The 115,343-nt window shown below is 39.5% G+C and carries 103 protein-coding genes and 1 tRNA gene (2 of these 104 cut by a window edge); 54 read left to right on the plus strand and 50 right to left on the minus strand.

Annotation, left to right across the window (positions count from 1 at the left end; genetic code table 11):
* From J0A69_RS05880 to xerD, 4 genes are all read right to left on the minus strand, one after another.
* Positions 1 to 53 carry the 5' portion of an FtsK/SpoIIIE family DNA translocase gene (locus J0A69_RS05880; RefSeq protein ID WP_206585589.1) on the minus strand. Its footprint begins 2,452 nt before the window's first position, so the window shows 53 of its 2,505 coding nt (coding positions 1–53); it begins with the start codon at positions 51 to 53; its stop codon lies off the left edge, out of view.
* A gap of 53 nt (positions 54 to 106) precedes the next feature.
* Positions 107 to 1,147 carry a quinone-dependent dihydroorotate dehydrogenase gene (locus J0A69_RS05885; RefSeq protein WP_206585590.1) on the minus strand — a complete coding sequence of 347 codons (1,041 nt, stop codon included), beginning with the start codon at positions 1,145 to 1,147 and terminating at the stop codon, positions 107 to 109.
* 106 nt (positions 1,148 to 1,253) lie between these two features.
* Complete coding sequence (locus tag J0A69_RS05890; RefSeq protein WP_206585591.1) at positions 1,254 to 1,895, minus strand: hypothetical protein; 642 nt, start codon at positions 1,893 to 1,895, stop codon at positions 1,254 to 1,256.
* 73 nt (positions 1,896 to 1,968) lie between these two features.
* Positions 1,969 to 2,874: a site-specific tyrosine recombinase XerD gene (gene xerD / locus J0A69_RS05895; RefSeq protein WP_206585592.1), complete on the minus strand. Its 906-nt coding sequence runs from the start codon at positions 2,872 to 2,874 to the stop codon at positions 1,969 to 1,971.
* Positions 2,875 to 3,095: 221 nt separating this feature from the next.
* Between xerD and aroQ the strand changes: the two genes are divergently transcribed.
* The 4 genes from aroQ (at position 3,096) to J0A69_RS05915 (ending at position 5,880) form a co-directional block, all read left to right on the plus strand.
* On the plus strand, positions 3,096 to 3,509 hold the full coding sequence (gene aroQ, locus J0A69_RS05900) for a type II 3-dehydroquinate dehydratase (RefSeq protein ID WP_206585593.1): 414 nt from the start codon (positions 3,096 to 3,098) through the stop codon (positions 3,507 to 3,509).
* A gap of 11 nt (positions 3,510 to 3,520) precedes the next feature.
* Positions 3,521 to 4,576 carry an aminotransferase class V-fold PLP-dependent enzyme gene (locus tag J0A69_RS05905; RefSeq protein WP_206585594.1) on the plus strand — a complete coding sequence of 352 codons (1,056 nt, stop codon included), beginning with the start codon at positions 3,521 to 3,523 and terminating at the stop codon, positions 4,574 to 4,576.
* Between the two features lie 209 nt (positions 4,577 to 4,785).
* Positions 4,786 to 5,376: a MarC family protein gene (locus tag J0A69_RS05910; protein ID WP_206585595.1), complete on the plus strand. Its 591-nt coding sequence runs from the start codon at positions 4,786 to 4,788 to the stop codon at positions 5,374 to 5,376.
* 36 nt (positions 5,377 to 5,412) lie between these two features.
* Entirely contained in the window at positions 5,413 to 5,880 is a 468-nt protein-coding gene (locus J0A69_RS05915; protein WP_206585596.1) for a ribonuclease H family protein, read from the plus strand.
* A 53-nt stretch (positions 5,881 to 5,933) separates the two neighbouring features.
* Here J0A69_RS05915 and J0A69_RS05920 read toward each other — a convergent pair whose 3' ends face one another.
* Entirely contained in the window at positions 5,934 to 7,055 is a 1,122-nt protein-coding gene (locus J0A69_RS05920; protein WP_206585597.1) for a sugar phosphate isomerase/epimerase family protein, read from the minus strand.
* 409 nt (positions 7,056 to 7,464) lie between these two features.
* Here J0A69_RS05920 and J0A69_RS05925 point away from each other — a divergent pair, with 409 nt between their 5' ends.
* Positions 7,465 to 7,785, plus strand: a complete 321-nt coding sequence (locus J0A69_RS05925) for a GIY-YIG nuclease family protein (RefSeq protein ID WP_236032656.1) — start codon at positions 7,465 to 7,467, stop codon at positions 7,783 to 7,785.
* Positions 7,786 to 7,913: 128 nt separating this feature from the next.
* Here J0A69_RS05925 and J0A69_RS05930 read toward each other — a convergent pair whose 3' ends face one another.
* From J0A69_RS05930 to yihA, 3 genes are read right to left on the minus strand one after another with little or no spacing between them, the layout of a single operon-like run.
* Complete coding sequence (locus J0A69_RS05930) at positions 7,914 to 8,213, minus strand: hypothetical protein (protein WP_206585598.1); 300 nt, start codon at positions 8,211 to 8,213, stop codon at positions 7,914 to 7,916.
* A 36-nt stretch (positions 8,214 to 8,249) separates the two neighbouring features.
* A complete protein-coding gene (locus tag J0A69_RS05935) occupies positions 8,250 to 8,672 on the minus strand; it encodes a DUF5606 family protein (RefSeq protein ID WP_206585599.1) in 423 nt (140 codons plus the stop codon).
* A gap of 39 nt (positions 8,673 to 8,711) precedes the next feature.
* Complete coding sequence (gene yihA / locus J0A69_RS05940) at positions 8,712 to 9,323, minus strand: ribosome biogenesis GTP-binding protein YihA/YsxC (RefSeq protein WP_206585600.1); 612 nt, start codon at positions 9,321 to 9,323, stop codon at positions 8,712 to 8,714.
* Between the two features lie 122 nt (positions 9,324 to 9,445).
* Between yihA and ubiE the strand changes: the two genes are divergently transcribed.
* The 8 genes from ubiE (at position 9,446) to J0A69_RS05980 (ending at position 16,010) form a co-directional block, all read left to right on the plus strand.
* Positions 9,446 to 10,168, plus strand: a complete 723-nt coding sequence (ubiE, locus tag J0A69_RS05945; protein WP_206585601.1) for a bifunctional demethylmenaquinone methyltransferase/2-methoxy-6-polyprenyl-1,4-benzoquinol methylase UbiE — start codon at positions 9,446 to 9,448, stop codon at positions 10,166 to 10,168.
* Positions 10,117 to 10,914 carry a type IX secretion/gliding motility protein PorT/SprT gene (porT, locus tag J0A69_RS05950; protein ID WP_236032659.1) on the plus strand — a complete coding sequence of 266 codons (798 nt, stop codon included), beginning with the start codon at positions 10,117 to 10,119 and terminating at the stop codon, positions 10,912 to 10,914. The genes ubiE and porT overlap by 52 nt, the downstream gene beginning before the upstream one ends.
* A 63-nt stretch (positions 10,915 to 10,977) precedes the next feature.
* A complete protein-coding gene (locus tag J0A69_RS05955; RefSeq protein ID WP_206585602.1) occupies positions 10,978 to 11,733 on the plus strand; it encodes an SDR family NAD(P)-dependent oxidoreductase in 756 nt (251 codons plus the stop codon).
* On the plus strand, positions 11,730 to 12,497 hold the full coding sequence (locus J0A69_RS05960; RefSeq protein WP_236032661.1) for a M15 family metallopeptidase: 768 nt from the start codon (positions 11,730 to 11,732) through the stop codon (positions 12,495 to 12,497). The genes J0A69_RS05955 and J0A69_RS05960 overlap by 4 nt, the downstream gene beginning before the upstream one ends.
* 66 nt (positions 12,498 to 12,563) lie before the next feature.
* Positions 12,564 to 13,298 carry a ThuA domain-containing protein gene (locus tag J0A69_RS05965; protein WP_206585603.1) on the plus strand — a complete coding sequence of 245 codons (735 nt, stop codon included), beginning with the start codon at positions 12,564 to 12,566 and terminating at the stop codon, positions 13,296 to 13,298.
* A 79-nt stretch (positions 13,299 to 13,377) separates the two neighbouring features.
* Complete coding sequence (locus tag J0A69_RS05970; protein ID WP_206585604.1) at positions 13,378 to 13,959, plus strand: NifU family protein; 582 nt, start codon at positions 13,378 to 13,380, stop codon at positions 13,957 to 13,959.
* Between the two features lie 16 nt (positions 13,960 to 13,975).
* Entirely contained in the window at positions 13,976 to 15,049 is a 1,074-nt protein-coding gene (locus J0A69_RS05975; RefSeq protein WP_206585605.1) for a DUF3810 domain-containing protein, read from the plus strand.
* A 61-nt stretch (positions 15,050 to 15,110) separates the two neighbouring features.
* On the plus strand, positions 15,111 to 16,010 hold the full coding sequence (locus J0A69_RS05980; protein WP_206585606.1) for a M23 family metallopeptidase: 900 nt from the start codon (positions 15,111 to 15,113) through the stop codon (positions 16,008 to 16,010).
* Here J0A69_RS05980 and J0A69_RS05985 read toward each other — a convergent pair.
* Together J0A69_RS05985 and dusB are read right to left on the minus strand one after the other, a co-directional pair.
* Positions 16,007 to 16,909 carry a DMT family transporter gene (locus tag J0A69_RS05985; protein WP_236032664.1) on the minus strand — a complete coding sequence of 301 codons (903 nt, stop codon included), beginning with the start codon at positions 16,907 to 16,909 and terminating at the stop codon, positions 16,007 to 16,009. The genes J0A69_RS05980 and J0A69_RS05985 overlap by 4 nt on opposite strands.
* A 108-nt stretch (positions 16,910 to 17,017) precedes the next feature.
* The gene (dusB, locus tag J0A69_RS05990) at positions 17,018 to 18,007 is read right to left on the minus strand and encodes a tRNA dihydrouridine synthase DusB (RefSeq protein WP_206585607.1); all 990 of its coding nucleotides are present in this window, start codon (positions 18,005 to 18,007) and stop codon (positions 17,018 to 17,020) included.
* 38 nt (positions 18,008 to 18,045) lie between these two features.
* Here dusB and J0A69_RS05995 point away from each other — a divergent pair, with 38 nt between their 5' ends.
* The 6 genes from J0A69_RS05995 to J0A69_RS06020 all read left to right on the plus strand — a co-directional run bounded on the left by J0A69_RS05995 (position 18,046) and on the right by J0A69_RS06020 (position 22,656).
* Positions 18,046 to 18,990 carry a CPBP family intramembrane glutamic endopeptidase gene (locus J0A69_RS05995; protein WP_206585608.1) on the plus strand — a complete coding sequence of 315 codons (945 nt, stop codon included), beginning with the start codon at positions 18,046 to 18,048 and terminating at the stop codon, positions 18,988 to 18,990.
* Positions 18,974 to 19,180, plus strand: a complete 207-nt coding sequence (locus J0A69_RS06000; protein WP_206585609.1) for a putative signal transducing protein — start codon at positions 18,974 to 18,976, stop codon at positions 19,178 to 19,180. Before J0A69_RS05995 ends, J0A69_RS06000 begins: the two co-directional genes overlap by 17 nt.
* A complete protein-coding gene (locus J0A69_RS06005) occupies positions 19,164 to 20,003 on the plus strand; it encodes a phosphatidate cytidylyltransferase (protein ID WP_206585610.1) in 840 nt (279 codons plus the stop codon). The genes J0A69_RS06000 and J0A69_RS06005 overlap by 17 nt, the downstream gene beginning before the upstream one ends.
* A 70-nt stretch (positions 20,004 to 20,073) precedes the next feature.
* Entirely contained in the window at positions 20,074 to 21,351 is a 1,278-nt protein-coding gene (locus J0A69_RS06010) for a Glu/Leu/Phe/Val family dehydrogenase (RefSeq protein WP_206585611.1), read from the plus strand.
* A gap of 73 nt (positions 21,352 to 21,424) precedes the next feature.
* Positions 21,425 to 22,084: a phosphatidylserine decarboxylase family protein gene (locus J0A69_RS06015; RefSeq protein WP_206585612.1), complete on the plus strand. Its 660-nt coding sequence runs from the start codon at positions 21,425 to 21,427 to the stop codon at positions 22,082 to 22,084.
* A gap of 71 nt (positions 22,085 to 22,155) precedes the next feature.
* Positions 22,156 to 22,656 (plus strand): hypothetical protein, encoded by a 501-nt coding sequence (locus J0A69_RS06020; protein WP_206585613.1) that lies wholly within the window; start codon positions 22,156 to 22,158, stop codon positions 22,654 to 22,656.
* Here J0A69_RS06020 and J0A69_RS06025 read toward each other — a convergent pair.
* The 5 genes from J0A69_RS06025 to J0A69_RS06045 all read right to left on the minus strand — a co-directional run bounded on the left by J0A69_RS06025 (position 22,653) and on the right by J0A69_RS06045 (position 26,091).
* Complete coding sequence (locus tag J0A69_RS06025; RefSeq protein ID WP_236032666.1) at positions 22,653 to 23,045, minus strand: Clp protease ClpB; 393 nt, start codon at positions 23,043 to 23,045, stop codon at positions 22,653 to 22,655. The genes J0A69_RS06020 and J0A69_RS06025 overlap by 4 nt on opposite strands.
* 77 nt (positions 23,046 to 23,122) lie before the next feature.
* Entirely contained in the window at positions 23,123 to 23,635 is a 513-nt protein-coding gene (locus tag J0A69_RS06030) for a hypothetical protein (protein WP_206585615.1), read from the minus strand.
* Positions 23,636 to 23,690: 55 nt separating this feature from the next.
* Positions 23,691 to 24,374, minus strand: coding sequence for a tRNA (5-methylaminomethyl-2-thiouridine)(34)-methyltransferase MnmD (gene mnmD / locus J0A69_RS06035; RefSeq protein WP_206585616.1), 684 nt, complete (start codon positions 24,372 to 24,374; stop codon positions 23,691 to 23,693).
* Positions 24,371 to 24,853, minus strand: a complete 483-nt coding sequence (gene ispF, locus J0A69_RS06040; RefSeq protein ID WP_206585617.1) for a 2-C-methyl-D-erythritol 2,4-cyclodiphosphate synthase — start codon at positions 24,851 to 24,853, stop codon at positions 24,371 to 24,373. Before ispF ends, mnmD begins: the two co-directional genes overlap by 4 nt.
* Positions 24,850 to 26,091: a M16 family metallopeptidase gene (locus J0A69_RS06045; protein ID WP_206585618.1), complete on the minus strand. Its 1,242-nt coding sequence runs from the start codon at positions 26,089 to 26,091 to the stop codon at positions 24,850 to 24,852. The genes ispF and J0A69_RS06045 overlap by 4 nt, the downstream gene beginning before the upstream one ends.
* 203 nt (positions 26,092 to 26,294) lie before the next feature.
* On the opposite strand from J0A69_RS06045, the gene bshC reads away from it, so the two are divergent.
* The 13 genes from bshC to J0A69_RS06110 all read left to right on the plus strand — a co-directional run bounded on the left by bshC (position 26,295) and on the right by J0A69_RS06110 (position 46,343).
* On the plus strand, positions 26,295 to 27,854 hold the full coding sequence (gene bshC, locus J0A69_RS06050; protein ID WP_206585619.1) for a bacillithiol biosynthesis cysteine-adding enzyme BshC: 1,560 nt from the start codon (positions 26,295 to 26,297) through the stop codon (positions 27,852 to 27,854).
* Positions 27,851 to 28,423, plus strand: coding sequence for a 5-formyltetrahydrofolate cyclo-ligase (locus tag J0A69_RS06055; protein WP_206585620.1), 573 nt, complete (start codon positions 27,851 to 27,853; stop codon positions 28,421 to 28,423). Before bshC ends, J0A69_RS06055 begins: the two co-directional genes overlap by 4 nt.
* A gap of 27 nt (positions 28,424 to 28,450) precedes the next feature.
* Positions 28,451 to 28,948, plus strand: a complete 498-nt coding sequence (locus J0A69_RS06060) for a hypothetical protein (protein WP_206585621.1) — start codon at positions 28,451 to 28,453, stop codon at positions 28,946 to 28,948.
* A gap of 576 nt (positions 28,949 to 29,524) precedes the next feature.
* Positions 29,525 to 32,722, plus strand: coding sequence for a SusC/RagA family TonB-linked outer membrane protein (locus J0A69_RS06065; RefSeq protein WP_206585622.1), 3,198 nt, complete (start codon positions 29,525 to 29,527; stop codon positions 32,720 to 32,722).
* A gap of 18 nt (positions 32,723 to 32,740) precedes the next feature.
* Positions 32,741 to 34,387: a SusD/RagB family nutrient-binding outer membrane lipoprotein gene (locus tag J0A69_RS06070; RefSeq protein ID WP_206585623.1), complete on the plus strand. Its 1,647-nt coding sequence runs from the start codon at positions 32,741 to 32,743 to the stop codon at positions 34,385 to 34,387.
* 19 nt (positions 34,388 to 34,406) lie between these two features.
* Positions 34,407 to 35,351: a hypothetical protein gene (locus J0A69_RS06075; RefSeq protein WP_206585624.1), complete on the plus strand. Its 945-nt coding sequence runs from the start codon at positions 34,407 to 34,409 to the stop codon at positions 35,349 to 35,351.
* Between the two features lie 260 nt (positions 35,352 to 35,611).
* Positions 35,612 to 38,404: a 2-oxoglutarate dehydrogenase E1 component gene (locus J0A69_RS06080; RefSeq protein WP_206585625.1), complete on the plus strand. Its 2,793-nt coding sequence runs from the start codon at positions 35,612 to 35,614 to the stop codon at positions 38,402 to 38,404.
* A gap of 67 nt (positions 38,405 to 38,471) precedes the next feature.
* Positions 38,472 to 40,007: a 2-oxoglutarate dehydrogenase complex dihydrolipoyllysine-residue succinyltransferase gene (odhB, locus tag J0A69_RS06085; protein ID WP_206585626.1), complete on the plus strand. Its 1,536-nt coding sequence runs from the start codon at positions 38,472 to 38,474 to the stop codon at positions 40,005 to 40,007.
* A 35-nt stretch (positions 40,008 to 40,042) separates the two neighbouring features.
* Positions 40,043 to 40,396, plus strand: a complete 354-nt coding sequence (locus J0A69_RS06090) for a four helix bundle protein (protein WP_206585627.1) — start codon at positions 40,043 to 40,045, stop codon at positions 40,394 to 40,396.
* A 78-nt stretch (positions 40,397 to 40,474) separates the two neighbouring features.
* Positions 40,475 to 41,875: a dihydrolipoyl dehydrogenase gene (gene lpdA, locus J0A69_RS06095; protein ID WP_206585628.1), complete on the plus strand. Its 1,401-nt coding sequence runs from the start codon at positions 40,475 to 40,477 to the stop codon at positions 41,873 to 41,875.
* 128 nt (positions 41,876 to 42,003) lie between these two features.
* Positions 42,004 to 44,607 (plus strand): carboxypeptidase-like regulatory domain-containing protein, encoded by a 2,604-nt coding sequence (locus J0A69_RS06100; protein WP_206585629.1) that lies wholly within the window; start codon positions 42,004 to 42,006, stop codon positions 44,605 to 44,607.
* A 41-nt stretch (positions 44,608 to 44,648) separates the two neighbouring features.
* Positions 44,649 to 45,422: a Rossmann-like and DUF2520 domain-containing protein gene (locus J0A69_RS06105; RefSeq protein ID WP_206585630.1), complete on the plus strand. Its 774-nt coding sequence runs from the start codon at positions 44,649 to 44,651 to the stop codon at positions 45,420 to 45,422.
* Between the two features lie 141 nt (positions 45,423 to 45,563).
* Positions 45,564 to 46,343, plus strand: a complete 780-nt coding sequence (locus J0A69_RS06110) for a hypothetical protein (protein WP_206585631.1) — start codon at positions 45,564 to 45,566, stop codon at positions 46,341 to 46,343.
* A 243-nt stretch (positions 46,344 to 46,586) separates the two neighbouring features.
* On the opposite strand, the gene J0A69_RS06115 is transcribed toward J0A69_RS06110, so the two are convergent.
* The 5 genes from J0A69_RS06115 to J0A69_RS06135 form a co-directional block, all read right to left on the minus strand.
* On the minus strand, positions 46,587 to 47,441 hold the full coding sequence (locus tag J0A69_RS06115) for a pirin family protein (protein ID WP_206585632.1): 855 nt from the start codon (positions 47,439 to 47,441) through the stop codon (positions 46,587 to 46,589).
* Positions 47,442 to 47,507: 66 nt separating this feature from the next.
* Positions 47,508 to 48,800, minus strand: a complete 1,293-nt coding sequence (locus J0A69_RS06120; protein ID WP_206585633.1) for a Zn-dependent hydrolase — start codon at positions 48,798 to 48,800, stop codon at positions 47,508 to 47,510.
* Between the two features lie 125 nt (positions 48,801 to 48,925).
* A complete protein-coding gene (locus J0A69_RS06125) occupies positions 48,926 to 49,927 on the minus strand; it encodes an acyl-ACP desaturase (protein WP_206585634.1) in 1,002 nt (333 codons plus the stop codon).
* Positions 49,928 to 50,143: 216 nt separating this feature from the next.
* Positions 50,144 to 51,025 (minus strand): SMP-30/gluconolactonase/LRE family protein, encoded by an 882-nt coding sequence (locus tag J0A69_RS06130; protein ID WP_206585635.1) that lies wholly within the window; start codon positions 51,023 to 51,025, stop codon positions 50,144 to 50,146.
* Between the two features lie 7 nt (positions 51,026 to 51,032).
* Positions 51,033 to 52,763, minus strand: a complete 1,731-nt coding sequence (locus J0A69_RS06135) for an alpha/beta hydrolase-fold protein (protein ID WP_206585636.1) — start codon at positions 52,761 to 52,763, stop codon at positions 51,033 to 51,035.
* Between the two features lie 172 nt (positions 52,764 to 52,935).
* Between J0A69_RS06135 and J0A69_RS06140 the strand changes: the two genes are divergently transcribed.
* The 3 genes from J0A69_RS06140 (at position 52,936) to J0A69_RS06150 (ending at position 59,111) form a co-directional block, all read left to right on the plus strand.
* Positions 52,936 to 54,186, plus strand: coding sequence for a dipeptidase (locus J0A69_RS06140; protein WP_236032668.1), 1,251 nt, complete (start codon positions 52,936 to 52,938; stop codon positions 54,184 to 54,186).
* Between the two features lie 162 nt (positions 54,187 to 54,348).
* The gene (locus J0A69_RS06145; protein WP_206585637.1) at positions 54,349 to 57,696 is read left to right on the plus strand and encodes a DUF1553 domain-containing protein; all 3,348 of its coding nucleotides are present in this window, start codon (positions 54,349 to 54,351) and stop codon (positions 57,694 to 57,696) included.
* A 2-nt stretch (positions 57,697 to 57,698) separates the two neighbouring features.
* Positions 57,699 to 59,111: a DUF1501 domain-containing protein gene (locus J0A69_RS06150; protein WP_206585638.1), complete on the plus strand. Its 1,413-nt coding sequence runs from the start codon at positions 57,699 to 57,701 to the stop codon at positions 59,109 to 59,111.
* An 8-nt stretch (positions 59,112 to 59,119) separates the two neighbouring features.
* Here J0A69_RS06150 and J0A69_RS06155 read toward each other — a convergent pair whose 3' ends face one another.
* The gene (locus J0A69_RS06155; protein WP_206585639.1) at positions 59,120 to 60,676 is read right to left on the minus strand and encodes an FG-GAP repeat domain-containing protein; all 1,557 of its coding nucleotides are present in this window, start codon (positions 60,674 to 60,676) and stop codon (positions 59,120 to 59,122) included.
* A 96-nt stretch (positions 60,677 to 60,772) separates the two neighbouring features.
* Between J0A69_RS06155 and J0A69_RS06160 the strand changes: the two genes are divergently transcribed.
* From J0A69_RS06160 to J0A69_RS06170, 3 genes are all read left to right on the plus strand, one after another.
* Complete coding sequence (locus J0A69_RS06160; RefSeq protein ID WP_206585640.1) at positions 60,773 to 62,242, plus strand: c-type cytochrome domain-containing protein; 1,470 nt, start codon at positions 60,773 to 60,775, stop codon at positions 62,240 to 62,242.
* A 225-nt stretch (positions 62,243 to 62,467) separates the two neighbouring features.
* Positions 62,468 to 65,086 (plus strand): ATP-dependent chaperone ClpB, encoded by a 2,619-nt coding sequence (gene clpB, locus J0A69_RS06165; RefSeq protein ID WP_206585641.1) that lies wholly within the window; start codon positions 62,468 to 62,470, stop codon positions 65,084 to 65,086.
* Between the two features lie 157 nt (positions 65,087 to 65,243).
* On the plus strand, positions 65,244 to 65,405 hold the full coding sequence (locus J0A69_RS06170) for a CPXCG motif-containing cysteine-rich protein (protein ID WP_206585642.1): 162 nt from the start codon (positions 65,244 to 65,246) through the stop codon (positions 65,403 to 65,405).
* A 22-nt stretch (positions 65,406 to 65,427) separates the two neighbouring features.
* On the opposite strand, the gene J0A69_RS06175 is transcribed toward J0A69_RS06170, so the two are convergent.
* From J0A69_RS06175 to J0A69_RS06210, 8 genes are all read right to left on the minus strand, one after another.
* On the minus strand, positions 65,428 to 65,832 hold the full coding sequence (locus tag J0A69_RS06175; RefSeq protein ID WP_206585643.1) for a carboxypeptidase-like regulatory domain-containing protein: 405 nt from the start codon (positions 65,830 to 65,832) through the stop codon (positions 65,428 to 65,430).
* A 63-nt stretch (positions 65,833 to 65,895) separates the two neighbouring features.
* Entirely contained in the window at positions 65,896 to 68,124 is a 2,229-nt protein-coding gene (locus J0A69_RS06180) for a S9 family peptidase (RefSeq protein WP_206585644.1), read from the minus strand.
* A gap of 128 nt (positions 68,125 to 68,252) precedes the next feature.
* On the minus strand, positions 68,253 to 68,627 hold the full coding sequence (locus J0A69_RS06185; RefSeq protein WP_206585645.1) for a carboxypeptidase-like regulatory domain-containing protein: 375 nt from the start codon (positions 68,625 to 68,627) through the stop codon (positions 68,253 to 68,255).
* Between the two features lie 88 nt (positions 68,628 to 68,715).
* Positions 68,716 to 70,893 carry a DUF5916 domain-containing protein gene (locus J0A69_RS06190; protein WP_206585646.1) on the minus strand — a complete coding sequence of 726 codons (2,178 nt, stop codon included), beginning with the start codon at positions 70,891 to 70,893 and terminating at the stop codon, positions 68,716 to 68,718.
* Between the two features lie 63 nt (positions 70,894 to 70,956).
* Positions 70,957 to 73,356 carry an outer membrane beta-barrel family protein gene (locus J0A69_RS06195; RefSeq protein WP_206585647.1) on the minus strand — a complete coding sequence of 800 codons (2,400 nt, stop codon included), beginning with the start codon at positions 73,354 to 73,356 and terminating at the stop codon, positions 70,957 to 70,959.
* A gap of 159 nt (positions 73,357 to 73,515) precedes the next feature.
* The gene (locus tag J0A69_RS06200; protein WP_206585648.1) at positions 73,516 to 74,184 is read right to left on the minus strand and encodes a DUF3575 domain-containing protein; all 669 of its coding nucleotides are present in this window, start codon (positions 74,182 to 74,184) and stop codon (positions 73,516 to 73,518) included.
* Positions 74,185 to 74,219: 35 nt separating this feature from the next.
* Positions 74,220 to 76,367 (minus strand): cation:proton antiporter, encoded by a 2,148-nt coding sequence (locus J0A69_RS06205; RefSeq protein WP_206585649.1) that lies wholly within the window; start codon positions 76,365 to 76,367, stop codon positions 74,220 to 74,222.
* Positions 76,364 to 77,344: a calcium/sodium antiporter gene (locus tag J0A69_RS06210; protein ID WP_206585650.1), complete on the minus strand. Its 981-nt coding sequence runs from the start codon at positions 77,342 to 77,344 to the stop codon at positions 76,364 to 76,366. Before J0A69_RS06210 ends, J0A69_RS06205 begins: the two co-directional genes overlap by 4 nt.
* Before the next feature lie 197 nt (positions 77,345 to 77,541).
* Here J0A69_RS06210 and J0A69_RS06215 point away from each other — a divergent pair, with 197 nt between their 5' ends.
* The gene (locus J0A69_RS06215; protein WP_206585651.1) at positions 77,542 to 78,123 is read left to right on the plus strand and encodes a DsrE family protein; all 582 of its coding nucleotides are present in this window, start codon (positions 77,542 to 77,544) and stop codon (positions 78,121 to 78,123) included.
* Between the two features lie 104 nt (positions 78,124 to 78,227).
* Here the strand turns inward: J0A69_RS06215 and J0A69_RS06220 are convergent, their stop codons facing one another.
* The 4 genes from J0A69_RS06220 to J0A69_RS06235 all read right to left on the minus strand — a co-directional run bounded on the left by J0A69_RS06220 (position 78,228) and on the right by J0A69_RS06235 (position 84,141).
* Positions 78,228 to 79,013 carry a hypothetical protein gene (locus tag J0A69_RS06220; RefSeq protein ID WP_206585652.1) on the minus strand — a complete coding sequence of 262 codons (786 nt, stop codon included), beginning with the start codon at positions 79,011 to 79,013 and terminating at the stop codon, positions 78,228 to 78,230.
* Entirely contained in the window at positions 79,010 to 80,407 is a 1,398-nt protein-coding gene (locus J0A69_RS06225) for a mercuric reductase (RefSeq protein ID WP_206585653.1), read from the minus strand. Before J0A69_RS06225 ends, J0A69_RS06220 begins: the two co-directional genes overlap by 4 nt.
* A gap of 124 nt (positions 80,408 to 80,531) precedes the next feature.
* Positions 80,532 to 81,089: a hypothetical protein gene (locus J0A69_RS06230; RefSeq protein ID WP_206585654.1), complete on the minus strand. Its 558-nt coding sequence runs from the start codon at positions 81,087 to 81,089 to the stop codon at positions 80,532 to 80,534.
* A gap of 127 nt (positions 81,090 to 81,216) precedes the next feature.
* A complete protein-coding gene (locus J0A69_RS06235) occupies positions 81,217 to 84,141 on the minus strand; it encodes a S9 family peptidase (RefSeq protein ID WP_206585655.1) in 2,925 nt (974 codons plus the stop codon).
* Positions 84,142 to 84,397: 256 nt separating this feature from the next.
* Between J0A69_RS06235 and J0A69_RS06240 the strand changes: the two genes are divergently transcribed.
* Entirely contained in the window at positions 84,398 to 85,393 is a 996-nt protein-coding gene (locus J0A69_RS06240) for a TolB-like translocation protein (RefSeq protein ID WP_206585656.1), read from the plus strand.
* A 59-nt stretch (positions 85,394 to 85,452) separates the two neighbouring features.
* Here J0A69_RS06240 and J0A69_RS06245 read toward each other — a convergent pair whose 3' ends face one another.
* Both J0A69_RS06245 and J0A69_RS06250 read right to left on the minus strand, forming a co-directional pair.
* The gene (locus J0A69_RS06245; RefSeq protein ID WP_206585657.1) at positions 85,453 to 87,162 is read right to left on the minus strand and encodes an amidohydrolase; all 1,710 of its coding nucleotides are present in this window, start codon (positions 87,160 to 87,162) and stop codon (positions 85,453 to 85,455) included.
* 63 nt (positions 87,163 to 87,225) lie between these two features.
* Positions 87,226 to 89,313: a T9SS type A sorting domain-containing protein gene (locus tag J0A69_RS06250; RefSeq protein WP_206585658.1), complete on the minus strand. Its 2,088-nt coding sequence runs from the start codon at positions 89,311 to 89,313 to the stop codon at positions 87,226 to 87,228.
* Positions 89,314 to 89,403: 90 nt separating this feature from the next.
* Here J0A69_RS06250 and J0A69_RS06255 point away from each other — a divergent pair, with 90 nt between their 5' ends.
* Together J0A69_RS06255 and J0A69_RS06260 are read left to right on the plus strand one after the other, a co-directional pair.
* A complete protein-coding gene (locus tag J0A69_RS06255; RefSeq protein WP_206585659.1) occupies positions 89,404 to 90,699 on the plus strand; it encodes a UDP-N-acetylmuramoyl-tripeptide--D-alanyl-D-alanine ligase in 1,296 nt (431 codons plus the stop codon).
* Between the two features lie 52 nt (positions 90,700 to 90,751).
* Positions 90,752 to 91,429, plus strand: a complete 678-nt coding sequence (locus J0A69_RS06260) for a DUF2461 domain-containing protein (protein WP_206585660.1) — start codon at positions 90,752 to 90,754, stop codon at positions 91,427 to 91,429.
* On the opposite strand, the gene J0A69_RS06265 is transcribed toward J0A69_RS06260, so the two are convergent.
* The 7 genes from J0A69_RS06265 to J0A69_RS06295 all read right to left on the minus strand — a co-directional run bounded on the left by J0A69_RS06265 (position 91,424) and on the right by J0A69_RS06295 (position 94,923).
* Positions 91,424 to 92,233: a Cof-type HAD-IIB family hydrolase gene (locus J0A69_RS06265; RefSeq protein WP_206585661.1), complete on the minus strand. Its 810-nt coding sequence runs from the start codon at positions 92,231 to 92,233 to the stop codon at positions 91,424 to 91,426. The two genes, J0A69_RS06260 and J0A69_RS06265, sit on opposite strands and share 6 nt — an antisense overlap.
* 88 nt (positions 92,234 to 92,321) lie before the next feature.
* Positions 92,322 to 92,594, minus strand: a complete 273-nt coding sequence (locus J0A69_RS06270) for a hypothetical protein (RefSeq protein WP_206585662.1) — start codon at positions 92,592 to 92,594, stop codon at positions 92,322 to 92,324.
* A gap of 17 nt (positions 92,595 to 92,611) precedes the next feature.
* Entirely contained in the window at positions 92,612 to 92,947 is a 336-nt protein-coding gene (locus J0A69_RS06275) for a hypothetical protein (RefSeq protein WP_206585663.1), read from the minus strand.
* A 124-nt stretch (positions 92,948 to 93,071) separates the two neighbouring features.
* Positions 93,072 to 93,530, minus strand: a complete 459-nt coding sequence (locus J0A69_RS06280; RefSeq protein WP_206585664.1) for a hypothetical protein — start codon at positions 93,528 to 93,530, stop codon at positions 93,072 to 93,074.
* A gap of 346 nt (positions 93,531 to 93,876) precedes the next feature.
* A tRNA-Ala gene (locus tag J0A69_RS06285) sits at positions 93,877 to 93,950 on the minus strand.
* A gap of 48 nt (positions 93,951 to 93,998) precedes the next feature.
* Positions 93,999 to 94,619, minus strand: coding sequence for a recombination mediator RecR (gene recR, locus J0A69_RS06290; protein ID WP_206585665.1), 621 nt, complete (start codon positions 94,617 to 94,619; stop codon positions 93,999 to 94,001).
* A gap of 10 nt (positions 94,620 to 94,629) precedes the next feature.
* Complete coding sequence (locus J0A69_RS06295; protein ID WP_236032671.1) at positions 94,630 to 94,923, minus strand: ATP-dependent Clp protease adaptor ClpS; 294 nt, start codon at positions 94,921 to 94,923, stop codon at positions 94,630 to 94,632.
* 52 nt (positions 94,924 to 94,975) lie between these two features.
* On the opposite strand from J0A69_RS06295, the gene J0A69_RS06300 reads away from it, so the two are divergent.
* Complete coding sequence (locus J0A69_RS06300; RefSeq protein ID WP_206585666.1) at positions 94,976 to 96,418, plus strand: sodium:solute symporter; 1,443 nt, start codon at positions 94,976 to 94,978, stop codon at positions 96,416 to 96,418.
* Here J0A69_RS06300 and J0A69_RS06305 read toward each other — a convergent pair whose 3' ends face one another.
* A complete protein-coding gene (locus J0A69_RS06305) occupies positions 96,419 to 96,757 on the minus strand; it encodes an MGMT family protein (RefSeq protein WP_206585667.1) in 339 nt (112 codons plus the stop codon).
* On the minus strand, positions 96,738 to 97,631 hold the full coding sequence (locus J0A69_RS06310; RefSeq protein ID WP_206585668.1) for a mechanosensitive ion channel family protein: 894 nt from the start codon (positions 97,629 to 97,631) through the stop codon (positions 96,738 to 96,740). The genes J0A69_RS06305 and J0A69_RS06310 overlap by 20 nt, the downstream gene beginning before the upstream one ends.
* A gap of 58 nt (positions 97,632 to 97,689) precedes the next feature.
* Here J0A69_RS06310 and J0A69_RS06315 point away from each other — a divergent pair, with 58 nt between their 5' ends.
* From J0A69_RS06315 to J0A69_RS06325, 3 genes are read left to right on the plus strand one after another with little or no spacing between them, the layout of a single operon-like run.
* Positions 97,690 to 98,367, plus strand: a complete 678-nt coding sequence (locus J0A69_RS06315; RefSeq protein WP_206585669.1) for an SDR family NAD(P)-dependent oxidoreductase — start codon at positions 97,690 to 97,692, stop codon at positions 98,365 to 98,367.
* Positions 98,368 to 98,375: 8 nt separating this feature from the next.
* Positions 98,376 to 98,837: a nuclear transport factor 2 family protein gene (locus J0A69_RS06320; protein ID WP_206585670.1), complete on the plus strand. Its 462-nt coding sequence runs from the start codon at positions 98,376 to 98,378 to the stop codon at positions 98,835 to 98,837.
* Positions 98,838 to 99,293, plus strand: coding sequence for a hypothetical protein (locus tag J0A69_RS06325; RefSeq protein ID WP_206585671.1), 456 nt, complete (start codon positions 98,838 to 98,840; stop codon positions 99,291 to 99,293).
* 3 nt (positions 99,294 to 99,296) lie between these two features.
* Here J0A69_RS06325 and J0A69_RS06330 read toward each other — a convergent pair whose 3' ends face one another.
* Complete coding sequence (locus tag J0A69_RS06330; RefSeq protein ID WP_206585672.1) at positions 99,297 to 99,713, minus strand: META domain-containing protein; 417 nt, start codon at positions 99,711 to 99,713, stop codon at positions 99,297 to 99,299.
* Between the two features lie 412 nt (positions 99,714 to 100,125).
* Here J0A69_RS06330 and thrA point away from each other — a divergent pair, with 412 nt between their 5' ends.
* The 3 genes from thrA to thrC are packed head-to-tail and all read left to right on the plus strand — an operon-like array spanning position 100,126 to position 104,816.
* Positions 100,126 to 102,576 carry a bifunctional aspartate kinase/homoserine dehydrogenase I gene (gene thrA, locus J0A69_RS06335; protein ID WP_206585673.1) on the plus strand — a complete coding sequence of 817 codons (2,451 nt, stop codon included), beginning with the start codon at positions 100,126 to 100,128 and terminating at the stop codon, positions 102,574 to 102,576.
* Positions 102,576 to 103,514 (plus strand): homoserine kinase, encoded by a 939-nt coding sequence (locus tag J0A69_RS06340; RefSeq protein ID WP_206585674.1) that lies wholly within the window; start codon positions 102,576 to 102,578, stop codon positions 103,512 to 103,514. The genes thrA and J0A69_RS06340 overlap by 1 nt, the downstream gene beginning before the upstream one ends.
* A 3-nt stretch (positions 103,515 to 103,517) precedes the next feature.
* A complete protein-coding gene (gene thrC, locus J0A69_RS06345; protein WP_206585675.1) occupies positions 103,518 to 104,816 on the plus strand; it encodes a threonine synthase in 1,299 nt (432 codons plus the stop codon).
* A gap of 2 nt (positions 104,817 to 104,818) precedes the next feature.
* Here thrC and J0A69_RS06350 read toward each other — a convergent pair whose 3' ends face one another.
* On the minus strand, positions 104,819 to 105,793 hold the full coding sequence (locus tag J0A69_RS06350; RefSeq protein WP_206585676.1) for a polyprenyl synthetase family protein: 975 nt from the start codon (positions 105,791 to 105,793) through the stop codon (positions 104,819 to 104,821).
* A gap of 156 nt (positions 105,794 to 105,949) precedes the next feature.
* Between J0A69_RS06350 and J0A69_RS06355 the strand changes: the two genes are divergently transcribed.
* The 3 genes from J0A69_RS06355 (at position 105,950) to J0A69_RS06365 (ending at position 109,247) form a co-directional block, all read left to right on the plus strand.
* Entirely contained in the window at positions 105,950 to 106,435 is a 486-nt protein-coding gene (locus J0A69_RS06355) for a DUF4199 domain-containing protein (RefSeq protein WP_206585677.1), read from the plus strand.
* Between the two features lie 72 nt (positions 106,436 to 106,507).
* Complete coding sequence (locus J0A69_RS06360; protein ID WP_206585678.1) at positions 106,508 to 108,205, plus strand: 1-acyl-sn-glycerol-3-phosphate acyltransferase; 1,698 nt, start codon at positions 106,508 to 106,510, stop codon at positions 108,203 to 108,205.
* Positions 108,183 to 109,247, plus strand: a complete 1,065-nt coding sequence (locus J0A69_RS06365; protein ID WP_206585679.1) for an NAD(P)H-dependent glycerol-3-phosphate dehydrogenase — start codon at positions 108,183 to 108,185, stop codon at positions 109,245 to 109,247. The genes J0A69_RS06360 and J0A69_RS06365 overlap by 23 nt, the downstream gene beginning before the upstream one ends.
* 59 nt (positions 109,248 to 109,306) lie before the next feature.
* Here J0A69_RS06365 and J0A69_RS06370 read toward each other — a convergent pair whose 3' ends face one another.
* The gene (locus tag J0A69_RS06370; protein WP_236032673.1) at positions 109,307 to 110,515 is read right to left on the minus strand and encodes a PQQ-dependent sugar dehydrogenase; all 1,209 of its coding nucleotides are present in this window, start codon (positions 110,513 to 110,515) and stop codon (positions 109,307 to 109,309) included.
* A gap of 37 nt (positions 110,516 to 110,552) precedes the next feature.
* On the minus strand, positions 110,553 to 111,587 hold the full coding sequence (fbp, locus tag J0A69_RS06375) for a class 1 fructose-bisphosphatase (RefSeq protein ID WP_206585680.1): 1,035 nt from the start codon (positions 111,585 to 111,587) through the stop codon (positions 110,553 to 110,555).
* A 57-nt stretch (positions 111,588 to 111,644) separates the two neighbouring features.
* On the opposite strand from fbp, the gene J0A69_RS06380 reads away from it, so the two are divergent.
* Both J0A69_RS06380 and J0A69_RS06385 read left to right on the plus strand, forming a co-directional pair.
* Positions 111,645 to 112,913, plus strand: a complete 1,269-nt coding sequence (locus J0A69_RS06380) for an aspartate kinase (protein ID WP_206585681.1) — start codon at positions 111,645 to 111,647, stop codon at positions 112,911 to 112,913.
* 90 nt (positions 112,914 to 113,003) lie between these two features.
* Positions 113,004 to 114,122 (plus strand): Gfo/Idh/MocA family protein, encoded by a 1,119-nt coding sequence (locus J0A69_RS06385; protein WP_206585682.1) that lies wholly within the window; start codon positions 113,004 to 113,006, stop codon positions 114,120 to 114,122.
* Here J0A69_RS06385 and J0A69_RS06390 read toward each other — a convergent pair.
* Together J0A69_RS06390 and J0A69_RS06395 are read right to left on the minus strand one after the other, a co-directional pair.
* Positions 114,119 to 114,625, minus strand: a complete 507-nt coding sequence (locus tag J0A69_RS06390; protein WP_206585683.1) for a GNAT family N-acetyltransferase — start codon at positions 114,623 to 114,625, stop codon at positions 114,119 to 114,121. The two genes, J0A69_RS06385 and J0A69_RS06390, sit on opposite strands and share 4 nt — an antisense overlap.
* Position 114,626: 1 nt before the next feature.
* Positions 114,627 to 115,343: the 3' portion of a fructosamine kinase family protein gene (locus J0A69_RS06395; protein WP_206585684.1), read on the minus strand. It continues 159 nt past the right edge of the window; the window shows 717 of its 876 coding nt (coding positions 160–876); its start codon lies off the right edge, out of view; the stop codon is at positions 114,627 to 114,629.

A 115,343-nucleotide genomic window follows, 5' to 3' on the forward strand; every position in this document is an offset into this window, starting at 1 on the left:
GCAGTTTCTCCTTTCTTTCTAAAAGTGTTGGTCCTTGGTGAATTGGTGGCCATGTATTCCTTTAAATCCGATTTTAAGATAAGATGATTGGATTGAGATTGGTAATTTATCGAGAAAAATACGCCAATAATCCTTTCTTGATCTTTTTGATCAACCCAGGTCCCTCATAAATCATGCCCGAGTAAACCTGAACGAGGCTCGCACCAGCTTCCAGCTTCTCAATGGCATCTGCTGCGGAGAAAATACCGCCCACACCAATGATGGGAAATGCTTTATTTGATTTTTGAGAAAGGTATCGGATCACTTCTGTACTTCTTTTTGCCAGAACTTTTCCGGAAACGCCACCAGCTCCGATTGCTTCCACTTGTGAAGAATCAGTGCTCAATTGCGAACGGTCGATGGTCGTATTGGTCGCTATTACTCCATCAATTTTTGTTTCCAAAACGATTTCCACAATATCATCCAATTGCCCATCCGTCAGATCTGGAGCAATTTTCAATAGGATTGGTTTTGGCTTTTCTTTAAGGTCATTTGCGTTTTTTACAGCCTGAAGCAATTGCTTCAAAGGTTCTTTCTCCTGTAAGTCTCGAAGGTTAGGAGTATTCGGCGAACTCACATTCACCACAAAATAATCCACGTAAGGATGAAGTGCTTCCAGGCAAATCAAATAATCGTCAACCGCGTTTTCATTGGGAGTGACTTTGTTTTTGCCTATGTTGCCACCGACGATCACATCAGATTTTCTCTTTTTCAATCGCTCCACTGCATTCAAAACTCCACCGTTATTGAATCCCATACGATTGATCAAGGCTTCGTCTTGAGGAAGTCTAAACAGGCGAGGAAGTTGATTTCCATCCTGCGGCTTTGGTGTCAAAGTTCCGATTTCAATAAACCCAAAACCCAACATTGCCATTTCATCAATCAGTTTGGCATCCTTGTCAAAGCCAGCTGCTAATCCCACCGGATTTTTGAATTTCAATCCAAAAACTTCTCGTTCCAAAAGCGGATCATCCAATTTAAAAGTTGACTTTACAATCGACTTTGCAATTGGGAGGTTGAATGTCAGTTTGGTGAGGTCGAAGGTGAAATGGTGAGCATCTTCAGGATTTTTAAGGAAGAAGAGCGGTTTCAGGAGGGATTTATACACGGCTTGGGGGTTCTTTTCAAAGCACAAAGTTAATCATTGACAGCTTGGAAAATAACAAAAAATCAGATTCTGCTAGATCGGAGATCAATGAGGTCTTACCCTATCCTTAGCAACCACAATCCTTCACCATAAAACTAACTCCCTTATTGGTTGCTTTTCGAATCGCCTGGCTTACCGTACCAAAATTCCAATAATTTTCGCCCCCATCTTTATCAGGAATTCCCCACGCATTGATCTCTGTGACGATGGCATTGTCAGAGACGATATTTCCTGAAGCTGTTTCTATCAATGCTACTCGGAGTGTAGCCGAAATATCCTGATCTGGCGCTGGAGGATTCATTTCATAAACTTCCTGCGCAGTTCTGTAATCCCAACCATCAGAATCTACGGTTTCTCCAAGTGTAATTCCCAAAAAATAAGGATAACCTAAATCGGAATTGACTTTTGCACGTTGTACTGGATCATTGAGGTCTTTGATTCCTGATGAAAGCAATTCATAGTCCATCCGATCATACAATTCCACTTTTGTAAACCCTTGATCTCTTAACATGGTCAAGATCTGGCTTTCCAATTGATTTTGCTCTCCAGGTGAAAGTCTGCTAAAACCAGGGTCCCAACCAAGAGGCAAAAGCAATACTCCTTCAGATTTACTCAGGCAAATATGGCATTTGAAGCGGGTATAAACTTGTGTGGAAGTGCAGGAAAAAACTAGAAAACTGATTGCGAAAAAGGAAATAAGCCTCCTCATTGATTAATTATTAAGTTGAAATGTCACGAAAATATTCTTTATACTTTTTACTTCATAGTTTAGAATTAAAAATTTATTTCCTCGGATGAAAATCTGTCAAAACCTGCCTTAGGTAATCCCGGTCTAGGTGCGTATAAATTTCTGTTGTTGTGATGCTTTCATGACCAAGCATTTCCTGAACAGCACGAAGATCCGCGCCTCCTTCGATCAGATGCGTTGCAAAGGAATGTCTGAAAGTATGCGGACTGATGTTTTTCTCTATTCCTGCCTGCTCAGCGGTTTTCTTGATGATCAGAAAAATCATCACACGGGTTAATTTCTTTCCTCGTCTGTTTAAGAACACATATTCCTCATGTCCCTTGGCAATTGCTTGATGCACCCTGACTTCATTTTTATAGATGTTAAGGTATTTCAAAGCATCTTTTCCTATTGGAACCAATCTTTCTTTATTGCCTTTTCCCACAACTTTCAGGAAACCCACATCCTCAAAAACTTGCCCTTTTTTAAGTTCGATCAACTCGGATACCCGTAAACCGGAGCTATAAAGCATTTCCAGCATTGCTCGGTTGCGATGTCCTTCAGGCTCCCCAAGTGGAATGGCTTCCAGAAGTTGGACAATTTCTTCATAACTCAAGGTATCTGGAAGCTTCCTACCAAGTTTTGGTGCTTCCAAAAGCTGAGCTGGATCTTCGGAAATTTTATCCTCATACATCAAAAAACGATAAAATGCCTTGATTCCTGAAATGATTCTCGCTTGGGTATAATCCGATATTTCCAGTTGGGCGAGCTCAGTCACAAATTTCCGAAGATGCTCCAATTCAAAAGCCAAAGGGCTAGTTTCAGGAAAGTTCTTTACTGCGTACCCAGCCAATTTTTCTACATCCCGCGTGTAAGCTTCGATGGAGTTTTCACTCAGTGAGCGTTCCAATTTCAGATAATGGCGAAATTGCTTGATGTGATTTTCCCAGGTTTTAATCATCGGAAGATTTAAAAATGAAAATATTGGGAAATTAGGTGCTAAAGTTGGAAGGTTCAAATGTGGAAAGGTTTTAACTTTCCAATCAGAAACCGATTACCTTTGTGGCGTCTTCATCAAACCGAATTTTGTTTTGAAATCGAGCATGACTCAAGAATCAAACACTGTGATGATTATTATCTATGTGAGATTCCATGTGACAAATAAAAATCAATAATAAACACATGAAAATATTGATCATTAACGGGCCAAATTTAAACCTTCTTGGAAAAAGAGAGCCTGAAGTCTATGGAAGTACCTCTTTTGAGGAATTTTTTGAAAGTTTAAAAAAGACTTTCCCTGAAGTGGAGTTGGAATATTTTCAAAGCAATGTGGAAGGTGAATTGATCAATAAAATCCATGAAGGCGGATTTTCCTATGATGCTATTTTGCTGAATGCCGGTGGCTATACCCATACCTCTGTTGCGATTTCAGATGCCATAGCAGGAGTGACCACCCCAACTTTGGAAGTTCACATTTCCAATATTTATAAACGCGAAGAATTCCGTCATAAGAGCATCATTTCCAAATCATGCGTGGGAATGATTTCAGGCTTAGGCTTGAAAGGCTACGAATTGGGAATCAGATATTTTCTTTAAACCTCAGACCTATGTTAACTTTTGCCCCAGGGCCATCAAAAGTATATGATGCCCTCCCCAAATACCTTCAAGATGCTTACGAAGCAGGTATTTTGAGTGCAAACCATCGGAGCAATGCTTTCATGCATCTGTATCAGGAGACTGAAACATTGATGCGGGAAAAGCTACATATGCCCGATGATTACAAATTGCTATTTACTTCCAGTGCGACAGAAAATTGGGAAATCATCACCCAATCAATCGTAGAACGAGCAAGTTATCATGTTTATTCTGGGTCTTTTGGCAAGAAATGGATCGGCTTTGCAAAGCACATCAATCCTGCAACGGATGGTTTGAAAATCGAAGCAAATCAGGCAATCGATGTGGCAAGTCTGGAAATCGGCGAAGGATTTGATTTGATCGCTTTGACACAGAATGAGACTGCAAATGCCACTCAAATTCCGATGTCTGTTATTGAAGCCATCAAGGAAAAATATCCTGAAAAAATGATTGCGGTGGATACTACTTCATCCATGGCTGGAATAGAGTTCGATTTTACGCTAGCGGATATTTGGTATGCTTCGGTGCAAAAGTGTTTTGGATTGCCAGCGGGCTTAGGGATTTTGATTGTTTCACCTAAAGCCATCGAAAAATGTGAATCAAAAGGAGAAAGCGGGCGATACAATAGCTTGAGTTTTATCCTTGAAAATGCTGCTGGTTATCAAACGCATTATACCCCAAATGTGCTTGGGATTTATTTGTTGAATCGTGTCCTGAAAGACCTGCCTGAGATTCAGCATATCGATGCGAACCTTCGAGAGAGAATGCAAAAGCTGGAAAATGCAGTTGCACAAACGAAATCACTTCGTATGCTTGTTGATAATGCCGAGACCAGAAGTACAACAGTATTGGCGGTAACCGGGCCGGAAGATTTGATCACTTCGGTAAAGAAGGATGCTGAAAAAGAAGGAATGCAATTGGGTTCAGGTTACGGTCCTCATAAGCCAACCAGCTTCCGAATCGCTAATTTCCCAGCAATCACGAATGCTGAAATGGATAAGTTGATTTCATTTTTATCGAGATTTTGAAAGGACGACCTTTGGGGTTTTAATAACCCCGAAGGTCTTTTTTTAATTTCTTCCACACTCTTTTTTTTCATTTCCAACGAAGAGAAATCTTAGGAGCTTTTTGATATTAGATATTTCTCCTCCTTTCAGTCATTGAAATGACAAGCAGTTCTCAATTTCTTAATTCCGAAATCATATCTCCGCGTTCATAAATTTCCTACTTTCGCGGCATGTTTGATTTGAAAGAGATTTTGTCCGTTTCCTTGATCTTGTTTTCAGTGATTGATATTCTCGGATCGATTCCGATTATCGTCAATCTTCGGAAGAAAGTCGGCCATATTGAATCCGAAAAAGCGACTTTGGCAGCAGGGATTTTAATGATCTTGTTTTTGTTTGCAGGCAAGTCTGTTCTTTCCTTGTTTGGAATCGGCGTGGAGGATTTTGCGATTGCCGGAGCCCTGATCATTTTTGCCATCGGAGCGGAAATGATTTTGGGAATCGAGCTTTTCAAACCAGATCCAGATGCTTCAGAGGGAGCTTCTATCGTCCCCATTGCTTTTCCTTTGATCGCTGGAGCAGGAACTCTTACCACTATTCTTACTATTAAAGCTGAATTTGCCCAAATCAACATCGCCATTGGCATTCTCTTGAATTTGATTTTTGTTTATGCTGTCCTGAAAAGCACGAGTTGGCTGGAAAGAAAGCTAGGAAAGACAGGTTTGGATGTCCTAAGAAGGATTTTTGGGATTATTTTGCTTTCAATCGCAGTAAAGATTTTCAAAACAAATGCATTCCCAATCGGAGTAGATTCCGGAGTTTAAAACTCTTCTCTTGATCATTTTCCTTTTCTTTGTACCATGATTACCATTTACACGGATGGCGCTGCCAAAGGCAATCCAGGGCCAGGAGGCTATGGAGCTGTCCTACTTTTCAATAACAAAGGAGAATTACTTCGAAAAGAGCTTTCTGAAGGTTTTCGATTGACCACCAATAATCGCATGGAGCTTCTTGCCGTAATCAGAGCGCTTCAAGCTTTGAAAGTTACAGGGATACCTGTTCAGATTTATTCTGACAGCAAATATGTGGTAGATGCGATCGAAAAAGGATGGCTTTGGGGCTGGCAGAAGAAAGGCTTCAAAGACAAAAAAAATCCTGATCTCTGGTTGCGATATATTCCCCTTCACCTGAAATACAAGCCCAAGTTTATTTGGGTAAAAAGCCATGCCGGCAATCCAGAAAATGAGCGCTGTGATCAATTGGCTGTAGCCGCTGCAGAAGGGTATAATTTACCGGCAGACGCAGGGTATGAAGAAAGCCAGAAATAAAGTATGAAAGCAAAAGTGAGAAAGCTGAAATTTTAAATTTCTCACTTCTAACTTTATAATTTGTCCATTGATTGCAGTGGAATATCTGCTCGGTTGACTTCTATAAGAGATTTATAATCTGATTTTGGGTATTGCCAGCCATCTTCACCCAATTCATAAAGCAAAGGTGATAAGTTTTGCACAGCCGCTTTGCAACCTTGGACGATTGCTCCCAATTTCCCTGTTTGCTTGGAAAGTACTGCTTCGTTTTCGATCTCGAAAGGACCTGAAAATTTCTTTTCTTTGAGCACATTGACAAAGGCTCTCCAATCCATCGAATCACCTAATCCGAATCCCGGCAATGTAGCTTCGTAATGATGTCGGTCCCAAGGATTTTTGCTGGAAGTAATTCCTAATTTTTCAGCCCATTCAGCACGAACCTCCTGCATTGGATACATATTCCCCCAGAAAGGATCTGGGTTATTTCTAGTGGATTTCACATGGATCCTTTTCAGACGATTCATATCTGTATTTTGAATTACAGAAACAGGATCTGTATGCTGCCAAACATCGTGTGAAGGATCATAAATCTCTCCATGATTGGATTCAGGAACTAACTCATACATGATTTTCCTAGCTGCCAATACCCCTGTGAGATTATTGAAGGTGCCGAAATGACCTGAACTTCTCCAACCTTCCATGGGACAGTTTTCATAGAGAACTGTCACTCCAAGGCTATTGGCGTAACGGATAATGGGGCCAAAAACCTTTTGATATTCGAGTAAATTCTTTTCAAATCCACCTTCCTGATTTCCCAATTCATGGTTGTACCCGACAAATGTCCCAACTTTCACATCGTTTTCATCCCCGCCTAGTAAATAGGCCATTCGGATCAGGCGAAGTAAGTGGTTTTGATTTTTGATTCGCTGGGCTGGATCTCCACCAATCAGATTTTCGAACGCTCCAATCGAAAGTCTTAGAGCTGCATTATTGAATTTTTCTATCAAATACTTTGCTTCCTCAGGGCCAAAATTTTCATAATCCAAATGCGTGGCAACAAAATCGTCCCGGGTTCCATCTTTTCTGAAAACACAAAGGTCAAGACCTTGAACTCCGATTTCAGTAGCTTTTTCGATGGTTTGGTCCAGGTTGAGTTGGTCAAAGGCGGATGTCATGATCCAAATCGGATTTGCCATGGTTTTTGGTTTTATGAAGGAAAAGTAAAATAAATTTTGATTTAGAAAGTTAAAGTCGAATTCTTAAAAAAGGAATTTTAAATAAGATTTAACGTGTCAGACCGAGCGGAGTCGAGGTCTTCTAAATTATCATTATTTTGGGTTTCGACCATCAGACTATCGGTAGCCATGCGCTCAGCCTGACAAAACTTGAAATAGAATTAAAGGGCTTCGATATACGCGACTTTCGTCGCTCCAGTGTTCAACCTGACAAATATTTAATCTTGACAATTCTGATATTTTATATCTAAAATCAGTGAACTATGTCAGTCCGAGCGGAGTCGAGGACTTTTCCTGAATATTTGAATTATTATAAATTAAGTTCTTAATTTATAATTGTTTAGTTCTTTTTCATTTATATAGAATTCTCTTGGAAAGATTTTTTGTTTACATATTAAAATGTGCTGATTCATCTTATTATACGGGAGTTACAAATAATATAGATAGAAGATTTGCAGAGCATCAAGATGGGATTGATTTTTTAAGCTACACATATAATCGAAGGCCTCTCGAATTAGTTTTTCTGCAAGATTTTCAACAGATAAATGAAGCAATTGCCTTTGAAAAACAACTCAAAAAATGGAGTAGAGCTAAAAAAGAGGCTTTAATTAGAGGGAATTGGGAGCAATTGAAGGATCTGTCGAAATGTAATAATGAGACGAGTCATTTGAATTTTAGAAAAGATAAATGAATGGGACAAAGGGCTTCGACTTCGCTCAGCCTGACAAAACTTGAAATAGAATTAAAGGGCTTCGACTCCGCTCAGCCTGACAAATCTTTAATCCTGCAAATCGGATATCTTATATCATATATCCTAAATCACGAATACCTTCTTCGGATCTCTACTTTCAGTTTTTGCCTTTCCCAAAGAGCCTTTGCAAGGTCGGGAGCAACACGATCCGGTTCTGACTCATTTAGAATTTTTTTCAGCTTTTCCTCCCCCAGATCCACCCGATAGCAAATTTGTAGCAATCTTTCAAAATCCCTGTCCAATAAGTGACTGATAGCTTTGCTGAGTACAGCTATGGCTTTTTCCTCATCAAAATCAGTCTGGATCGCAGTGAGCTGAAAATCCTTGTCCAAAAGATTGAATGTTTCTAAAAGTAATTCCTGTGCCATGGTATCAAAAAAGCCCCGATAAATCGAGGCTGTTTATTAATCTTCTTTTTGTTCTTCGCTTGATTCTTCTAGCGTTTCTGGAGCTTGAGTTCTGATGATCTTATACCAAGAGATCAATTTTTTGATGTCAGAGGTATACACTCGTGATTCATCTACCTCCGGTAAAACATGCTTCATAAATGCTCTTAGTTCAGTGTCGTCCGGATTGGCATCCAAACCCAAATCACCTTGGAATTCAGCTTCTATTTTTTTCATGATCGCTTCCAAAGGTTCAGCACCTTCTTCGGTCATGGTGTAAATAGAGATATCGCTCAAGATGGAAACACGCTGAGACATTCCAGCTACCAATTTTGCTTTTTTAGCATCCATGCTTTCTAGGATTACTCCTGATCTGGATGGTTTTAAAACTTTATATAATCCCGGTTTACCGGCTACTGTTGCGATGTCTTTGAAATTCATTGGTTTTTATTTTTCAGGCTGCAAATATAGGATTATCGATTAAATGATTTCCCCTCTTTCGTATTCTTGTACCAGTTCTTCAATAAATGCCGTCAATTCATCTTTTCCAAGTCCGCTTTCGGCAGAAGTCACAAAATAATCCGGGATCTCTTCAAAAATCTCCTCTGTCTTTTTCAGGAATTTCCGGATGTTCTGATCAGTTTTGGTCTTGGATTGCTTATCTGCTTTTGTGAAGACCAAAGCTGCAGGAACGCCCTCAGTTCCACACCAAAGCAAAAACTCCAGATCAATTTTCTGTGGCTCCAAGCGGCTGTCAATCAAGACAAATACTCCGCAAAGATTCTCTCTTTTAGTTAGGTAGGTGCTGATCATACTTTCCCAGCCCTGCTTAACTTTCACATTGACTTTAGCAAATCCATACCCGGGTAAATCCACCAAATACCATCGATCATTGATGATGAAATGGTTGATCAACTGGGTTTTTCCAGGCTTCTGGGAAGTCTTTGCCAAGTCGCTTTTGCCTGTGATTCGATTGATCAGTGAACTTTTACCCACATTGGATCTTCCGATAAATGCGATCTCTGCTCGATCGGGTTTTGGGCAATTTCCAGGGTTGGAATTACTGATGACAAATTGTGCTTTCTGAATCATGAAACTGGATTTGAATGCAAAAATAGGAATTATACTTTAGGAATGACTTTCTCTAATCTGACAACAATTTTCCAATACTCAGGTTTCTTGAGTATTATTGCGCCTTCAAAGAACGATTCGTGATGTCTGTAGTACCTTACAAAGATAAGCAAGACCCTAAAAAAGCTCAGGTTGCTGAGATGTTTAACAATATTTCCGGCAAGTATGACTTGCTCAACCACGTGCTTAGCATGGGGATTGACATTACTTGGAGGAAAAAAGCCATCAAATATCTCAAGAAAGATCAGCCAAAACTGATTTTGGATATCGCTACCGGAACAGGAGATTTTGCCATCGAAGCATTGGCTTTAAATCCAGATAAAATCATCGGAGTGGATATTTCCGAAGGTATGCTTGCCGAAGGAAGGAAAAAGATGGTCAAAAGAGGTTTAGATGATAAAATCGAACTTCAATTGGGAGATTCTGAAGGTTTGCTCTTTGAGGATAATAAGTTTGATGCTGTGATCGTTTCCTTTGGAGTTAGAAACTTTGAAAACCTGGAAAAGGGTCTGGCAGATATGTTTCGGGTTTTAAAGCCTGGGGGAAAAGCAGTGATTTTGGAATTCAGTAAGCCAAGAAAGTTTCCGATGAAGCAGGCCTATGGATTTTATTCCAATTTTGTTCTTCCCCAAATCGGAAAAATTGTATCCAAAGACAATTCTGCGTATACTTATCTACCTGAATCTGTTCAGGCATTCCCTGACGGAGAAGATTTTCTGGCTGTTTTGAAAAAGGTCGGATTTACCCAAACGCTATGCAAATCACTGACATTTGGTATCAGCTCCATTTACGTGGGCGTAAAATAACCCTTGCACTTTTTTTTGTAGGATTAGTGTCCTTGCCTTCTTTTGGACAAGGGATGTTTGGCTTGACTTCGGGCTCAGGGTCTGACAATAAAACCCTTTCGTATGGTTTTTTCTTGGCAGCACATACCAATCGATATCAGATCAAATATTCGGATGCTTTCATGGATCCAAATAATACCAGTTCAGCTGGAGTCCAGGGTATTTATGCCCAAAATTCCCCAGGTTTTTCACTGGGATTTATTGGTATACTGAGATTTCATGATCAGGTACAATTGCTTTTTACTCCAAAGGTGGGTTTTTATGAATATAAAACCGAAGTGAGGTATTTTGGTTCTGTGGATCCTGCCTTGGTCAATACTGATGGAAATACAGGAGGTAACACCAAATCATCGCAAGTTTTGACTTCTGAAGCTACGATGGTAGAGCTTCCTTTACTTTTTAAATACAGATCCCAGCGATTCAATAATACTCGGATGTATTTTATTGGCGGGGCCAGCTATAACTTCCGAACCAAAGCGCAGGATGAGGCGGATATTGAGGACTTGGTCACAACAGGACAAGACTATTCACTTGAAATGGGAATGGGCTTCGAGATTTATTTCAAGTACTTCAAGTTTGCTCCAGAAATCCGGTTCTCCCATGGCTTGAACAATGCCTATCGAAGAGAGAACACCATCCCTGAAATCGCTGATGCGATATCCTCTATCAAGAGAAAAAGCATTACGCTTTACTTGAATTTCCAATAGACTTCTCCAATTACTCTAGCTGGTTGAAATGGACTTTTTTCGTAAATCCATTAACTTGCTCCAATGAAAAATAAAATTGCTTTGGTCACAGGTGCAACTTCAGGTATCGGAAAAGCCTGTGCCCTGACATTGGCCAAATTAGGATACAATATCATTGCCACTGGAAGAAGAGCTGATCGATTAAAGGAATTGGCGGCTGAACTTCCAAATGAGGTAGAATACCTCCCCTTAGTTTTTGATGTGCGGGATCGAGAAAAAGTATTGGAGATTTTAGGAGCCTTGCCAGAAGATTGGAAAGCCATCGATGTATTAATCAATAATGCCGGAAATGCCCATGGCATGGATCCCATCCAAAGCGGAAGCTTAGACGATTGGGATGCGATGATGGATATCAACGTAAAAGGTTTACTCTATGTATCCAAAGCCATTATGAAGGGAATGACTGACCGAAAATCAGGGATGATTATCAATATTGGATCGATTGCTGGAAAGGAAGTGTATCCGAATGGAAATGTCTACTGTGCTTCGAAGCATGCGGTGGATGCACTTACGCAAGGAATGCGAATTGATATGAATCCATTTGGGATTAAAGTCATGGCGATTCATCCGGGTTTGGTCGAAACTGAGTTTTCTTTGGTTCGATTCAAAGGAGATGAAAAGCGTTCTGAATCAGTTTATCAGGGATTTGAACCATTGCTCGCTCAGGATATTGCGGACATCGTAGAATTTGCTGTAACTAGACCCCCGCATGTAGTGATAGCTGATGTTTTGGTTTTACCCACAGCACAGGCATCTGCTACATTAGTCAAAAAATCATGATGAAAATTTCGAATGCATTTTACCTTCTCTTGATTTCCGGCTTATTCTGTTTTGGCTGCAACCAAAAAGAAATCGGGGCAATTGAGGGTGAAATTGAAACAGATATAATCGATCATTTAGGAACTCCTACTACCATCAAGTCAAGTGAAATACCAGCTTTGGAAAAGCAATTGCTGGAGCAAGGTTTGGTGAATGTGGAGGAGGTGGTACCTGAAATCCGAGTGGAACTCAAATATTCCACTGAGGATAATTTCTTTGGTAAGGATGTGTATGGAGATCTGATTCATGCCTATTTGCAACCTATCGTTGCTGACAGTCTCAAGAAAGCCCAAGAAATCCTTCAGTCCGAATATCCTGATTACACCTTGCTTATTTATGATGGAGCCAGACCACTCAGCGTTCAACAGATCCTTTGGGATAATTTAGATAAACCTGACAGTCTGAAACCTCTTTATGTTGCAGATCCGAAAGTCGGTTCTTTACATAATTATGGAGTGGCTGTGGATTTGACCATCTTTGATACTTCCATAAATGAGCCTTTGGATATGGGAACAGGCTATGATTTCTTTGGCTATGCTGCATATCCAGATAGAGAGGATCAGATGCTGGCAGAAGGAACACTTGATTCAGCTCAGGTAGCAAATAGAAATATCCTTCGAAAGGTCATGAATCAGGTCGGATTTATGGGAATCGGATCAGAATGGTGGCATTTCAATGCCTACAGTAGAAAAGAGGCAGGAGAAAAATTTAAAATTATCAATTGAAAATCAGCAATTTTTAACAAGCAATACCTATTTCTTATTTCAGTAATTAACACTAACTCAAATCAAATGAACCTAAAAAAATCCTTACTCACCATAGGGCTGATTTTCAGCATCGCCCTTGTTGCTCCGGCACAACAATTCAGAGCTCTCGTTTTCAGTAAAACTGCCGGCTTTCGTCACCAATCTATTGCTGATGCTGTGGTAGCTTTGAAAAAAATGGGGAAAACGCATGTTTTCAGTGTGTACACTACTGAAGATGCAGGTGCTTTCACAGATGAAAATCTAGCCAAATACGATGTAGTAATTCTGACCACTACTACAGGAACGATCTTTAACGCAGACCAAAAGGCTGCTTTTCAAAAGTTTGTTCAAAGTGGAAAAGGTGTAGTAGGTATCCACTCTGCAACAGATACAGAATACGAATGGCCATGGTATAATAAGATGATTGGCGCGTATTTCCTTTCCCATCCAGCTCAGCAAACCCTACGAATGGAAGTGGTCGATCAAAACCATCCATCTACTTGGCATTTGCCAAAAAACTGGCTTTGGACAGATGAGTTGTATGAATTCCGTGAAATCAATCCGGATATCAAAGTTCTGATCAAAGCTGACGAAAGCACTTACAAGGTTGCCAAAGGAAATGGAGACAATCACCCGATGGCTTGGTATCATGAATTTGATGGTGGAAGAGTATTTTATACAGCTTTGGGCCACGTGGAGTCAGCCTGGGAAGATCCAGATTTCTTAAAGCACTTGTATGGTGGCATTTGGTATGCTGCGACAGGTCACCCTATGAAATAGTAGATTTCTTTTAGAAATTTGCGCCCGCCGGAACTTAATCCAGAGAATTCGGTTTTCTAAACAAAAAAACGAGATGACCATGCTGAAAGCACAAGCGAGACCCGTTCACCTCTACATGGAGGCAAATCCAAATCCAAATTCACTCAAGTTTGTAGCTAATTTTATGTTGGCTGAAGAGGGAGTGAGTTTTGATTATCCAGATGCAGCAAGCGCGGAAAATAGCCCTTTGGCACAAGAATTATTCAATTTTGCTGCTGTAAAGCGAGTTTTTGTAGCTTCTAATTTTATAACTGTGACCAAAGGTGATGATGTAGAATGGTCAGAAGTTCAAAATACCTTTAGAGATCATATCAAAAGTTATTTAGAATCTGGTAAGCCGGTTGTTAAAGCTAGCTTTGACAAGGATCCATTGTTTGATGAGAATGACTCAGAAGTGGTGAAAAAGATCAAAGGGATTTTGGATGAGTATATTCGACCTGCTGTAGAACAAGATGGAGGAGCAATTGTATTCCATTCTTTCCAAGATGGAATTGTAAAAGTGTTGCTTCAGGGATCTTGTTCTGGATGTCCTTCGAGTACAGTTACTTTAAAAGCAGGGATTCAAAATCTTTTGACTAGAATGCTTCCAGAAGTGAAGGAAGTACAAGCAGAAGGTATTTAAATACAGCAGCGTATCGATGGGGAAAAGAGACTGGTCTTGGGCAATTCTTGGTGTGATAGCATTGGGAATTCGCTATTTGGCTACTTTCAACCCAGAGGCGACTGACGATATTTATTCAAGAAAATTCTTTCCGGTAATCCGGAATGTAATTGATAGGACGCTGGGATATCTGCCATTTCCCAGCGTCTATTTTTTTATACTCACTGTATTTCTAGTCTTAGGATTTTACCTCTATAAACTGAGGTCTAAAGAAGGTTGGAAACGTAAACTGAAATATTCCCTAAGAGCTTTGGCAAATGGTCTTGGAGCTTTGATTTTCTTCTTCCTTTTTCTTTGGGGATATAATTATCAGCGAACTCCAATCTTTCAACAATTGGGTTTAAATCCAAATCCTTTGACTTTGGAAGAGCTCAAAGAGGAAGTTTTCATCACCCAAAAACTGGCACAGCAATACCGTTTGGCAATAACTAACGATACGACGGCCATCACCGAGATTCTAACTTACCCAGAACTTGAAAAGATTGTTCGCTCAAACATGGGAGAAAACTTGGATATGCTGGGATTGAATTTTACAGGAAGACCTAGGACCAAATTATTTCCTCCGCCAGGATTCATGCGTAAAATGGGGATTTTAGGGATTTACTTTCCCTTCACCGGAGAGAGTTACATAGACCCCACATTACATGCTCTGGAGCAACCATTTACGGTGGCTCATGAGATGGCTCACAGTTACGGAGTAACCAATGAAGGCGAGGCTAATTTTATCGCCTGGGTAATCTGTGGAAACAGCGAAGATCCACTTTTGAAATATTCGGCCCAACTCCGATTGCTGATGTATCAGATACGGGATTATTTTAGAATGGACCCTGAAGATTATAAAATCTTCCTCAAAAATCTGGATAGAGGTGTTAGGAACGACATGATTTCCATCCGCGATGCCAGTGAAGCAATTCAGCCATTTTCATATGAAATCAGCAGAAAATCAAATGATATTTTCCTGAAATCCCAAGGAGTGAAAGCCGGTGTAAACAGCTACCAGCAGCTTCCAATGCTGGCTCATGCTTGGAGAATCAAAATGAAAGGCGAGTAAATTCTTGTTTTTTAGTTTTGTAAAACTATTTTTAGGAATTGAATTTTCTAAAAATTGAGCCATGATTAAAAATTTACTTTTTTCATCTTTTGTTTTCTTATGCCTCTCGGTAAATGCTCAAATCAGCACTGAATCAGAAAGAGATAAAGATGGTAATGTTATTCTCTACACCATAAACACTTCCGAAATTCCATACACGGTGATGTTTAACTTTTCAACTTTACAAAATCTCACTACCACGGGAGGGGAAAATATTACGACTGTTGCTATGCCTGGTAAATCTCGAGCCACGACATTAAAGCCTAGGCAAGCAAATACTGGGACTAATTACAGGTATTCTATCAGTTTTGTGAAGGGGAATATCTATGGGAAATCAAAAGTTGAGCCTGTTTATTTCGTCCCGGTAAAGGAGGGGACAGCCGTTACTGCTCAAAGAATGACTCATATTGAAAATAGGCTTCAACCAGAAAAGAAAAATGAGGATTATGTGGGAGTATCTTTTCGTTTTGAAAATCCTACAGAGATTGTTGCGCCAAGAAAAGGCATAATTGCTGCTGTAAGCATGGGCAAAGCTCCAGAAAAGGATAATCTGGATTTTAAAAGAGATGAAAACTTTATCGAAATCTATCATGAAGATGGAAGCATTACCAAACTGATGGTGTTGAAATCTGGAAGTGAAAAAGTGAAAGTAGGAGATGAGGTGATTCCAGGTCAAGTTATTGCCGAATCAGCAGGAGAGAATTATAATTCTGGTCAACACGTACGAATGGTGAATATGAGACCGGAAAAAGAGAATCAGGATAAATTGAAATATGAGCAATTCCCCGTGAAGTTTGCTCATGTAGGAAAAGAAATCCAAATAGAACAACGGATGGAATTCACAGTTGCTCATCCGGAAGAGTTAATTACCGTAGAGATGTCAAAGAGGGAGTTGAAGAAATACGAATCAGAAAAGGATTAGGCTTTTTTTCTATTTCCGAACCAAACACCAAGGATGACTGCAGCAATTCCTAAATAATGCCCCCAAAGAAGGATTTCTCCATCCATCACTCCCCACATGATTGCAACGATGGGAATCAGGTAAGTAACTGAACTGGCAAAAACAGGAGTAACTCTTTTTACCATCACATTGAATAGGATCAAAGCCAAAGCTGTTCCCATGACTCCGAGTAAGGTTACGTAGCCCAAGGCCGTCAAAGCGCCGGGTATATTGGCAACCTTGTAAGAAAAATCAGTTCCGAAAATCAGATAAACTAATGCCAGAGGCAAAACCAGTAATAGTGAAATAGCTGTTATTTCAACAGGTTTTAGGGTGACAAATCGGTATTTGATGATATTTAAATTGAAACCGTAGCAGACACATGCCAGGATGACAAACAGTGCATAAGCATTGATTCCGGTGAATGCATCCAGTCCGCTTCCTTCTTTGGCAGTCACCAAAATAAATACCCCAATAAATGCGATTGCAAGGCCTATCCCGTTTCTTTTTGTGATTTTTGACCCGAAAAATGCCGCACCGATTACCACCACAGCAAGAGGAGTCAAGGCATTGATGACACCCGCGAGCGAGCTGCTCAATTGGGTCTGGGCTTTTGCAAATAAAAAGGCCGGAATAAAACTACCCACCATACCCACAATGATCAAATTGATCAGCTGGGTTTTATTTAGGTTTTTGAATCTAGGCAAGGAAAGTGGCAATAGAAAAGTAGCCGCAGCTACAATACGGTAAGCGCCAACTTCCCCAGGCGAAAAGAACTCCAAACCTCTCTTGATCAGGATAAATGAACTTCCCCAAATCAAGGATAAAAAGATTAGCATTCCCCAATTTTTCAGGTTGCTGTTGTCGGTGGTTTCTGTCATGGATTTAAGGATGGATTACCCATCTCACAAAGGAAGCAAAACCAAAGAAAATTTGTTCCAAAAAAAATCAAGGGCTGATATTTTTTTTCTATCAGCCCTCGGTTTGGTTTAAAATACATAGTCTGCATAGACTTCTGAGACTTGATCCAGCAATTGGCAGACATGCTCATAGCTTTCAGCCGTGACCATTTCCGTTCGGAATGTTTTGAAGTTTGGCATGCCTCTGAAATAATTGGTGTAATGCCTTCTCATTTCGAGAATTCCCTGTTTTTCACCTTTCCACTCTACAGAAAAGTCCAAATGCTTTTTGGTGACAGCGATTCTTTCTTCGAGATCCGGTGCCTCCAGTTTTTCACCAGTTGCCAAAAAATGTTTGATTTCATTGAAGATCCAAGGATAACCAATCGAAGCTCGACCGATCATCATTCCATCTACATTGTATTTGTTTTTGTATTCCAAAGCTTTCTCTGGGGAATCGATATCTCCATTTCCAAAAACAGGTATATGAAGTCTAGGATTTTCTTTCACAAGATTCAGATAACTCCAATCAGCCTCTCCCTTATACATCTGCTTTCTGGTACGGGCATGAATGCTGATCGCTTGGATTCCTACATCTTGAAGTCTTTCTGCCACTTCCACGATTCGAATGGTGTCATTATCCCATCCTAATCTGGTTTTTACGGTAACTGGGATTTTTACTGCCTTTACGATTTCTGCAGTCATAGACACCATTTTGTCGATGTCCAAAAGGATTCCAGCTCCGGCACCTTTGCAGGCAACCTTATTTACCGGGCAACCATAATTGATGTCCAAGATATCTGGTCCTGCCTCTTCAGCAATGGCTGCTGCCTCACGCATTGACTGGATCTCGTTTCCGAAAATCTGAATCCCGATTGGCTTTTCGTAATCGTAAATATCCAGTTTTTGGACACTTTTAGCTGCGTCTCGGATCAAGCCCTCAGAGCTGATAAACTCAGTGTACATCAAATCTGCTCCGTTCTGTTTGCAGACGGCTCTGAAAGGCGGATCACTCACGTCTTCCATCGGTGCTAACAGCAAGGGAAACTCCCCTAATTCCAACTTTCCTATCTTAACCACTTCTGTATTATAAATTTGCGCGTAAATTTACCTCAAATATGGAGATTTACGAAACGCACTCTGAAATAGCACAAAGAAAAAGCTGGCTTTTGTCCCTGATAGTCATTGTTTTAGTTGCTTTTGGAGTTTTAATATTACTTCAGGGGATTGCTTTAGCCCTCGTTCCGGTTCTATTTAATATTCCGATTGATGACCTTTTGGGACTGATTAATGGCAATTATGACGTTCCAAATGGGAGAATGGCCATGCTGTTTGTTCAAGGATTAGGATCCGGAATAGGTTTTTGGGTTGCTGCTTGGGTGATTACAACTTTTATCGAAAAAGCAAACCTGAAATGGGATGTTCAATTGTCCCGATTCAATTGGAAAGCCCTAGGCTTAGTTCTAGCCATTACGGTTGGAGGTATGTTGTTCAATTCCTTTTTGGTTTATTTTAATTCCAATCTGTCACTTCCGGAATTTATGTCGGGAATTGAAGCCTGGATGAAAGAAACCGAGGATCAGCTGATGGGGCTCACTAAATTTCTGACCGATTTCCAGACCATTCCTGAATTGATTACAGGGATTTTGGTGATTGGTGTCCTTGCGGGGATTGGAGAGGAAATGTTTTTTAGAGGTTTGGTTCAGGCAAAAATGCATCGTTATTTAAAATCCGGACATTGGGGTGTGTGGATGACAGCAATAATTTTTTCTGCGATCCACCTTCAGTTTTATGGTTTTTTGCCAAGAGTGTTTTTAGGAGCAATCTTTGGCTATATGTATCTCTATTCCGGAAGTTTGATCTATCCGATTCTTGCCCATATTTTCAATAATAGCTTCACGGTCATCATGGTTTATCTGTCTAACCAAGGGGTGATCGATTTCGATTTGGAATCTACAGACGATGTCTCATATGTTGCTTCCCTTACGGGTTTACTGGTTCTTCTTGCAGGAATCTATTACCTTAAGAAAATGAAAATACCGAAGCATGAACAATTGGATTAAAGTTTTTGAGAATGATATACAAATCAGAGCTGAGATAGTGAAGGGGGTTTTAGAGGAAAATGAAATCAATGCCGTCATTGTTAACAAAAAGGAAACAGTTTATCATGTCTTTGGGACCTATGAAGTGATGGTACAAAAGAAAGATATCCTTCGTGCCACCAACATAATCCAGAATGAGATCACGTTTTAATATCAATAATTACAGTAATCTAGGTCAACGTGCGATCACTGCTTTGGTGGGAGCCTTGATTGTGGTAGGAGGGAGTATTTACTCAGACTGGACCTATTTTATCATATTCGCCGTCATCCTTGGCTTTTCCCAAATGGAGTTTTATAAACTTTCCGGTTTGGACGGGATGTTGCCTTTGAAGAGTTTCGGAACCTTACTGGGGTTGATGATCTTCACCCTCACATTTTTGATCGAAAAAGAGCAGTTTCCGCATGAGTATTTATATCTCATGTTTCCTTTGGTCTCTCTCACATTCTTTATCAAGCTTTATAAGAAGACTGACAAAAAACCCTTTACTGGGGTTGCTTTTACCTATTTGGGGATTTTTTATGTTGCCGTTCCTTTTTCACTTTTAAACCTGGCTGTATTTTCTGTAGGGCAGATTTATCACTTCGAAATATTGATTGGTTGTCTTTTGATTCTTTGGGCTTGTGATACGGGAGCATATTTTGCCGGAACAAAGTTCGGCAAGACAAAGTTGTTTGAAAGGGTATCACCTAAAAAGTCCTGGGAGGGATTCCTAGGTGGGGCATTTTCAGCCATTGCAGTTGCATTTATTCTGGCTCGATATTTTCAGGTAATTGAGGATTGGAAGTGGCTGGTGATTGCAGGGATTATTATCATTGCCGGTACGTATGGGGATTTAATTGAGTCGCTTTTCAAGCGCTCGATCGAGATAAAAGACAGCGGGCATATTCTTCCAGGACATGGAGGTTTTATGGATCGTTTTGACGGATTGTTACTTTCCGCCCCATTTATCACTGCGTTTTTGAAAATATTCTAATTCCTGCGTACGTATACTGAAAAACTGGCTAATTTTGCATCGAATTTGATATTCTAAATAAAAACCCAATATGGCTTATATCGAACCGGCTCCGATAATGGATAAAGAAAATCCATTGGAGTCAATGATGGAGAGATTTAACATCGCCGCAGAGAAACTTGGTCTTTCAGATGAAGTTTATAGCGTATTAAAAAATCCCGCAAAACAAGTGATTGTTTCCCTTCCGATTACCATGGATAATGGAAAAATTCAGGTTTTCGAAGGAATCAGAGTAATTCATTCTAACATTCTTGGGCCTGCAAAAGGTGGGATCAGATTCGCGCCAGATGTGCATTTGGACGAAGTGAGAGCTTTAGCTGCATGGATGACTTGGAAATGTGCTGTAGTGGATATTCCATACGGTGGAGGAAAAGGCGGCGTACGCTGTAATCCAAGAGAAATGTCAAAAGGTGAAATCGAACGTCTCGTTCGGGCTTACACTTTGGCTATGATTGACGTCATCGGTCCGGATAAGGATATTCCAGCTCCTGACATGGGGACTGGTCCTCGTGAAATGGCTTGGATGATGGATGAGTATTCCAAAGCACATGGTATGACTGTCAACGCAGTGGTTACTGGAAAACCTTTGGTTTTGGGAGGTTCTCTGGGTAGAACAGAAGCAACTGGACGTGGCGTAATGGTTTCTGCTTTGGCAGCAATGCAAAAGCTGAAAATCAATCCATTTCAGGCAACATGTGCCGTTCAAGGTTTTGGTAACGTAGGTTCCTGGGCGGCTTTGCTTTTGGAAGAAAGAGGTTTGAAAATCGTTTCAGTATCTGATATTTCCGGTGCGTACTATAACAGTAATGGAATTAATATTCAGGACGCTGTTTCTTACCGAGATAATAACAATGGAACCTTGGAAGGCTTCAAAGGGGCTGAGAAACTATCAGATCCAGGAGAGTTATTGTTATTGGACGTGGATGTGCTAGTTCCTGCAGCAGTAGAAGACGTGATCACAATCCATAATGTTGATAAAATAAAAGCTAAGCTTATCGTAGAAGGGGCCAATGGACCTACTTCTGCAAAAGCTGATGCCATCATCAATGAAAAAGGAATTATGGCTGTCCCAGATATTTTGGCAAATGCCGGTGGGGTGACAGTTTCTTATTTCGAATGGGTACAAAATAGGCTGGGTTATAAGTGGACAGCAGATCGTGTAAATAGACGTTCTGATCGAATTATGAAAGATGCTTTTGATCATGTATATCAAGCCTCTCAGAAGTACGATGTGCCAATGAGAATTGCAGCTTATATCGTTGCAATTGATAAAGTGGCGAAGACTTACACTTACCGTGGAGGCTTCTAATATTTAATCAATCAATAGAATCGCTTATCTTTGAGGCGTGGACTAAAATCCACGCCTTTTATTTGACCCCGATATGACTATACACAGAGAAGGAAGAGTTTTGCTTTTTTGGATGATGATCATCCTCGTTGCATTGAATTACTTGCTTTATTATTTCCTGCCCGAGCAAAATTTATTGCTGAATATCAGTATGCTAGGAAGTATCATCATTTATTTATTGGTACTTCAGTTCTTTAGAAATCCGATTTTCCCTCTTCCCAATGAAGAAGGGATTGTATATGCCCCAGCGGATGGAAAAGTAGTGGTCATCGAAGAAGCTTTCGAAGATGAATATTTAAAAGAAAAAAGAACACAAGTTTCGATTTTCATGTCACCTGTGAATGTGCACGTAAACAGATCTCCCATCAAAGGAGTAGTAGATTTTTTTCAATACCACCCAGGTAAATATCTGGTGGCTTGGCATCCTAAGTCCAGTACGGAGAATGAAAGAACTACCATGGTATTACGAAATGAAAAAGGGACTCAGATCTTAGTCAGACAGATTGCTGGAGCTGTTGCCAGAAGAATCAAGTGGTATGTAAAACCGGGTTCTCAACTAGAGCAAGGAGGGGAGTTTGGCTTTATTAAATTCGGTTCCAGAGTGGATTTGTTTTTACCACTGGATGCAGAAATTTTAGTGGGGCTTGAGCAAAAAACTAAAGGAGCCAGGACACCAATTGCAAGGCTTAAATAATAATTGACTTAAGTGTCTGTAATGTTTCCAAAAATGACTGCGTTTTGGCTATGTCAACTAGAACAATCATTATGAAAACAGTTTTTACTTTTGTAGTTGCTCTTTTTTTATCGACTCTTGTTTCCTGCAGTGAGGAAGAGGAGCCTAGATCTCCTATAATCGGTACTTGGGAAGAGCGTAACTATTCTAGTTTTTCAGATATATGGTTTGTGAATAATTACAATTTTAAGAACGACAGTATTTTTAATCTTGTCGCAACAGTCAGAGAAACTGAAAATGGGGAGGATTTGGGTTATAGATATATAACGACGGGTAAGTACAGCGTAGAAGGAAATATTTTTCATTATTATTATTCTGATGCACTGATTTACTTTAAAGGTAGTAGTGAGACAATCTATGGTAAAAAGGAGGATTTAAAGCCAGGGATTATGGATTTCTTCAGAGTTCCAAAAGGCGAAATTACCTTTGCTGATGATTTCAGTAAATTTACTTTTCAAGAAAATTGCTGGCAGATGTCGGATAGTGAGGATTGCATGGAATTTCCATTACAAACCTTTATCAGGGTCGACTAAGCAGATTTTTTGCTTTTGTAAATCCAATATCCCAGTCCCAAAGTACTTAGGAAAAAAATTAACGATGTCCATTCGAAGGTTCTTCGGGTGGACATCATTTCTTCAATAGTTTTATCTCGTTCTGCCAAAGCTCTTTTAAGAGCTTGTACATCTTGTTCGAGGTTTAATGTGATGGCTTTGTAATCCTCTCCGGTTTGGGTTGCGACGGTGGTTTCAATATCTCCAATCATCCGAAGCTCATCCATGATCAAATTATCCTTTGCAAGAATTCTTTCCAGCCATTGATTGGTTTCAATCATGTCTTTTTTGGTGCGATTGCCAAAGATGCCTGATTTTTTACTTTCTGATCTTTTCCACTCAGCTGTTAAAGCATCTCGTTCTTGAACCATTTTTTCCAATTTGGCTTGGCCAGCCTCTGTAAATTGGTTTGGGAGAAAATTTAAGAATAGCAGAATTAATCCGAGTATCATTCTTTTTCAGAGTGAATAGGTATAAATGATAATATTTTTGGTCTTTCGAAAGACAATTTATCTTTGACAAAAAGCCAACCAAAAGTGATCATCCCTATAAAAAAGATCAAGGTTGCCAATTCAAATTTTCTCTTTTCGAGCAAAGAAGCCTGAGCTTCGTATCCCTTTTGGGCAAGTGCATTTTTGAGTTTTTGAATGTCTTGTTCCTGCGAAAGAGTGATTGACTTGTATTGCTCGTTTTCAGAAATCACGGAAGATTGTTCAATCTTATCATGAAGCTGAAGTTTCTTGATGATGGCATTGTCCTTTTCAATAATTCTCATCGCTAATTGATATTCTGCGCTTGGAGAAGATTTCATCGAAATGCCGAAAACAGTCGGTTCAGAATTGCTTTCCTGACGAAGCTGATAAAACAATCGCTGTCTTTCTTCTAAAAGATTATCAACAGGTGCTTGCGCAAACATTTTGATCGGAAGCATTAAAAGCCAAAAGAATAGTATCGTTTTCATGGTTGTGTCGGTTAGTTTGTCCACAATAAACCAAAGCACATTCCATTTTTCTATTCTACAGCTTCCAAGCTCTAGTCATTTCCTTTTTTCCTGGAGGGCCAGGTAAAGTTTCAACTTTCATTCCCAAGTCTTTGAGGTCCCGCTTCAATTTGCCCATGGCACAGTAGGTTGTGAAAATCCCGCCAGGGTTCATGGATTCAAAAACCTTCTCTAAAAGCGGTTTTTCCCATAATTCGGGCTGTTTGCTTGGCGCAAAGGCATCAAAAAACACCACATCACTTGGATATAATTGAACAACTTCCAAGGTGGTTTTTTCCTTTTTCATGTTGAAATATTCGGAAACTACCGTCCCTTGATTCCATTCTATTTTATGTAATCTGTTGAAATAAGGCTTGTAATGAAAAATCCCGTCATCCAGATCTCCGTAATTCAGTTGTGAATATATTTCCTCAGAAAGTGGAAAAGGTTCGATACTGTGATAAAGCACAGGGACTTGATTCTGCTCAGCCCACACCAAGGACAACCAGGCATTGAGCCCAGTTCCAAAACCGACTTCGAAAATCCGTAAAGGTCTTTTGTTTGGGTTATTGATTATCCAAGAATCCAATCCATACAGCATAAATACATGGATCGACTCTTTGAAAGCACCGTGGAAACTGTGATAGGTTTCCTTTAATCCTTCATGATATAATGAATGAGACCCATCCTCAGTGGTAATGATTTTTACTTGATCACTCATACCTTATATATTAATGCGACACAATATGCAGAAACTCCCTCTTCTCTTCCGACAAATCCCAACCATTCGGTGGTAGTGGCTTTAATAGAAATGGAGTCTTCTGAAATATTCATGACCTTAGCAAGACAAGCCTTCATTTCGGGGATATGAGGATTGACTTTCGGTAGCTGCAAGCAAATAGTTGTATCCAGATTTCCTATTTCATAACCAGCATCCCTGATGAGTTGCATGACTTCCGCCAATAAAATTTTGCTGTCGATTCCTTTATACTTGGGGTCTTTGTCGGAAAAATGGTAGCCGATATCTCTCATATTTGCGGCGCCAAGCAAAGCATCACAAATCACGTGAATCAAAACATCAGCATCGGAGTGGCCCACTGCCCCTTTTTCGTGAGCTAGTTTGATGCCTCCAAGCCAAAATTCATAATTAGGCTGAAGCTGATGAACATCATAGCCAAAACCTATTCTAAAAGCATTCATAAGGGTACCGATTGATAATGTAAAACAGATGACTTTTCCTCTTGTAAAAGGGTTTTGCCCCATAAGGATAATTCCTCTGCGTTGATTTTTGATTTATTATTAAACTCTTCCATATACAAATCCGGGCTTCCCAAATGAGCATAGTATGCTAAATTGAAAACCCGATTCAATAACTGGATTGATTCATAGGACTTCATGGCCTCTCCCTGATTTTTGATTTTTTGCATGGATTCCTGAGAGACGGTTTCGTTTAGGAATTTTGCGATTTCGGCATCTAATGCCGCTTCTGCCTCTGGAGAACTAACTCCAGATTCCATTTTACCCGAGAAAACCAGCAAGCCTGGATCCACCGAACCCAATACATAAGCTCCTACAGATGCGAAAAGTTTTCCTTTTTTGACCAGATTTTGTTCTAAAATGGATGACTTCCCAAATCCAAGCAAATCCGAAATCAAATCAGCTGCTTGATAGCCGGGTTCGATTTTCCCGGGCATTTTATAGGCTTTGTATAGTGCGTCAGTGGGGACATTGGCATGCACAGTTTTGACACGCTTTACCTCTTGCTCAGGTTCAATATGAATTGTAGACTTAGTGACTTTACTTGCTTCGATTGGGCCAAACCATTTTTTAGAGAGTTCTTCTATCTGCTTTTCTGTTACATTTCCTCCTACGACCAAAACAGCATTATCTGGACTATAATGATTTTGGTAAAAATCCCAGATATCAGCTTTTTGATAATCCTCGATATCTTTCAATTGCTGGCCGATGGTCGGCCATTTGTAGGGATGTTTGAGGAAAGCCAAATCCCTAAGATGATGAAAAACGTCACCATAAGGCTGGTTTAAGTAACGCTGTTTATATTCCTCAATCACCACTTTTCGCTGCGTTTCTATGGTCTTTTCGCTGAGAGTAAGTTGGAGCATTCTGTCAGACTCCAGCCAAAAAGCCGTTTCAAGATTACTTGCAGGTAAGGTGATATAATAATTAGTAATGTCTGGACTTGTAAATGCATTACAGGATCCACCTACTCTTTCGAGTTCACGGTCAAAAACAGGGACATTTTTTGAGCTTCCAAACATCAAGTGCTCAAAGAAATGAGCCAGTCCGGTTTTTCCAGGAGTTTCATTTCTAGAACCAACTTTGTACAGCAAGTTGAACACGGCAATTTTGCTGCTGTGATCCTCATGAACGATCACTTCCAGTCCATTTGATAAGAAAAATTGGTGGTAGGGTAGCATGTTATTTGGTGAACAAAGCTAAGCTTTTACTGTTTTAGGGTGAAACTGAATTTGGCTATCTCCGTTGGAAATGATAAAATAAGCTCGATTTATCTAAAGAAATGGCCATCTATTGAAGCTTTCAATTTTTTTTACAAAAAAAACCGAACTTTGGTTCAAGTCACTAAGTTAGCTTCCCAAAATATACTTCACCCTATCCAACCATGAAAAAACACAGCGTAGCCTTAGACAAAACAGGACAATTCTCAAATTTTTTTCTGGATTACCTGGAAGGCAAAGAGGAACTCCGCCCTTTTTACGCTCATTTACCAGCCTTGGATAGTTTTGAGGACGCGATCCATCTGAAGGAATTTTCACCCGAAAGAAGAAATCTATTGGTGGAAGCTTTGACAGATCAATACGCAGGAATAGAATTGCATGAAAAAGTAAGTTCTGCCATCCATTCTCTAAAAGACCCAAAGACTTTTACGGTTACTACTGGACATCAATTAAATCTGTTTACAGGTCCTCTTTATTTCATTTATAAAATCGTTTCCACGATTAATCTCGCAAAGAAGCTAACAGCTACATATCCTTCATATTCTTTTGTTCCGGTTTATTGGATGGCATCAGAAGATCATGATTTTGATGAGATTAATTATTTTAAAATGGACGGAAAGAAGTTCCAGTGGAATTCTTCGCAAACTGGAGCTGTGGGAAATTTTGAGTTGGATAAGAGCTTTAAAGAATTTCTAAAATCAGTGCCTTTTGCCGCGGATTTTTTCAAGGAAGCATACACCTCTTCTAAGACTTTGGCCGAAGCTGTCAGGAAGTATGTCAATCATTTATTTCAGGATGAAGGATTAGTCATTTTAGATGGAGACCATCCAGGATTGAAAAAATCATTTGAGGAAGTGATTCATTCTGATCTTTTTGAGCATAAGCCAAGTAAAGAAGCATCCAAGTCAACAAAAGCATTGGAAGATTTAGGCTATAAGGGTCAGATTTATCCTCGGGAGATTAATTTCTTCTATTTAAATAAAGGTATTCGGGAGCGAATCGAGAGAAATGGTGATGATTTCGCAGTATTGAATACGGATTTGCGGTTTTCAAAATCAGAAATGGAAGCTTTGGTCAAAGATCACCCTGAGCGTTTTAGCCCTAACGTCGTTTTGAGGCCTTTGTACCAAGAGATAATTTTACCAAACCTGGCCTATTTGGGAGGTCCTGCTGAGGTGGTTTACTGGCTTCAGTTAAAAGGAGTATTTGATTTATTTGAAACTCCTTTCCCTATACTACTTCCAAGAAACTTTGCCTTATTGATTGATCCACTTTGTCGTAAAAAAATCGATCAACTGGATTGGAGCAATGAGGATCTCTTCAGGGATCATATTTCCTGGAAAAAAGAGTTTGTTATAAAAGAGTCTAGTATTGATGTAGAACTGAGCAAACAGAAAGAGCTTGTTTCAGCAATTTTTGAAAAGAAAGGGGAGGAAGCAGCTCATTTAGAGAAAAGTCTTCAAGATGCATTTGAAGCTGGAAAAGTCCGCAGCTTAAAGATTTTGGATCAAATGAGCAGGAAATTGAGAAAGGCAGAGGAAAGAAGATTAGAGATCCAAATTAACAGGGCTGAAGCGATTCAAGATTTCATCAAGCCTAATGGATCTCCTCAGGAAAGAGTGGTCAATATGATGCAATTCTATCTTTCTAACCCAGATCTTATCGATAAGCTATTAGCATGTTTCGATCCTTTGGATTTTAGGATGATGGTTTTGGATCTATGAATTCAGAAAAGGATTTGCTGAGAAAAGCTTTTAAAGAAAAGCGTAAGGCCCTTTCAAGCGAAGAGCTTAATAAGGTTTCACTTCAAATAAGCGCTAGATTTCAGGAATGGATGTTGGATCATCCCGATTTAAATCATTTTCATATTTTTTTACCGATAGCACACCAATATGAGGTCAATACTTATTTGATTAAAGATTTTTTATTGCAACAAGGCAAATCGGTTTATACTTCTGTTGCTAGCGCAGATTCAATTGAAATGAAAACAGTCCTTATCGACAAGAATACTGAGTTTGAGCTTGACAAATGGAAGATTCCCATACCACTAAATCCAATTGAAGCAAAGGAAGATAATATCCAAGCAGTGTTAATTCCCTTATTGGTTTTTGATGAGGTAGGAAATCGAATTGGATTTGGGAAAGGCTATTACGATTTCTTTCTGTCCAAATTAAATCCATCTGTTTTGAAGATAGGATTGAGTTTGTTTGATCCTGTGGCTCATATTCCTTCAGAAAATCATGATATCCCACTTGATTATTGTTTTACTGGGGAAAAAGTTTTTACTTTTTAGTCCTAATTCAGTTCAATTCCATCCTTTATGAATAAGAAATCAATTTTAGCGATAAGTATTGTCGCCTTTATTTTTTGTATCAGCCCTGAAGCAAAAGCACAAATAGGGGCCTACAATACTACTGTTGGTATCAGAGGGGGAACAAGTGTGGGGGGGTCAGTTAAGCGATTTGTAACTGACCATGATGCTTTGGAATTGATGGTTTTTACCCGTTGGAAAGGCTGGGTAGGAAACTTGCTTTTCGAACATCATATGGATATTAGGGAATTTGAAGGATTGGAATGGTATTTAGGAGCTGGTGGGCATTATGGAGTTTGGAAAGTTGGGAAAAGTGAGCCACCATGGGTTTATAAAGCAACAGAAGACTATGCGGCATTTGGAGTCGATTTGATTGTCGGATTGGATTATAATATTGACCATTCCAACTGGTTTATCAGCTTGGATTGGAAACCTGCTTACAGTTTTCAAGACTTTACTGGTCTTTGGTGGGACGAAACAGCCTTCACTTTAAGATATTCATTCTAATTTTACGAATTAACCAGAATTTTAAACCGGTTTTTGAATTTTTGACAAAAAAAGGGTTGAAATGATGAATTTTTTAACCCTTAAAAATTGGTTTTGGTAATTTTTCCATTTTTTAAACATAAAAATATTGAATTAACAGAATTATATTTTATTATATTTTATTTTAATAGTAATAAATTCCAAAAACTGACAATAAACCCCCTCTAAATTCCAGAAAAATTTTTTTTACAAACATTAATTTTTTTTCTAAAACATAATTTTGAGCATTTCTCAAAATATTGTTCTGTAAATGTTAAAAAAATCGATAAAATCAGTTAAAATTTGTTAATAAAGGTATTGATACCAAATTATTACTGTTTTAGGCCATTAAAACAAATTATCTACCGCTGATTGATATTTTTACTGATAAATATAATATAAAACGAAAAAAATTTAATTAAAACATGTTTTATAAAATTGATGTGATAAAAATTATTTAAAATATGAATAAATAAAGTATTTGGGTGCTTGGGAGGCTATTTTGAAATTAAAATCAAATAAATTTTATTTACGCTTATCAACTAAACTAAATACCTTATGAGAAAAGCTTTACTCTTTGTTGTTGCGCTTTTCACCATGGCCCTCAGTTATGAGGTGTCGGCGCAACAACGGGTAATTACCGGTACGGTAATTTCCGAGGAAGACGGACTAGGTTTGCCGGGTGCAACCGTCCTCGTGAAGGGTACAACAGTGGGTACTACCACCGATCTGGATGGTAATTATTCCATTAATGTTCCTGCGGGTTCCGATGTTTTGATTTTCTCTTTTGTAGGATTAAAATCTGCAGAAGAGGCAATCGGCAATCGGACCATTATTAATGTAACCCTGACAACTGACGCTGCTCAGCTATCTGAAGTGGTAGTAACAGCGATCGGTATCGAAAGGGAGAAAAAAGCCTTAGGTTACGCTGTTACCACTGTGGGTGACGAGCAACTTGAGAATCGTCCTGAGCAAGACGTTGCCCGCGTATTGCAAGGTAAAGTACCAGGTGTAAACATTACATCTACTAACGGTATGTCTGGTTCAGGTACTAACATGGTAATCAGAGGTTATTCTTCTGCTACTGGATCTAACCAGCCTTTATTCGTAGTGGATGGTGTTCCATTCAACACAAGTACTAACAATACAAATGGTTTCACCACTGGTGGTGCAACTACTTCCTCTCGTTTCTTGGATATCGATCCAAACAACATCGAGAGCATGTCTGTATTGAAAGGTCTATCTGCAACAGTTCTTTATGGTGACCAAGGAAGAAATGGTGTAATCTTGATTACTACCAAATCCGGTGCATCTAAAAGAAGAGCAGCTGAAGTTACTATCAACCAATCTGTATTCTCTAATACGGCAGCTTCTTTGCCTACTTATGGTACGACTTATGGTAATGGTTTCCAGCAGGCTCCAGGTTTCTTCTTCTCTAACTTCGGTCCAAGACTTGATGAAGGGAGAACTGTAAATCACCCTTATGCATCTTCATCTGTTGCCGCTGTTAGAGAGGCTTTCCCTGAGTTCTGGGTAGATGGTATCGTAGGAGGCACACCAATTCAATATGAATACAAGTCATATGCTGATCCATCTGAAGTTTTCTTCAGAACAGGTTTGGTAAGTAATACTTCAGTTCAAATTGCTGGTGGATCAGATAAGACTGGTTTCAATGCTAGTTTTGGTTACACTGATGATGAAGGATTTACTCCTGGAAACGAATTGAAGAAATACAACTTTGGTTTGGGTGTTAACTCTGCAGTTTCTGATAAATTCTCAATCAATTCTTCTTTCACTTTTGCGATTACAGACCTTGAGTCTCCTCCAGTGAATGCTGCATTTGGTTCAGGACCTTCTGGTGGTGTTCCATCTGCTTTTGCTCACGTATTGTATACTCCAAGATCTGTAGATTTAGGAGGCTTACCTTTTGAACATCCTGTTACTAAGCAGTCTGTTTACTATAGAGGTGGTAACGATATTGTTAACCCATTGTGGTTAGTGAAATATTACCAAAATACTTCTGATGTAAAGCGTTTCTTTAACTCTACTTCTTTGGTTTATGATGTATCTGATAACTTCTCTGTTACTTACAGAATTGGTTTAGATACATACACTGAAATCCAAGAGAAGAGATATAATAGAGGAGCTGGTTCAGGTAGTGCAGCAATTCAGTCAGGTTTATATTCTACTGCAAACATTGTAAACACAATCTGGAATCAAGATTTGATCTTGAACTGGAAAAAGGAATTCTCTGAGAAATTCGGTATGAGTGCATTATTGGGAGGAAACTCTAGATATGACACTTTCAACAGAACTGGTATTGAATCACAAAATCAATTGGCATTTGGTTTATTTAACCATGATAACTTCACAAGTTCATCTTCAGGAGGTCTTAACTTCATCCAGGAGGAAAGAAGAATGGGTATTTATGCCAACTTGACATTTGATTATTCTAATTATTTGTATTTGAACGTTTCAGCCAGAAATGACTGGACCTCTACCGTAGAAAAAGAAAATAGAAGAATCCTTTATCCAGGAGCATCTATCTCTTTCATTCCAAGCACAGCATTTGATTGGAATTCATCTACAATCAATGACTTGAAATTGAGATTGGGTTACGGTACTTCTGCGGGTTTCCCTAGCCCTTACAGAACTAGAAATATTTTGGCACAAGATCCTCAAGCGTTTTTAAGAGGTGGTCAATTGACTCAAACTCACTCTGTAAGTAATAGATTGGGTAACCCTAACTTGAAGCCAGAGCTTCAGGAAGAATTGGAATTCGGTGTTGAAGGTGTCATGTTCAATAATAAATTGAGATTTGATCTTTCTCTTTATGAGAAAAATACAAATGACTTGATTACTTCAGCTCCTATTGATCCATCTACTGGATTTACATCTACAGATATCAACGTTGGTAAGATCAGAACTAGAGGTATTGAATTTCAGGCAACTGTAACTCCTATTTCTACTGCTTCTGGATTTACTTGGAATTCTACAATCAACTGGTCTATGTATAGATCTGTTACTGTGGAATTAGGTGATGGTTTGGAAGAAATTGTTGTTGCAGGTTTTACTACACTAGGTAACTTCGCTATTCCAGGTGAGCCTTTCAACGTAATTAAAGGTATCGGATTTGCGAGAGATGAGCAGACAGGTGAGCCAATCGTGCTTTCTGATGGTATCTACAAAGCTGATCCAGATTTGAAAATCCTTGGTGATCCAAATCCAAGATGGAATGGTTCATGGATTAACACATTCACATTCAAAGGATTCACTTTAAATGCAATGATGGAGTACAGACATAAAGGAGCAGTTTTCTCCAATACTGTAACTGCGACATTGGCTAGAGGTGTAACGAAAGATCCGGTTGCGGATAGAGAACTTACATTCATTATGCCAGGTGTTAAAGAAGATGGAACACCAAATGACATTCAGATTACTGCATCTGATTATTTCTTCTCTGGTTATCAAGGAAGAACTGATGAGCCAAACGTATTTGATGGTTCTATGATTCGTCTTCGTGAATTGTCTTTAGGATATGAATTGCCTACTAGCTTGATGGCTAAAACTCCTTTCAAAAGAGCTTCCATCGCAGTTAGCGGTAGCAACTTGTGGTTCAAAGCATTGAACTTCCCTCCAAACATGAACTATGATGTAGACGTGTTGGGAACTGGTGTTGGTAACGGTCTTGGTTTCGACTTTGTAACTGGACCTAGCTCTAGAAGATTTGGTGGAACTGTAACTCTTGCATTCTAATCCCAAAACTGAAACAAAATGAAAAAATATATTTATAGTTTGTTGTGTGCAGCAACCATGTTATTTGCTTCATCTTGCGACTTAGATTTGCTTGATAACCCAAATGCAGTAACTGCATCAACAGCTTCTCCAGATTTCCTTTTAAATAGGATACAACTTGATTATAGCGGTTTCTACCAAGGAATTTCTAACACTGGAATGTCTTTGACTAGAATTGTCAACCAAGGTAGTGCACAGTATGAAAGTGCTTATACACCTGCTTCTACTAATGGTTGGTGGTCAAATTCTTATGCAAATATTCTTGCAGATATTGCTTTCCTCGAGCCGTTGGCTGAAGAAGGTAACTTGCAAAGACACCTTGGTATCGCTAAAACAATTAAAGCGATGGTACTATTCCATTTAGTGGATGTATTTGGCGATGTGCCTTATTCTGAAGCATTGGATGCGTCTAATTTTAACCCTACATTAGATCCAGGCCTATCCATTTATCAGGCAGCAGCTGCTGCTCTTGATGAAGCAAAAGCTCATTTCACTGCTTCTGGAAGCTCAGGTACTCCTAATGATTATTATTATGGAAGAAACTATACGAAGTGGGTTAAATTAGTCAATACTTTAAAGCTAAGATATTTTCTAAACTTGAGATTGACTGATGAAGCAGGTGCAAAAGCTGGTATTTCAGCCTTAGTTTCTGAAAATAACATGCTGAAAGCAGGAGATGATTTCGTCTTCAGATTTGGTACGTCTACTGCAAACCCAGATTCTAGACATCCAAATTTTGCTGGATCTTATACTTCTGGTGGAGGTACTTACCATTCTACATACTACATGTGGCATATGACTGAAGCTAAAGGATTTGATGATCCAAGAGCTAGATTCTACTGGTATCGTCAGGTTTTGGTGAATTCCACAAACGTAGATGAAATCGAGTGTATCGGTCAAATTGCTCCTCCTCATTACCTAGCAGGTGGATTTATCTACTGTCTTCCTGGTCAAAGAGGATATTGGGGTAGAGATCACTTAGATCCAGACGGAGTTCCACCTGATGGTTTGAAAAGAACTATGTGGGGTATTTATCCTGTAGGTGGTAGATTTGATGATAATTCTGCTAGTCCAACAAACAACCCTTCATTGGGAGCTCAAGGAGAAGGTCTTTATCCAATTATGTTGGCAGCTTATGTTGACTTTATGCTAGCAGAATCTGCTTTGGAAATTGATGGAAATACTGCTGCTGCAAAAACATACATGCTTTCTGGAATCCAGAAACACATGGATTATGTTACAGGGTATGCCTTGGCTTCTAGAGAAGCAGGCGCTATCAATTCTTTCTTTGATAAGCAGGATACTACTCTTGAAGAAGATATCGCAGCATACATTGCTTTTGTAGGCGCTGAATACGATAATGCTCCAAACAAGATGTATATCATTGGTAGAGAATATTGGTTGTCTTTATTTGGTAATGGTGTTGAATCATACAACCTATATAGAAGAACTGGTCAGCCTGAAAAGATGCAACCTGGATTAGAACAGAATGCTGGTATGTTCCCACGTTCATTCTTGTATCCAAACGTGTACATGGTTACTAATACAAATGCTAGTCAAAAATCAGGACTTGATGCGCAAGTGTTCTGGGATAACAATCCTGCAGGTAACGCTTGGGTTTACTAACCAAAAAATTTGAGATAATATGAAAATGTTAAAATATACTTTTGGTTTACTGGCTGGTGCCTTAGTGTTCCTAAGCTCTTGTAGAGACTTCGTAGAACCGAATATTCCTTACAGTGAATTCGATACTGCGGCATACTTGAGAACCATTGCTAGAACCAGTACCACTTTCAACTACTTTAATTTAAGTGGTTCGAAATTCGCCCTTACCCTCGAGGCCGTGGATATTGAGGATGGAGCTACAGTTGAAACTGTAGAAATTAAGGTGCAACACAGGAGATTGATTCCTGGTGTTGGGTTGGAGTTTACTCCATCTGCTCCAGTTTTAGTTAGAACTTTGACGCAAGCTGACTTTGCACCAAATGATCAATCTAGATTCTTGAGAACTTCTTTTGAAATCACTGCAACAGAAGCACTTGCTGCTGTTGGTCTATCTCCTTCCGATATTGAAGGTGGTGACGTATTTGAATTCAGCTTAATCCTGAATGATAAATTCGGTAGATCTTTCAATAGAGAAAATGTTTCAGGTAACGTAGCTGGTGCGCCATTCTATGCATCTCCATTCCAGTACTTTGTAAATGTTGTTTGTCCTTCTGATTTGGGAGGTACATATAACTTTACAGCTACTAATATGGATTCAATTTATGGGGATTGTCCTGGTACCATTTCCGGTACCACTACTTTCACTCCAGTAGCAAGTGCTCCTGGTGCATACCGTGTAACTGATGGAACTTTTGGATTCTGGGATTGCTACGGTGATTCTTGGGGATCTGGAAACGTTAGAATCAACGATGCATGTGGAAGATTGACAATGACTGGTGCAGATAAATATGGAGCAAGTTATTCAATGACTGTTGTAAGCAGTTCTCCTGAAAAATTAGTATTTGTTTGGTTGAATTCTGATGGAGAAACTGGAGAAGTTACATTGATGGCTCAAGATGGTAAGCCATTGCCAGATTTGAGATAATTCATCTTAATAAAAATATTAAAGCAGCGTCACAATTGACGCTGCTTTTTTTTGTTTTTACATTTTTTGTATTGTCAATTTAAGATCGTCATAAAGTGTATTTGTACTGAGGTTACAAACACTTACGTATTCTTCTAGTTTCTTCTTCAGACTTCTTCCAATTATTGTTTTGAGATGAATTAAATATTTGGAAAAGCAAATAAGCAATTTTTTAATGTCGAATATACCCTTTAGTTTTGTCGAGATCTCAATAACCCATTATGGATAAATTTTCATTTATTGCTAACGCTCATGTTTCTTATATAGATGAGCTCTATGCTTCTTATAAAAGCGACCCTACTTCAATTGATTCCAGCTGGAAAGAGTTTTTCGATGGTTTCGATTTTGCACTTACTAACTATGATGTAGAAGGAACAGAAACTGCTCCTTCTGCAAATGGAAAACCTGCTCCTAAAAATGGTGCCTTGGCAACTCCCGGAACCATCATGGATATGGAACAATTGCCAAAAGAAATTAAAGTTCGGGCTTTGATTCATGCGCATAGATCAAGAGCACATCTTAGATCTAAGACTAATCCTGTTCGTGAGAGAAGAGATAGAAAAGCTTTAATCGATCCTGAATATTTCGGTCTTGGGCCGGAGGATATGAGCACCGAGTTCCAAGCTGGAAATGAAATCGGAATTGGAAAAGCAAAATTATCCACGATCATAGATGCACTAAAGACCATCTATGAAGGTCCAATGGGCTTTGAATACCTCTACATTCGAGATCCTGAAATGTTGGATTGGTTTAAAACCAAAGTCGAAAAAGAAGCTTTGGCTTTCAATCCTTCTGTAGATGAAAAGAAAAGGATTCTTTTCAAACTCAATCAAGCGGTTGTTTTTGAAAACTTCCTTCATACAAAATACCTAGGTCAAAAAAGATTCTCCCTTGAAGGCGGTGAGAGTTCTATTGCATTTTTAGATGCTGTTATCAATACTTCTGCAACTCTTGGAGTAAAAGAGGTGATGATTGGTATGGCTCACAGAGGCCGTCTGAACGTTTTGGCTAATATCATGGGTAAAACCTACGAACAGATTTTTTCTGAATTTGAAGGTACAGCTAAGCCAGACTTAACAATGGGGGATGGGGATGTGAAGTATCATATGGGTTACTCCAGTGATATCATTACCCCTGATGAAAAGAAAGTTCATTTGAAACTTGCTCCTAACCCATCTCACCTTGAGGCGGTAAATCCAGTAGTAGAAGGGTTTATTAGAGCAAAAATCGATTCTGAGCATAAAGGAGATAAGACCAAAGCTTTGCCTATTTTGATTCACGGAGATGCTGCTGTCGCTGGACAGGGTATTGTATATGAAGTGACTCAAATGGCTGACTTAAAAGGATATAATACAGGAGGGACAATCCACTTTGTGATCAACAATCAAGTAGGTTTTACAACTGATTTTGATGACGCCCGATCTTCAATTTACTGTACAGATGTAGCAAAAATTATTGATGCTCCAGTTATTCACGTGAATGGAGATAATGCTGAAGCTGTTGTTTTTGCGGCAAAACTTGCAGCAGAATTTAGACAAAAATTCAGCAGAGACATTTTTGTGGACATGGTATGCTATAGACGTCATGGTCACAATGAATCTGATGAACCAAAATTCACGCAGCCTGAACTTTACAATTTGATCTCAAAGCATCCAAATCCTAGAGAAATCTATATTAAGAGATTGACCGAAAGAGGAGATATCGATGCCAAAATAGCGAAGCAGATGGATGAGGAATTCCGCCAATTGCTTCAGGATCGTCTTAATATGGTGAAAGAAAAACCTTTGCCATACCAAGCTACCAAATTTGAAGAGGAATGGGGCAGTCTTCGTCGTTCCAAGCCTGAAGATTTTGATAGCTCTCCAGAAACAGGTATTGATGAGGCAACCATTAAGGTTGTTGCCGATGCTTTGACTACTATTCCAAAGGGATTTAAGCCAATCAAGCAGATTGAGGCTCAGATGAAGCAGAGGAAGGATATGTTCTTCCAGTCTAAGGAACTGAACTGGGCGGCAGCTGAATTACTGGCTTATGGATCTCTATTGACTGAAGGAAAATCTGTTCGTTTAACTGGTCAGGATGTTCAAAGAGGTACATTCTCTCATAGACATGCTGTTTTGCATGATGCCAATAGCAATCAGCCTTATAACTCTCTATTGGAAATGAAAGAAAGAAAAGGTCTTTTCCAGATCTACAATTCTTTGCTTTCGGAATATGCGGTTTTAGGTTTTGAATACGGTTATGGAATGGCAAACCCGAATTCTTTAACAATTTGGGAAGCACAGTTTGGTGACTTTGCCAATGGTGCCCAAACAATGATTGACCAGTTTATTTCTTCTGGTGAATCTAAGTGGCAGCGAATGAATGGTTTGGTAATGTTGCTTCCTCATGGATATGAAGGACAGGGACCTGAGCACTCTAATGCAAGGCCTGAAAGATTTTTACAGCTTGCTGCTGAATATAATATGGTGATTGCCAATATCACAGAGCCGTCTAACTTCTTCCACATGCTGAGAAGACAATTGGCATGGGAGTTTAGAAAACCATGCGTGGTGATGTCTCCTAAGTCTCTTTTGAGACATCCTAAAGTAGTTTCTCCTCTTTCAGAATTTACCTCTGGGTCTTTCAAAGAAGTGATAGGAGATACGACTGTTGCTGCTAAAGAAGTAAAAAGAGTAGTGCTTTGCTCAGGAAAAATCTACTATGATTTGGAAGAGGTTAGGGAGAAAGAGAAAGTGAAGGATGTCGCAATAATAAGAATTGAGCAGCTTCACCCACTTCCTAAGAAGCAGATTTTAGAGGTTCTTGCATCTTATAAAGGTGCTGAGATTGTCTGGGTACAAGAAGAACCAGAAAACATGGGATATTGGAATTACATGTTGAGACTCTTGTACAAAGAGTTACCAATGGACTTGATCGCTAGAAAATCATCTGCTTCTCCAGCAACAGGTTATAATAAGGTTCATGTCGAAGAACAGAAAACCATTGTAGCAAAAGCCCTAAAAATTAAATAATCCAAAATAATCATATCAATTTGTTCCAACTCTCACTGCCTGCAGTAAGGGTTAAAAAGAAAAACTCATGAGCAAAGAAATTATAGTGCCTGCAGTAGGTGAATCAATAACAGAAGTTACCGTAGGGCAATGGTTTAAAAATGATGGAGACCTGGTACAAATGGACGAAGTCCTTTGTGAGCTGGAATCTGATAAAGCCACTTTTGAGCTGCCTGCTGAGGCTACAGGAATATTAAAAATTAAAGCCCAGGCTGGTGACACCCTAGAAATTGGAGCAGTGATTTGCAGCATTGAAGAGGAAGGTTCAGCTTCAACTTCAGGTTCTGAACCTGCTTCTGCACCTGCAGAAAAGCCTGCTGCAAAAGCTAGCTCAGGTTCATCTGCCACAGGTGAAGTGAAAGAAATGATTGTCCCAACTGTAGGAGAGTCCATCACAGAGGTTACGCTTGCCAACTGGTTGAAAGCAGATGGCGATTACGTTGCTTTGGATGAAATCATCGCAGAAGTGGATTCCGATAAAGCTACTTTTGAATTGCCAGCAGAGGCTTCTGGTATTCTTCGACATGTTGCTAAAGAAGGAGATGTCCTTGAAATTGGAGGATTGATCTGTAAAATTGAAGTGACTGAAGGTGAGCCTGCAGCAGCTTCTTCAGATTCATCATCCGCACCTGCATCATCTGCAGCTTCAGGAAATACTAATTATGCTACAGGCCATGCTTCTCCAGCAGCGTCCAAAATTTTGGCAGAAAAAGGAGTTTCTCCGGAGTCTGTAAAAGGCACAGGAAAAGACGGTAGAATAACAAAAGAAGATGCACAAAGTGCGCAAAAACCTGCTGCTAGCCCCGCTCCAGCAAAATCTGAAGCAAAACCAGCTGCAGAAGCGCCAGCACCATCCTTTGGTTCAAGAAATGAAAGAAGAGAAAAAATGTCTTCTCTTCGTAAAACAGTAGCTAAGAGATTGGTTTCCGTGAAAAATGAAACGGCGATGTTGACCACATTTAATGAGGTGAATATGAAGCCGATCATGGATTTGAGATCCAAGTTCAAAGAGCAGTTTAAAGAGAAGCATGGAGTTGGACTTGGCTTTATGTCTTTCTTTACCAAAGCTGTTTGTGTAGCTCTTCAGGAATGGCCTGCGGTAAACGCAAAAATCGATGGAAACGAAATGGTATTTAATGACTATTGTGACATTTCAATTGCTGTTTCTGCGCCAAAAGGTCTAGTCGTTCCTGTAATCAGAAATGCTGAAAACATGAGCTTTGATCAGATCGAAAAGGAAGTAGTGAGATTGGCAGGAAAAGCGAGAGACAATAAACTTTCTATTGAGGAAATGACTGGTGGTACGTTTACAATTACCAATGGTGGTGTCTTTGGTTCAATGATGTCCACACCTATCATCAACGCTCCTCAGTCTGCTATTTTGGGGATGCACAATATCGTGCAAAGACCAATGGCTGTAAATGGCGAAGTGAAAATCCTTCCTATGATGTATGTGGCTCTTTCTTATGACCATAGAATCATCGACGGCCGTGAGTCCGTGAGCTTCTTGGTGAGAGTAAAAGAACTGCTTGAAGATCCGACAAGATTGTTGTTTGGGGTATAAAATGGTATATGGTATCTAGAATTTAGTATTTGGAAATGGGGCGTCATAGATATGAGGATTTAGAGGTTTATAAAAAGTCTGTAGATCTTGCTGTTGAAGTCAGTTTAAGGACGCGTAAATATCCTGATTTTGAGAAGTTCTCCTTAGTGACCCAAACAAACCGAGCAGTATACTCAATATCAAATAATATTGCAGAAGGGGCTGGGAGAGGCGGAAATCCTGAATTCAGAAATTTTCTATATTATTCATTAGGTTCTTTAAATGAAGTTGAAAATGAGCTTTTGTTAGCTTTGAGGTTAGCGTATCTAGAGGAAATTGAATATCAAGGTTTCAAAAGCAGAACAGAAATAATAAAAAAAATGCTTATTAATCTAATTAAGGCACTCTAAATACTAAATACCAAATACTGTTTCTTTGTTTTATTGCAAGGAATACAATTTGAACTTTTCATAGAAAAATATTCGAAAATGAATTATGATGTAACAGTTATCGGTTCTGGTCCTGGAGGGTATGTAGCAGCGATTCGTTGCGCCCAGCTAGGCATGAAAACCGCATTAGTTGAAAAATACCCCACTCTTGGTGGTACTTGTTTGAATGTAGGATGTATTCCTTCCAAAGCACTTTTGGATTCTTCTGAGCATTATCATAATGCTGCTCACACTTTTGAGACTCATGGTATCAACTTGAGTAATCTAAAAGTGAATTTGAAGCAGATGATCACTCGTAAAAACGACGTTGTAAAACAAAATACAGATGGGATTCAATACCTGATGAAAAAGAACAAAATTGATGTTCTTCAGGGTGTGGGTTCTTTTGTAAATGCTACCACCGTAAAAGTGACTAAAGAAGATGGATCCGCTTCTGAAATCGAAACCAAAAATGTAATCATAGCTACCGGCTCTAAGCCTTCTTCCCTTCCATTTATCAAATTGGATAAGGATCGTGTGATTACATCAACAGAAGCTTTAAACTTGAAAGAGATTCCAAAGCATTTGGTAGTTATCGGAGGTGGAGTGATCGGCCTAGAATTAGGCTCTGTCTATGCCCGATTGGGTGCCAAAGTTTCTGTGATTGAATTCATGGATTCCTTGATTCCTACCATGGACCGCACCATGGGCAAAGAGCTTCAAAAGTCATTGAAGAAATTAGGCTTTGAGTTTTTCTTGAAACACAAAGTGACTTCTGTGGAGAAGAAAGGTAAAGAAGTTACAGTGAAAGCTGAAAATACGAAAGGTGAAACAGTAGAAGTGAAGGGCGATTATGTCTTAGTTTCTATTGGCAGAAGACCTTATACAGATGGTTTGAATGCTGAAGCCGCAGGAGTGAAACTTACTGACAGAGGACAAATTGAAGTCAATGATCACTTGCAGACGAATGTATCAAACATCTATGCAATAGGTGATGTGGTGAAAGGCGCAATGTTAGCCCATAAAGCGGAAGAAGAAGGTGTTTTCGTTGCTGAGACTTTGGCTGGACAGAAGCCACATATCAATTATAACCTGATTCCAGGTGTTGTGTATACTTGGCCAGAGGTTGCAGCAGTAGGATATACTGAGGAGCAATTGAAAGAAAAAGGCATCAAGTACAAAGCTGGTAAATTCCCATTTATGGCTTCTGGCAGAGCAAGGGCTTCTATGGATACAGATGGTTTGGTTAAGGTTTTAGCAGATGCTGAGACAGACGAAATCCTAGGTGTACACATGATTGGGCCTAGAACAGCTGATATGATCGCAGAAGCTGTAGTGGCAATGGAATACAGAGCCTCCGCTGAAGATATCGCAAGAATGTCTCATGCCCATCCAACCTATACGGAAGCATTTAAAGAAGCATGTTTAGCTGCTACAGACAATAGAGCATTGCATGTTTAAAGCTTAAATAATAAGAAACGAAAGCCACTCAAATGAAAACTGAGTGGCTTTTTTTATTTGAAATATGGAAATTAATTAAACTATTTAATTAGATTAATCGTGAAAATTTAAAATCCAACTGGTTGAAAATGAGATATTTTTTTCTATTGTGTTTTGTCGGAGTGGGACAAAATTTATTTGCTCAGACTAGCATTATCCAAGGTAAAATTTTACACAACCAGTCAAAAGAACCACTAGCCCAAACCCATATATTTGTTCAAGGTACCACCTTTCAGACATTTACGGATAGCCTTGGGGAGTTTAGCTTAAAAGGTTTACCTCTAGGGGCTTGGGAGCTGGTTGCTACTAAAGAAGGATTTTTACTTGAATCAAAAAACATTTCCGTAGATCAGAATTATTCGGGCTCTGATCTGGAGATATTGCTTGATGAAAAACCAGAATTGGAGAAAAGCGAATTATCTGAAAAGCAACAAAAGAAACTTGAAGAAGATTTTCTTAAATGGTTTTATAAAGAATTAGGGAATGAGGGGGAATTTAAAGTGGTCAATGCTGACGTATTGAGCTTTAGAAAAGACCTGAATTCAAATTTTTACTGGGTAGATTCAAAGGAGGCATTGTTGGTGCAGAATCTGAAAACCTCCTATTTGATGTCCATGTATTTCAAAGAGCCTGTGAAAATGGAGAGTACCCTGATTCCAGATAGTTTCCTTTTAAGTTATTTAGAAATGAAGCCAGGCAGTGAGGAAGAAAAGAAAATTATTACTGATCATCGACTGCATTCTTATGAGAGCTCCCCAATCTATGAGCTTCGGAAGTTGCTTGGATCGGAAGATAGTCCCATTGAAATTTCCCCGTCAGATCAAAAAGGACAATTTTTATTACGATTGCCTTTTCCTTTAAAGCTGGAGAATGGTAATAAATCCTTGGCCTTTAAAAACAACGAACTACTAATCCGTGCCAATGGAACACCTGTACATCCGGAAAACCTTTTGGCTAGGGGATTTGAAAACTTGGGTTCCCCCATCCCTCAATTACCGATTGATTTTGATTTTGATCAGGTTTCAGCTTTAGCTGGATTAGAAAAGACACCTGAATCATTGATGGAGCGGGTTTTTCTCCATACTGACAAGGATATTTATTTAATGGGCGAGGAGCTATATTTCAAAGCCTACATGGTCTATGGAAATCCATTAATGGTAAGTGAATCCAGCAAAGTTCTACATGTGGAGATCTTGGATTCCAGCGGTTATAGTATGATTCACCGGGTTTTTCCAATTGAAAATGGAATGTCCCAAGGAAAGATTTCTCTTACTCCTGAATTTAATACCCGGGATTTTATAGTGAAATCATACACTCTTTGGGGAGCAAATTACGGAGAGGAATTTGAATTTTATAAACCTATCCAGGTTTACACCAATTACCCAGAAGCCAAAGCGGGTTCTTTAGGTATCCTATCGGAGGGGATCACGGTTTTTGCTGATAAAGAAGTATATAATGATCAGGATTCAGTCACCCTTAACATTCTCGCTAAGAATAAAATCGGAGCTATATCAGGTGCCAACTTATCTGTATCAATTATCAGTGAAAATTCCAATCTCTTCATTCAACCCCAAAAGGATGAATTTGTAAGCTATGCTTCCGTAAATCCTAAAATTAAAATCAAAGACTTCCAAAATTTTCAATTAGAAAAAGAACTAGGCTTTACCCTAGTCGGCAAAATCAAAGATAAAAATACCCTTATTGAAAAAAGCAAAGTAGAAGTATTGGTGGACAATTTTTTGGATAAAAGGGAATTGATTGCCGACAAGGATGGATTATTCTATTTAAATGGGATGCAAAAAATAGGCGACTTTAGTGTATTGATTAAAGCAAAAAACAACCTAGGAAAACAGCTTGAGGAATTTGAATTGGAATATTTTTCATCTCCAAATAGGATTGATTTTTCTTCATTGGATTTTCCTGACCTCACAGTGGAGAAGAGGCCATTGGAAAGAATAGATTCTTTACAAAGATCATATTTGGCTTTAAGGGAAGGAGAGATATTACTTGAGGAAGTGGAAGTGACAAGTACAAGAAAGGTCGATAGTAGATCCATGCCCTTTGGCAGAGCTCCAATAACATTGGAAATGGAGAATGTATTTTTAACAGGAGACACCCAGCAGTTTATTTATTCATTGGCAAATAGGACGGGGCTGAGAGCAGCAGGTATTCCTCCAATGCTGATTAATCCTAGGGGACACCCAACTGGTCCTCCAGTTATCCTTTTAAACGGAACACCAATTACTAGTATTTTAGGACCAACAATTGGCAACAATCCAAGGGATGATCAGTATAGAGCATTGCAATCTATTAACATTTTTACCATAGAAAGAGTCGAGGTAATTAAGTCAATGATTCCTCTTCTTGGTGAGGCGGGTAGATTCGGAGCTATTAATATCATTACCAAGGTTGGGCAATACGTAGCATCAAATGAAAAACCCTATCAGGAGTTTCAGTTAAAAGGTTTAGAAGAACTCCAATCCGTTCCTAATCCCCTTTACGATTTTCCTAGTACAACACTTTATTGGAATCCTGAAGTCAAGATTTCCCCGAATCAAACTTCAACTACTTTAAAATTTAAATTGCCAGAAAATTCAGAACCTTTTTGGGTAATTGTGAATGGGATAAATGCCTCTGGAGAGCCTGTTTCCGGGAGATTTTTAATCAATCAGAAGAATTTAGGCTCCAATTAATCGGGTCTTTCTTTCTTCCTGATTTTTGCCTTAATTCGATCATGAAGTTTAAAATTGCTGTTTTGGGAGCTGGAAATGTAGCCTGGCATTTGGCTCCTGCTTTGGAAAATGCTGGTCATGAAGTCACTGAAGTCTATGCTAGAGACTTATCTGAAGCTCAGAAAATAACGGAAAGACTTTATGCGGCTGAACCAAAAGACGATCTTGATTTTTCTGAGTCTGAAGCGGAAATTTTTATTTTGGCAGTCAAAGATTTAGCGATACCAGAAGTTGCTGATGAAGTCATTCTACCCGAAGGAAGTATTTTGGCTCACACCTCAGGAACCATGTCTTTGGATGTCTTGGGTTATAGCTCAGCAAGTTATACAGGTATTTTTTATCCCTTGCAGTCATTTACAGTTGGGAGGAAAATTGACTTTGAAGATGTGGCGTTTCTCTTGGAATCTGAGGATGAAGAAACCCTTCAAAAACTCCGTAAACTGGCCAAAAGCCTTTCTTCAATGAATTATGTAATCAAATCCAGAGACAGGAAGGCGATCCATGTGGCAGCTGTTTTTGCCAGTAATTTTAGCAATCATATGATCCGGATCAGTGAGGAAATCATGCGAAGACAAGGCCTGGACTTTGACATGCTTAAGCCATTGATTATAGAGCAGATTTCAAAAGCACTCCAGATCGGAGCCAAAAATGCGCAAACTGGTCCTGCGATTCGTGAGGATTATCCAACCTTGGAAGATCATCATAGCTTTCTGAATTACAATGAAGCGATTGCAGAAATCTATCGCCTGATCTCCCAAGATATTATTGATAGTTAGTGAGCTCAGGTTCCGAATTACCTTTGTAAAACATACTTCAATTTATCTGCATTTATTTAATTCGATATTTCGGAAGTCCTTTTTTTAACTAAAATTCATTTTCTGTTATTTGTTATTATATTTCTAGTAAATTTTTGATTTATGAAAAAATACTTTTTTCTAGGACTTGTCTTGGTTGGGTTAAATTTAGCCTGTACCTCTGTTGTTTCGGAGAATGATCAAATCAGTAATTCTGAAGTCGAACTGACATCTTTTTTAAATAGAACTGCTGCTCCTCCAATTGATAAACCAATTAAAGAGTCACATTATCAATTTAATAATCATCTATATGATAATCATAAATTCTATGACTCATTTGGTTATGAGATTTTGAACATATATACGGACATTTCAGGGTTAGATACCGTTGGTATTACGACCTTTGAGTATAGTATGGACAAGTTAGTTAAGCAAACGAAATACTTTCTTGCAGAAAATGTGGATATGACCCAACATTTTGATTATTTGTACGATGAGTCTCAGAAATTAATTCAAGTAAAAAGAGATAATAGTAATTTTGAATTATATAATTATAATTCTTTAAATCAGGTTGAATCAATAATACTCGGGGCAAGTCTTCAACTTGCAGATGTTTATGAGTTTACCTATGATTTAGAGGGGAAGATAGACACTCAAACCTTAAGAAGCCTAAATGGAGGTGAAACTCCCTTAAGATATTGGGTTTATTTTTACGACAAAGAAGGAAAGCTTATCTCCAAAAAAGTACCAGAAAAACCTTCCAATGAATTAAGAGAAATGTTTATTTTTGATTATGATGAACAAGATAGACTCATTGAAATAAAGGAGTTTTATCCAGAGGATAATTTTTTATTTTTGGGGAAAACTGTTTATACCTATTCTTTAGAAACAGAAAGTAACTAGTTCAATATTTATATTAATACCTGTTTTCTATTATACTTTAATAGTTTTTAGATTCTATCCTTTGTAATTGTAAAGAGATTTTATTTATACAACCAGAATTCTCTCTCTAGAGGAGTTAGGTTGTTATGCTTTAGCAAACTATTGGAGATTTTGTAAAGCCTTGGAAGATCATCACAGCTTTCTGAATTACAATGAGTCGATTGCAGAAATCTATCGCCTAATCTCCCAAGATATTATTGATAGTTAGTGAGACCAAGTCCCGAATTTCCCATTCTGGTAATCCTCATAAGCCTGGTGAATTTCAGCTTCTGAATTCATAACAAAAGGACCTTGTGCTACCATTGGCTCATTAAACGGAGCTGCATGGCCCAAAATCAATACGGAATCCTTTTTCGCAGTTACTTTCAGATCAACTTGACCCTTTTCAAATTCAACCAAATTCCTATAGGGGACCTGTTCCCCATTCACATCCAATTCCCCTCTGACGATATAGAAAAAGATGTTTTCGTGTGCTGGAATTGTCTTTTCAAAACTTCCACCTTCTTCCAAGTAAATCGTGCTCATCGTCAAAGGAAAGGAACCTTCAAATGCTCCTTTTATTCCATTCCATTCTCCAAAAAGCTGTTGCACTTTTACCTTTTCCTGATCCAAATTAAAAGAAGGGATTTCACTTTCTTGTAAACCAACATATTTAGGATCTGTCATCTTGAGCTTTGCAGGTAGATTCAGCCAAAGTTGAAGGATCTCTAGGTCCCCACCTTTTTTCTTAAACTCCGAACTGCTTACCTCGGAGTGAATCAATCCTCTTCCAGCAGTCATATATTGGACACCTCCCGGACCGATCACAGATTCATGTCCGGATGAATCCAGGTGCATGATATCACCTTCTAAAATAAAAGTAACAGTCTCCATTCCTCGGTGAGGATGCGGTCCAAATGGCAAACCTCTATTTGGAGAAGGGTAAGTCTGAAATCCATGATGGTTGAGAAAGATAAAAGGATCAATCTGCTGAAGTCGATGCGTAGGCATCGGGCTATATGTTATTAAATCAGCGATTGGTCTATATTCTCCTTTATGAATTCTTTTGATTGCAGTCATTTTCTGAATTTTTGATGTATATACATTAAATAGAATTTAGGTCTAAAAAGTTTACTATTTCTCATTTTATTGAAGTTGCTTATCTAAACTCAAAATGGTTTGCAACAATACATTGGCTCCATTTGCGATGTCTTCTGGAGAGGAATATTCTTGAGGGGAATGACTGATTCCATCCTTGCTGGGAATAAATATCATCCCAATCGGTGCAAATCTCGCAATCTCTTGGGAATCATGGCCTGCTCCACTAGGTAAATAAATGCTACTCAAACCAAGTGATTTTGCAGAAGCTTCAATTGCTTTTTGAATTTCTGGAGTAGCCAAAGCTGGTTTGCTGGCTACTTCGATATGCTTAACGTCAACTTCGGTTCCACTTTCTTCGGCAAGTATTTCGGCCCTCTTAGCAATCTCTTGGTAGACCATTTGAATTTTCTCCGATGATAAATCTCTGATTTCCACATTTATTTTTACCTCACCTGGGATGACGTTTCCAGCTCCGGGGAATACATCTACTTTACCGACAGTAGCTACCTGTGCTCCTTCAAAAGAATTCACGATTTCATTTACAGCCAAGATTAATCTTGCGGCAGGAAGCATTGGATCTTTCCTCATATTCATTGGAGTAGTCCCCGCATGATTTGCAAACCCTTTGAAGGTAAATTCATACCATTCGATTGCAACAATTCCTTCTACCACTCCTATATCAATTCCCTCTCTATCTAAATTTCCACCTTGCTCAATATGGAGTTCTAAAAATGCCGCTAAATCACCTGGGTTTCTTTTGAGTTCTGGAATTCGATCCGGATTACCTCCCAAAGCTTTGATTCCCTCATAATGGGTCACTCCACTGTTACTTTTTACCTGTAAAGCCTCCTCCGTCAGCTGCCCAGCCAATGCTCGGCTACCTACCACTCCACCTTCTTCATTTGTAAAAATGATTACTTCAAGAGGATGCTGGGTAATCCAATGATTATCTTCCAAGGATTGGATGACCTCAATGGCACTCATCGATCCGACAGGTCCGTCATAGTCTCCTCCATTTGGCACTTCATCTATATGAGATCCAAAAGCGATTGGTTTTAATGCTGGATTTAAGCCTGCTCTTTTTCCCATAATATTTCCTGCAAAATCTACAGAGACCTCTAATCCAGCTTTCTCCATCAATTCGATCACATATTTTCTGGCTTCCACATCATGGACACTGTATGCTACTCTATCAGAGCCTCCTGCTTTATTTTTACCGTAAGTTGAAAGGGTCTTTAGACTTGAAGAAAGCCGCTCTTGGTTAACCCGAATTTCACTTTGAGAAAAGGCAAAAGTAAAGAAAGACAGGAAGGTTAGCGTAAAAATTGATTTTTTCATGATTGAGTGGTTTGAGTACAAGTTCTTGAAATCGAGTTGATTTTCAAATATTCTCTGGTAAAAAGAAAAAGCCTCCCCGAAATCCGGAGAGGCAATCACAATAGGCTTGTTTGGTTTAAGAAAGCTTATTTCAACCAAGCAAGTTGTATTTCATCTGGGGCTTTCATCCTGTCAGCTACCCGCATATATCTTTCTGATAATTTGGAAAGGTAAACCTGAGCTTTAGAAGCTGCATCATTTAATCCTGTCAAGCTTTCGATTTTCCAAAGACCAACCAAATGGTCGATAATTCTTGCATAATCCCAACCAGTGTAAATTCCCACTTTTTGAGTGATTTCTGAGAATCTGGTGTAAATGGATGGATTAGAACCGCCTTCTCCCATCAATACTGCTGGCATGACGATTTGCTTTTTCATCATTTTTTCAAAAGCCAGTATAGCTCCATTTGGATCTATTTCGAAGATTTTTGACATGAAAGACTTATATGCTTTTTCATGTCTTGCCTCATCACCTGCAATGGTCTTACAGATTCTTGATAGAACTGGATCCCCCGCTTTATCAGCAAGTTTACCTGTATTTACGTGCGAAATTTTTGTGGCTCTTTCCTGAAAAGAAGTGTAAATCATTGCCTGGTAAGGATCACTTTCTGATTTAGGATCGAAACCATTAGTCAATAATCTATGAATAGTAATTTCTACAGCCCGCATATCCACTCTTCCCGTCATGTATAAATACTTATTTAGTAAGTCGCCATGACGATTTTCTTCTGCTGTCCAAGCTTTGGACCACCTTACCCATCCTGAAGGAGAAACCAAGCTTCTATCTTCATTGATTCCCTCTAGGAGGTTAAAATAAGTCTGATAAGACGGCAAAGCTTCTTCGGTAATCATATTTCCAACCAAGGAAGTGAGAACGGTATCTGGAATTCCTTCCGCTCTTTGTTGAAGGGCCTTAATTTCTTCGTGAATATCTGGATTGCCAAAATCAGGTAAGAAATCTGTTGGCTGCCAGCAAGTTTCTGGGTCTACTAGAATATTATCAACTGCATCAGCAACAAGGTCATCCAATTGGCTGATAACCTCCATGTTCTTCTCCAGTTCGTAATCTATGGTGTTTGAATTTTTCATGATTTTACTTCTTATAGTGAAGTCCTTAAAGTCAACTTTCCCAGTTCAAACTTGAATTGAGAAAAAGCCTACTTTATCTAACGGGTAATTCGGTCACAAGATACGGACAAATTATCATATTAAATTGACGGAAACTCGATACCTATTTTAGGTTTCCGTCCAGTTGATATGCAAAAAGCCCCCAAAAGGAGGCTTTTGAAATGTTTTTTGATCTTATTAATAGTCCAACTTATAAGCAACAACTTTGTTTTTCATAAAGGCAGGAACTAATACAAGATTCTCTTCTGGGATGAATCCTATATCTGCAGTATTGGACTCCTCAGCTTTCGTGTCAAGCATCAAAGTCTCTCCATCTCCGGATACAAAATAGATTTCTCCAGCCCATCTTGAGGCTACATAATTTCCATCACCCAAAATGATCAAGCCATCACCGCCAGTAACTGTGGAATTGATCATAGAAGAACTGCCATCTGCATTGATCATTTTTAATCCTGATCCATCTAGGCCGTAAATTGTTCCATCGGAAGCTACAGCCACACCATTGATTGAAGTATTTCCTTCAGAAATAGTAGAAACTGCTCCTCCGTCCAAAACATGGACTAAGCCCTTGTTCATGTCCGTAAAATAGATTTTGCCATCATGGGCATCAGCATCATTCAGGAATTCAGCTCCTTCAACAGGATATTTATTGGTGATTTCAGCTGTCGCTAAGTCGATTTCAACTAACTCATCAATGTCAGTAACATACAACTTGCCATCAGAAATAGCCATTCCTTTTGGAGCATTTAGTCCTGTTACCCATTCTTGATTTACGATTGTACCGTTTTTGTCAATAATAGAAATTGATCCTTTCCCGTCTTTTTCAGTTGGACTTCCTTCAATATTGGAAACGTATAAATTTCCAGAAGACTTATCATATAAAACAGATTCACAAGTTGTCAGGGTAGCTGGTGTTTCCCAAACCATGGTCAAAGTTGGGGTTTTTGCATCCTCAACGACCATTTCTTCAGTTGTTTCTTCTGTTTTCTCGGGGCCACATTGTGCAAACATGACCATTGCTGTCAAGCCAAGTGCGGTTGTTTTTAAAAGAGTTTTCATTGCTTAATTAATTTTTGGTTAGTGTCCAGTTTTGTTGATTAAATGCCGCTGGAGCAGTTTCCTTAAAGCGGTCTTCGATTTTATCAAGGTACATGGTGTTGTACCTTAATCTAGTAATGTAATTCGGTAAGGTCGGATCTCCGTTCCAGCAGTGTTCTGCCCGGTCTCCATAGGCTACTTCCCCATTATAATAAGGATTTTCAGTTTGGTTCAAAAATGCCTCAGTTAAGTATACTGCATTATTGAGGTAATAGTTATCCATGTCTCCGCAATATATGTTCACTTTTCCTTCCAGTTTTGGACCTAGAGTTTTCCAATCCCGCTCCATTATGTAGCGAAGATCGTAATTCTCCCTCCAAAATTCAGCAACTGTAGGATCAATTTCTCCAGTCTTTTTGTCCCAGATGGGTTTAGGATAGCCATCCTCTCCAACGGGAGAATAGACTGCCTGCCAAATATCAAATTGTTCTCCTGAGCGGGTTTCTTTTCCCCCGATCGCAAGTTCTCGATGGTTCATATCCCTCACCATGGCAGATACATGTCCTAAATAATCCCGATGTCCTGGTCTAAGAGTTTTTCTGAATTCTCCTTCTTGATAATAAGCATTTTGATCCTCGTAAAGATTGATTGTCGTGAATGCTCTGAAATCAATGGGATCTGGGCAAGCAGCAAAACATCCATTGTATTCATCAGGGTAAAATACCTGGGCAGCCAATGCTTCCCACCCTCCTGTAGACCCTCCATAAAGGAATCTAGACCAGCCTTCACCAATTCCTCGGAATTGCTTTTCGATATAGGGTATCAGTTCATAAGTCAAGGCATCTCCAAAAGGACCGATGTTTTCAGAATTCACTGCATAGCTTTCATCGTAAAAGGGATTCGCGTGCTGAATCTCAATAATGATAAACCGCTTAAAATCCGGAGAAATCCATTTTTGATAAAAATCATAGGCTTCCTGCTGTTGGATTTTTTGATATCCATAGATTCCAAATCTTGCAGAATAATCATCCTCAGGCAAATCAGGGTCTGGCGGAATAGTTCGGAAACCTCCAAAGTCATCCGGAAAATGCCCGTGGAAAACCATCAATGGATAATACTGATTCGGATTCTCATCAAAGCCTTCCGGTAACAAAACATGTGCACCAACATACATATCCCTTCCCCAGAATTTCGACAAGAGCTCTGATTTCATTTTGATATGTTTGATGTATTTGCTGTCTTCTGGTTCTTCTATAGGCGGGATTTCCTGATCTATATAGAGTTGAATAGTAGCTCCTTTAGTCCAGTTAAAAGCTATGGGCTCGGAGTAAATATTCCCGGGGGTATTCGCCCACTTTCTGCCTTCCCCTTTGTCCATGGCTAATTTCACCGTATGTCCATCGGCGCGATTGAAAGTCTCATATTTAATGATGAACACTTGCATCATATAATTTCCTTCTGCCAACTCACTTAAGTTATTGATGGGATATCCAAAACTTGATGTATCTAATTGAATGACATCTCCTGGTTTGAAATTTTCAATATCCATCCCGAAAACCTGGGCTGTGGAAGCATCATCTGAGATGGAAAATCGAGGTTCTTTTTCTTTATCCTTAGAAAATATCATTAAGAGCCTGCCATCAGTCAGTCCAGCTTCAAGTTCAGGGCTCAATCGGATGCTGACAGGGGATGAACCGCTGTTTGGTTTACAGGCCCAAGCAAAACAGGCGAGTAAAAATAAAAAGCTAATTTTTTTCATAGGTAGGTGGGATTTGTATTAAAAGTTAATGATAAAGTATGGAATCTTTTGAAAATGGGTTCAAGAATCCTTTTAAAGCAGTTTTTATTGGGTGGAATTATCCTTTTATGTATTTTTTTTCTCCTAGTGATTAAAAGCCAGTATCTTTCTTTCTTATAAACCACCAACACCTATGAAAAAAAACTATTCCTACCTATTAATCGGCTTGATGGCTTGGGCTTGTCAGCCAAAAGAAACTACCCTTGATTACACAACCATGAGTGATGAGGAGCGGCTTAAAGCAGCTACCGAAATGGCTCAAAACACAATTATGGTCGACGGACACGTGGACCTTCCTTATAGGATGAAAGTTGGGGGATTTACCCTCCAGCGTGAAATTCTGGATGTTTCAGTAAGAACAGATGGGGGAAATTTTGATTTTCCCAGATCAAAAGAAGGAGGCCTAGATGCTCCATTTATGTCTATTTACATTCCTGCTGGTAACCAGCAAACCCCTGGGGCATCCAAGGCTTTGGCTGATTCTTTAATCTTGATGACAGAAAGATTGGCTGAGACTTTTCCTGATAAATTTGCCATGGCTTACAGCCCAGCGGATATTGAAGCCAACTTTGCAGCTGGAAAGATTTCATTACCTATGGGAATGGAAAATGGAGCTGGACTGGAAGATGATATCGCAAACGTTGAATATTTTCACGGAAGAGGAATTCGATACATTACCCTGACTCATGGAAAAGCAAACTTAATCGGAGATAGTAGTTATGATACAGTACGATTATATAATGGGCTGAGCGAATACGGGAAGCAAGTTGTAAAAGAAATGAATCGTGTTGGAATCATGGTTGATTTATCACACGTTTCTGATGATACTTTCAAAGATGCTTTAGCGATCACACCAGTTCCCGTAATTGCTTCTCACTCTTCCGTAAGACATTTTACACCCGGATTTGAGCGAAATATGAGTGAAGAATTGATCCAAGCAATGGCTAAAAATGGAGGAGTTATGATGATCAACTTTGGAGGATCTTTCATTGACTCGGCATATGCCGCAGGTAGTGCAAAAGTGAGAGAGCATCTAGTGAATTGGCTTGCAGAGAATAATTTGAGCAGAAGCGATTCAGCAGCCCAAGCCTATATTTCTGAATATACAGCCGCTAATAATCCTTTTCCAACAGTTCAAAAGGTGGCCGATCATATTGATTATGTGGTCAATTTAGTTGGGGTGGATTATGTAGGATTTGGGTCTGATTTTGATGGCGTTGGAGATTCCTTACCTACAGGATTGAAGGATGTTTCTATGTATCCAAATCTTATTGCAGAACTTCTGAAAAGAGGCTATTCTCAGGAGGATATTGAGAAGATCTGCTACAAAAATGTTTTCCGTGTTTGGAAGGCTGTTGAAGATTATGCAGCGAGTCAGCAGTGATATTAAATAGGAATTAGAATACAATCCCTGCTAAAACTAGCAGGGATTTTTCTTTTCAGGAGTCTTCTACTAGTTTCTTAATTGTATTTTTTCAAGAAATTTATTTCACTATTTTTCAATGGTTTATCTTTAAATTTATATATTTAATATAAATATTTTTTTATGAACCCAAGTAGATTTTTAATAACCAATGCCGGCTTTCTAAGCTGTAGTTTGATGCTGATAGTTCTTCTATGGACTTCAGGATGCCAACCCGATTTGCCTAAGGAGGTGCAGGAGGCATACATTGAGTTGCCTGAACAAATCGATTATAATTTTCATGTCAAACCGATTTTGGCAGATAGATGCTATGCCTGTCATGGACCTGATGAAGCTTCTAGGAAAGCTGGCTTAAGGTTGGATGTTGAAGAAGAAGCTTTCATGAAACTGGCTTCTGGGAACAGAGCATTTTCTAAAGGAAATCTAAGTAATAGCGAGGTCTACCATCGCATGATTAGTCAGAATCCTGAGACCATCATGCCACCACCTGAGTCAAATTTATATCTTACTCCAAAAGAAATCGCGACGATTGCTAAATGGGTGGAACAAGGAGCTGAGTGGAAACAGCATTGGTCGTTTATTAAAGTTGAGAGCCCTGAGATACCAGAAGTTGAGGAGAATTGGCAGAGAAATAATCCAATCGATAATTTCATTCAGGCCGAATTAATCAGGCAAGATCTTCAACCTAATCCAATTGCTGACAAAGAAAGATTGCTCAGGAGAGTGACTATGGATTTGACTGGATTGCCACCAACCATTCAAGAGATAGACGATTTTTTAAATGATGAATCAGCAGATGCTTTCGAAAAAGTAGTGGACAAATTACTCGCTACACAGGAACACGCTGAAAGATTGACAATGGAATGGCTGGATGTGGCCAGGTATGCAGATTCTCATGGAGTTTCATTCGATGGATATCGCGAGATGTGGCCTTACAGGGATTGGGTAATCCAGGCTTTCAAAAAGAATATTCCTTACAGTGAGTTTATAAGCAAGCAGGTGGCTGGAGATTTATTGCCTAATGGTACGGTTGAGGATAAACTCGCAACTGCCTTTTACCGGCTGAATCCCATGGAAGCTTCTGCCGGATCGATTCAAGAAGAATATAGAGTTGAGTATGTGGCTGAAAGAACCGCAACTACTGGCACTGCATTTCTTGGATTAACCATAGGCTGTGCTAGATGCCATGACCATAAATTTGATCCGATCAGTCAAAAGAATTTCTTTCAACTTTCTGCATTTTTCAATAGCATCGATGAATTTGGTTTGGGGCCTACCGATTTGAATAGAGCTCCAACATTGCTGCTTTATAAAGCCAGCCAGAAAAGATCTTTGGATTCTTTGGATCAATTGATTCTTACAAAGGAAAAGGAGCTAAATAACCTTCAGGCAAAAGAGATTCGGGATTATGTCGCAGAATTAAAGGATAGTGATAAGATCGAAAATGAAATAGGTTCTTTCTCTTTTGAAGCTTTTGAAAAGATTAAAAGAGAAAAGAAAAAATTCAATCCATTCGCAGAGGAACAAGCTGAAGAATACAAAAAGAAAACGCCTAAGGAAAAGGCTAAAATCGACTCTTTAAAGAAAGTTGCTGCGAAAAAGAAGGAGTATGAGGAAGTCTTGATTCTTGATCAAAATAAAAAATCAGAAGCAACACTCGGAGTAGAATTAGTTCCTGGCAAGGCAGGAAAGGCGGTTGCTTTCGACAGTGATTACGATTATGTAAGTCTTAATAAAGTAGGCTTTTTTGATCAATTTGATTCCTTTTCGGCAAGTGTTTGGATTAATCCAGCAGATGAAGAGGAAAAACATATCAAAAACATCATTGGAAATAGTACCAATTTCCTTGGATTTTACAGAGGCTGGGAGATGTTTTTGGACTCGGCAAACCACCTAGCAATTCGTCTGATTCATAGGCTTCCCGATGACTACATCGAAGTGGCTAGCACTAATGAAGTCGCTACCGACCAATGGTCTCAGGTGGCTTTCACATATGATGGAACAGGAAAAGCCAAAGGAGTTTCCTTGTACCTAAATGGAGAAAAACTTCAAACGATCACCTTGGCGGATAAACTCACCAGAAGTATTCTGCCGATTCATGAGTATACAGCCAAACTTGATACGCTTCCTCTAAGATTGGGCAAAAGCTACCGTTTATATTCCTTTGATCCGGGTATTTTTAAAGGGTTGATGGATGAGGTAAAGCTATATGATCGATTACTCACAGGATTGGAAACGGCGATTCTGGGAGGATCTGATATCAAAAAAGTCGCGGCTACTCCTGATAAGGAATTTTATCTCGCAAAAGAAAAATCAGCTATTGCAATTAGAAATGAATTGCGGGAATTGAGAAAACAACGAGTTTCAGTTTTAGGAGGTGTACAGGAAGTCATGGTGATGGAAGATATGCCAGAACCGAGGCAGACCTTCTTGCTAAAAAGAGGGATCTATAATGATTATGGTGAAACCGTTGAGCCCAGCACACCTGAAAATGTTTTGACCTATCCAGAAGAATATCCTAAAAACCGTTTGGGATTGGCAAAATGGTTAGTCAATGCAGAAAACCCACTCACTTCCCGTGTGATCATCAATCGCTATTGGCAAATGATATTTGGTTCTGGCATCGTCAAAACGTCGGGTGATTTTGGAATCCAAGGGGATTTACCTACCCATCCGGAATTATTGGATTGGCTGGCTTCAGAGTTTATGGAAAGTGGATGGGATCTGCGAAAGATGCTGAAACTCATGGTCATGTCAGCTACTTACCAACAATCTTCCTATGCTGACCAAGAAAAGTATGAGGCCGATCCGGAGAATAAATATTATTCCAGATCAAGCAGCTACAGACTTCCAGCTGAGTTTATTCGGGATAATGCCCTAGCCTCCAGTGGTGTGCTAAATAAAAAAGTGGGAGGGCCAAGTGTGAAGCCTTATCAGCCTGAAGGTCTTTGGGAGGAGTTGGGAGATTTTTCATACACACTACATAAATACAAGCAGGATACTGGATCCAATCTTCACCGAAGAAGCCTTTATACCTTCACCCGAAGATTTTCTCCTGCACCATATATGATCACTTTTGATGCCTCTAATCGAGAAATCTGTATCACCAAAAGAGTGAATACGAACACGCCACTACAGGCATTGAATTTATTGAATGCTCCTCAGTTTGTGGAAGCATCTAGAGTAATGTCTGAGCGGGTAATAAAGGAAAAAGAATCCTTGGATGAGCAATTGATTCTGAGTTTTCGATTGGCAACAGGCGTGACACCAAATGAAAAGCTGCTCGGGGTTTTGAAAGAGCATTATGAAAGTGCTTTTCATCATTTTCAAGAATTCCCAATGCAAGCAGATTCTTTATTGGCAGTAGGAGAGCTTCCCAGAGATAAAACTCTTGACAAAGCCCAGGCTGCAGCAATGGCAGTCGTTGCCAATTCAATTTTAAATTTTGATGAAACCTATATGAGAAGGTAATTATGGGACATAACCACATACATATTCCTTTGACTAGGAGAGAATTTTTGACCAAGACTACCTTGGGTATCGGAGCCGTTTCCTTGGCTTCGCTTTTAAATCCTACTACACTTTTTGCGCAGGGAAATACTCCGCATTTTGTACCTAAAGCAAAGAGGATCATTTACTTATACATGGCAGGGGCTCCCTCTCAACTGGATTTGTTTGACTACAAACCACAATTGGTCAAGATGAGTGGGCAAGATTTGCCATCCAGTGTTTTGGGAGATCGGGTAACGGGGACAGTTGCCACGCAGAATTCACTGCCTATGGTAGGTACTCGTTGGAATTTCAAGCAACACGGGAATAGTGGAATGTGGATGAGTGATTTAATGCCTCATATGTCCAAAATCACGGATGAGCTTTGCAAAATCCAATCTATGCATACAGCCTCAGTGCAGCATGAGCCTGCACAGATGTTTACCAATACCGGTTCAGAACTTCCGGGAAGACCGTCCTTTGGATCTTGGATCAGCTATGGATTGGGTTCTGATAATGAAAATTTGCCGGCCTTTATTGTTCTTAAAACCGAGGGACTTGAGGGAGGTTTTGCTGGACTTTATTCTAGTGCATTTTTACCAGCCGAACATCAAGGTGTGCGGTTTAGAGGTGGAAAGGATCCTGTTTTATTCCTAACCAATCCTCCGGGCGTAAGCGAAGCCGCAAGAAGAGAGCAGCTGGATTATTTGAAAAAAATGCAAGAAGGCGCATTTGAGTTTTGGGAAGATCCATCTATCAAGGCAAAAATGGCTCAATATGAAATGGCCTTTAGAATGCAGACTTCAGTTCCTGAAGTGGTGGATACCAAAGGAGAGCCTGATTATATCTACAAACAATACGGGGAAGACAGTAAGAAACCAGGGACTTTTGCAAGTAATTGTCTTTTGGCTAGACGCCTTGCCGAAAGAGGAGTGAAATTTATCCAAGTGTATCACGGTGGCTGGGATCACCATTCGGAATTACCAAAAAGTATTGGGAAAAGAGCGAAGGAAGTGGATCAGGCCAGTGCTGCTTTGATTATGGACTTAAAACAAAGAGGTTTGTTGGAAGATACCTTAGTTGTTTGGGGTGGTGAGTTTGGGAGAACCTGCTTTTCTCAAGGCGAGCTAACCAAAGAGAGTTTTGGAAGGGACCATCATCCAAATGCCTATACGATGCTTTTGGCGGGAGCTGGAGTGAAGAAAGGGCTGACCTATGGAAGAACTGACGAGTTTGGTTATCACGTTGTGGAAAACCCAGTTCACGTTCATGATTTGAATGCTACTTTGCTTCATTTGATGGGGCTGGACCATGAACGATTAACTTACAAATTTCAGGGAAGAAGGTTCCGCTTGACCGACGTAGAAGGAAATGTCGTCAAGGACATTTTAAGTTAGAAACTCTCCTAATTGATCTTTCTGCAGGATTTATTACCAGCGGCATCGGTGGCACAAATTTCTAGTGAATTTGAATTTTTCAATTCTCCAACTTCTGTTTTCCATAAATATTCTCCATACCAATTCATTTCAATTTCCTTTCCATTGAAAACGGCAACTACAGACTTCCAGTCTTGAGGCATACTCGGGCTTTTGTTGTCAGTAATTCTGGCTTTTACCTTGGTGTTTCCTTCAAGTGTTTTTTCGATTTCAAAGGATGAAATAATTGGATTCGCGGTATCATTCTCTACATTTTTACCGATGAAGATTCTTTCCTCAATCATTTCCTCTCCTTCGCCTTGTCCCATGATAATATCCATTTTATGGTCATTATTGATGTCGGCAAAAACCAAAGAAAGTGTGTGAGGGGTTGGATCACCGGAAAGGATGGATTGTCTAAGCCTGAATTTTCCTGAGCCATCATTTATAAGTAGACGATCTTCACCAGTCAGTGAGCTCAGAATAAAATCAGGGTCGCCATCCGAATCATAGTCTAAAAACACAATGTTGTTATCATCTTCTCCGGTATTGTCAGGGTCCTGCCAAAGGGAAGAAGTAGCATCGATGTATCGCTTGGCACTGTCATTTAAGAAAACATGCTCTCTTCTGGACCAGGACTTTTGATCCACGATTTCCCCATCGTTTACCGTGACTAAATCCAAAAATCCATCTTGGTTGATGTCCATTGCCTCGAATTCGTAATTGTTGGTGTAGGCTGGAAGCATTCTTTTATCCTTAAAATTGCCCTTGCCGTCATTTTCGTAGATCCTACTCGTACCGCATCGCTTGCAGGAGATCACGATATCCAGATCAAAGTCATTGTCAAAATCGATGAACTCTAAGTCCCAAGAGAATTGAATCAAGAGATCAGGCATTTGCGAGTCGGTTACATCTTCAAATTTCCCTTTTCCATCATTGAGCCATAATAAAGTCATTCCACCATTATTTTCCATATTCGATCCGGGGCCCCAATCTGACAAAACAATATCCAAATCTCCATCGTCATCCACATCTCCGAATTCCATATCTCCTACACTTGCGATTGTTTGTGGAAGATGTGTTTCTGTTGCCCGGAGGAAATTCCCGGCTTCAGTTCCTAGAAACAATTCACTTTGAGTTTGAAAGGTGTTCCCGATAAATAAATCAACCAACCCATCCCCGTTAATATCTCTTGCCTTAATCACTCTTGCATAGAATTTAAGATCTCCAAAAACCTGAGTAGTGATCTCTTTAAATTGAGATTCAGCGCCTTGATTGATAAAAATCCGGCTCGACTCTAGAACTCCAGGTTCGGAATAGTCTCCTCCATTGGCAAAAATCAAATCTACTTTACCATCCTGATTCAAATCTGCTGCTTCCACTCGATTGGTCCATTCTCCAGTTTCAGGGAGATAAATGGAAGTCTGATCTTCCCATAAATAATCAATTGGGGAGTCTTCACTTTCGTCTTCAACGACTTTGTTACATCCATTTATTAGAAAAAGACTGCTGAGCAGTACGATTGAATTTTTGAAAAAATTGTTCATCGGGAATACTTTAGTGAAATTTAATTTAATCAATACAGCATTGTATTACATAAATATAAGGTACAAATGTTATCTTTAAATAAGCCAATTTTATGTATGCTGTATTTCTTACTACAAGCTGATGCCACATTATTTTTTGGGCGTTTTCACTCACTGATTGTTCATCTACCAATAGGTTTTATTCTATTGGCAGCCATCTTATTTGCACTTTCCTTCGTAAAGAAATTTCATTTCTTAGCAAAATCCCTCCCCTTGGTTTTGAGCTTTAGTGCGATTACAGCAATTATTTCTGTGTTCTTTGGTTTCCTTTTGGCAACAGAAGGAGGGTATCCGGATGGTAGTTTTTTCTGGCATAGGTTTATGGGAATTGCAGTGGCACTTCTTTCTATTCTCTCGATTCTATTGATTTTGGGCTATTTCGATAAAAAGAATAGTGGTAAATCCCTTCAATCAAGAATGGATATACTATTTATCGAGTCAGAAATAAAAGGCCAGAAAAAGATGTTAGGACTTATTTTGGGAGCATCAGTTGTCGGTGTTTCCATCACAGGTCACTTAGGTGGAAATCTAACTCATGGCGAAGGATACCTATTTGCCTATGCTCCTGAGTTTGTCCAAAATATATTTCTCGATGAGGAGCTAGATGCGGATTTGTATGAATTTCCTCAAGATCCAGATTCAACTTTGATTTTTGATCATATTATCCAGCCCATTTTAATTCAAAAATGCGCAAGCTGTCATGATGCTGAGACTCAGAAAGGAGGGCTACAGGTAAGTTCTTTGGAGCACCTCATCAAGGGAGGAGAGACTGGTCCGGCATTGGAGGAAGGCGCACCTGAATCCAGTGAGTTGTACAAACGGGTTACGATGGACCCAAAGAGCATGAAATTCATGCCACCAAAGGGGGCTGGACTTTCCTACAATGAAATTACGCTTTTGAAATATTGGATTGAAAATGGGATAAGTAGAGAATTGGCAGTTACCAATGAGGAAATACCAGAAGAAGTGAAAGGATATTTAGAAACTGCCTATGGCCTTTCTACCAGAAAAAAATCCCATTATGAGAAGGCACAAGTAGCTGCGGCACCTGAAGATGTTTTGGATGGAATTAGAAAGCTTGGCTATCGAATTTCTACTCTTTCCGATGAGAATAATTTTTTAGATGTGGTTGCTTTGAAAAAAATATCAAAAGAAGATCTGGAAGCATTGTCCCAAATAAAGGAGCAAATTACCTGGCTTGATTTAGGAGAAGCTGGGGTTGAGGATGCTTGGATGGATTTGATTGCAAGTTTCCCAAATCTAACCCGACTTCTATTAGATAATAATCCCTTGACAGATAAAGGAGCAGTTTCTTTGGCAAAGCTAGAACATCTTGAAACGATCAACCTATACAATACTGAAGTGGGGGATTCTACTTTGAATAGCCTGGCCTCGATCCCAAGCCTGCAAAGGGCTTATCTGTGGAAAACAAAAGTATCAAAAGAATTGGCGGGTAAACTGGCAGAGGAAAACTCCGTACTCAAAGTTGACTTGGGAATTATGGAAGAAGAAAAAGAGTCGAAATAGAAAACAGTCCTTCCAAAGAAACTTCATTTTTTCAATCAAAAACTGATTTTTTCTGCCAAAAAATCCGAATTCTCTTTAAAATCATTCCTTTTTCGGTCATAATGACCTGAAAATCTACTTGGAGTTGGATTTGCTAGGTAGAGGATGTTGAGCTGAATGTGCAAAGAATCAAAGAAAAAGACAGCAGCCGAACAATCAAATTAGCAACTTAAATAACCAACTATAATGGATTTTAAACAATTCACAATCAAATCTCAGGAGGCGATTCAAAAGGCGGTGGAGTTGGCATCGGCTGCAGGTCAGCCGAATATTGAGCCATCCCATTTGCTGAAAGGAATCTTCTCCGAGGATGAAAATGTCACCGACTTTTTATTTAAAAAGCTCGGTGCAAATAAGCAGTTGCTTGGCCAGAAACTGGACGAGCAATTGGACCGTTTGCCAAAAGTAAGTGGCGGCCAACAACCTTATTTGAGCAATTCCTCCAACCAGGTTTTGATCAAAGCCAAAGATTATCTCAAAACCTTTGGGGATGAGTATGTAGCTATTGAACATTTACTATTAAGCATTTTGGCGGCAGGAGATCCTGCTTCAAAGATTTTGAAAGATCAGGGGATTTCAGAAAAGCCTTTGATCGAAGCAATTAAAGAACTTAGAAAAGGGAATAAAGTGACCGACCCAAATGCAGAAAGTAAGTATCAGGCTTTAGAGAAATACTCTAAAAACCTGAACGAAATGGCTAGAAAAGGGAAAATTGATCCTGTGATTGGCCGAGATGAAGAAATTAGGAGAGTACTTCAAATATTAGCTAGAAGGACCAAAAACAATCCGATCCTTTTGGGTGAACCTGGTGTGGGTAAAACCGCTATTGTAGAAGGGCTTGCACAGCGAATCGTTTCAGGTGATGTTCCTGAAAACCTAAAATCCAAAACTTTGATCTCCCTGGATATGGGCTTGCTTGTAGCTGGTGCCAAATACAAGGGTGAGTTCGAGGAGCGATTGAAAGCAGTCATCAAAGAGGTAACGGATGCGGAAGGTGAAATCATTTTATTTATCGATGAGATCCATACATTGATCGGAGCCGGTGGTGGAGGTGAAGGTGCTATGGATGCTGCCAACTTGTTGAAGCCTGCTTTGGCAAGAGGTGAATTGCATGCGATCGGTGCAACTACCCTGAAAGAATACCAAAAGTATATCGAAAAAGATAAGGCTTTGGAAAGAAGATTCCAAGCTGTAATTGTTGACGAACCAGATGCTGCTGATGCGATTTCAATCTTGAGAGGTATCAAAGATAAATATGAATTGCACCATGGTGTAAGGATCAAAGACGATGCTGTCATAGCAGCGGTGGAGCTTTCCCAGAGATATATTTCTGATCGTTTCCTTCCGGATAAAGCCATTGACTTGATGGACGAAGCAGCGGCGAAATTGAGGATGGAAATTGATTCTTTGCCTCAGGAACTCGATGAATTGAATCGAAGAATCATGCAGCTTGAAATCGAGCGTGAAGCGATCAGAAGGGAAAAGAATAAAGACAAAGAAACTGTTCTTAGCAAGGAACTGGCCGAGCTGGCTGAGAAGCGAGATAGCGTCAAAGCCAAATGGGAAAGCGAAAAAGCGGTGATTACAGGGATCCAACGAGAGAAGGAGCGAATCGATAATTACAAGCTGGAAGCTGAACAAGCGGAGCGAGCTGGAGACTTCGGAAAAGTTGCCGAAATCAGATACGGTAAAATCGGAGAAGCAGAGCAAAAACTGGAATCTTTCAAAAAGCAATTGGGAGAGATGCAAGCAGGCTCTCCATTGTTAAAAGAGGAAGTAGATCAAGAAGATATAGCAGCTGTGGTTTCCAAGTGGACGGGAATTCCACTTTCCAAAATGATCCAATCTGAGCGTGAGAAGTTATTGCACTTAGAAGAAGAATTAGGGAAGCGTGTAGCCGGCCAGAAAGAAGCGATAACTGCACTATCAGATGCAGTAAGAAGAAGCCGTGCCGGTTTGCAGGATCCCAAGCGTCCGATTGGTAGCTTTATCTTTATGGGTACTACAGGTGTCGGAAAGACAGAATTGGCGAAAGCTTTGGCAGAATACCTCTTCAACGATGAGAATGCAATGGTGCGAATTGACATGTCTGAATATCAGGAAAGACATGCGGTCAGCAGATTGGTAGGAGCGCCTCCGGGATACGTTGGCTACGATGAAGGTGGACAATTGACTGAATCAGTGCGAAGAAAACCTTATTCCGTAGTCTTGTTGGATGAGATTGAAAAAGCCCATCCTGATGTATTTAACATCTTACTCCAAGTTTTGGATGATGGTCGATTGACGGACAACAAAGGAAGAGTTGCAAGTTTCAAGAATACGATCATCATCTTGACAACCAATATTGGTTCTACTTTGATTCAAGAGCGATTTGCAGAAATCGAAGAATGGAACAAAGAGGAAATCATGGATAAAACCAAAACAGAAGCCTTTGATTTATTGAAGCAATCTGTTCGTCCAGAATTCCTAAATAGGATCGATGAGGTGATCATGTTTGAACCATTGAACAAGCAGATAATCCGTAAGATTGTGGATATCCAATGGAGAGAAATCCAGCATCGATTGTCCGAAGCAAACATAGAAATCGAGGCAACCAAGGAAGTCTTGGATTACCTTGGAGAAGTTGGTTTCGATCCAAACTTTGGAGCAAGACCGCTGAAGAGAACCATGCAGCGATTGATCTTGAATGAGCTGTCTAAGCAGATCCTTGCAGGATATATTAAAAACGATTCTGCAGTTTTAGTGGATTTGGATGCGGACAAGCAGGTTTACTTCAAGAATATAGATGCCCCCGTGGAAGTGTAAAAAGTGATAATTCGGTTATAACCCTCGGAGAGTTTAGGCTTCGAGGGTTTTTTTATACAAGAATTTTACAGCAGGGGTCACTGAGGATTTCGCAAAGGACACTATGATCGTTAACTCCGCCTTTTGAATTGAAAAGTTAAATTGATTATCTTCTGCTATGTTCGAACACTTCTTTCAATGCCCTTATTGCCTAGCCGAAATCACCATGTTGATAGATCCTTCGATTACTTCTCAGAAGTACATCGAAGATTGCGAAGTCTGTTGCAACCCTATTGAAGTTGAAATGGCTTTAGAAGAAAATGAGATTGTTTCTTTTTAAGCGAGATCAATCGAACAATAGACTATTTTACTTCTTTTTCTAAAATGATCTTACCAAGGTCTTTGGGTAACTTTTTTGTGTTTACCAATACTTCTTTGGACTCATAATCAATAAAGGAGATTTTTAGAGCTAGGCTTTCCTCTTCAAAGTACTTTAAATTCAAAGAGAAATTCCCTTCAGTGTCTGTTATTGTTCCAGTATCTGTGTCTTTGATTAAAATGACTGCTCCCGGAATTGGCTTCTTTTCCTGAGAGAGTACCAATCCTTTTACAGTTTTTTCAGCGGTTGATTGTTCTCTTTCAGGAGCAGCTGTAAGCTTCGTAATAGAAAAAATTATCCCAGTAAAGAATAGAATCAAAATGGATAAAACTCCAAACTTGATCTCTCTTAGTTTGGTTTTTGGGGAGTTTATTGTTGTCTTTTTCATAGATCTACTAAAATTTAATAGAAAGAAAAAGAATATAGTTTAAAACTCCTAATTATTTGGTAATTAATTCACTGGGGTGTGCTCCATTAAATAATTTGTGAGCAAAGTATACAAATGAAGACTTGTTCCTTCTCCTTCCCTGATTCCATGTGACCTATTAGGATAAGGCATGATCTGGAACTGCTTGTTGTGTTTGATCAGTTCATTGATTAGCATTTCTGCACTTTGATAATGAACGTTATCATCTCCGGTTCCATGGACTACCAATAGGTTTCCCTCAAGATTTTTGGCATAAGTGATAGGTGAGCCTTCAATAAAATCTTCCAGATTTTCCTGTGGCAACCCCATGTACCGCTCTTGATAGATATTGTCATAAATCAACTGGTTTGATACAGATGCGACAGACATACCAGTTTGATAGACTTCTGGGAATTTAAACATCAGGTTTAAGGTCATGGAACCACCACCGCTCCAGCCCCAAACTGCCACTCGGCTTTCGTCCAAGTAGGGGAGCTTTAGCATTTCCTTGGCTGCCAATCCCTGATCTTTAGCATTTACTTTTCCGATATTTCTGTAAATGATTTTTCTCCAAGCGCTTCCTTTCAAAGTAGGAGTGCCTCGATTATCCATGTCGATGATGAAATAACCTTTTTGCGCCAGCATGATGTTGAATAATCCCACCTGAGTATCTGTCGCAACAGTGCTCCACGGTTCACCATAGACATGGAAAAGCACAGGGTATTTCTTTGTCTCATCAAAATCCACAGGATAAATCACTCGTGCATCCATTGTCACTCCTTCGGATGTAGTGACGGTGGTAAATTTGATGTCTGGCGTTTTAAGAGAGGCTAGTTTGGCTTTGTATGCCTTGTTCTCAACAAGATTTTTTAAAACCTCATGCTTTGGCAAAGAGACCAATCTTGTCGTCAAAGGATCAGAAGTACTTTGATGATTATGTACAGCTACCTCACCATTTGGAGCGATGTCGTAGGTATTTACTCCTGCGAAAGCTTCTGGAGTCACTCTTCGTAGCTTTCCTTTACCTGCTAAATCAATCGCGTATAAGTAGCGCTGAGTTGGGTTTTCAGGAGAGGCTATGAAAAATACTTCTTTATCAGAAAGTCCTCCAAAAGAAGCAACATCGTATTCTCCAGGAGTTAGTAAGGTTTTGTTTCCTGTTGCAATTTCAATTTTGTAAAGATGTCTCCAGCCGTCATTTTCAGTCATTCGTAAAAAAGCTTTGCCATCATCAACTAGCGGTAAACTATTGTCACTCCAGCCGTATCGAGACAAATCTGGATAAGCTAAGTCAACCCAAGTTTCTTCTGTTTCCACATAAACCTTTTTCAAATCGGCATTAGATGGCTGATAAGTCCAGATTGTCAATTGGTTTTGCTTTCGGTTCATCTGCTGAATCAGCAATAAATCTTCATTGATCCACTGCATGCCTGGGAGATAATTTTCTTTTTCCCCTCCTGGAATCGGAATCCACATGGTTTTTTGGGAACCCATATCAATCAACCCGATTTTGGCACCTGCAGGCTCTTCTCCGACTTTTGGATATTGAAGTGGGATAGGCTTGGAATAGACCGAGTCGGTGTTATTGATCATGTAAAAAGTGCCGATTTTGGAAGCGTCGATCTGCCAATAAGAAATGAATTTGGCATCTGGGCTCCATGCAAATCCATCCCGTTTACCGAACTCCTCTTCATAAGCCCAATCAAATGTTCCATTGATGATTTTATCGGTACCATCCGTGGTTAATTGAGTGACTTTTCCGGTTTCGAAATCCTCCAGATATAAATTAAACTTCTGCACATAAGCCACTTTTGAATTGTCAGAGGAGAACTTAGCAAACATCAGGGAAGAGGGTTCAAATTGAGCACCTAATCTCTTTAGAAGCTTTTCATTTAAATCATATACATAATAATCCCCTTTGGTATTGGATCTCCAAACCCTGCTGGAATTAGTGAAAATCAAGACCTTGCTCCCATCTTCGGAAAGTGTAAAGGATTCTATGTTAATGCGATCTCCATTGACAATTAATCCCGGCACATATACTGACTTTTCAAGAGTTTTGCTGTCCCAACGGGTCAATCCATTTCCATTTTCTACGGTCACATAGGCTGCCCCATCTTCAATCCATTGGATCGGCTGAAGCCTTTCTTGGCTGAATTCATTGGAAGCATAGATTCTTTCAAGTGTCAGCAAATCCGAAGATTGTGCCTGAAGGTTTTGAGCGGAAAAGGAGAAAAGAATTCCTAGAAAAAGAAGTTGCTTTGGAAATCGCATGGCGTTATATGGGGATTTAGATCCTTAAAAATAAAAGAATATCCCAAGACTTCTCAGTTTAGGTTAATCCAAAAGAAAAACAGGTCAATTTGACCTGTTTAATAGAATAAGTTTGAAATATTTCTCTGTTATTCTTCGAAAGCTGCGTCTGCCAGTTTTATCTGCCCATAGGACTTTGGTAAATCCTTTAGAACCACTTCCATTGTTTTTCCGGCATGTTCCCAATGGCTAAAAACCAAGGTCACTTTCTCTTCTGTAAATTGGCTGAGATCCAATTCAAAAAAACCATTCTCATCGGACACGATACCTTTGGTTGTTCCGTCCACTATGACGGCTACCCCTATAATAGGAGTACCGTTTTTTGTTACAAACTGAGCTCTGACAATGGGTTTTGAAGGTGGTTTAATATGTTTTACTTGTTGTGCACTGACCTCATGTGTTAATGCGAAGACTAAAAACGCACTAAAAATCAGGAATAAGCGAAAGAAAATGGGAAGATTCATCTGAAAGGAATTTAGAAACTAAAAAAGATTTAGTATCAATTAACTAATTCTGCCTCAGAAAATCAATTTTCTATATAGGATTTAAAGATCAGACATTCCACCAATAGGTAAACTTCAAGACAAGGGAGCGGTTCTTGGTGTAAAATGGAGCTGGTAAGTAATTTTCCGTGTAAACCAGAAATAAATCGGATGCTGGTTTAAATCTCCATTGAAATCGGGTGTTGAGATTGATGTTTTCTATCTGCTCATTGTATTGGACGAAAGCAGTGAAAAACAATGTATTGGTCATCGTTACATCCACTCTTGGGCCCACAAGCCAGAAGTTGGTATTGTACCAAGGCTCGGGTAAATGAATGGAATTATAATTGGCACTTAGGGCAATGCTGACATAGGGTTGAAATCTATAACCAATATCCGCAGTCACATTATATCGTTTTCCATCTGCATAATATCCTCCCAATCGGGTGGTGAAGGCATAGGTAAAAATGCTTTGGGGTTTGGAGGTAAACTCAGCACCTGTGGCATACCACTGATGCTCGGTTCCTCTTGCTAGAGTATCTCCGCTGTAATTTGTCGGGTCAAATGGTCGCTGAAGTAAAACATAGTCTGTAGACACCCAAGCCTGGAAAGTACTTTGACTTCTCCATTTGATGTTATAGGCAAGGAAGGTTGTGTTGTCTGTTTTCTCACCATCTGTATTGAAGAAATAACGAACCCCCACTTTAGGCCCATGATTCAGGATTTTTTCACTTTTTGGGAAAAACAGGTAACTCGCTTCTGGATTGATTTTGTAGAATCCGTTTCTCGGAACATATCCCACCTCTGCCGTATAGCTCTTGGAGACATATTGATGCTCCCAATTCCAGGTCAGGTTTCCCGAACTGTATTTCAGATTAGCTGCATGAACAAATCCATCTCCAAGCTGGGTTGGGGCAAAACTTTTCATGAACATAGCTTTTCCAGTCCACAGATTATTGGATGAGGCTAGGTTGTATTCCAGTCCTGCATTTCTGTTGAACTGGGAATAAACTGGTTGTTCAGCATCAGGATCGGGGTTGTAGTTCAAAGACTGTTTGTTGATAAACATCCCCGTGATATTTGATCTGGCTCCGACTTGTCTTTGTACAGAGAGAACTGTGAAGTTTTGTGCTGGCAAAGCATCCTCTTTCACTTCCCCTGTTTGCATGTTCATGGCGCCTATTCTCCAATCCTTATTGATTTTCCCGCTGAGACGTGCTCCAAACTGAATAGGGGCATTCAAACCTATTCTTCTAGAGAAAAACGGACGGATTGTCTCATATCCAAAGCTGGCAAAGAGATCTCCATTTTCCAGGAAAAACTGCCGTCTCTCAGGGAAGAACAGTTCAAAACGATCCAAGTTTGTGACCTGTCTATCGACTTCCACTTGGGAAAAATCCGGATTGACAGTCAAGTCCAAATTCAATGAAGAAGTCAATCCGATTTTAGCATCTAATCCAACTTCACGTCTGTATTCTGTTTCACCATCGCCTGCCACATCTGTTCTAAATCCTCCCAGTGCATAAGGAATAACGGAAATGTTTGCTCCCGTTTGAGGAGGTGCTTCATCCCAGATCAAAGAACCTGTGTAAGCTAAGGATGCTGATGGAAATTGACGTGGAACAGGTGCCCAACCGGATTTTTCAGTAGTCTTTAAATCAAGTCTGGAAAAATTGATTCCCCATTCTGTAATGCCTTTTTTATAACGGATGGATTTAAAAGGAATGGCTGCCTCAAAAACCCATTTGTCATCGTAGTTAGTGACTTTCGACCGCCATTTGTTGTCCCAACTCAAGTCTACGCTTCCTCCGTTATACATGATGCCATCCCATTGCGCTCCGGCAGCATTTGCTCCAAATGAAAAACCGTTTGTTTGATCATCAAATGGATCCATGAAAAGCAGGAAATTGTCATTTTTCCCAAAAGAGAAATCCCTTCGCAGCGATTCAACCATGTAAGGACCTTCCACTGCATGAAAATTTTCTACCAATAGGTATAAATTTTCATCATCATAAGTCATTCTTACATCAGTCCTCACTTTTGCAAAGCTGGTATCCATTGGAGTAATCATAAAAAAGTCAGTGGCGATTTCTGCATCATCCCAAGCTTTTTCATCAATAGCCCCATCAATCAAAACCTGCGAACTAGCCTTCTTGATATGAAGTTGGTAGGATGAATTTATTTTTTGTGCTTGAAGAATATGACTGGTACTGAAAAGAAACAGTGCCATTAATGAGAATTTCCACATGGGGTAAATGATTTTTCTGTTAATCAGCGATTAACAGACAGAATGGATTGGGCTTGGTTTAATTTATTGTCTTAATCGATAGCTAATCGTCAGATTTATCTGTCTTCGGACAAACTGTGAATTTCCTTCTGTGAAGAAGTTTTCACCTTCAATAATGTATCGGTTTCGTCGAGAATTAAAGATGTCATTTACAGTGAGAATCAGATTTCCTCGTTCACCTAAGATGCTTTTGGAAGCGGAAAGATCCATAAAGAAAATCCCTTTTCTGACTCCCTGAGCAGTTTTCTGTCTTGCATCGTAGTTTGCGCGAAGTTGGATATCGAGTCCATTACTTATGGTAAATCTAGATGTTTGTCTTAAAAGCCAGCTGTAAGTTTTCGCCTGGAAATCAGCTTCAATATTACTTCCATCTATGTTTGCATGAAAGAAATTTACATTCAAATCCAGCTTCCACCAATCGTTTATTTTATAATCCGAGCTGAATTCCACCCCAAAAGATTTTTCCCCAGTTAAATTATAAGGAGCTGTAACCGAGAACCCATCATCATTGACAGTTCGGATTCGCTCAATCTTGTCAGTGGTATTTCTGAAATAAACCGTAGAGAAAAGTGTTCCCTTTTCAAAATACTTGATGTGTCCCAATTCGAAAGCATCCGTGAATTCCGGATTCAAATCAGGGTTGCCACTAAAGAAATTTCTTTGATCCGAGAAGGTAACATAAGGGCTGAGATCATTGTAAACAGGCCTCCGAACTCTTCTGCTATAACTCAGTTGAAAAGCGTTTTCTGTGGAAATGTTGTAAGTCAAATGCGCACTTGGAAAGAGGTTGGTGTATTTCCTCGGATTCTTCTCATTTGTTTCCACTAAGATGGTTTCCACATCGGTATGCTCTACTCTCAAGCCGCCTTGGTAGCTCCATTTACCCGTTTTATTTCCCAAGATGCCATAAGCCGCCAGGATATTTTCATTGTAAAGAAAGATGTTATCCAAACCCGGTAGAGGGACTAGCTCTCCACTTTCATTTTCCTCTGAGACTACAAAATCATTTTCCATCTCTCGGAAGCTTGTACGCAAACCGGTTTCAAATTTTCCCTCTTTTGCAAATGGCTTGACATAATCCAGTTGAAGTAAATACTGGTTTTCGTATTCGTCATTCAAAGAAGTTTGAAGAAGATCTGAATCAGCAATCAATTGGCCATTTGGGTTGTAAGATGACTGGGTGAATTTCTGATCGGATCGCTCCCAATAGTTCAGATAAGTAAAAGCAGTGGTGAGTTCATGGCCTTTCTGCTCAAAATTTTTTTTGTAACTCACAATCACTTCTGAGTTTGGCTCCGCCTCAGTTTCGTCTTGCTGCCTTAAAGAATAGCCCAAATAAGTGTCAAAATTATTCAGATAATCTTCATAGCGGATATCTGTGATACGTCTCGCATCACTTCTTCTCCAGAGATAAGAGGCAGTCAGAATGCTCTTTTCGTTGAAATAATAATCAAGTCCTCCTCGGATATTGTTATTGAAACCTTTGAGAATTCCGGCATTGTTCTGACTCAAAATAGAAGTCGAGCCGTCTTCATTATAGACCTCTTGATATAATTCGCTAACGTTTGGCTGATGTCTACGAGCAAGACTATAATTGATAAACCAATTGATTCTGTTTTTACGATAATTGAGATTTGTTGAAAAACCCAGATTCAGTGGAGTTCCGACAATCACTTCAAAAGATCCGTTGAATCCCTGATTATTATCTTTCTTCAAGACGATATTGATGACTCCGGCCATGCCTTCTGCCTCATAACGAGCAGAGGGATTGGTGATCACTTCCACTCGCTCCACCATGTTAGCCTGAAGCTGCCGAAGTCCTGCACCTCCTTTAAAACTAACTAGTCCAGATGGTTTTCCATCGATCAGAATTCTCACATTGGAGGAACCCCGAAGTCGAACATTTCCTTCTGGATCAACCGACACAGATGGTAAGTTCATTAAAATATCATTGGCTGTTCCCCCTGCATTTGCAAGGTCCTTTCCTACGTTGAAAACCCTTTTGTCAAGGGATAATTCCATCAGAGTTTTCTCGCCTTGGACAACTACTTCATCCAAATCACCAGCGGTAGTTTCCAGTTCAATAAGTCCTAAGTCAACTTTGCTATTGTCTTTTGAAAAAATGATGAGGTTTGATTTGTAGGATTCAAAGCCCATGAACTCTATCAAAGTATAATATTCACCCATAGGAACATCAATGGAGAATTTTCCATTTTCTTCTGAAATTCCTCCGGCAACCAAGCTGTCTTTTTCGGTATAAACTGCCACAGAAGCAAATCCTAAGGGGTTTGCTGTAGATTTTTCTTGGATGGAGCCAGTAAGTTTGGCTTTGTTTTGCTGAGAAAACCCGAGAGAAGAGAAAATTATGGAGAGTAGTAAAAGTGCTCCGAATTTTCCCAAATTAATTTTTGGAATGGTATTCATTGTAATAGGCTAGGCTTGAATTTTGGGTTGAAATTTCCAAATCAAATAATGAATGATCGAAAATTCTCAGGAAGATATTTTGAATAATTTGTAAATCCAGTTAAAAATTGACCAAAGGCCTTAAAAGCCTGATGAAGAGATGCCGAAGTGAGGGAATTTTTATCTTTTCCCAGAAAGAATACCAACTTTAAAACCTAAAGTTAGGTGAGGTATGTAATCCCATCCATTGAATCTATACCTATTGCTAGCTAAAAAATATTCGTCTTCTTTATCTTGATTTGGAGCAACTTCCAAAATATTTACTTTTCTGTATCTCGACCTGATTCCAATACCGAAAAATGTATCCAAAAGCAGATTTTCAGAAACATATTTCTGTTTACCAAACTTCAGTCCTGTTCCTAAAACCTGGAAATCAACTTTCGCTTTGTTATACCAGATTTTAGCGTTGTAATCGGAGAGGTAATCCTCAGTTCGGATAAAATCCTTTTTGACAAAAAATATCTCAAGCCCCCAATAATGTTTTTTGGTATGAAATTTCAACTCGTTTTTGGTTCTCCAAAGTCTGAAATCCTCGTTTTTTCCTCGACTAGAATTGATGCCAAATATCCCTCCATTCACACCGATTTCAGATTGAATACTGAATTTTGGACTAAAGAAATATTCAATCCCACCTTGGATCACAATAGTTTCTGGTTCAAAAAGAGCTAAAGGAGAGGTTTTGAAAATAAGTTGATTGTCTAATTCCAGTGTTTGTTGAGCGAAACCACTCACATTGACCCCTCCGAATGCAGGTACTAAAAAAAGTAGGAGGCGAAGCAGAATTTTCATAGCTCCTAAAATAACCTAATTCCTTAATTAAAAATCTACTTTCTCTTCAATAAATTATCGAGAACTTTTTTAATCAAATCAAAGCGCTCTTTCGGACCAATCATAGATCCATGCATGATGTCGGTAATGGTTCGACCATTGTCTTTTGGTTGATTTGGGTAGATCAGGATAAAGCTGTTTTGCTTTAGCCAATAATGAATTAATTGAGGAACTTCTTCTAGTTTTGGATGATAGGAAACTGCCCCTTTTCTGCTCAAAACCATTATTAGATTATCATCGGGTTTTAAATGAATGTTTAGATTGAAAACCTCTTCCCAATCGGGGAATTTCCTGAAGTCAACTCGAATCGGATGATTTTTTAGGATTTCTTCTAAATATTCCTGGGTTTCTGTTGCTACATAAAAAACAATCCGGGCTCCTGTGTTTCTGGCGATATTCCAGATTTTAACAACCCAAAAAGGGAATCCCAATTCCTTCTCTGCATTTGGCGGTACAAGAATTAAATGTCTTTTGTGCGTTTCAAATGGCTGGTGAGACTTGTAAATAAAGGTCGTAGTGTTTGATTTGCTCAGAATTCTCTCAGTCAGATTTCCCAAAAAGCTATCGTTTACTCCTTGCTTTTCATGTAGACCTAAAACCAAATCCGTGATTTTATTTTCATGAATTATTCCAGTAATGCCATGCTCCACATTGGAATCATACCGAAGCAATTCAATTAGTGCATGATCAGTAGATGCTGATGCTTGGCTGGCTTTGTTTAAGACTTTTTGAGCTTTCATTTCTGCTGCAGAATCTATGTCTTCCGGGTTCAGAATGCTCAGTCCATACATACTTGACTTTTTCTTTGGCGACTGGAAAAGCACACTCAGTTTGATCAATTCAACAGAAGTTTCCTCGTTTCTCATAGGAATCAAGATCCTTTCCGGAATTTCTTTTTCCGAGTTTTCGTCTTTTTGGACTTCAGAAAGCAGTAGGTTTTTGGCCCCTTTTTGAGCCTCAAAGGAAGCAATCGTACAAGTGATCAGAATCATGACGATAGTGCCATTTAAAATCGATTCTGACAAAAGCCGAATTGGTTCTCCCGATTCTGTATTGCCGATGATGGTATTGTATCCGATAATTACCGCTGCCAAAGTTGCAGCAGCTTGTGCATTGCTCAATCCGAAAATAATTCTTCGTTCATTAATCGAGAATGCATAGGTTTTTTGAGTCGCAAAAGCGGCGAGCCATTTTGCCAGAATGGCTACCGATGTCATTACAAAAGCAACCCAGATCGTTTCCCAACTTTTGATAAAAACAGTGAAATCAACGAGCATTCCCACACTGATAAGGAAGAATGGGATGAAAATAGAATTTCCGACAAATTCAATCCGATTCATCAAAGGTGAGTTTCTTGGTATCAAAGAGTTGATCGCCAAACCCACCAAGAAGGAACCGATGATAGCTTCTATTCCTGCTAATTCTGCCAATGAAGCTCCCAGAAATACCAAAACCAGGACAAAAATATATTGAGAGGAATTATCCGAATACTTCTTGAAAAACCAGCGTCCGAGCTTAGGAAAACCAAAAATGATAATTAGAGCAAATGCCATTAATGACAGAAACAGCTTCAACCAAAAAGCTGCATTTACCTGCCCATGAACTGAGCCTATTATTACAGCCAAAACCAATAAAGCTAGTGTATCGGTAATCAAAGTGCCGCCTACAGTAATCTGAACTGACCTGTTTTTAGCGATACCTAATTTTGAAATGACAGGGTAAGCGATCAGAGTATGCGAGGCAAACATACTGGCCAATAGAATGGAAGAAATCAAAGAAAGTTGCAGCAGAAAGAGACCTGCCAGAGTTCCAAGAATCATTGGAAAAAGAAACGTGAACATGCCGAATACCAGACTTTTGTTCTGGTTTTTCTTGAATTCATGAATATCGATTTCCAACCCTGCAAGAAACATGATATACAGTAATCCTGCTGTCCCGGATAGGATGATGCCACTGTCTCTTTCTATCAAACCAAAACCCTTTGGTCCTACAATAGCTCCTGCGATAATCAAACCTAAAAGTGGAGGGATTTTTAGCCTGTTTAGTAATATTGGAGCAAGAAGGATGATCAATAAGATCAATAAAAATTTGACTACCGGATTGGCAATGGGCAATTCCAAGGAAAAAATTGCTAGGAAATTCATCCGGTATTAAGTTCAGTTAATCCAAGTTCTTTTAAGACAAGGTAAGTGGTATAGACTAGGTAGGTTACTAATAAAATAGCGGCTTCCCATCGGTCAAGGCTTTTTCTTTTTCCTGTAAACATGGCCAGAAAAAGGAAAATAGTTCCTCCCATTAAAATGTAAAGATCAGTATTGAATGAAAGCTGGAAATCCAATGGTTTGATGATAGCACTGACTCCAAGAATCAGGAAAATATTAAAGATGTTAGAGCCGATGATATTGCCAATAGCAATGTCATTGTTCTTTTTTAAAGATGCGACTACAGAAGTTGCCAATTCAGGAAGCGAAGTTCCCGCCGCTACGATAGTCAGACCGATGATTTTTTCACTTACGCCTAGACTTTCTGCGATTCCCACAGCATTATCCACTACGAGTTTTCCGCCAAGAACGAGCCCTGCTAAACCACCTAAAATCAAAGCCCAGATTTTTAGGGCAGTATAAGATTTAGCTTCAATCTCCTCAGTTTTGGGTTCTGATTTGAGTTGGGTAAACACGTAATAAAGAAAGGCACCGAAGCAAATCAACAAGCCAAAACCTTCAATAATGTCAAGATTTGGTGTATTTCCCATGAAAAAGTTATTCACCATGAGCAGCAGGATGATCGCTGCCAAAAAAGAAAATGGGATTTCCTTCCAAACGGAGCTAGACTGAACAGATAGAGGAGTTATGATTCCGGCAATGCCTAGAATAATGAATAGGTTGAAGTTATTTGAACCTATAATATTTCCGAAAACGATGTCCGGATACCCGCCAGAAGCTGCCACTGAATTTACAACCAATTCTGGAGCCGAGGTCCCAAATGCGACAATAGTCAACCCAATCGCCAGATCGGACACATTATATTTTTTTGCTAGGACAGAAGCTCCATCCACCAACCAATCTGCTCCTTTGACAAGAAGTAAAAGTCCAATAATCAATAAGGAAAAGGAAAGGATCATACCAATTAGTTAGACATTTAGGATTGAAAAATTGCTCAAAAGTAGACGGAAAAAAGTGGATAAAATTCAAAGAGTTAAGAATTATTTTTTTGCTTTTAAATACTGGTTGAAAGAGATTTTTCTAGGGTAAAAAGCAGGAAAAGTTGAATTGAATTTTTTTATGATTAATTTCCTAAAAACCTTCTAATCAAATTTTTATGAAAAAGATTTTTGCCCCACTGCTATTTGTATTCATGGTCATCAATATGACCTGCTTGGCGCAAGGAGAATTGCCTCCACACATCAAAGAGAATATTACTTATCCAGTATTGGATTTTCATCCTTGGGTTGGTGTGATGCCAGTTGAGAATCCGGAAATGACTTATGATCCAGATTTGGAGTATAAAATCGCAATTGATCTTTATGGCCGGGTCAAAGATTCTACCGCTATTCAATCAGCTTTCTTGGAAGTGGCTAGAACGTACAATCTGCACATCGCAAATGGGGTTCCTCCGGAAAAGATAAAGATTGCGGCAGTGATTCATGGAGGATTGGTTCAGGCAATTTTAAAAGAGGAAAACTATCAGGAAAAATACAGTCAAACGAATCCGAATTTAGCAGCTATTCAAGCTTTGGAGAATGTAGGGGTGAAGTTCTATGTCTGCGGGCAAAGTATGGGGTTCAATAATCTAAAAGCAGATAAAATAACGCCCATGGTGAAGATGGCAGTTTCTGCGAAGACTACTTTTATCACCTTAGATCAAATGGGATATACTTATCTAAATGTAAGTGAGGATTAAAAAATGAAATCCCAGAACTTAGCATTCTGGGATTTTGATTTCCTAAACTTTAGATTTTATGATTTCCGTGAGGTAACTGATTTCAAAAACTCTTCCGATCTAGTTTATTTAAGTTTGAATGGCGCTGTTGCTCTGTTTTTGTATCCATGGATACTTGCAGCAACAAATAGAACAAGCGCTGCAATAGCAGCTGTCCACTGGATCTCTGGGATACTTTCCCAATGTCTAACAGCAATAGCGATAAAGGCCCAAACTCCTACCATGGCAAACTCACGCATGTTTCGAGTCTGGATCATAAAGAGATTTACCACAGCTCCAATAGCAATCATGATCATAGTCCAGGTAACTTCATTGAATGGACCAGTCCAACCGATTTTAGCGAGATAGGCAGAGATATTTGCAATCGTTGCGACAGCGATCCAACCGCTATAAATGCAAATTGGCCACCAAAGCCAGAAAATGATGGGTCTTGGCGCATGCCATCTTTCCATATTGGTATTTAAAACCACAATTAAAAGCGAGGCAAGAATACCCAGCATGACGACTACACTGATGCCGGTATATTCCATCAGCCACATGTAAATCCATAAGCCATTGCCAATGTTTGCTAGGATTAAATATGGTCCAACTTGGGATAGAAAATCGGAATCTTTGCTGCTGCTAAAAGCTCTGGAAACGAAGAAAATTGCCTGGGCAAAAAGTGATAAGAAAATGATTCCCCAAATCGAAAAAGCATAGCTGGCAGGTGTAAAGAGGTTTTGATATTTAGCACTTAATGAGCCAACCGTATTTCCGTTCAACCCATTAACTCCTGCTGAATAATTCCAGAAAATGACAAAAAGCAATACCACTAAATTCAGAATAGCATATAGTTTATGAGACTTTTTCATGATGAGGCATTTAAGGGTTTTAATTGTTGAAGAAGGGTAGGAATCAATTCTGTGACGGTTGGATGAGTTTGGATAGAATTCATCAAAGTCTTATAGCTTAATTTACCATACATGGCTGTCAGGAAAATTCCAATAATTTCATCTCCACCTATTCCCAAAACCGCTACCCCTAGGATTTGTTCTGTCTCTTGATCCACGATTACTTGCATTTTTCCCTTGGTTTCACCTTTCTCTCGAGCTCGATTGATTTGTGACATTTCCATTTCTGCAAAGAGTATTTTCTTTTCGGATTTCTTGGCCTGAGCTAAGGTCATTCCTGCTCTTCCTAAAGGAGGATCGGTATACAAAGCATAATTGAGAATTCGATCGCTTACTTTTCGTTTTTTATCTCCAAAAAGCTGATTTTTCAAGACTTCAAAATCATTGTAAGAAGTGTGGGTAAAAGCTCCTTTCCCATTGCAATCTCCCAAAGCATAGATTCCTTTTACATTTGTTTCCAGGGTATCGTTTACTTGTACAAATCCCTTTACATCTACTTTGAGACCAGCTGCAGGAGCATTGATCAAATCAACATTTGACTGTCTGCCTGTTGCCAAAAGTAAATGAGAACCGGATGCCTGTTTCTGTTCACCTCCGCAGTTCATCAGAACTGTGACTCCTCCTTTAGGATTATTTTTTCCTTCGAGGCAATGGGAATTGCACAACACTTTGATTCCTTCTGATTCCAATATCTCGCGGATTCTAACAGAGATATCAGGATCTTCCTTCGAGATCAATCGACCGCTCATTTCAATTATCGTGACTTTGCTTCCTAGCCTTCGGAAAATCTGAGCAAATTCCAACCCTATGTAGCTCCCTCCCACAATCAACAAATGGTCGGGTAATTCTTCTAGTTCTAGAATACTTTCATTGGTCAGATACTCGACTTCTTCGAAGCCTTGAGGAATCCGAGGCCTTGTTCCCACATTGATGAAGATATTGGGAGCAGTGAGGATGGAAGATCCAGCTTGAACAGTCTTCTCATCTATGAAAAATCCTTTTGCCTGAAAAGTGGTAATCCGGCTTTCTTTTCGGAGTCCATCCACCAAGCCATCATGAGATCCTGCTACTATTTTATCCTTTCGCTCTTTTACTTTCCGAAGATCAACTTTCTCCAATTTGGGGTTGGGGATTCCCAGGTCTGAGGCATTTCTTATTTCCCAAGCTCGTCTCGCACTTGCCACATAAGCTTTGGTTGGAGTGCAACCAGTGTTGACGCAGGTACCTCCGAATTTCCCTTTTTCTATCATTGCTACATTCATTTTCTGGCCTGCTAGGGCAAAAGCAAGTGGATTTCCGGCTTGACCTGAACCGATAATAATGGCATCAAAAGTCTGTTTTTTTGCTTCTTTCATAGAAAAATGGTTTCAGTATCCTGAGATTATCTTTCTATAATTTACAAAGATGAGTCCATGAAAAAAGGAACCACGGTGATTTGGTTCCCTTGTTAGTTCTGGGATTTGGTATTTGAATGATTTTCTAGGTCAATTTTGGAATGGCATTTCTGACATTTTCATGAAACTCATTGATGGCCTTCGTGTGGAAATAGGGATAAATGATTTTGTCTCGAAACCAGGAACCGCTTCGATAAAAAGTTTTATGGGAAACTTCCGTTTTGCCATTTTCCAAGGTCTTGAAAGTGATGAACTGACTGCCTTCTGATTTGGAGTTTTCCAGATAGCAAATCCGGATCAATTTTTTCGCTTTATCGACTTCCATGACTTCATGCCCAACCGTCAATTTCACTGCCCCATTAAATACGTGGAGGTTCAAAATGATCACTTGTCCAACTCCCATTCCATCCTTGTATTCTTGTCCAGGAAACACTTCTTCTCCTGTAGATCTGGAATAAAGTTGGTTGAAATGGATCATCTTACCTGCCCAGGCTTTTGCCGGATCAATTGTCACGTAAGTATTCCAAACTACATCAAATGGCTGATCATAAAGGTATTTTTCAAAATGCTCGTGATAATTCGGGTCAGTTTCTGAATAGCAAATCGAGTTTAATTTGGAATAGGGGGATTGATGTGAGGCCATCGAGATTTAATTGGGCGAAATGTAATAAGTTGAGGTTCCCTATGGAATAGGAAATAAAGTAAATGAATGCTCTTGGATTGGCAAACTGATTCATAAAAAAAGGAGTCCGATCTGGACTCCTTTTTTATTAAAATGCTCTCTTTTCGAGATGTTCATCTAAATCCAATTTGTTGATTCCTTTGGACAACCAATCAGGAGCTTCTTCTCCTTTCAGGTGATGGTTGAAAAATTCCATCATTCTTACACTGTAATCTTTTCGGTTTTCTAACTTGCCAAGACCATGGTTTTCACCTTTGTATTGAACCAATACTACTGGCTTCTTCAATCTTCTCAAAGCTGAATAATACTCAATTCCCTGAGTGAAATCTACCGCTCCATCCTTGTCGTTATGAAGCATCAAGAGAGGAGTAGTTACATTTTTTACGTGGTAAACTGGGCTGTTTCGCTCGTAAGAGTCCCAGTTTTCCCATGGACCTCCAGTGAATCTACCCTGAGAAGCTTCGAAAATTGACATGTTTCCTCCACCGGAATTCCAGTAGATCAAATCATACATCGAGATCATATTGGTCAATGGTGCTCCAGCCGCAGCCGCTTTAAACATATCTGTTTGAGTAATCAAGAATGCAGTTTGATAACCACCCCAAGAGTGTCCATGAATACCAATGTTGTTTTCATCGATTACTCCAGTTGCTATGGCAGCTTTCACCCCAGGGATCACACACCAAACCGCAGACATACCCGGATCATCCATTTTGTAAACGATGTCTGGAATAAATACTGCAAAGCCATTGCTCGTGTAAACATTAGGATTCCATCCCGTGCCACTGTAGCCTGGATTGGACCAGTTGTGTCTGGTTTGGGATAACTTTTCATAGTAATAAACGACTGTCGGATACTTTTTGCCTTCCACATATCCAGCAGGAAGGAACAAAGCACCTTGCAAAGTGTCTCCTTTGTCAGAAACATAATCCACTAATCTTGTACCTGCTGACCAAGAATATTTAGAAGCATCCGGAGCGTTTTCAGTGACTTTTTTAGCTGAAGCAAGTGAAGCATCAGCTACATAAAACTGAGTTGGCTCATTGTAAGTCTCTTTGCTGTAGAAATAAACCGGTGCATTTTCAGCCTTTTGAAGAGATCCGATGGATGCATCTTCCCAAACCAATTTTTCGGTTCCGGCAGCAAGTCCATTCTTTTTAGCAGGATTGATTTTAGCAATTCCGATTTTCTTGGTCCATTCTCCATAGATTCTGAAGTATTGTGGCTTGCTTACATCAATACCTTTTTCCTCTCTGTCTAAAGAGAATCTGTACTGGTATCTGATTTTTTCGGCTCTTCCATCTTGAGTCAGGTTAATTGCCTTTTCTTTCCCATCAGCTACCGGTACTTGCCAGATGTCCCAACCATCACTGATAAATACATAATCGCTATTAGATGACCAGCCTAAGAAGCTTTCCAGAGGCTTTTTGACATTGTGATCATCCTCGGTATCCACAAAAGAGACAGGAAGACCTGCTGTTAAATTTTTCTCTTCGCCGCTGGCAATGTCATAGATGTAATAATTGCCATCGTATCCATAATTCAATTTTGTTCCATCAGGAGAAGGTCGAGGATAGGAAGAGAAGCTCGGAAGATAGAAATTGGTGAAAAGCGTAGTTTTTTCTCCAGTTTTTAAATCTACCAAATAGAAGTCACGATAATTCTGACCATCCAAATTGATGTCCAATTCATATTTCTGAAGATCGGATCCCACAGCATATTTTTCTTTTGGAAGGATGCTAAGATCCTTCATAGAACTGTCCTGAAGTGCGATATGCTTTCCTGCTGCCACATCGTACATAGCCCAAAAACTGTAGTTCTTGTCCATGTTTTCCAATACCTGCTGACGAGATTGCAATCTGCTGTCATTCCAATGCCAAATGGTCATATCAGGTTTGTCAGCATCTCCTTTTTTAGGAGCAGTCTTAGTGGTATCAAGTTTGGAAATCGCTTTTTGTAGATCTTTGATTGTATGGATCGAAGTATCAGCCATGATTTTTTTCATTGCCTCTGCCTCTGCTTTTGCAACTGAATCCTTGTCCACTTCTTTTTTGGCTTCCTCTTTTTTAGCTAAAACCAATGGGTGAATGCCATAAAAAAGTCTGGTTAAATCTTCAGACCACATCGGTCTTCTGTTAGGGCTGATGGTATAATCCTGGTCAAAACCCGTTGAATCTTTATTAGGATCATAAAGCGTTACTTGCGGTGCGGCCAGGTTTTTCACCCCGATGACCTTCCCTTGGTCTTGCTTGTATTTTTTATCTTCCACCATTTTCAAAGCGGCAAAAGCATCTCCTTTTTCTGTCCAACTCAGCGATTTGTAGCTAGCCTTGTCATTTTCCAAGACAGTTGTGCTATTGTTAGCAAGATTGAACAAGTAAATACCGTTTCCGGATTTATTGGCAGCATCTACAGTGTAGGCCAAGTGGGTTCCTGGCTTGTTAAAGGAAAATTCCAAGACATTACCCAAGGTTAAAGCCTTCTCAGAATTCAAGTTATAAATCAATAAATCGGAGCCCTTTCCTTCACCATTTCCATCTTTTGGAAGGTTGATAGCTAGAACAGATGATGCATCATTATTGAAAGAGAAAGTGCTAACTTTTTCGAAGGTCTTTTTCTCGTCAGATCCCAATTTGACTAAATGAAGTTTGTCATGGAGTGGTTTCCCTTTTGACTTTTCGTTTTTCTTTTTTTCGTCAAATGATGGGTCTTCTTTGAAAGCAATCCACTTGGAGTCTTTGCTAAAAGCCACTTGTTGCCCAGTTACACCTCCAATTTTGTAGGTTTTTTTACTTTCTGGATCATTCACTTTTTGAACAATGAGCTCTCCATCTCCTTCCAACTGTACAATGGTATAAGCCATCCATTGACCGTCAGGAGAAACTTCAAAGCTGCCTCCATTCATGTATTTCCAGGTTGGAATATCTTGCCAAGTAATGGGCTTTAAGTCTTGGGCATGGGTGCTAATAGCTAGAAATGCCAGCACCCAAAAAATTGATAAAATTTTTCTCATGGGATTGGATTTATATTGAAATAGTGAAAATAGGGAAAAAATGGGAAGTAATGAGTTTGCCAGTGGATGGGAGGCAATTCTTAAGGTTTTTTGGATTTGAAATATATAAATGGGTAAAGGGATTTCAATTATGGATAAATCTGACTTGATTTAGTTGAATAATTCATTAGTTTTAAATTAGCATTTAGAACTCTACTCATCCCTATTTTTTATGTTAATCAAGCGAAATTTTGGACTTCTCAAATATCAAGAATCTATGAAAGGCTTTTACTTAGTCTTATTTCTTGAGGTAATTCTATTTTCTTGTAATCAAAAAAAATATCCAGTCGGTATCTTTCCTGAAGAAGCAGTGAATTTGTCAGTGGTAAATTCATCTTCTGACGATATGAATTCTGATATCCCGACAATTAACCATGAGGTTAATCTTATTTTTTCATCAAATAGAATAGGCTCTCAACCTAACCATTATAACCTTGTTGAGTCGAGTCTAGTGTTTTATTGGGATAAATCTGAAGGGATTTTAAGCGTAAATAAAGGGAACACATCTTTTGATACTAGTATAAGAGATTGGGTAAAAAAAACGGAGTCTACTTTTAATGAAAAGGGACCATATAGCTTTTCAGATAGTAATAATGACAAGTTTTTACTTTTTAGTAGGGATAATGAAACTGGTATATATTCAATTCATTTGGAGCCCGAATCGTCAAATATTTCTGAGGTTAAAGGGAATATAAGTTTTAGGGTTTTGGATGATTTCTCCAATGAAATGTATCCCAGCTTTTATGGTAAGGATTTTTTGAAAGGAGCAGGAGTTGAAAGTCAGGGGAAAGTGGAGAAAATGCTATTCACCTCGGATAAAGATGGAACATTCGATATATATGAAGTGGATATTCCTGCTAATTCTAATCCAATAGAGTTGTTGATTGGTGAAACCGAAAAGAATATCAAAAAACTATCTATTAACACCACAGCCAATGAGCATATGCCTTTTGTCTATGGAGATATCTTGGTGTTTTCTTCAGATCGCCCAGGTGGTTTGGGTGGATTTGACCTCTACTATTCATTGAAGACTGCTGATGGATGGACTGAGCCGGAGAACTTTGGTCCGAAAGTCAATTCAGAATTTGATGAATACCGTCCAGTGGTTTCTGATCACCCGGAATTCTCAAATAGAGTAATGATTTTTTCCTCAAACAGACCCGGAGGACTAGGAGGTTTTGACCTTTACTTTGTTGGTATTCCAAAATTTTGATAAAAAAACCTGCTTCGTAAAAAGCAGGTTCAAGGTTTTATTTCAATTTTCAGTTATTATCATTCTGATTTCTGGAAGACAATTTTTCCGCCCACCACAGTCATCATTACCTTGCTTTCCAAGATTTCGGATTCTGGGATTTCCATGATGTTTTTATCGAAAACAGTGAAATCAGCTGCTTTTCCTACTTCGATCGAGCCTTTGTAATTTTCTTCAAATTCAGCATAAGCACCATCTAAAGTATAGGATTTCAAAGCTTCCATACGGGTCATTTTTTGACTTGCTTCATAGCCTCCATCAGGAGTTCCTTCCAAGGTTTGTCTGCTCACAGAAGCAAAAAACGAAGGAATTGGATCAACTGGCTCCACTGGTGCATCAGTTCCGTTTGCGACTACAGCTCCACTTTGCATCAATTTTTGCCAAACATAGGCGCCATCCACAATTCGCTTTTCTCCTAGCCGATCAATGGCCCAAGGTCTATCCGAACTCAAATGGATTGCCTGCATGGCCGCGATGACTCCCATTTCTCCAAATCTCGGAATGTCTTCCAGATCGATATGCTGTGCATGTTCAATTCGGAATCTGAGATCTTTGGCATCAGGGAATTTTGAAAATGCGGTTTCGTATTGATCCAAAACTTCCCGGTTGGCACGATCTCCTATGGCATGCGAACAAACCTGAAATCCTGCAGGAATGGCTTTTTCAGAAACCTGTCCTACCACTTCCATAGGCAGTGTTTCATGGCCAAAGTGACCCGGTCTATCCGAATATTCCTCCAATAACCAAGCTCCTCTGGACCCTAATGCCCCATCACAAAATAATTTGATGGATCTAACCGTGAAAAGATGATCCACACTGTCAATCATCGGCCCTTTTTTGTACCAATTCTCTAACAGCTCTGGATTACTTCCAGCTAACATCATGTAATGTCTTGAGGTCAGTTTTCCTTCTTTCTTAAATTTCAGCAGCAAATCAATGGTTTCTTGACCACTTCCAGCATCGTGGAAGCTTGTAATTCCTTTTTCTGCCAATTCCTGAAGTGCCAAAGTCAAAGCTTGAGCTGCTCTTTCTGGAGTCTCTTGAGGAACTAACCTTTGAACAAGTCCTGAGGCTCTTTCCGTCAAAACTCCAGTTGGATTTCCTAATTCGTCTAAAATGATTTCGCCACCTTCAACTTCTCCAGGACGCTCTCCAGTAAGATTTGTGATTCCTGCCATTTCCAAGGCTTTATCATTCGCAAAAGTCGCATGGCCAGAGGCATGTCTCAGGAAAACCGGATTGTTTGGAGAAACCTCGTTTAATTGATCGTTGGTTTGGAAACCTTTGACCATTTTTTCTGGCTTCTCGATCCATTTATCCTGATGCCATCCTCTACCTGTGATCCAATCTCCCGGCTTTGCCTTGGCCACAGCTTCAGCAACTTTTTCGACCAGTTCATCATATGTTTTTACATACATCAGATCCAGTTCCAGTTTGTTATAGCCTATCCCCATCAAGTGCGCGTGGGATTCGATAAGTCCTGGAGTCATTGTCTTTCCCAAAAGGTCAACCACCTGAGTTTGATCAGAAATGTAGTCTCCCATTTCTTCAGAACTTCCTACGGCCAAAATCATCCCGTCTTTAACTGCCACCGCTTCAACTTGTGGATTGGATTCATCAACGGTGTAAATGCTTCCGTTTAAAAAGACTAAATCTGCTGGTTCGGATTTGTCCGAAGAGCAACTGATTAATAGTAAACAGCTGAGTAAATAAAAGTATAATTGCTTCATGGGTTGGTTTTATATGCTGCATTAAGCTAGCTCATATTATCCAATCAACAAAGCTTCAGGGTTTTACTGGAGCCAGATTTTTCTGGAAGCTGAGAATTTTCCATTTACTTCCAATTGAAGAATATAAAGGGCAGGAGGGAAAAAGCCAGCTTGGATTTCAAGTTCCTTATTCGCCTCAATTTGAATGTTTTCCAGTAAAACCTGACCCATGGAATTCACCAACCGACCAGTCGCAGGAAGGTTAGAAATTATTTTAATCGGACCATCGCTAGGGTTTGGATAGACCCTGATTTTAAATTCTCCTTCACCACCAGGATTTTCAGAACTTTTAGATTTCAAATAAATCAATCCTCCGGCTCTTGTACCCAAAATCAAATCAGGTGTGCCTTCAAAAACAGGTCGGACCACAGTGATCCAGGTATTTCTACCCAAGCGAGTTGGTAGATTTTGGTTTCCGATTTCGACCAAAATTTCTGATCTCGTGTTCGAATTCATGAAATCAGAAATCTTTATAAGTTTCCCTAGCTGATCCACTGCAAATAGATCTGGTTTTGGTTTGTTGTAGACAGCCACTGATAGATTTCTATTGGCTGGATTGTCCACAAAACCTAAAAAATCCTCTTCGATTAGTGTTGAATTCATTGTGGTAAAATCAAGCTCATACAAATCCAAACTTCCGTTTTGAGCAGCCACGAGCATCAAGTCTTTTGATTCGTAATTGAAAAATTGGAGAAAGTCCCCTCGGCTGGGATTATAGCCTGAAAAACTGATTGGGAGATATTCAGTTTTTAAGTCGTTTAGCTCAAATAACTTTTGGGAAGGAATTCCATTGGTTGTAGAAATCCCTGAAATGATGTCATGAAAATCCCCTTGTTTATCTGTGAATAAAATGTTTTGGGCATCTGTGAGGTTCAGTGCATCCAACAGAGAATTGAGCACTTCGGTCTCTAGGAAAGTACCATCTTCCAAATGAAAAAACGATTGTTTACCTCTGATTTGGCCATCAATCAGCTTGTTGGAGAGAATGAAAATAGAACCTTCATTTTTATTTCCAATAAATAGAGGTCTGCTGTTTTCTCCTAAATCAATCATTTGATTTTGAAGGAAAGGAGAAGTGATTTGTCCTGATTTTTCGAACTTGACTATGGAATTTTCAAAATCAACCCCATAAGTAGCTGCAGTTTCATTTGTGTTTAATCCAATGATTAAATCTCCATTGATTTCTTGAGCAGTGTGAAAAATCGGGAACTCTGGAAGTACTCCAAACTCCGGTAATTCACTTGATATTTCAGAGAAAATAGGTTGTTCAGTTGTTCCTTTGTTGGGTAAAAAATAAAGCCTTGCACACTCATCTCTGCCAAGCAATAAGTCAGGAATCCCATCTTGATCAAAGTCTTGATATAATATGCTATGGCCGCCACTGTGTTGAATTTTGGCGTTTTCATCGATTGCGATTCTTAGATCAATGCCGCTACAGGTTCGTCCAACACTGATTTCACCGCAGCCACAAAACTCAAAATTTCCCCAATGAGCAACCGGAAAAGCAAAACCGTCTACATCGGGATTGCCTGTTCTGTCTATGCTTGTGTTTTCATAAAATTCCAGATAATCACCAGAAGCAAAATTGAAAATCACCAAGTCCAAATCCCCGTCACCATCTAAGTCCTGAATCAAAGGTGTATCTAGATTATTGGCTTGGATGTTACCAGAGCCATCAATTTTCAGGAAGTTTTGGGCAACTTCCCATGAAATCTGGTTTCCAGTTGAAGTGTTTTTGAAAACTTTGATTCCCAAAGCTGTGGAAGTAAACAGGTCCTTTCGACCATCTTGATCAAAGTCTTTTAATACCAAAAAGCCAGCAATTTCTTCGGGGAAAAAGTAAGAGAGCTCAGGCAAATGAGTAAATACTTCTCCATCCTTTTTGTAAACCTGCAATTGTCTGGAATTGATGTCCCAAATAACCCATTCCTCGATTTGATCTCCATCTAGATCGATGTTTTGGATTTGAGCTGAATTGATTCCTCCTGAAAAAGGAGAGGAGAGCACATTACCCTGTGTTTCCACCGGAGGTGTGTCTGAAAAAGTGTAGACTTCTTGAGAATATGCGTGAATTGAGAATAGAAATAAAAAGAGAAGTAAAAATATTCGCATAAATCAGTTTGAGAAATCTAAAATTAATACGGATGTATCACCTCAAAGATGTGAATGATTCGTTTATTTTGGGAGTAAAATTCTTTCAAAATGAATATTTCCATTCTCTACGATCTTTTTAAGAAAAGTACAGGAGTCAGCACCGATACCCGCAAAATTGAAAAAGGAAACCTCTTTTTTGCCTTGAAAGGGCCAAATTTTGATGCCAATGAATTTGCGCCTAAGGCATTGGAAATGGGGGCTTCATTGGTAGTGATCGATGATCCCCAGTATTTTATAGAGGATGATGAACGCTATTTTCTGGCGAAAGATTGCCTGAAAATGCTTCAGGTCTTAGCTAATTATCATCGTAGGAAATTGGATATTCCGATCATTGGACTGACAGGTTCAAATGGTAAAACTACTTCCAAGGAATTGCTTAATGCTGTTTTACAAAGGAAATTTAAGACGGTTGCGACTGTCGGGAATTTGAACAACCATATAGGAGTTCCCTTGACTTTGCTTTCTATCTCAGATGAGGCGGAGTTGGCAATTGTGGAAATGGGAGCAAATAAGCAGGGTGATATTCAGGAATTGTGTGAAATCGCCGAACCAACACATGGCTTTATCACAAATATTGGGAAAGCACATTTGGAAGGAATGGGAGGGCCTGAAGGGGTTTTAAAAACCAAGACTGAACTTTTCCAGCATCTCAGAGAAAACAAAGGAACAGTTTTCATCAATTCTCAGGATCCGATTTTATCCAATTTGGCCAAACGATTTGAAAATCCGGTTCTGTATCCAGCCAAAGGAGATTTTTGCCAAGTTGATTTTGTGGAAGCAAACCCATTTGTCAAGTTTTCGATTGAAGGGAAAGAAGAAGTCTATTTAAGTTCCTTGATAGGAGCCTACAATTTTGGAAACATTGCAACAGCTTTGACAGTGGGAAAATTCTTTGGTGTTTCTATGGCTGACGCTGTCCAAGCTGTCGTTTCCTACAAGCCATCCAATATGCGTTCTCAGTTGATTGAAAAGCGCAGCAACCTGATAATTTTAGATGCCTACAATGCCAATCCATCCAGCATGGAAGTCGCTATCCGGACTTTCGGAAATATGACTGGCAAAAAGCATAAAATGATCATTTTAGGGGATATGTTCGAATTGGGAGATCATGCGGAGGCTGAGCATGCCAAGTTGGGAGAAATAGTCAGCGAGTACGAAATTGATAAAGTTTGTTTCACCGGAAAGCTGATTGCCTCAGCTTTGACCAAAGCGCCTAAAGCCTTGTATTTTCCTGATCCTTTTTCCTTTAGAAACTGGCTTCAGGATAGCAATTTGGAAGATTATCTCATCCTGATCAAAGGAAGCAGAGGGATGAAATTGGAGGGATTGGTTGACTTCATTTAAACCAAAATCTTTTTCTTACAGTTATCAAAATTCAACATTAACAGTATTCTGAATGAGACCTTACCTGAAATTTCTCTCTGAGCTAGCCGAAAACAATCATAAAGAATGGATGGATGCCAATAAAAAATGGTATTTGGAATGTAAGGAAGAGTTTCTGGAGGATGTCGGTGTTATTTTAAAAGGATTAGCAGAATGGGAGCCGGCTTTTGAGGCCTTTAAGCCAAAAGACTGTGTGTTTCGCCAAAATAGAGATGTGAGATTCTCCGCAAACAAAGACCCCTACAAAACCAATTTTGCAGCATATTTTTCACCGAAAGGAAAGAAATCCGAAGGTCCTGGATATTACCTACATGTTCAGCTGGGACAGTCATTTATCGGAGGTGGAATCTGGATGCCTCAAGGGGAAACCTTGAAAAAGAACAGGAAGGAAATTGATTATTCAGGCGGGGAGTTGAAGAAAATTGAAGATGAGAAAGATTTTAAAAAGACTTTTGGTGAAATCCAAGGTGAAAAGCTCAAAACCAGCCCAAGGGATTTTGAAGCAGACCATGAATACATTGAATACCTCAAACTGAAAAGCTTTACTGTTACGACAGCATTGAAAGATAAGGAAATAGAAAGCGGCCAATTTATTCAGCTGGCGCTATCTGGATTCCGTACGATGCGTCCTTTTCAGGATTTTTTGACCAAAGCAGTTGAAGATGTGGAGGATGGATCTGGGATTTTATAGGAACAATTTCTCCAAAGTTACAGCCACTCCATCTTCCTTATTTGTCAAGGTAATTTCCTTTGCAACTGCTTTCACTTCTGGCCTAGCGTTGGCAACTGCCACACCCAAACCTACGGATTGCAAGAGGTCGATATCATTGTAATTGTCTCCAAATGCGACCACTGATTCCATACCGAAATCAAATGAATGATCCAGAATTCTCTTTAAACCCGTGGCTTTCGAAATAGCTTTTGGGGCGATTTCAAGATAGTTATCATTGGATCGATAGAGGTGGAGGTCTTTGGCATGCTCAAAATGGAGTTCCCCGAAAAGCCAGGAGATTTCCTGAGATTCTCCCATGCACATAACTTTGTGCGCGCCAGAGTTATCTTTGGACCAAAGGGATAATACCTCGGAACTTGGAAGCCAAGTACAAAAGGTTTTGGTGTTTCTTATTTCCCTTTGGGACCAGTAATCATCTTTTTCTTCATACCAATCTTCTCCTTGGTATAGACTCACATGGATTTCGGTATTTTTTGTAAGCGAAAGAATTTTTGAAACGAGTTGCAATGGAATGCTAACAGAATCCAGAACTTCACCATTTCCTCCTAAAACGAAACCACCGTTGTAGGCAATAAGAGGTTGGTTAATTTTACCTAGGTCTTGGACCAAATGTCTCATCGCATTCGGCATTCTGGAACTGGCCAAAATAACTGGAAAATCCACAGGGAAAGTACTGACTACTCGTTTGAGTCGAGCAGATAAATCACGTTCAGAATTGAGGAGGGTGCCGTCAATGTCCGAACAGAAAGCTTTTATTTTCATTTGCTTATTGTCGTATTTAATTGGTCTAATAGAACTTAGAAGGACAAATGATCAATTTTTTTGTCGCTCTCATTCCAGCTCGATTTAATTAATCGAATTCTGACCAGTCTATTTCATCCGCAAAATTGGTGAAAAAACTAAAGCCAATTATTGCTATGAATATTATTACTGAAGCAAAAATAATAAGTCTCACGATCAACTCAGCTTTTGCCCAATTCGCTTTATCTGGATCTGTATTAGTATCCACTGCCCAAACTATGAGCATGATAAAACCAATCAAAGGAAGTCTTTTGATGACCACTGCAATAATCCAATCTCCCAGAGTCATGGGTGGTTTTTTGTATTCAGGTGGCATTTCCATAGTGGGGGTAGATTAAGTTAAAAGTCTTTAGTTTCGAACGTATATTCTTGCATGGCCATATTTTCTGGATTATTGGGGTCAGTTTGAATAAACTGAACGGTGATTTCACGGTAATTTTCAGAATTTTCAAAGTCAGCCAAATAGATTTCAGCACATTTTCTTGCTAGAATTTCCGGTTGATTTCCAAGTTTTACCGGGTCGCCATTTTCTAATTTAAGAAAAATAGTTGATTCAGTATGGTCATCTACAGTGGAACTATTCAACGCTACACTCATCCCTCTAAAATCTCCTAGTGCACGGATCTCCTCCGAAGGCATAAAACCTTCTCCCATCATACTTTCCATACCTTTCATCGCAAATTTTGCAATATTTTCAGGATTGCAGGAGCAAGAGGATAGGAGTGAAATGGAAAAAAATAACAGGAAAAAAAAGGCGAATTGTCTTCGAATCATAGCTGATTTTTTAGACAAGATACAATTACTCTTCTTCCTTATCAACCTGTAGAATTACAGTATAATCTTTTTCTGTGTAGGATTTTGTGGTATTTGGATAAGGCGTAACATCCACTAGTTTGAAAAGATATCCCATAAATGAAACTTCTGAAGGGATATTGTTGAAAGGAGGGTAACTGCTTAAAGAAAATTTTTCTTCAGTTCCGTTAACTGCAATAACTACTTCCAATTCTACAACTCCTTGCCAAATACATTGGACATTTTCAGGACATCTTGAATCCCCGAGGATTTTAGAAAAAGTAATCGAAATTGGTTCTGTGCAAAAATTGATTGTGCTTTTGAAATCTATTTCAGCTGGATTTCCAAGTTGGTAGTCCGTACAAGGAGATTCTCCTTGACAGGAAGTAGTCATTAGAGGAAATAAAGGCAAATAAATCAAAAGGAGGAACCAATGATTCAGCGGAGTTTTATGATTTGTTTTCATTGCTATTAGGACGCAAGAAATAAAATAAATGCAACAAAAATCATTTTCTCAGATTCTGAAAATCAGGGAATTCCTATATTTTTTTTAGAAATCAATCCTGAGGAATAAAAAAAGCCTCACATTTCTGTGAAGCACTTAAGTGGAGAATAACGGTCCACGATAGCTATCGGGACGAACCGTTGACCAAAGAAAGTTTTTAAGGTAGAAAACAAAAAAGCCTCACATTTCTGTGAAGCTTTTACGTGGAGAATAACGGTCCGCGATAGCTATCGGGACGAACCGTTGACCAAAGAAAGTTTTTAAGGTAGAAAACAAAAAAGCCTCACATTTCTGTGAAGCTTTTACGTGGAGAATAACGGATTCGAACCGTTGACCTCTACACTGCCAGTGTAGCGCTCTAGCCAACTGAGCTAATCCCCCAAATGGAGTGCAAATATAGAAAGTGCAGTTAACTGTGCAAACAATTAATTACTCTGACGAATAATTAATTCGGGTCAGAATACTTCTACCTAAAGTTACCTCATCCGTGTATTCGAGTTCGCCGCCGACAGGAATTCCTCTTGCTATCGTACTTACTTTGATTCCTTTTTCATTTAGCCTTTTTGCTAAATAAAATGAGGTAGTATCACCTTCCATCGTGGCACTCAATGCTAAAATGATTTCTTTCACAGAATCTTCTCCAGAGTTCTGAGATGCTCTCTCTATCAGAGATTCAATTTTAAGCTCTTCTGGACCAATTCCCTGAATAGGAGAAATAACTCCTCCCAATACATGGTATAATCCCTGAAATTGGTTGGTGTTTTCAATGGCCAATACGTCTCTAATATCCTCTACCACACAAATCACCGTTTTGTCCCTTCGCATACTGGAGCAAATACTGCATTCTTCCCCATCCGAGATATTATGGCAGGTCTTACAGTATTGTATTTCTTGACGCATTCTGGTCAGTGCCAAAGCTAATGCCTCGGTATGAACTTCATTTTGCTTTAATAAGTGTAGGGCCAGACGCAAAGCAGTCTTTTTTCCAATCCCAGGTAGTCTGGAGATTTCGGTGACTGCGTCTTCAATAAGTTTGGAAGGGATGTTCACTCAATTCTATTTAAACTATGGCAGCTTGAATTCCGGCATCTAATATAGCTTCACACATAGGTTTCAGCTCCTCGATGCTCCCTTTTTTTACAGCACATTTTCCTTTGAAGTGGATAATCAAAGTACACTGTTCTGCCTGCTCAGTTGAGTGCTTGCAAACTTTTACTAAAATGTTTGCGACATGGTCGAAAGTATTGACGTCGTCATTGTAAACAATTAGATCAGAGGAATCTAGGTCAACTACCTCTTCCAACAATACTTCTGTTTCTTCTTGATATTGATAAGTCATGCTCAATCGATTCATTTTGCAAAATTAATAATAATAGACAACTTAGCGGCTAATCCATCCCGCATTTATGAATTCACAAGTAGTTCTAGTCGTAATTTCCTGCTATTTCTTACTGCTTTTTTTGATTTCATGGTTCACTTCACGCAAAGTTTCCGGCGAAACCTTTTTTACAGGGGATAGACAATCGCCTTGGTTCCTAGTGGCTTTTGGGATGATAGGAGCCTCACTTTCAGGCGTTACATTCATTTCTGTACCAGGTGAAGTAGGTAATTCTAACTTCTTCTACTTCGAAGTTGTTTTGGGATATACGCTGGGTTATTTCACTATTGCCAAAGTTCTTTTACCGCTTTATTATCGTCTTAACCTGGTTTCTATCTACTCCTATTTGGAAGACAGATTTGGATTTTGGTCCTACAAAACCGGTGCGTTTTTCTTTATTCTTTCAAGGACAGTTGGGTCTTCCCTTCGTGTATTCTTAGTAGCCTCTGTTTTACAGTTGATTCTATTTGATTCACTCGGCATTCCCTTTTGGGTTTCAGTTTTAATTACTGTAGGGTTGATTTGGCTTTATACATTTAGAGGTGGGATCAAAACAGTGGTTTGGACAGACACCTTACAGACATTCTTTATGCTAGCTGCCGTAGTGGTCAGTATTGTTTTGATTGGTAGAGAATTAGAACTTTCCAGTATTAGTGATTATTTCAAGGTTGTTTCTGAAGATCCTAGATCCAAAATATTCAATTGGAATTGGAAAGACGGGACCAATTTCTTCAAGCAGTTTATTTCTGGAGCATTCATTACCATTGTCATGACTGGCTTGGATCAGGATATGATGCAGAAAAACTTGACCTGTAAGAATATTGGGGATGCCCAGAAAAACATGTTTTGGTTTACGATTTGTCTCGTAATCGTTAACCTCTTGTTTTTGAGTTTAGGGGTGATGCTTTATCTTTTTGCAGAGACTAAAGGAATTCCGCTTCCGGGTAGATCTGATGAGCTTTTCCCTTTATTGGCAACCCAGCATTTTTCTGCTTTTGCTGGAATTGTCTTTGTTTTGGGGATTACGGCGGCAGCTTATTCAAGTGCAGATTCTACTTTGACTGCTTTGACTACTTCATTTTGCATCGATTTCTTGGAATTGGAAAGAAAATACCCGGCCGATCAGCGAGTCAAAGTGAGACAGAGGGTGCACATTGCTTTTACTTTTTTGATGTTCTTAGTCATCCTGATCTTCCATTGGTGGAATGATCAAAGCGTCATCAATACAGTTTTTGTGATTGCGGGCTATACCTATGGGCCTTTATTGGGTCTTTATTCCTTTGGCTTATTTACCAAAATGAAAGTGAAAGACAAAGTTGTGCCTTACCTTGCTGTTTTAGCTCCTTCTTTGACCTATTTGGTAGCATCCAACTCAGAAAAATGGCTTTGGGGTTATAAGTTTGGGTTCGAAGCTTTGATCCTCAATGGTCTCCTGATGTTTATTGGTTTGTGGATTTTCCGCAAAAAATAATCACAAGGCGAGTTCTAGGTCAGGATTCCAAAATACCTTGTCAAAATCCTGGATCTGGTCATTTTCTACTTTGATGCCTTCTTTTTCTAATGCTTCCTGCATCGCTGTAGGGGTAATAAAATGATGCTTGCCTGTCAATAATCCAAGACGATTGACCACACGGTGAGCTGGAACATCTGGCATGGTATGAGCTGCATTCATGGCATAGCCTACCATTCTGGCTCCACTTTTTATTCCTAAATAATGAGCAATTGCCCCATAGCTGGTGGCTCTTCCGGGAGGAATTTCTTTTACAACCTGATAAACTAGTTCAAAATAATTAGGCTTCTCTTTCTTCATGGGAGAGGTTTAAAATTGCTTGGTTTACGATTTTTTTCAATTTGTTTTCTGCCTCTTTTTCTCCCGTCTTGATCGGGAATTGGAAGCGGACGAGACTTGTTTCAGACTTCCTGTCCAAGATATTCAATTGGGCACCTTTCAGATAGACTACTTCCGAAAAAGTTTCGATTTGAGCTTTGAGACTCTTCTCCAAATCATTCAATTCTAGCTTGCTTTCATTCTTGACTTCGAAATCAAAGATCATCTGATGGGCATTGTTTCTAGAATAATTGACGATCTCACTTGCCAAAACCATCGAGTTTGGCACAATGATAATTTCACCTGTTTCGCTGCGCAAAATTAGATTTATCAAAGTGATGTCTCGGATGAAACCTGTGTTTTTACCAATATGTATTTTGTCTCCGATCTCCAGTTGATCCGAAAACATGATGATCAAACCATTGGCAATGTTGGTGATGTAATCCTTGGTCAATACAGCAATAGCTGCTGCGACAATGGTAATACTGGTCAGGAATTCCAAGGGGCGGATACCCAAGGCTAGCATCAAAGAAATCAAAAGGATGATCACATTCAGGATCCATGAGATTCTATCAATCCCTATGACAAAATTCGGTTGGACTTTTTCATCTCTGGTCTTTTTGAGATAAAACCGTAACGCTGCAAACCTCCCAAGGGAAATGATCAAATTACCGCTAAGCAAAAAAACACAGGCCCGAATCAGGTTGTTAATTGCTGGGTAGGTTTCCAGAAATGGGCGTAACATCGTGTCTCCCACATAGATGTAGTCCAGTGCGATCAAGATTAAAAGTTTGAAAACAAAATTTCTTCTTTTGACGCTTTCCTTACTCTGGATGCTCGTTTTTAAGTGATTCATGCCTAATTCAAAAATTAAGGGTAATTTTAAGGATATTCAGACAGAATTTTTCAAAAGCATGCGTAGAAATATCATAATAACAGGAGCAAGTGGAAATTTGGGGACAGCAGTTGTCGAAAAGTTTAAAAGAGAAGGATATCATGTCATTGTGTTAACTCATCCAGAGTTTGATGAGGTAGTAGAAGAAGCTGATGATAGCTATGAAGTGGATGTAACAGACGAAACACAAGTGTCTGATTTCGTCAAAGAGTTTCAGCTTCAATATGGTGAGTTGGATGCCTTGGCTTTATTAGTTGGAGGTTTTGCCATGGGTGGTTTTGAGAAAACCAGTCAGGAGGATATCCAGAAAATGTTTCAGCTAAACTTTTTTAGCGCATTTCATTTGGTCAGGGGCTTCTTGCCAATTATGCAGAAGCAGCAAAAAGGAACTTTCCTTTTCGTAGGTGCAAGACCCGCTTTGGAACTGGAAGCAGGAAAAGACGTGCTGGCCTATGCATTAAGTAAAAAGCTGGTGATTACTCTGACCGAAATTTTAGGTGAAGAAATCAAAGATTCATCCATTCGTTCCCATGTGTTTGTGCCAAGTATTATTGACACGCCTAAAAACCGGGAATCGATGCCAGACGCAGATTTCTCCAAATGGGTGAGACCACAGGAGATTGCTGAGGCAATGCATTATGCTGTAAATACCCCTGCTCTTAGAAATATGACTTTTAAATTATACGGTGAAGTATAGTCTATTTTATGAAAATAAAATTCCTTTTAACAACCCTTGTTCTTTTCTCTTGCTGCATAAGTGCCTTTTCACAGACCGAAGAAGCGGATGTGAAAGCTGTGATCATCTCCTTATTTGATGGGATGCGGGCAAAAAATTCGGAGCAAATTTTAAATGCATTTTCTGCTGATGCCATCATGCAGACGATTCAGGATAAGCCAGAAGGAACGACAATCGGGAGTAATTCAGTTGCTGATTTTGCAAAAAGCATTGGATCAGTGCCAGAAGGTACAAGCCTTGACGAGCGAATTACAGATTATCAAATCAATGTGGATGGGAATATGGCTACAGCCTGGACTCCCTACCAGTTTTATCTGAATGGTAACTTCAGCCATTGCGGGGTAAATTCATTTCAATTGGTGAAACTCGAAGGGAAATGGAAGATCGTTTACATCATCGATACCCGACGCAAAGAAGCTTGTATAGAGTAAATGGACGATTTTAAAGGGAAGGTTTTCGAAGCCGCATTCAAATTACTGAAAGAGCGGAATGATCTTTTGGCGGAAGAGTTAAAATCCTTGGATCATAGCATACATGAAGACACAAAAAGCTCTGCGGGAGATAAATATGAGACCGGTCGGGAAATGATCCGGCAGGAAATCGGAAAAGTCGAAAATCAGTTCAAGCAGAACAAAGTTTTTTTGATGGAAATCACCCATCTCTTTGAAAACGAAAAGTCACATCCCAAAATCTCTGAAGGAAGCCTGTTGCAATGGGGTGAAGATTGGCTTTTCATCTCTGTCAGCATAGGTCAAATAGAAGTTGCAGACAAAAAAGTATTCTTCTTGAGTAAAAACTCACCGCTTGGCCAAGAATTACTGGGTAAGAAAAAGCTGGATTCTGTGTCTTTCAGAGGAAAGACAAAAGTTATCAAAGAGCTTCTCTAACATTTACTCCTTTGGACTCAACTTCATTAAATCCCCGGATTCATTTTGTAGGACTAGCCAATCTCCTGATTTTTTGAATTTCGTGACCCCTTTTAAAGTGTTTAGGAATAGCTCTTCTTTCACTCCATGGCAAATTTTTTGTGTCATAGCTCCTGGGTCTAGTTCTAGGGATGCATCTTCAAGCTTATAAATCCCTGAGAAAACATTACACCCGCTCCCTCCAGACAGTCTTCCTGCTTCCATGAAAGTTAAATAAGGAATTTCTTCTTGGAAATCAGTTGAAAGGTCTCCAGATCCGGCAATTGATTCAAGCACCCAGGTTTTATTGCTTAAAAAACCGACAGCTGTTTTTTGGACTGGTTTGCAGTTAGCTAACACAACTGCCAAAAAAATGATTGGAATTACTCTAAAAGCTTTCATAAAGTTGGGGATTTGATCTATTATCAATTTATTAATTTCTCTAACCAAATTCTATATGGGGTTTTGTAATTAACACCTTGGATTGAAACTGAAAATTGATAAATCGCATGATTTTTTATCTAATTATTAAAGAAAGTGCATCTTTTTTGAAAAACAATAAAGGATTGTTTGGCATATCAAATTTTTGGCAGTAAGATTGTCCAGTCAATTCTCCGGATATGGTATTTGCAGCAAAAAATTCGTTCCCAAAAAATCAGTTTACTTTAGGTAGAACAGTTGCGCGTACACCTTTTTTTATGTCCACAGGGATTTGCACTACCATTACGGGGTGATCCCGTTCTAATTTATTAATACCCGCCCTTTTGGCCCTCATTGGCCCACTTTAGTTTAAAAACTCATTACAAGATTCTTTATGAAAGTCATCAAGTTTGGTGGTTCATCCGTAGCGAACCCAGAGAACATCAAAAAAGTATTTTCCATTATTCAGGAAAAACTCAAAAAGCATGAAATAGCCATCGTTTTTTCAGCATTTGGTGGAGTCACGGAAAGCCTACTCAAAATCTCACAGCTGGCCAAAGAGGGCGATCCAGCCTACCGAGATTTGCTTCAGAGTCTAGAAGAGCGGCATTTGGATATGGTGCGTCAGTTGATATCTGTACAGAATCAATCTACCGTCATGACCTATGTCAAAGTAAGGTTTAAGGAATTGGAAGATTTATTCCACGGTATTTTCCTGATCAAAGAAAACTCTGCCAGAACGCTTGATTATGTAGCAAGCTTTGGAGAAAGACTTTCAGCTTTTATTCTTTCAGAAGCTTTAGCTGGGCATGGTTTGAAAACCCAGTTTTTGGATGCTCGGGATGTCATTCGTACCAACGACCGATTTGGACAAGCTAGAGTTGACTTTGAAACTACCAACGCTTTGATCAGAAGCTATTTCGGAAAGAACGACGGAATCAAAGTAATCACTGGTTTTATCGCATCAACTTCCAAAGGAGAAACGACCACCCTTGGTAGATCTGGTTCGGATTATACAGCTTCGATTTTTGCAGGAGCTCTTGAAGCGGAAGATCTGGAAATCTGGACTGATGTGTCTGGGGTTTTGACTTCTGATCCAAGGATGGTTTATACTGCTTTTACGGTACCTCAATTGAGCTATAATGAAGCTATGGAGCTTTCGCATTTTGGTGCCAAAGTGATTTTCCCGGCGACTATGCAGCCTGCGATGAAGCGGAATATTCCGATTTACATCAAAAATACATTTGAACCGGAAAATGTAGGGACCAAGATCAATGGTGATGTTACCAAAGAGGCATTGATCAAAGGAATCAGCTCCATTTCTAATATTTCCATTGTGACTGTTCAGGGTGCTGGTTTGATTGAATCTGTAACTGGAACTAGCCGAGTTTTCAAAGCTTTGGCAGAGACTGAAGTCAATATCGTGTTGATTTCTCAGGCGTCTTCTGAGCACAGCATTTGTTTGGCCATCAAAACTGATGAGGCATACTTAGCGAAAGAGGCTGTTGAAAAGGAATTTCACTATGAAATCAAATCCGGTGAAATGGAGGAAGTCAATTTACTTCATGGATTTGCCACTGTCGCAGTAGTAGGTGAAAATATGAAGCATAACCCTGGAGCATCTGGTCGAATGTTCAGGGCACTGGGTAGAAATAATATTAACGTAGCGGCGATTGCTCAGGGAAGTTCAGAATTGAATATTTCTGCAGTTATTCCGCAAGCAGATCTTCAAAAAGCATTGAATGCGCTTCATGAAGCGTTCTTTCTTTCGGAAAATAAGGTTTTGCACGTGTTCTTGATTGGAACAGGTTTGATCGGTCAGGCTTTGATCAGAATGATCGCCTCACAGCAGGAGAAACTTCAGCGAGATAGCATGCTGGACATCCAGATACATGGTTTGGCCAATAGTAGATATATGGCCTTTCACGAGGATGGGTTTGATCTGAAAAATCCTTATCAATTGAGTGAGAAGGACGAAAAAATGAATTTGAATAAGTTCATCGAAACCATGGAGCAGATGAACTTCTCTAACTCTGTGATGGTAGATTGTACTGCCTCCATGGATGTAGCTGATACCTATTCTCGAATTTTGGAAGCTAAAGTGGGAATTGTCACTCCGAATAAAAAAGCCAACTCCGGTTCCATGGATCAATACCTTGCGCTTAAGAAAATCGCTAAAAAGCGAGGTGTGAAATTCCTTTATGAGACCAATGTTGCTGCTGGTTTGCCGGTAATCAACACCTTGCAGGATCTGATGCTTTCTGGAGATAGTGTAATCAAGATCGAAGCGGTTCTAAGTGGTTCGATGAACTTTATTTTCTCCGAATTTGAAAAAGGAGCTTCTTTTTCTGAAGTGGTCAAAGTTGCCAAAGAAAAAGGCTATACCGAACCCGACCCGAGAGATGATTTGAGTGGAATGGATGTAGCTCGTAAGATTTTGATTTTAGGAAGAGAAGCGGAACAGCATTTGGAATTTGACTCCGTGACAGTAGAAGGAATGGTGCCTGAAGATTGTGTAGAAACAGCTTCGGTGGATGAATTCTTTGAAAAACTTAAAGCACATGATGCTGATTTCGAAAAACTCAGGGAGCAAGCAAAAGCCAAAGGAGAGAAACTCCGCTTTATGGCTACTCTTGAAAACGGTTCTGCGAAAGTTGGTTTGAATTCTTTGAAAGAGGAACATCCTTTCAGCAGCTTGCAGGGAAGTGATAATATGATTTTGTTGACCACTGAGCGATATCATGATTTTCCGATGATTATCAGAGGTCCTGGAGCAGGTGCGGATGTTACCGCAGCTGGAGTATTTGCGGATGTGATACGAATCGGTAACTATACTCGTGAATAATGAAATCTGTCAAAGCCTTTGCTCCGGCGACTGTAGCCAATGTTTCCTGTGGATTTGATATTCTAGGGTTTGCCATCGATGCCATGGGTGATTATGTGGAAATCACTCGGAAAGAAAAATCTGGTCTGTGCGTAGTCTCGATTGAAGATGATGGAGGCAAGCTTCCTTGGGAGGTAGAAAAAAATACCTGTGCAGTTGCCATTCAAGCCATGTTAGATGATTACGGTCAGCAAATAGGGATGGATATTGCCTTGCGCAAAGGTCTTCCCCTTGGTTCTGGTATGGGTTCGAGTGCTGCAAGTGCTGTGGCAGCTTTGATCGCAGCTAACCGGCTTTTGGGGGATCCTTATGAGCGTAAAAATCTTTTGCCTTTTGCTATTGCTGCCGAAAAAGCTGCTTGTGGAGCCGGTCATGCAGATAATGTTGCGCCAAGTTTATTAGGTGGATTTGTTCTCGTTAGGGATTATCACCCATTAGATGTGATTAAACTTCATGTCCCCGATGGATTGTATTGCACTCTTTTACATCCACATTATGAACTTAAAACCGCTGATTCGAGAAGTGTTTTGAGGGATTCCATTCCGCTAAAGCATTCAACTATTCAGTCTGGAAATGTGGCAGGATTTATTGCGGGATTATATCAGGAGGATTTTGAGTTGATTTCCAGGTCCATGAGAGATGTAATTGCAGAACCCTATCGAGCGGTTTTACTTCCGGGATTTTATGAAATCAGAGAAGCATTAAAAACTGCTGGTGCATTGGGTATGGGGATTTCGGGTTCAGGACCGACTTTATTTGCTTTGTCCCAAGGATCAGAGAAATCCGAAGCAATCGCCAAAGCTGCCAAAGAAATCTATGAAAGCATTGGCTTAGGGGTTGATGTTTACTTTTCTTCCATTAATACGATTGGGGCCTACGTGCTCGAAGAAAAAGAATAGTCCATGAAGTTTTATAGCACCAATAACCCAAACCATCAAGTAAGCTTAGCCGAAGCTGTGATCAAAGGCCTTGCTCCTGATCAGGGTTTATACATGCCTGAGCGAATTCCTTCACTTTCACCGGAAGTGATATCATCTTTTCAGAAGATGAATTTTCAGGAAATAGGATATGTGGTGATGGAATCTATCTTTTCGGAAGACCTGAGCAAAAGCCAAATCAAAGATTTGGTGGATCATACTTTAGTATTTGATGCTCCGATTGTGGAGGTAGAGAAAGATGTTTACAGCCTTGAGCTATTTCATGGTCCTACGCTCGCATTCAAGGATTTTGGAGCAAGATTTTGTTCCAAATTGATGAGTTTACTACTGGCAGATTCGGACAAAAAAGTAAGAGTTTTAGTTGCTACTTCAGGGGATACAGGTAGCGCTGTCGCCAATGGATTTTTGGGTGTTGAGGGAGTTGAAGTGATTATTTTGTTTCCAAAAGGAAAAGTCAGCGAATTGCAGGAAAAGCAGTTTACAACCTTGGGGCAAAATATTACGGCCCTAGAGGTGGACGGAGTTTTTGATGATTGTCAGCGTATGGTCAAAGAAGCATTTTTAGATGCGGAACTCAATAAGGATCTGCTTTTGACCTCGGCTAATTCAATCAATATCGCAAGGTGGATTCCTCAGGCATTGTATTATTTCTACGCTTATTCTCGCTTACCAAAAAATGGTAAAAAAGTAGCTTTCGCTGTTCCAAGTGGTAATTTCGGAAACATTGCAGCCGGGATTTTGGCTCAAAGAATGGGTTTGCCTATCGATCATTTTGTGGCAGCCACCAATGTCAATAAAGTTGTTCCTGATTATCTGAGAGGGGCTGAATTTAAAGCCATGCCATCCAAGCAGACAATCAGTAATAGCATGGATGTCGGGAATCCAAGTAATTTTCCAAGACTTTTGGCGCTCTTCGGTGGGGATGAAGAACTGCTGAAATCACATGTGAAAGGTTATTTCTATACTGACGAAGAAACAGTTGCTGTGATGCAGGAAGTTTTTGATTCTGGCTATACCCTCGATCCACATGGAGCGGTGGGATATAAAGGGCTCAAAGATTTTATGGAAGAAAACCCAGGGTATCAGGGGGTGTTTTTGGAAACTGCACATCCGGGGAAATTCCGGGGGACTGTAGAAAAAGCTTTGGATATCAACTTGACTTTGCCTGATCGTCTCGAAGCCTTTATGGAAGGTCAGAAAAAAGTGCAGTCTTTGGAAAAAGATTTTGGAAAATTCAAAGAATACTTGAAGGGGCTGGATTAAGCCTACTTTTTCCTTTCAATCGTAAAGCTGACCAAACCAGCCAAGGATGTCTTGTATTCTGAATCAGGAAATGTATTAAGAATTTCCAATGCTTCCTGATAGAAGCGATTCATGACGCTTTTGGCATAGTCAAGACCTCCGCTTTTTTTCACGTAGTCAATTACCTCATTGACAGCTTTTTTATCTTCGCTTTTGTTACGAATAAGGCTGATGATTCTTCTCTTTTCAAGCCAGTCGCTTTGATTCAAAGCAAAAATCAAAGGCAAGGTCATCTTCTTTTCTTTGATATCGATACCAACTGGTTTCCCGATTTCATCTTCACCATAATCAAACAAATCGTCTTTGATCTGGAATGCCATTCCTACTTTTTCACCAAAGCTTCTCATCTTATCAATGACTTCTGTGTCATTCTGATTGCTGGAAGCTCCAACGGCGCAGCAAGAGGCAATCAAGCTCGCAGTTTTTTGACGGATTATCTGATAATAAACCTCTTCTGTGATATCGAGTTTTCGTGCTTTGGCTATCTGAAGCAATTCTCCTTCAGACATTTCTTTGACAGTGTTGGACACGATTTTAAGAAAGTGAAAATCCTCATTGTCAACACTCAAAAGCAAACCTCTTGATAATAGGTAATCGCCAACCAATACAGCGATTTTATTCTTCCAAAGGGCATTTACAGAGAAAAATCCACGTCTGTAGTTAGCATCATCGACAACATCATCATGGACAAGGGTGGCAGTATGCAATAATTCGATCAAAGCTGCGCCCCTGTGAGTGGATTCATTGATTCCTCCTGTGATGCCGGCAGTTAAAAAAACAAACATCGGGCGCATCTGCTTTCCTTTGCGCTTCACGATGTAATTCATGATATGGTCTAAAAGCTTGACTTTGCTTTTCATTAAGCCCCTGAACTTTTGTTCAAACTCAGCCATTTCGGCTTCAATGGGAACTTGTATTTGCTTGAGGTCTGCTTTCATCCGGTTAAATCTGTCGTAAAAATAATACCCTTTCCTTCATGGGCAAGGGATATTGGATTCATAGATTAAGTTTCCTGTGCATTGTACAATCTTTTCAACTTTTTTGTATTTTAATAAGATTGATTTTCCTCTTAACCACTCTCTCTTAAAACTGTTATGAAAAACATCGGTATTGAAGTTAAATGGGCCTTCATTTTTGCAGTCATGATGTTGGCTTGGATGTTCTTGGAAAAGTCTTTAGGCTGGCATGATGCACTTATAGATCAGCATTCTACGATGACCAATCTAGTAGCAATTCCCGCTATTCTGATCTATGTTTTAGCATTGCTGGATAAAAAGAAAAATTATTACAAAGGCCAAATGACCTACCTGCAAGGGTTTTTGTCAGGGGTGGTTATTTCGATTATCGTGGCAGTTTTAAGCCCCTTTACTCAATACATCACGATCGAATATATTACCCCTGAATATTTTAATAATATCATTGAACATTCAGTAAGTACCGGCTTAATGACTCAAGAAGCGGCAGAGGATTACTTTAACCTGAAAAATTATATGGTCCAATCTGTTATTGGAGCGCTTATAATGGGGGTAATCACTTCAGCAATCGTTGCTATTTTTACCAAATCAAAGAAGCAGGCCTGAGTAATTTGGACAAGTGGAGTGTAAGCAATTGGCATTTGTTATCTTTGATACGTTTTTAAACCAGCAATCCACTTGGGAGAGAAATATATAAAACATAAGTACGAGCCGATAATTCCCAGTAAGAATGAATGGCCTGTGGTAAAACTGGCAAGGGAACGGAAAGAGTTTGTCAAAAAAGTCTCTGAACTTGCAGAAGCTAGGATCTTAAATCTAGCGGAGAATAACCCGGAAATTCTGAAGGAAGAGCTTGAAACCACATTGTACAGGGAGAAACTTCGGATCAAACAGAATCCATGGGTTGTGGATCCTGATGATGAGGGTTCTTTTTGGGGTGAAGTAAAAGCCTCGCTTCTTCAGATCAATACTGCTTCAGGTCTCTCAAAGACAAAGAAAATACAAGGTTATAAAGCGGTATTAAATAGAATTACCTCTCGCTACGCAGAGGAAATCGCCAGTAACTTTAAGCATACTCATTACAAGTTCACCCGAAGCGTAGTCACATTTGGGTTTTCCAGATTGCTCAATGCAGCAAGGGTAAAGGGTTTCCGATCCATTTTTAGTAATCAATATACGCTTCAGGATAAAATCCAGATAATCGGAGAGACTGACCAATTGAGAGACCTTGCCACAAAAGGGACAGTGGTTATGGTTCCTACGCATTTCAGTAACCTTGACAGTATTTTGATAGGTTGGACGATCTCGGTTTTGGGTTTGCCTCCATTCATTTATGGAGCAGGTTTAAACCTGTTCAACATTTCGATTTTTGCCTATTTCATGGATTCTTTGGGGGCTTACAAAGTAGATAGACGCAAGAAAAATTTGCTGTATCTGGAGACTTTGAAGACCTATTCTAAAGAAGCTATCCAATTTGGCTGTCACAGTTTGTTTTTTCCAGGAGGTACGCGTTCCAGAAGTGGGATGATAGAATCCAAGTTGAAACTAGGATTGCTTAGTACCGCCATCGAAGCACAACGAGCAAACTATCAAAACGGCCTGAATGATATATCAGGAAAAATATTCATAGTACCTGTTACAATCAATTATCACTTTGTCTTAGAAGCCCCAAGTTTGATCAGAGACCATTTGAGTATCACTGGTCAGGAGCGCTATTATAAAGAGAATGATGAATTTTCAAACTCCTATAAAATCTCAAAATTCCTTCTGAAATTCTTCACCAAAGGTTCTGATATCTCTGTTTCGATTGGGAGAGCGATGGATGTCCTTGGAAATTATGTTGATGAAAATGGGGACAGCATGGATAAAAAAGGTAGAAGTATCAATACCCGAGATTACTTTATTTCGGAAGGAGTGGTGACGGTGGATCAGCAGCGGGAGGAAGAATACACCAACATGCTGGGAAGGAGAATTGTGGAGGAATTCCATAAAATCAACCGAGTTTTCAGCTCCCATTTAGTTGCTTTTACCGCTTTTGAAATGATCAAAGCCTCTAATAGAAAGCTAGATTTATTTGATCTGATCAGGCTGCCAGAGGAAGATATCGTGCTTTCCTATGAGGAGTTTAAAAAGAACTGTCAGATGGTAATGGACCGGGTGTATGAGCTCAAAGCCAAAGGTCAGATTAACGTTGCTCCCCATCTTCAAAATGATCTGGATGAGATAATCCGACATGGATTGGATAATGTGGGGATGTATCATGCCAAAAGACCACTTATTCAAAATGAGAAAGGGGATATTGTCACTGAAGACATGAGTTTACTTTATTTTTATCACAACAGATTAACCGGTTATGGCCTCGAGAAACTCTTCTAAAACCAAAGAAAAATGGATCGGGGTGATCGGGGTGGGGAGCTTCGGGACGGCTATTGCAAATATGCTGGCAGAGAAAAACCCGGTGATGGTTTATGCCAGGAAAGAAGAAGTAGTTCAAGAGATTAACGAAAATCATACCGCCCAAGGAAAGCCTCTAAACCCAAATATCAGGGGAACATTTGATCCCAAGGAAATCTGTGAAACCTGTGATATTCTTTTTATGATGGTTTCTTCCTCGGGTTTCCAGGAGGTTACTAAGACTTTTGCACCCTATTTATTGCCTTATCATTTGATCATCCACGGGACAAAGGGACTTTGCTTGAACCTCGGAGAAGGTGAAACCTTGGAGTCTGTACAAAAAATAAGAAGATCGCAGATTCTTACGATGAGTGAGGTGATTTTGCAGGAAACGGTTGTAGTCCGTGTTGGATGCTTGGCTGGTCCAAACCTTTCGAAAGAATTGGTCAAAGGCCAACCTGCAGCAACCGTAATTGCGAGTAAGTACAATGAAGTGATTTTGGAGGGGCAGAGTTTGCTTCGGTCAGAGAAGTTTCAAGTTTATGGAAACTCTGACATAATAGGAGTAGAACTCAGTGGTGTCTTAAAAAATATCATTGCCATCGCGTCTGGAGCACTGGCTGGTTTGGGCTTGGGAGAGAATGCAAAGGGATTACTGATTTCCAGAGGAATGGTGGAAATGGTTCATTTGAGCAATGCCTTGGGAGGAAGTGTCAAATCGGTAATCGGATTAGCTGGAATTGGAGATTTGGTGACAACCTGTAATTCAGTGGACTCAAGAAACTTTACAGTTGGTTATAGATTGGCAAAAGGAGAAAAGTTGCCTGAAATAATGGCTGATATGGAAGAGGTTGCTGAAGGGATAAATACGATCCGGATAATCAAAGCATTTTTAGAAACAGCTGATCTGAGAGCTCCAATTACCGAATATTTGTATCGTGTGCTTTTCGAGGATTTCGATATCAAAGAAGCTTTGCAGTTTCTGATGAAATACCCCTTTAATGTGGATATTGACTTTGTTTAAAAAATCAATAAAAAAGGCTTCTGAATAAATTCAGAAGCCTTTTTTGAATAGTAATCAGCTTATCGGATTGGGATGATTTTTACTAAAAGTCCAGTCCCTTCAGTGATCGCGTAAAGATATCCATCTGGGCTTTCTTTCACTTGTCTCACTCTGCCGATGTCTTGTAACATTACTTCCTGAGAAAGTGCTTTTGTTCCATCCATATCCACTCGGTTGATGTGAGTCTTGGCAAGAGCACCGATTAAAATATCGCCTTTCCAAGCTGGATATTTATCAGAAGTAACCATAGTGATGCCTGCCGTTGCAATAGAAGGTACATAATAAGTCACTGGTTGCTCCATTCCTTCTTTCTCTGTGATTTCGGTAATGGTAGACCCGTCGTAATTTTTACCATAAGTAATTTCAGGCCAGCCGTAATTCTTGCCTTTTTCGATTAGGTTCAACTCATCGCCTCCCATCGGGCCATGCTCTGATTCCCAAAGTCTATTGTTTGCTTTGTCATAGAATAACCCTTGTGGGTTTCTGCTTCCGTATGACCAAATAGAAGGAATTGCATCTGGCGTATTTACAAATGGGTTGTCTTCAGGAATTCTGCCATCATCGTGGATTCTGTGGATTTTTCCATGAGAATTTGTCAACTCCTGAGCATTGATTTTTCGATCAAAACGATCTCCATTTGAATAATAAAGGTATCCGTCATTGTCAAAAACTATTCTGCTTCCATAATGATTTCCACCTTTCCATCCTGGCTGAGATTCAATCAATTCTTCTTTATCCACAGCCATATTGCCATCTAATCTGAATCGCATGATTGCAGTGCTGGTCAATTCATCTGAAACTGTTTTTGCATAACTAATGTAAAGCCAGCCGTTCTCACCATATTTTGGATGAGCCTGAATATCTAAAAGACCTCCCTGGCCTTTTGTAGAAACCTCAGGAAGACCTTCGATTTTTTCACCGGTAAATTGATCGTCTTTGAAAATCAAGATTTCACCTTTTTTCTCAGTGACTAATAAAGTGCCATCTTCTAACCAGGTCATTCCCCATGGGTTTTCAAAACCTGTATGTAGTGTGTCAATTTTGACTAACAGCTTTTCTGTTTGAACAGCGTAAGTCTCATCGATAGGTTCAGCGACCACTTCTTCAACTACCTCAGTCTTTTGATCACATGCAAAAACAAGTGCAGAGGCAAAAGCTATCTGAGAAAAGTATCCTATTTTTTTCGTTAAATTCATATTGATGTCTTTTGATCCCTGAAGATAAGACATGTTGTCAAATTAATCTTAAGTGAAATCTACAGTTGGTCTAAATAATTGAAGTAGCAGTTTTTCTGGCATAAGAAAGAGCTTCTTTAACCATTTCTTTGGAGCCTATAAAAAGCGGAGTTCTCTGATGTAGATCTTTTGGTTGAATTTCTAAGATCCGCATGTTTCCGTCTGATGCAACTGCCCCAGCTTGCTCTGCAATAAATGCCAAAGCATTAGCTTCATACATTAATCGGAGCTTTCCATTTGGGTTCTTTTTGGTGGCTGGATAGATGTAGATTCCTCCTTTCAACAGGTTTCTATGAAAATCCGCAACCAAGCTGCCAATGTATCTTGCTGCATATTTTTTTTCTTTACAAGCATCCAAATACATCTTGATTTCTGGTGCCCAGTCATTTTGAGTGCCTTCATTGATAGAATAAATAGAGCCTGTTTCAGGAGCTTGGATATTGGGGTGAGAAAGGAAAAATTCTCCCAGTGATTGTTCGTAGGTGAAACCATTGACACCAAATCCTGTGGTATAAACGAGCATAGTGGAGGAGCCATACAAAACATAGCCAGATGCGACTTGTTCAGTTCCCGGCTGCATGATATCCTCTTCTTGAATCGGACTTCCGATGGGAGTTTTTCTTCTGTAAATAGAGAAAATTGTCCCGATGCTGATGTTGACATCAATGTTGGAACTTCCATCCAAAGGGTCAATCGCTATCACGTATTTTCCAGATTTATTTTGAAGATCGATGACTGCATCTTCTTCTTCGGAAACTATGGCACAGACTTCGCCACCTTTACTCAAAGCACGAATGAATCTGATATTTGCGATGACATCTAGCTTTTGTTGTTCTTCTCCTTGTACATTGGTCTGTCCAAAAGCACCTCCGATGTTGGCAAGGCCCGCTCGGTTAGTTTCTCGATTTACTATTTTGGAAGCTAGCGCGATGTCTCTGAGCAACTGCGAAAGTTCTCCAGAAGCAAAAGGGAAGTCACGTTGTTTTGATTTAATAAAGCGATCTAAAGTGGTGCCAACAGAGTAAGCAAGACCACTTTGATCAGGCTGGTAAGGTAAGATTTTCATTTCGTAGAAAAGTACAATATTTGGGTTTTCAATAAGGGAAATTAGTAATAAAATTTTATGACAAAAACGATTGTTTTCAAATTTGGAGGGGCCTCAGTCAAAGATGCCTCGGCATTGAAAAATTTCGCTGAAATTCTCCGTAATCGATTGCGAAGAAATATGGTAATTGTTGTTTCAGCCATGGGAAAAACAACCAATGCGCTTGAAGCAATTTTGAAATTGAAAATTGATCAAAAAGATTATTCTTCAAATAGTGCAAATTTAAAAGACTTTCACCTTGACATTTGCAAGGAGTTGTTTCCTCCAGAACACCGGATTTTTGCGCTGTTGGAAAACCAGTTTTTGGCATTGGAAAAAAGACTTCAAGGAGAGCTCACCAAAGAAAATTACGACGAATTCTATGATGCTGTGATCAGTGTGGGGGAATTGCTTTCTTCCAAAATCGTCATGGAATTTCTTTGCCTAAATGACATGGTGGTTTTGTGGCGAGATGCCCGTGAAATCATTGCTACGAATAGCGATTTTAGGTTTGCAAAGATAAACTGGGAGAAAACCCGCGAGAGATGCAAGTATCAGCTGATACCCAATTTGGAAAAATTCCCTGTGGTGACCCAGGGTTTCATCGGAGCTGATGAATTTGGAAAGACGACTACATTGGGCCGAGAAGGTTCGGACTTTACCGCAGCAATCTTAGCATCTTGTTTGGGAGCAAGTGCTGTGACAATCTGGAAGGATGTACCAGGCGTATTGAACGCCGATCCAAAAAAGTTTGAGAACACCACACTCTTTTCAGAATTGGATTACAAACAAGCTGCAGAAATGACCTATTATGGAGCTTCAGTCATCCATCCTAAAACCATCAAGCCCTTGGCTAATTCGAGAATTCCCTTATTTGTAAAATCATTCTTGAATCCCGAGGCAAATGGAACCAAAATCCATTCCCTTGAGAGTTTTGAGCCTATTCCTACTCTTATCCTGAAAGAAAATCAGGTTTTGGTGAGCTTTAAAGTCACTGATTTTACATTCATCGAGGAGTCTCATATCCATCGGGTTTATGAGGAATTGAGATCATTGAAACTTAGAGTGAACATGCTTCAGATCTCAGCCATTTCGATTTCTTTGGTAATGGATTCCCAGCCATATCATTTTGAGAAATTACTGGAAAGATTGAAAGGTCTATTTGAAATCCGATACAATGAAGGCTTAGAGCTTTTTACAATTTTACATCCAGAAAAAGATTCAATTACTCCACTGTTGGATGGCTATGATGTTTTATTGGAACAAAGTACCCGAAATACTATTCAATTTGTCCGAAGGAAAAAGTAGGCCTCAATTCATTGATTTCTGTTTAAAAAGTGGCATTTGAAGGAATTTCTGTATTTTCAATTCTACTAACTAACCCTCAAGAAACCTATTATGAAAAGCAGAAGATTTTTTCTCCAAAAAGCCGGTCTTTCAGCCTTGGCACTCAACTTAACCCCATTCAACCCGATTTCAGCGATGACTCAAGATATTTTTAATACAAAACAAGATGAAAAGCCATTGAGAGTTGCGATAATGGGGCTGGGTAGCTACGGAACAAGAGTTGCGAATGCAATGAAAGATTGTAAGCGTGCCAAGCTGGTTGGTGTCATTAGTGGTACCCCTTCTAAAATTGAAGCGTGGCAAAAGGAATATGGAATTCCTGCTAAAAACTGCTACAACTACGAAACCTATCATCAGATTAAAGACAATCCAGACATTGATGCGGTCTATGTGATCACCCCAAATGGCCTTCATATGGAGCATGCGATGGGTGTTGCTAAAGCCGGGAAGCATGTGATTTGTGAAAAACCCATGGCTATTAATGCAGCGGAAGGAAAGAAAATGGTGGATGCTTGTAAGGCTGCGGGAGTTCAATTATTAGTAGGATATCGAATGCATTTTGAAGCCAAAACCCAGGAAGTGATCAAAATGAGAATGAATGGTGATTTTGGAAAAGTCTTGTTTTTCCAGGGTTTAAGTGGTTTTGTGATTGGTGATCCAACGCAATGGCGATTGAACTACCCTCGTTCTGGGGGAGGAGCCATGATGGATATTGGGATCTATTCAATCAATGGTTCTCGATACATGATTGGAGAAGAACCTATTTGGGTGACAGCTCAAGAGACAAAAAATAATCCTGAGAAATTTAAGGAAGGAATCGATGAAACCATCCAGTTTCAATTGGGATTTCCTGGTGGTGCAGTGGCTTCCTGTTTATCTACTTACAGCATGAATGGCTTGGATAAATTCTTTTTGAATGGGCTGAAAGGATTCGCTGAAATGCAGCCCTCAACAGGTTACGGACCGATTGAAGGGAAAACACATAAAGGTCCGCTGACCAATCCGCATGTCACCCATCAAACTACTCAAATGGATGAAATGGCTGCCATTATTCTAGATGGCAAAAAGCCACTTGTTCCAGTGGATGGTGAAGAAGGATTGAAGGATTTGGTGATCATCGATGCGATCTACAAAGCTGTGAAAACAGGAGAAAAAGTAAGCCTGGTTTAAGATTCTGATTGGATTTGGAGCTGAACAAAAATCAGATCCAACCATCGGTCAAATTTTCTTCCAACTTCTCTAAAACGCCCCACTTCTGTAAATCCAAGCTGTTTGTGAAAGGATATACTACCTAGGTTGCTGGAATCTATTCCTCCCACCATGGTATGATATCCTTTTATTTTGGCCAACTCAATAAGCTGGTTCATCAGTTGTTTTCCAATGCCTTTTCCGCGATGTCCTTGGGAGATATAGACAGAATGCTCCACAGTAAATTGGTAGGCAGGCTTTGGTCGGAAGGTGCCATAAGTGGCAAAACCCAATAGTTGATTTTCTTCTTCTGCTACTAAAATTGGAAAACCAGCAGCTTTTTTATCATAAAACCAGTTGGTTTGAAACTCCAGTGATTTAGGTTCATAATCATAATTCACTGTAGTGTTTAAGATTTCAAAGTTGTTGATTTCTAAGATCGCTGGTATATCATCAGCTATCGCAGGTCTTATGATGAGGGCCATTTTAGGGGATATAGCGCTTAATGATTCGTTCAATGCCTGGGAGGTAAGCTGCTCCAAAAAGATTTAGATGTACAAGTAAAGGATACAGGTTATAGATTCCCGTCCTGCTTTCAAATCCTGGTTCCAAAGGAATAATTGACTCATAAGATTGATAAAATCTAGAATCAAATCCTCCAAAAAGTCTGCTGAAAGCCAGATCCATCTCGCGGTGCCCAAAATATACTGCCGGATCTATAAGGCAAGGTTGACCTTCCGAATTGCAGATGACATTGCCAGACCATAAATCACCATGAAGCAAAGCTGGTTTTTCTTTGGGGATTGCACTTTCGATGACAGGATAAATTGATTGGAATTTTTTCAAAAAATCCAAAGGGATCAAACGGTCGAAATAGGCTTTTCCAAGCAAAGGTTCTAGTCTCTGTTCAATGTAAAAATCCACCCAGTTTGCTGTTTGTAGGTTTTTTTGGACCAAAGAAGCGATGTAGTTATCTTCTTCCAATCCAAAAGATTTACTGGATTTCAAATGAAGATCAGCCAATCCAAAACCAAGTGTTTCCCAATAATCAAGTTGGTATCTGCCCGAGGGGATAAATTCTGAAAGCAAGTAATTGTAATCCTCCACACGTCCACATCCAAAAGTCTCCGGAATATGCAGAAATGTGTTTTTTCGCAGGTAATCCAAACCTTGGGATTCTTTGAAAAGGATATCCTTTTCGTG

Origin of the sequence: Algoriphagus pacificus (genome assembly GCF_017254845.1) — a bacterium.
Classification (GTDB): domain Bacteria; phylum Bacteroidota; class Bacteroidia; order Cytophagales; family Cyclobacteriaceae; genus Algoriphagus; species Algoriphagus pacificus.

What these genes read in the sequence shown, in the direction of transcription:
- J0A69_RS05890 (WP_206585591.1), bottom strand. Translation starts at nt 1,895, where the DNA reads ATGAGGAGGCTTATTTCCTTTTTCGCAATCAGTTTTCTAGTTTTTTCC.
- xerD (WP_206585592.1), bottom strand. Translation starts at nt 2,874, where the DNA reads ATGATTAAAACCTGGGAAAATCACATCAAGCAATTTCGCCATTATCTG.
- aroQ (WP_206585593.1), top strand. Translation starts at nt 3,096, where the DNA reads ATGAAAATATTGATCATTAACGGGCCAAATTTAAACCTTCTTGGAAAA.
- J0A69_RS05905 (WP_206585594.1), top strand. Translation starts at nt 3,521, where the DNA reads ATGTTAACTTTTGCCCCAGGGCCATCAAAAGTATATGATGCCCTCCCC.
- J0A69_RS05910 (WP_206585595.1), top strand. Translation starts at nt 4,786, where the DNA reads ATGTTTGATTTGAAAGAGATTTTGTCCGTTTCCTTGATCTTGTTTTCA.
- J0A69_RS05915 (WP_206585596.1), top strand. Translation starts at nt 5,413, where the DNA reads ATGATTACCATTTACACGGATGGCGCTGCCAAAGGCAATCCAGGGCCA.
- J0A69_RS05920 (WP_206585597.1), bottom strand. Translation starts at nt 7,055, where the DNA reads ATGGCAAATCCGATTTGGATCATGACATCCGCCTTTGACCAACTCAAC.
- J0A69_RS05930 (WP_206585598.1), bottom strand. Translation starts at nt 8,213, where the DNA reads ATGGCACAGGAATTACTTTTAGAAACATTCAATCTTTTGGACAAGGAT.
- J0A69_RS05935 (WP_206585599.1), bottom strand. Translation starts at nt 8,672, where the DNA reads ATGAATTTCAAAGACATCGCAACAGTAGCCGGTAAACCGGGATTATAT.
- yihA (WP_206585600.1), bottom strand. Translation starts at nt 9,323, where the DNA reads ATGATTCAGAAAGCACAATTTGTCATCAGTAATTCCAACCCTGGAAAT.
- ubiE (WP_206585601.1), top strand. Translation starts at nt 9,446, where the DNA reads ATGTCTGTAGTACCTTACAAAGATAAGCAAGACCCTAAAAAAGCTCAG.
- porT (WP_236032659.1), top strand. Translation starts at nt 10,117, where the DNA reads ATGCAAATCACTGACATTTGGTATCAGCTCCATTTACGTGGGCGTAAA.
- J0A69_RS05955 (WP_206585602.1), top strand. Translation starts at nt 10,978, where the DNA reads ATGAAAAATAAAATTGCTTTGGTCACAGGTGCAACTTCAGGTATCGGA.
- J0A69_RS05960 (WP_236032661.1), top strand. Translation starts at nt 11,730, where the DNA reads ATGATGAAAATTTCGAATGCATTTTACCTTCTCTTGATTTCCGGCTTA.
- J0A69_RS05965 (WP_206585603.1), top strand. Translation starts at nt 12,564, where the DNA reads ATGAACCTAAAAAAATCCTTACTCACCATAGGGCTGATTTTCAGCATC.
- J0A69_RS05970 (WP_206585604.1), top strand. Translation starts at nt 13,378, where the DNA reads ATGCTGAAAGCACAAGCGAGACCCGTTCACCTCTACATGGAGGCAAAT.
- J0A69_RS05975 (WP_206585605.1), top strand. Translation starts at nt 13,976, where the DNA reads ATGGGGAAAAGAGACTGGTCTTGGGCAATTCTTGGTGTGATAGCATTG.
- J0A69_RS05980 (WP_206585606.1), top strand. Translation starts at nt 15,111, where the DNA reads ATGATTAAAAATTTACTTTTTTCATCTTTTGTTTTCTTATGCCTCTCG.
- J0A69_RS05985 (WP_236032664.1), bottom strand. Translation starts at nt 16,909, where the DNA reads ATGACAGAAACCACCGACAACAGCAACCTGAAAAATTGGGGAATGCTA.
- J0A69_RS05995 (WP_206585608.1), top strand. Translation starts at nt 18,046, where the DNA reads ATGGAGATTTACGAAACGCACTCTGAAATAGCACAAAGAAAAAGCTGG.
- J0A69_RS06000 (WP_206585609.1), top strand. Translation starts at nt 18,974, where the DNA reads ATGAACAATTGGATTAAAGTTTTTGAGAATGATATACAAATCAGAGCT.
- J0A69_RS06005 (WP_206585610.1), top strand. Translation starts at nt 19,164, where the DNA reads ATGAGATCACGTTTTAATATCAATAATTACAGTAATCTAGGTCAACGT.
- J0A69_RS06010 (WP_206585611.1), top strand. Translation starts at nt 20,074, where the DNA reads ATGGCTTATATCGAACCGGCTCCGATAATGGATAAAGAAAATCCATTG.
- J0A69_RS06015 (WP_206585612.1), top strand. Translation starts at nt 21,425, where the DNA reads ATGACTATACACAGAGAAGGAAGAGTTTTGCTTTTTTGGATGATGATC.
- J0A69_RS06020 (WP_206585613.1), top strand. Translation starts at nt 22,156, where the DNA reads ATGAAAACAGTTTTTACTTTTGTAGTTGCTCTTTTTTTATCGACTCTT.
- J0A69_RS06025 (WP_236032666.1), bottom strand. Translation starts at nt 23,045, where the DNA reads ATGGTTCAAGAACGAGATGCTTTAACAGCTGAGTGGAAAAGATCAGAA.
- J0A69_RS06030 (WP_206585615.1), bottom strand. Translation starts at nt 23,635, where the DNA reads ATGAAAACGATACTATTCTTTTGGCTTTTAATGCTTCCGATCAAAATG.
- mnmD (WP_206585616.1), bottom strand. Translation starts at nt 24,374, where the DNA reads ATGAGTGATCAAGTAAAAATCATTACCACTGAGGATGGGTCTCATTCA.
- ispF (WP_206585617.1), bottom strand. Translation starts at nt 24,853, where the DNA reads ATGAATGCTTTTAGAATAGGTTTTGGCTATGATGTTCATCAGCTTCAG.
- J0A69_RS06045 (WP_206585618.1), bottom strand. Translation starts at nt 26,091, where the DNA reads ATGCTACCCTACCACCAATTTTTCTTATCAAATGGACTGGAAGTGATC.
- bshC (WP_206585619.1), top strand. Translation starts at nt 26,295, where the DNA reads ATGAAAAAACACAGCGTAGCCTTAGACAAAACAGGACAATTCTCAAAT.
- J0A69_RS06055 (WP_206585620.1), top strand. Translation starts at nt 27,851, where the DNA reads ATGAATTCAGAAAAGGATTTGCTGAGAAAAGCTTTTAAAGAAAAGCGT.
- J0A69_RS06060 (WP_206585621.1), top strand. Translation starts at nt 28,451, where the DNA reads ATGAATAAGAAATCAATTTTAGCGATAAGTATTGTCGCCTTTATTTTT.
- J0A69_RS06065 (WP_206585622.1), top strand. Translation starts at nt 29,525, where the DNA reads ATGAGAAAAGCTTTACTCTTTGTTGTTGCGCTTTTCACCATGGCCCTC.
- J0A69_RS06070 (WP_206585623.1), top strand. Translation starts at nt 32,741, where the DNA reads ATGAAAAAATATATTTATAGTTTGTTGTGTGCAGCAACCATGTTATTT.
- J0A69_RS06075 (WP_206585624.1), top strand. Translation starts at nt 34,407, where the DNA reads ATGAAAATGTTAAAATATACTTTTGGTTTACTGGCTGGTGCCTTAGTG.
- J0A69_RS06080 (WP_206585625.1), top strand. Translation starts at nt 35,612, where the DNA reads ATGGATAAATTTTCATTTATTGCTAACGCTCATGTTTCTTATATAGAT.
- odhB (WP_206585626.1), top strand. Translation starts at nt 38,472, where the DNA reads ATGAGCAAAGAAATTATAGTGCCTGCAGTAGGTGAATCAATAACAGAA.
- J0A69_RS06090 (WP_206585627.1), top strand. Translation starts at nt 40,043, where the DNA reads ATGGGGCGTCATAGATATGAGGATTTAGAGGTTTATAAAAAGTCTGTA.
- lpdA (WP_206585628.1), top strand. Translation starts at nt 40,475, where the DNA reads ATGAATTATGATGTAACAGTTATCGGTTCTGGTCCTGGAGGGTATGTA.
- J0A69_RS06100 (WP_206585629.1), top strand. Translation starts at nt 42,004, where the DNA reads ATGAGATATTTTTTTCTATTGTGTTTTGTCGGAGTGGGACAAAATTTA.
- J0A69_RS06105 (WP_206585630.1), top strand. Translation starts at nt 44,649, where the DNA reads ATGAAGTTTAAAATTGCTGTTTTGGGAGCTGGAAATGTAGCCTGGCAT.
- J0A69_RS06110 (WP_206585631.1), top strand. Translation starts at nt 45,564, where the DNA reads ATGAAAAAATACTTTTTTCTAGGACTTGTCTTGGTTGGGTTAAATTTA.
- J0A69_RS06115 (WP_206585632.1), bottom strand. Translation starts at nt 47,441, where the DNA reads ATGACTGCAATCAAAAGAATTCATAAAGGAGAATATAGACCAATCGCT.
- J0A69_RS06120 (WP_206585633.1), bottom strand. Translation starts at nt 48,800, where the DNA reads ATGAAAAAATCAATTTTTACGCTAACCTTCCTGTCTTTCTTTACTTTT.
- J0A69_RS06125 (WP_206585634.1), bottom strand. Translation starts at nt 49,927, where the DNA reads ATGAAAAATTCAAACACCATAGATTACGAACTGGAGAAGAACATGGAG.
- J0A69_RS06130 (WP_206585635.1), bottom strand. Translation starts at nt 51,025, where the DNA reads ATGAAAACTCTTTTAAAAACAACCGCACTTGGCTTGACAGCAATGGTC.
- J0A69_RS06135 (WP_206585636.1), bottom strand. Translation starts at nt 52,763, where the DNA reads ATGAAAAAAATTAGCTTTTTATTTTTACTCGCCTGTTTTGCTTGGGCC.
- J0A69_RS06140 (WP_236032668.1), top strand. Translation starts at nt 52,936, where the DNA reads ATGAAAAAAAACTATTCCTACCTATTAATCGGCTTGATGGCTTGGGCT.
- J0A69_RS06145 (WP_206585637.1), top strand. Translation starts at nt 54,349, where the DNA reads ATGAACCCAAGTAGATTTTTAATAACCAATGCCGGCTTTCTAAGCTGT.
- J0A69_RS06150 (WP_206585638.1), top strand. Translation starts at nt 57,699, where the DNA reads ATGGGACATAACCACATACATATTCCTTTGACTAGGAGAGAATTTTTG.
- J0A69_RS06155 (WP_206585639.1), bottom strand. Translation starts at nt 60,676, where the DNA reads ATGAACAATTTTTTCAAAAATTCAATCGTACTGCTCAGCAGTCTTTTT.
- J0A69_RS06160 (WP_206585640.1), top strand. Translation starts at nt 60,773, where the DNA reads ATGCTGTATTTCTTACTACAAGCTGATGCCACATTATTTTTTGGGCGT.
- clpB (WP_206585641.1), top strand. Translation starts at nt 62,468, where the DNA reads ATGGATTTTAAACAATTCACAATCAAATCTCAGGAGGCGATTCAAAAG.
- J0A69_RS06170 (WP_206585642.1), top strand. Translation starts at nt 65,244, where the DNA reads ATGTTCGAACACTTCTTTCAATGCCCTTATTGCCTAGCCGAAATCACC.
- J0A69_RS06175 (WP_206585643.1), bottom strand. Translation starts at nt 65,832, where the DNA reads ATGAAAAAGACAACAATAAACTCCCCAAAAACCAAACTAAGAGAGATC.
- J0A69_RS06180 (WP_206585644.1), bottom strand. Translation starts at nt 68,124, where the DNA reads ATGCGATTTCCAAAGCAACTTCTTTTTCTAGGAATTCTTTTCTCCTTT.
- J0A69_RS06185 (WP_206585645.1), bottom strand. Translation starts at nt 68,627, where the DNA reads ATGAATCTTCCCATTTTCTTTCGCTTATTCCTGATTTTTAGTGCGTTT.
- J0A69_RS06190 (WP_206585646.1), bottom strand. Translation starts at nt 70,893, where the DNA reads ATGTGGAAATTCTCATTAATGGCACTGTTTCTTTTCAGTACCAGTCAT.
- J0A69_RS06195 (WP_206585647.1), bottom strand. Translation starts at nt 73,356, where the DNA reads ATGAATACCATTCCAAAAATTAATTTGGGAAAATTCGGAGCACTTTTA.
- J0A69_RS06200 (WP_206585648.1), bottom strand. Translation starts at nt 74,184, where the DNA reads ATGAAAATTCTGCTTCGCCTCCTACTTTTTTTAGTACCTGCATTCGGA.
- J0A69_RS06205 (WP_206585649.1), bottom strand. Translation starts at nt 76,367, where the DNA reads ATGAATTTCCTAGCAATTTTTTCCTTGGAATTGCCCATTGCCAATCCG.
- J0A69_RS06210 (WP_206585650.1), bottom strand. Translation starts at nt 77,344, where the DNA reads ATGATCCTTTCCTTTTCCTTATTGATTATTGGACTTTTACTTCTTGTC.
- J0A69_RS06215 (WP_206585651.1), top strand. Translation starts at nt 77,542, where the DNA reads ATGAAAAAGATTTTTGCCCCACTGCTATTTGTATTCATGGTCATCAAT.
- J0A69_RS06220 (WP_206585652.1), bottom strand. Translation starts at nt 79,013, where the DNA reads ATGAAAAAGTCTCATAAACTATATGCTATTCTGAATTTAGTGGTATTG.
- J0A69_RS06225 (WP_206585653.1), bottom strand. Translation starts at nt 80,407, where the DNA reads ATGAAAGAAGCAAAAAAACAGACTTTTGATGCCATTATTATCGGTTCA.
- J0A69_RS06230 (WP_206585654.1), bottom strand. Translation starts at nt 81,089, where the DNA reads ATGGCCTCACATCAATCCCCCTATTCCAAATTAAACTCGATTTGCTAT.
- J0A69_RS06235 (WP_206585655.1), bottom strand. Translation starts at nt 84,141, where the DNA reads ATGAGAAAAATTTTATCAATTTTTTGGGTGCTGGCATTTCTAGCTATT.
- J0A69_RS06240 (WP_206585656.1), top strand. Translation starts at nt 84,398, where the DNA reads ATGAAAGGCTTTTACTTAGTCTTATTTCTTGAGGTAATTCTATTTTCT.
- J0A69_RS06245 (WP_206585657.1), bottom strand. Translation starts at nt 87,162, where the DNA reads ATGAAGCAATTATACTTTTATTTACTCAGCTGTTTACTATTAATCAGT.
- J0A69_RS06250 (WP_206585658.1), bottom strand. Translation starts at nt 89,313, where the DNA reads ATGCGAATATTTTTACTTCTCTTTTTATTTCTATTCTCAATTCACGCA.
- J0A69_RS06255 (WP_206585659.1), top strand. Translation starts at nt 89,404, where the DNA reads ATGAATATTTCCATTCTCTACGATCTTTTTAAGAAAAGTACAGGAGTC.
- J0A69_RS06260 (WP_206585660.1), top strand. Translation starts at nt 90,752, where the DNA reads ATGAGACCTTACCTGAAATTTCTCTCTGAGCTAGCCGAAAACAATCAT.
- J0A69_RS06265 (WP_206585661.1), bottom strand. Translation starts at nt 92,233, where the DNA reads ATGAAAATAAAAGCTTTCTGTTCGGACATTGACGGCACCCTCCTCAAT.
- J0A69_RS06270 (WP_206585662.1), bottom strand. Translation starts at nt 92,594, where the DNA reads ATGGAAATGCCACCTGAATACAAAAAACCACCCATGACTCTGGGAGAT.
- J0A69_RS06275 (WP_206585663.1), bottom strand. Translation starts at nt 92,947, where the DNA reads ATGAAAGGTATGGAAAGTATGATGGGAGAAGGTTTTATGCCTTCGGAG.
- J0A69_RS06280 (WP_206585664.1), bottom strand. Translation starts at nt 93,530, where the DNA reads ATGAAAACAAATCATAAAACTCCGCTGAATCATTGGTTCCTCCTTTTG.
- J0A69_RS06295 (WP_236032671.1), bottom strand. Translation starts at nt 94,923, where the DNA reads ATGAATCGATTGAGCATGACTTATCAATATCAAGAAGAAACAGAAGTA.
- J0A69_RS06300 (WP_206585666.1), top strand. Translation starts at nt 94,976, where the DNA reads ATGAATTCACAAGTAGTTCTAGTCGTAATTTCCTGCTATTTCTTACTG.
- J0A69_RS06305 (WP_206585667.1), bottom strand. Translation starts at nt 96,757, where the DNA reads ATGAAGAAAGAGAAGCCTAATTATTTTGAACTAGTTTATCAGGTTGTA.
- J0A69_RS06310 (WP_206585668.1), bottom strand. Translation starts at nt 97,631, where the DNA reads ATGAATCACTTAAAAACGAGCATCCAGAGTAAGGAAAGCGTCAAAAGA.
- J0A69_RS06315 (WP_206585669.1), top strand. Translation starts at nt 97,690, where the DNA reads ATGCGTAGAAATATCATAATAACAGGAGCAAGTGGAAATTTGGGGACA.
- J0A69_RS06320 (WP_206585670.1), top strand. Translation starts at nt 98,376, where the DNA reads ATGAAAATAAAATTCCTTTTAACAACCCTTGTTCTTTTCTCTTGCTGC.
- J0A69_RS06325 (WP_206585671.1), top strand. Translation starts at nt 98,838, where the DNA reads ATGGACGATTTTAAAGGGAAGGTTTTCGAAGCCGCATTCAAATTACTG.
- J0A69_RS06330 (WP_206585672.1), bottom strand. Translation starts at nt 99,713, where the DNA reads ATGAAAGCTTTTAGAGTAATTCCAATCATTTTTTTGGCAGTTGTGTTA.
- thrA (WP_206585673.1), top strand. Translation starts at nt 100,126, where the DNA reads ATGAAAGTCATCAAGTTTGGTGGTTCATCCGTAGCGAACCCAGAGAAC.
- J0A69_RS06340 (WP_206585674.1), top strand. Translation starts at nt 102,576, where the DNA reads ATGAAATCTGTCAAAGCCTTTGCTCCGGCGACTGTAGCCAATGTTTCC.
- thrC (WP_206585675.1), top strand. Translation starts at nt 103,518, where the DNA reads ATGAAGTTTTATAGCACCAATAACCCAAACCATCAAGTAAGCTTAGCC.
- J0A69_RS06350 (WP_206585676.1), bottom strand. Translation starts at nt 105,793, where the DNA reads ATGAAAGCAGACCTCAAGCAAATACAAGTTCCCATTGAAGCCGAAATG.
- J0A69_RS06355 (WP_206585677.1), top strand. Translation starts at nt 105,950, where the DNA reads ATGAAAAACATCGGTATTGAAGTTAAATGGGCCTTCATTTTTGCAGTC.
- J0A69_RS06365 (WP_206585679.1), top strand. Translation starts at nt 108,183, where the DNA reads ATGGCCTCGAGAAACTCTTCTAAAACCAAAGAAAAATGGATCGGGGTG.
- J0A69_RS06370 (WP_236032673.1), bottom strand. Translation starts at nt 110,515, where the DNA reads ATGTCTTATCTTCAGGGATCAAAAGACATCAATATGAATTTAACGAAA.
- fbp (WP_206585680.1), bottom strand. Translation starts at nt 111,587, where the DNA reads ATGAAAATCTTACCTTACCAGCCTGATCAAAGTGGTCTTGCTTACTCT.
- J0A69_RS06380 (WP_206585681.1), top strand. Translation starts at nt 111,645, where the DNA reads ATGACAAAAACGATTGTTTTCAAATTTGGAGGGGCCTCAGTCAAAGAT.
- J0A69_RS06385 (WP_206585682.1), top strand. Translation starts at nt 113,004, where the DNA reads ATGAAAAGCAGAAGATTTTTTCTCCAAAAAGCCGGTCTTTCAGCCTTG.
- J0A69_RS06390 (WP_206585683.1), bottom strand. Translation starts at nt 114,625, where the DNA reads ATGGCCCTCATCATAAGACCTGCGATAGCTGATGATATACCAGCGATC.